This is a genomic window from Streptomyces sp. NRRL S-337, assembly GCF_000720175.1.
Taxonomy (GTDB): Bacteria; Actinomycetota; Actinomycetes; order Streptomycetales; family Streptomycetaceae; genus Streptomyces; species Streptomyces siderophoricus.
Genome location: NZ_JOIX01000010.1, coordinates 1 through 113766, shown reverse-complemented (window position 1 = coordinate 113766; position 113766 = coordinate 1). Strand labels below are relative to the sequence as shown.

98 protein-coding genes and 1 riboswitch (1 of these 99 only partly in view) are annotated in these 113766 nt (G+C 72.9%); of the genes, 52 read left to right on the top strand and 46 right to left on the bottom strand.

Annotation, left to right across the window (positions count from 1 at the left end):
• Positions 1-434: the 5' portion of a UdgX family uracil-DNA binding protein gene (locus IG62_RS0110530; protein WP_051797870.1), read on the bottom strand. Its footprint begins 226 nt before the window's first position; the window shows 434 of its 660 coding nt (coding positions 1-434); its start codon is at positions 432-434; its stop codon lies beyond the left edge, outside the window.
• 313 nt (positions 435-747) lie between these two features.
• On the opposite strand from IG62_RS0110530, the gene IG62_RS0110525 reads away from it, so the two are divergent.
• The 4 genes from IG62_RS0110525 to IG62_RS0110510 all read left to right on the top strand — a co-directional run bounded on the left by IG62_RS0110525 (position 748) and on the right by IG62_RS0110510 (position 4528).
• Positions 748-3312, top strand: coding sequence for an ATP-dependent Clp protease ATP-binding subunit (locus tag IG62_RS0110525; protein WP_030800202.1), 2565 nt, complete (start codon positions 748-750; stop codon positions 3310-3312).
• Between the two features lie 59 nt (positions 3313-3371).
• Positions 3372-3875: a DUF6328 family protein gene (locus IG62_RS0110520; RefSeq protein ID WP_030800199.1), complete on the top strand. Its 504-nt coding sequence runs from the start codon at positions 3372-3374 to the stop codon at positions 3873-3875.
• Positions 3876-3959: 84 nt separating this feature from the next.
• On the top strand, positions 3960-4130 hold the full coding sequence (locus tag IG62_RS0110515) for a hypothetical protein (RefSeq protein WP_030800198.1): 171 nt from the start codon (positions 3960-3962) through the stop codon (positions 4128-4130).
• A 47-nt stretch (positions 4131-4177) separates the two neighbouring features.
• Positions 4178-4528 carry a hypothetical protein gene (locus tag IG62_RS0110510; protein WP_030415050.1) on the top strand — a complete coding sequence of 117 codons (351 nt, stop codon included), beginning with the start codon at positions 4178-4180 and terminating at the stop codon, positions 4526-4528.
• A gap of 90 nt (positions 4529-4618) precedes the next feature.
• On the opposite strand, the gene IG62_RS46195 is transcribed toward IG62_RS0110510, so the two are convergent.
• Positions 4619-5731: a hypothetical protein gene (locus tag IG62_RS46195; protein WP_234326368.1), complete on the bottom strand. Its 1113-nt coding sequence runs from the start codon at positions 5729-5731 to the stop codon at positions 4619-4621.
• A gap of 298 nt (positions 5732-6029) precedes the next feature.
• Here IG62_RS46195 and IG62_RS0110500 point away from each other — a divergent pair, with 298 nt between their 5' ends.
• Positions 6030-6221: a DUF6381 family protein gene (locus IG62_RS0110500; protein WP_030800193.1), complete on the top strand. Its 192-nt coding sequence runs from the start codon at positions 6030-6032 to the stop codon at positions 6219-6221.
• A gap of 78 nt (positions 6222-6299) precedes the next feature.
• On the opposite strand, the gene IG62_RS0110495 is transcribed toward IG62_RS0110500, so the two are convergent.
• Positions 6300-7106, bottom strand: coding sequence for a caspase family protein (locus IG62_RS0110495; protein ID WP_030800190.1), 807 nt, complete (start codon positions 7104-7106; stop codon positions 6300-6302).
• Between the two features lie 209 nt (positions 7107-7315).
• Here IG62_RS0110495 and IG62_RS0110490 point away from each other — a divergent pair, with 209 nt between their 5' ends.
• Genes IG62_RS0110490 through IG62_RS0110465 form a run of 6 tightly spaced genes read left to right on the top strand, consistent with a single transcriptional unit; the run spans position 7316 to position 15571 of the window.
• On the top strand, positions 7316-8212 hold the full coding sequence (locus IG62_RS0110490; protein WP_030800188.1) for a DNA/RNA non-specific endonuclease: 897 nt from the start codon (positions 7316-7318) through the stop codon (positions 8210-8212).
• Between the two features lie 18 nt (positions 8213-8230).
• Entirely contained in the window at positions 8231-9193 is a 963-nt protein-coding gene (locus IG62_RS0110485) for an alpha/beta fold hydrolase (protein ID WP_030800186.1), read from the top strand.
• Between the two features lie 7 nt (positions 9194-9200).
• Complete coding sequence (locus IG62_RS0110480; RefSeq protein WP_030800183.1) at positions 9201-10328, top strand: hypothetical protein; 1128 nt, start codon at positions 9201-9203, stop codon at positions 10326-10328.
• Positions 10309-13323, top strand: coding sequence for an ATP-binding protein (locus IG62_RS0110475; protein ID WP_158795015.1), 3015 nt, complete (start codon positions 10309-10311; stop codon positions 13321-13323). Before IG62_RS0110480 ends, IG62_RS0110475 begins: the two co-directional genes overlap by 20 nt.
• Entirely contained in the window at positions 13320-14450 is a 1131-nt protein-coding gene (locus tag IG62_RS0110470) for a trypsin-like peptidase domain-containing protein (RefSeq protein ID WP_030800179.1), read from the top strand. Before IG62_RS0110475 ends, IG62_RS0110470 begins: the two co-directional genes overlap by 4 nt.
• Before the next feature lie 32 nt (positions 14451-14482).
• Entirely contained in the window at positions 14483-15571 is a 1089-nt protein-coding gene (locus tag IG62_RS0110465; RefSeq protein ID WP_030800177.1) for a trypsin-like serine peptidase, read from the top strand.
• Between the two features lie 30 nt (positions 15572-15601).
• On the opposite strand, the gene IG62_RS0110460 is transcribed toward IG62_RS0110465, so the two are convergent.
• The 3 genes from IG62_RS0110460 to IG62_RS0110450 are packed head-to-tail and all read right to left on the bottom strand — an operon-like array spanning position 15602 to position 18375.
• On the bottom strand, positions 15602-16642 hold the full coding sequence (locus tag IG62_RS0110460; RefSeq protein WP_030800175.1) for an ABC transporter substrate-binding protein: 1041 nt from the start codon (positions 16640-16642) through the stop codon (positions 15602-15604).
• A gap of 52 nt (positions 16643-16694) precedes the next feature.
• Positions 16695-17570: an ABC transporter permease gene (locus IG62_RS0110455; protein WP_030800173.1), complete on the bottom strand. Its 876-nt coding sequence runs from the start codon at positions 17568-17570 to the stop codon at positions 16695-16697.
• On the bottom strand, positions 17560-18375 hold the full coding sequence (locus IG62_RS0110450; RefSeq protein ID WP_030800171.1) for an ABC transporter ATP-binding protein: 816 nt from the start codon (positions 18373-18375) through the stop codon (positions 17560-17562). Before IG62_RS0110450 ends, IG62_RS0110455 begins: the two co-directional genes overlap by 11 nt.
• Positions 18376-18601: 226 nt before the next feature.
• Between IG62_RS0110450 and IG62_RS0110445 the strand changes: the two genes are divergently transcribed.
• From IG62_RS0110445 to IG62_RS0110415, 7 genes are all read left to right on the top strand, one after another.
• Positions 18602-20278: a sensor histidine kinase gene (locus IG62_RS0110445; RefSeq protein ID WP_030800169.1), complete on the top strand. Its 1677-nt coding sequence runs from the start codon at positions 18602-18604 to the stop codon at positions 20276-20278.
• A 101-nt stretch (positions 20279-20379) separates the two neighbouring features.
• Positions 20380-21072 carry a response regulator gene (locus tag IG62_RS0110440; protein WP_030800166.1) on the top strand — a complete coding sequence of 231 codons (693 nt, stop codon included), beginning with the start codon at positions 20380-20382 and terminating at the stop codon, positions 21070-21072.
• A 274-nt stretch (positions 21073-21346) separates the two neighbouring features.
• The gene (locus IG62_RS0110435; protein WP_030800164.1) at positions 21347-21961 is read left to right on the top strand and encodes a GNAT family N-acetyltransferase; all 615 of its coding nucleotides are present in this window, start codon (positions 21347-21349) and stop codon (positions 21959-21961) included.
• 182 nt (positions 21962-22143) lie between these two features.
• Positions 22144-22851 (top strand): FadR/GntR family transcriptional regulator, encoded by a 708-nt coding sequence (locus tag IG62_RS0110430; RefSeq protein WP_051797853.1) that lies wholly within the window; start codon positions 22144-22146, stop codon positions 22849-22851.
• Positions 22852-23000: 149 nt separating this feature from the next.
• Positions 23001-24092, top strand: a complete 1092-nt coding sequence (locus tag IG62_RS0110425; protein WP_420711057.1) for an asparaginase — start codon at positions 23001-23003, stop codon at positions 24090-24092.
• Positions 24093-24464: 372 nt separating this feature from the next.
• Complete coding sequence (aspA, locus tag IG62_RS0110420) at positions 24465-25877, top strand: aspartate ammonia-lyase (RefSeq protein WP_030800158.1); 1413 nt, start codon at positions 24465-24467, stop codon at positions 25875-25877.
• Between the two features lie 379 nt (positions 25878-26256).
• Positions 26257-27051 (top strand): carbon-nitrogen hydrolase family protein, encoded by a 795-nt coding sequence (locus IG62_RS0110415; protein WP_030800156.1) that lies wholly within the window; start codon positions 26257-26259, stop codon positions 27049-27051.
• Positions 27052-27353: 302 nt separating this feature from the next.
• Here the strand turns inward: IG62_RS0110415 and IG62_RS0110405 are convergent, their stop codons facing one another.
• The 9 genes from IG62_RS0110405 to IG62_RS0110365 form a co-directional block, all read right to left on the bottom strand.
• On the bottom strand, positions 27354-27728 hold the full coding sequence (locus IG62_RS0110405) for an ArsR/SmtB family transcription factor (protein WP_030800154.1): 375 nt from the start codon (positions 27726-27728) through the stop codon (positions 27354-27356).
• 54 nt (positions 27729-27782) lie between these two features.
• A complete protein-coding gene (locus tag IG62_RS0110400) occupies positions 27783-29348 on the bottom strand; it encodes a GMC family oxidoreductase (RefSeq protein WP_030800152.1) in 1566 nt (521 codons plus the stop codon).
• 28 nt (positions 29349-29376) lie between these two features.
• Positions 29377-30999, bottom strand: a complete 1623-nt coding sequence (locus IG62_RS0110395; protein ID WP_078871911.1) for an APC family permease — start codon at positions 30997-30999, stop codon at positions 29377-29379.
• Positions 31000-31011: 12 nt separating this feature from the next.
• The gene (locus tag IG62_RS0110390) at positions 31012-32478 is read right to left on the bottom strand and encodes an aldehyde dehydrogenase family protein (protein WP_030800148.1); all 1467 of its coding nucleotides are present in this window, start codon (positions 32476-32478) and stop codon (positions 31012-31014) included.
• Positions 32471-33601 (bottom strand): aromatic ring-hydroxylating oxygenase subunit alpha, encoded by a 1131-nt coding sequence (locus tag IG62_RS0110385; RefSeq protein WP_030800147.1) that lies wholly within the window; start codon positions 33599-33601, stop codon positions 32471-32473. The genes IG62_RS0110390 and IG62_RS0110385 overlap by 8 nt, the downstream gene beginning before the upstream one ends.
• Positions 33598-33771, bottom strand: a complete 174-nt coding sequence (locus IG62_RS47115; RefSeq protein WP_158795014.1) for a hypothetical protein — start codon at positions 33769-33771, stop codon at positions 33598-33600. Before IG62_RS47115 ends, IG62_RS0110385 begins: the two co-directional genes overlap by 4 nt.
• Before the next feature lie 9 nt (positions 33772-33780).
• Positions 33781-36237: a GcvT family protein gene (locus IG62_RS0110375; RefSeq protein ID WP_030800145.1), complete on the bottom strand. Its 2457-nt coding sequence runs from the start codon at positions 36235-36237 to the stop codon at positions 33781-33783.
• On the bottom strand, positions 36234-37346 hold the full coding sequence (locus IG62_RS0110370; protein ID WP_030800143.1) for an S-(hydroxymethyl)mycothiol dehydrogenase: 1113 nt from the start codon (positions 37344-37346) through the stop codon (positions 36234-36236). The genes IG62_RS0110375 and IG62_RS0110370 overlap by 4 nt, the downstream gene beginning before the upstream one ends.
• Positions 37347-37534: 188 nt before the next feature.
• The gene (locus tag IG62_RS0110365; protein ID WP_030800142.1) at positions 37535-38338 is read right to left on the bottom strand and encodes an IclR family transcriptional regulator; all 804 of its coding nucleotides are present in this window, start codon (positions 38336-38338) and stop codon (positions 37535-37537) included.
• Between the two features lie 168 nt (positions 38339-38506).
• On the opposite strand from IG62_RS0110365, the gene IG62_RS0110360 reads away from it, so the two are divergent.
• The 3 genes from IG62_RS0110360 (at position 38507) to IG62_RS0110350 (ending at position 41498) form a co-directional block, all read left to right on the top strand.
• A complete protein-coding gene (locus IG62_RS0110360) occupies positions 38507-38827 on the top strand; it encodes a bifunctional 3-phenylpropionate/cinnamic acid dioxygenase ferredoxin subunit (protein WP_030411057.1) in 321 nt (106 codons plus the stop codon).
• On the top strand, positions 38824-39987 hold the full coding sequence (locus tag IG62_RS0110355; protein ID WP_030800139.1) for an NAD(P)/FAD-dependent oxidoreductase: 1164 nt from the start codon (positions 38824-38826) through the stop codon (positions 39985-39987). The genes IG62_RS0110360 and IG62_RS0110355 overlap by 4 nt, the downstream gene beginning before the upstream one ends.
• Positions 39988-40079: 92 nt before the next feature.
• Complete coding sequence (locus tag IG62_RS0110350; protein WP_030800137.1) at positions 40080-41498, top strand: aldehyde dehydrogenase family protein; 1419 nt, start codon at positions 40080-40082, stop codon at positions 41496-41498.
• Positions 41499-41618: 120 nt separating this feature from the next.
• Here the strand turns inward: IG62_RS0110350 and IG62_RS0110345 are convergent, their stop codons facing one another.
• Both IG62_RS0110345 and IG62_RS43145 read right to left on the bottom strand, forming a co-directional pair.
• Positions 41619-42473: a bifunctional 5,10-methylenetetrahydrofolate dehydrogenase/5,10-methenyltetrahydrofolate cyclohydrolase gene (locus tag IG62_RS0110345; RefSeq protein WP_030800136.1), complete on the bottom strand. Its 855-nt coding sequence runs from the start codon at positions 42471-42473 to the stop codon at positions 41619-41621.
• Positions 42474-42494: 21 nt separating this feature from the next.
• A riboswitch (ZMP/ZTP riboswitch) is annotated at positions 42495-42582 on the bottom strand.
• Between the two features lie 63 nt (positions 42583-42645).
• Positions 42646-43800: a hypothetical protein gene (locus IG62_RS43145; RefSeq protein ID WP_158795013.1), complete on the bottom strand. Its 1155-nt coding sequence runs from the start codon at positions 43798-43800 to the stop codon at positions 42646-42648.
• Between the two features lie 162 nt (positions 43801-43962).
• On the opposite strand from IG62_RS43145, the gene IG62_RS0110335 reads away from it, so the two are divergent.
• Complete coding sequence (locus IG62_RS0110335) at positions 43963-44280, top strand: hypothetical protein (protein ID WP_030800131.1); 318 nt, start codon at positions 43963-43965, stop codon at positions 44278-44280.
• Positions 44281-44363: 83 nt separating this feature from the next.
• Here the strand turns inward: IG62_RS0110335 and IG62_RS0110330 are convergent, their stop codons facing one another.
• The gene (locus tag IG62_RS0110330) at positions 44364-45143 is read right to left on the bottom strand and encodes an SDR family oxidoreductase (protein WP_078871910.1); all 780 of its coding nucleotides are present in this window, start codon (positions 45141-45143) and stop codon (positions 44364-44366) included.
• A gap of 176 nt (positions 45144-45319) precedes the next feature.
• Here IG62_RS0110330 and IG62_RS0110325 point away from each other — a divergent pair, with 176 nt between their 5' ends.
• Positions 45320-45739, top strand: a complete 420-nt coding sequence (locus IG62_RS0110325) for a PPOX class F420-dependent oxidoreductase (protein ID WP_030800124.1) — start codon at positions 45320-45322, stop codon at positions 45737-45739.
• 29 nt (positions 45740-45768) lie between these two features.
• Here the strand turns inward: IG62_RS0110325 and dacB are convergent, their stop codons facing one another.
• The 3 genes from dacB to IG62_RS0110305 all read right to left on the bottom strand — a co-directional run bounded on the left by dacB (position 45769) and on the right by IG62_RS0110305 (position 48800).
• Positions 45769-47406, bottom strand: a complete 1638-nt coding sequence (gene dacB / locus IG62_RS0110320) for a D-alanyl-D-alanine carboxypeptidase/D-alanyl-D-alanine-endopeptidase (protein ID WP_030800119.1) — start codon at positions 47404-47406, stop codon at positions 45769-45771.
• 101 nt (positions 47407-47507) lie between these two features.
• A complete protein-coding gene (locus tag IG62_RS47110) occupies positions 47508-47936 on the bottom strand; it encodes a hypothetical protein (protein ID WP_158795012.1) in 429 nt (142 codons plus the stop codon).
• Positions 47937-48194: 258 nt separating this feature from the next.
• Complete coding sequence (locus IG62_RS0110305) at positions 48195-48800, bottom strand: TetR/AcrR family transcriptional regulator (RefSeq protein ID WP_030800115.1); 606 nt, start codon at positions 48798-48800, stop codon at positions 48195-48197.
• Between the two features lie 117 nt (positions 48801-48917).
• Here IG62_RS0110305 and IG62_RS0110300 point away from each other — a divergent pair, with 117 nt between their 5' ends.
• On the top strand, positions 48918-50108 hold the full coding sequence (locus tag IG62_RS0110300) for a cytochrome P450 (RefSeq protein ID WP_030800113.1): 1191 nt from the start codon (positions 48918-48920) through the stop codon (positions 50106-50108).
• Between the two features lie 8 nt (positions 50109-50116).
• Positions 50117-50332, top strand: coding sequence for a ferredoxin (locus IG62_RS0110295; protein WP_030800111.1), 216 nt, complete (start codon positions 50117-50119; stop codon positions 50330-50332).
• A 72-nt stretch (positions 50333-50404) separates the two neighbouring features.
• Here IG62_RS0110295 and IG62_RS0110290 read toward each other — a convergent pair whose 3' ends face one another.
• The gene (locus tag IG62_RS0110290; protein WP_234326366.1) at positions 50405-51376 is read right to left on the bottom strand and encodes a virginiamycin B lyase; all 972 of its coding nucleotides are present in this window, start codon (positions 51374-51376) and stop codon (positions 50405-50407) included.
• 169 nt (positions 51377-51545) lie between these two features.
• Here IG62_RS0110290 and IG62_RS0110285 point away from each other — a divergent pair, with 169 nt between their 5' ends.
• Positions 51546-52301, top strand: a complete 756-nt coding sequence (locus tag IG62_RS0110285; protein ID WP_030800106.1) for a hypothetical protein — start codon at positions 51546-51548, stop codon at positions 52299-52301.
• Positions 52302-52485: 184 nt separating this feature from the next.
• Here the strand turns inward: IG62_RS0110285 and IG62_RS0110280 are convergent, their stop codons facing one another.
• Positions 52486-52815 (bottom strand): zf-HC2 domain-containing protein, encoded by a 330-nt coding sequence (locus IG62_RS0110280; protein WP_063755346.1) that lies wholly within the window; start codon positions 52813-52815, stop codon positions 52486-52488.
• 49 nt (positions 52816-52864) lie between these two features.
• Here IG62_RS0110280 and IG62_RS0110275 point away from each other — a divergent pair, with 49 nt between their 5' ends.
• Positions 52865-53458: a sigma-70 family RNA polymerase sigma factor gene (locus tag IG62_RS0110275; RefSeq protein ID WP_030800101.1), complete on the top strand. Its 594-nt coding sequence runs from the start codon at positions 52865-52867 to the stop codon at positions 53456-53458.
• Positions 53459-53490: 32 nt separating this feature from the next.
• Here IG62_RS0110275 and IG62_RS41555 read toward each other — a convergent pair whose 3' ends face one another.
• From IG62_RS41555 to IG62_RS41550, 3 genes are read right to left on the bottom strand one after another with little or no spacing between them, the layout of a single operon-like run.
• Positions 53491-54003: a copper chaperone PCu(A)C gene (locus IG62_RS41555; protein WP_051797845.1), complete on the bottom strand. Its 513-nt coding sequence runs from the start codon at positions 54001-54003 to the stop codon at positions 53491-53493.
• Positions 54000-56297 carry a heavy metal translocating P-type ATPase gene (locus IG62_RS0110265; RefSeq protein ID WP_037838093.1) on the bottom strand — a complete coding sequence of 766 codons (2298 nt, stop codon included), beginning with the start codon at positions 56295-56297 and terminating at the stop codon, positions 54000-54002. Before IG62_RS0110265 ends, IG62_RS41555 begins: the two co-directional genes overlap by 4 nt.
• Positions 56294-56575: a hypothetical protein gene (locus IG62_RS41550; RefSeq protein WP_037838092.1), complete on the bottom strand. Its 282-nt coding sequence runs from the start codon at positions 56573-56575 to the stop codon at positions 56294-56296. The genes IG62_RS0110265 and IG62_RS41550 overlap by 4 nt, the downstream gene beginning before the upstream one ends.
• Positions 56576-56844: 269 nt before the next feature.
• Here IG62_RS41550 and IG62_RS0110255 point away from each other — a divergent pair, with 269 nt between their 5' ends.
• Both IG62_RS0110255 and IG62_RS0110250 read left to right on the top strand, forming a co-directional pair.
• Positions 56845-58164, top strand: a complete 1320-nt coding sequence (locus IG62_RS0110255; protein ID WP_051797843.1) for a cytochrome P450 family protein — start codon at positions 56845-56847, stop codon at positions 58162-58164.
• Positions 58158-59132: an isocyanide synthase family protein gene (locus tag IG62_RS0110250; protein WP_078871909.1), complete on the top strand. Its 975-nt coding sequence runs from the start codon at positions 58158-58160 to the stop codon at positions 59130-59132. Before IG62_RS0110255 ends, IG62_RS0110250 begins: the two co-directional genes overlap by 7 nt.
• An 80-nt stretch (positions 59133-59212) precedes the next feature.
• Here the strand turns inward: IG62_RS0110250 and IG62_RS0110245 are convergent, their stop codons facing one another.
• The 8 genes from IG62_RS0110245 to IG62_RS0110210 all read right to left on the bottom strand — a co-directional run bounded on the left by IG62_RS0110245 (position 59213) and on the right by IG62_RS0110210 (position 69256).
• Entirely contained in the window at positions 59213-60001 is a 789-nt protein-coding gene (locus IG62_RS0110245) for an ABC transporter ATP-binding protein (protein ID WP_030800089.1), read from the bottom strand.
• Positions 59998-61083 carry a FecCD family ABC transporter permease gene (locus IG62_RS0110240; protein WP_030800087.1) on the bottom strand — a complete coding sequence of 362 codons (1086 nt, stop codon included), beginning with the start codon at positions 61081-61083 and terminating at the stop codon, positions 59998-60000. Before IG62_RS0110240 ends, IG62_RS0110245 begins: the two co-directional genes overlap by 4 nt.
• A complete protein-coding gene (locus tag IG62_RS0110235; RefSeq protein ID WP_107052941.1) occupies positions 61080-62147 on the bottom strand; it encodes an ABC transporter substrate-binding protein in 1068 nt (355 codons plus the stop codon). The genes IG62_RS0110240 and IG62_RS0110235 overlap by 4 nt, the downstream gene beginning before the upstream one ends.
• 162 nt (positions 62148-62309) lie before the next feature.
• Complete coding sequence (locus IG62_RS0110230) at positions 62310-62768, bottom strand: cyclic nucleotide-binding domain-containing protein (protein WP_030800083.1); 459 nt, start codon at positions 62766-62768, stop codon at positions 62310-62312.
• 104 nt (positions 62769-62872) lie between these two features.
• On the bottom strand, positions 62873-65755 hold the full coding sequence (locus tag IG62_RS0110225; protein WP_030800081.1) for an NHLP bacteriocin export ABC transporter permease/ATPase subunit: 2883 nt from the start codon (positions 65753-65755) through the stop codon (positions 62873-62875).
• A gap of 1 nt (position 65756) precedes the next feature.
• Complete coding sequence (locus IG62_RS0110220; protein WP_030800078.1) at positions 65757-68039, bottom strand: NHLP family bacteriocin export ABC transporter peptidase/permease/ATPase subunit; 2283 nt, start codon at positions 68037-68039, stop codon at positions 65757-65759.
• The gene (locus IG62_RS0110215) at positions 68036-68842 is read right to left on the bottom strand and encodes an HlyD family efflux transporter periplasmic adaptor subunit (RefSeq protein WP_030800076.1); all 807 of its coding nucleotides are present in this window, start codon (positions 68840-68842) and stop codon (positions 68036-68038) included. Before IG62_RS0110215 ends, IG62_RS0110220 begins: the two co-directional genes overlap by 4 nt.
• 201 nt (positions 68843-69043) lie before the next feature.
• The gene (locus IG62_RS0110210) at positions 69044-69256 is read right to left on the bottom strand and encodes a hypothetical protein (protein ID WP_030800074.1); all 213 of its coding nucleotides are present in this window, start codon (positions 69254-69256) and stop codon (positions 69044-69046) included.
• A gap of 777 nt (positions 69257-70033) precedes the next feature.
• Here IG62_RS0110210 and IG62_RS0110205 point away from each other — a divergent pair.
• Complete coding sequence (locus IG62_RS0110205) at positions 70034-71062, top strand: PHP domain-containing protein (RefSeq protein WP_030800071.1); 1029 nt, start codon at positions 70034-70036, stop codon at positions 71060-71062.
• 12 nt (positions 71063-71074) lie between these two features.
• Here the strand turns inward: IG62_RS0110205 and IG62_RS0110200 are convergent, their stop codons facing one another.
• The 5 genes from IG62_RS0110200 to IG62_RS0110180 all read right to left on the bottom strand — a co-directional run bounded on the left by IG62_RS0110200 (position 71075) and on the right by IG62_RS0110180 (position 76290).
• Positions 71075-72472 carry a chloride channel protein gene (locus IG62_RS0110200; protein ID WP_078871908.1) on the bottom strand — a complete coding sequence of 466 codons (1398 nt, stop codon included), beginning with the start codon at positions 72470-72472 and terminating at the stop codon, positions 71075-71077.
• A 100-nt stretch (positions 72473-72572) separates the two neighbouring features.
• A complete protein-coding gene (locus tag IG62_RS0110195) occupies positions 72573-73481 on the bottom strand; it encodes a LysR family transcriptional regulator (RefSeq protein WP_030800067.1) in 909 nt (302 codons plus the stop codon).
• Between the two features lie 31 nt (positions 73482-73512).
• Entirely contained in the window at positions 73513-74712 is a 1200-nt protein-coding gene (locus tag IG62_RS0110190; RefSeq protein WP_030800065.1) for a glycine C-acetyltransferase, read from the bottom strand.
• A gap of 61 nt (positions 74713-74773) precedes the next feature.
• Positions 74774-75802, bottom strand: coding sequence for an L-threonine 3-dehydrogenase (tdh, locus tag IG62_RS0110185; RefSeq protein WP_030800064.1), 1029 nt, complete (start codon positions 75800-75802; stop codon positions 74774-74776).
• A gap of 188 nt (positions 75803-75990) precedes the next feature.
• Positions 75991-76290 carry a DUF6506 family protein gene (locus tag IG62_RS0110180; protein ID WP_030411092.1) on the bottom strand — a complete coding sequence of 100 codons (300 nt, stop codon included), beginning with the start codon at positions 76288-76290 and terminating at the stop codon, positions 75991-75993.
• Positions 76291-76671: 381 nt separating this feature from the next.
• Between IG62_RS0110180 and IG62_RS0110175 the strand changes: the two genes are divergently transcribed.
• Together IG62_RS0110175 and IG62_RS0110170 are read left to right on the top strand one after the other, a co-directional pair.
• Complete coding sequence (locus IG62_RS0110175) at positions 76672-78165, top strand: S1 family peptidase (RefSeq protein WP_078871915.1); 1494 nt, start codon at positions 76672-76674, stop codon at positions 78163-78165.
• A 258-nt stretch (positions 78166-78423) separates the two neighbouring features.
• Positions 78424-81210, top strand: coding sequence for an ABC transporter substrate-binding protein (locus IG62_RS0110170; RefSeq protein WP_030800062.1), 2787 nt, complete (start codon positions 78424-78426; stop codon positions 81208-81210).
• 39 nt (positions 81211-81249) lie between these two features.
• Here the strand turns inward: IG62_RS0110170 and IG62_RS0110165 are convergent, their stop codons facing one another.
• Positions 81250-82038, bottom strand: a complete 789-nt coding sequence (locus tag IG62_RS0110165) for a VOC family protein (protein WP_030800059.1) — start codon at positions 82036-82038, stop codon at positions 81250-81252.
• 163 nt (positions 82039-82201) lie between these two features.
• Between IG62_RS0110165 and IG62_RS0110160 the strand changes: the two genes are divergently transcribed.
• The 3 genes from IG62_RS0110160 to IG62_RS41545 all read left to right on the top strand — a co-directional run bounded on the left by IG62_RS0110160 (position 82202) and on the right by IG62_RS41545 (position 86137).
• On the top strand, positions 82202-84628 hold the full coding sequence (locus tag IG62_RS0110160; protein WP_030800057.1) for a SpoIIE family protein phosphatase: 2427 nt from the start codon (positions 82202-82204) through the stop codon (positions 84626-84628).
• Between the two features lie 111 nt (positions 84629-84739).
• On the top strand, positions 84740-84931 hold the full coding sequence (locus tag IG62_RS0110155; RefSeq protein WP_030411097.1) for a hypothetical protein: 192 nt from the start codon (positions 84740-84742) through the stop codon (positions 84929-84931).
• Between the two features lie 105 nt (positions 84932-85036).
• Entirely contained in the window at positions 85037-86137 is a 1101-nt protein-coding gene (locus tag IG62_RS41545) for a GNAT family N-acetyltransferase (protein ID WP_051797839.1), read from the top strand.
• A gap of 42 nt (positions 86138-86179) precedes the next feature.
• Here the strand turns inward: IG62_RS41545 and IG62_RS0110145 are convergent, their stop codons facing one another.
• Positions 86180-87961 carry a glycoside hydrolase family 15 protein gene (locus IG62_RS0110145; protein WP_030800052.1) on the bottom strand — a complete coding sequence of 594 codons (1782 nt, stop codon included), beginning with the start codon at positions 87959-87961 and terminating at the stop codon, positions 86180-86182.
• 171 nt (positions 87962-88132) lie between these two features.
• On the opposite strand from IG62_RS0110145, the gene IG62_RS0110140 reads away from it, so the two are divergent.
• From IG62_RS0110140 to IG62_RS0110100, 8 genes are all read left to right on the top strand, one after another.
• Entirely contained in the window at positions 88133-88939 is an 807-nt protein-coding gene (locus IG62_RS0110140) for an SAM-dependent methyltransferase (RefSeq protein WP_030800048.1), read from the top strand.
• On the top strand, positions 88936-91062 hold the full coding sequence (locus IG62_RS0110135; protein WP_051797838.1) for a putative bifunctional diguanylate cyclase/phosphodiesterase: 2127 nt from the start codon (positions 88936-88938) through the stop codon (positions 91060-91062). Before IG62_RS0110140 ends, IG62_RS0110135 begins: the two co-directional genes overlap by 4 nt.
• A gap of 399 nt (positions 91063-91461) precedes the next feature.
• Entirely contained in the window at positions 91462-92292 is an 831-nt protein-coding gene (locus IG62_RS0110130; RefSeq protein ID WP_037838088.1) for a glycosyltransferase family 2 protein, read from the top strand.
• Entirely contained in the window at positions 92289-93620 is a 1332-nt protein-coding gene (locus IG62_RS0110125) for a glycosyltransferase family 2 protein (RefSeq protein ID WP_078871907.1), read from the top strand. Before IG62_RS0110130 ends, IG62_RS0110125 begins: the two co-directional genes overlap by 4 nt.
• Positions 93617-94951: a lipopolysaccharide biosynthesis protein gene (locus IG62_RS0110120; protein WP_051797837.1), complete on the top strand. Its 1335-nt coding sequence runs from the start codon at positions 93617-93619 to the stop codon at positions 94949-94951. The genes IG62_RS0110125 and IG62_RS0110120 overlap by 4 nt, the downstream gene beginning before the upstream one ends.
• The gene (locus IG62_RS48425; RefSeq protein ID WP_107052940.1) at positions 94948-97749 is read left to right on the top strand and encodes a glycosyltransferase family 2 protein; all 2802 of its coding nucleotides are present in this window, start codon (positions 94948-94950) and stop codon (positions 97747-97749) included. The genes IG62_RS0110120 and IG62_RS48425 overlap by 4 nt, the downstream gene beginning before the upstream one ends.
• Positions 97750-97793: 44 nt before the next feature.
• A complete protein-coding gene (locus IG62_RS0110105; protein ID WP_051797835.1) occupies positions 97794-98630 on the top strand; it encodes a polysaccharide deacetylase family protein in 837 nt (278 codons plus the stop codon).
• Between the two features lie 130 nt (positions 98631-98760).
• A complete protein-coding gene (locus tag IG62_RS0110100; RefSeq protein ID WP_030800036.1) occupies positions 98761-99528 on the top strand; it encodes a trypsin-like peptidase domain-containing protein in 768 nt (255 codons plus the stop codon).
• Between the two features lie 65 nt (positions 99529-99593).
• On the opposite strand, the gene IG62_RS0110095 is transcribed toward IG62_RS0110100, so the two are convergent.
• Positions 99594-100421 (bottom strand): glycoside hydrolase family 16 protein, encoded by an 828-nt coding sequence (locus IG62_RS0110095; protein WP_107052939.1) that lies wholly within the window; start codon positions 100419-100421, stop codon positions 99594-99596.
• 133 nt (positions 100422-100554) lie between these two features.
• On the opposite strand from IG62_RS0110095, the gene IG62_RS0110090 reads away from it, so the two are divergent.
• Positions 100555-101061, top strand: coding sequence for a DinB family protein (locus IG62_RS0110090; RefSeq protein ID WP_030800031.1), 507 nt, complete (start codon positions 100555-100557; stop codon positions 101059-101061).
• Between the two features lie 48 nt (positions 101062-101109).
• Here the strand turns inward: IG62_RS0110090 and IG62_RS0110085 are convergent, their stop codons facing one another.
• The 3 genes from IG62_RS0110085 to IG62_RS0110075 form a co-directional block, all read right to left on the bottom strand.
• Entirely contained in the window at positions 101110-101967 is an 858-nt protein-coding gene (locus IG62_RS0110085; RefSeq protein ID WP_030800029.1) for a GNAT family N-acetyltransferase, read from the bottom strand.
• Between the two features lie 74 nt (positions 101968-102041).
• The gene (locus IG62_RS0110080) at positions 102042-103493 is read right to left on the bottom strand and encodes an amino acid permease (protein WP_037838098.1); all 1452 of its coding nucleotides are present in this window, start codon (positions 103491-103493) and stop codon (positions 102042-102044) included.
• Positions 103494-103612: 119 nt separating this feature from the next.
• Positions 103613-104575 (bottom strand): hypothetical protein, encoded by a 963-nt coding sequence (locus tag IG62_RS0110075; protein WP_030800024.1) that lies wholly within the window; start codon positions 104573-104575, stop codon positions 103613-103615.
• Between the two features lie 988 nt (positions 104576-105563).
• Between IG62_RS0110075 and IG62_RS0110070 the strand changes: the two genes are divergently transcribed.
• Positions 105564-106100: a winged helix-turn-helix domain-containing protein gene (locus IG62_RS0110070; RefSeq protein WP_078871906.1), complete on the top strand. Its 537-nt coding sequence runs from the start codon at positions 105564-105566 to the stop codon at positions 106098-106100.
• A 27-nt stretch (positions 106101-106127) separates the two neighbouring features.
• Here the strand turns inward: IG62_RS0110070 and IG62_RS0110065 are convergent, their stop codons facing one another.
• Entirely contained in the window at positions 106128-107840 is a 1713-nt protein-coding gene (locus IG62_RS0110065; RefSeq protein ID WP_030800021.1) for a hydrogenase maturation protein, read from the bottom strand.
• Positions 107841-108229: 389 nt separating this feature from the next.
• Here IG62_RS0110065 and IG62_RS47730 point away from each other — a divergent pair, with 389 nt between their 5' ends.
• The 7 genes from IG62_RS47730 to IG62_RS0110030 form a co-directional block, all read left to right on the top strand.
• Entirely contained in the window at positions 108230-108385 is a 156-nt protein-coding gene (locus tag IG62_RS47730; protein ID WP_199812440.1) for a hypothetical protein, read from the top strand.
• 165 nt (positions 108386-108550) lie between these two features.
• Positions 108551-109789, top strand: coding sequence for a hypothetical protein (locus tag IG62_RS0110055; protein ID WP_030800019.1), 1239 nt, complete (start codon positions 108551-108553; stop codon positions 109787-109789).
• A gap of 47 nt (positions 109790-109836) precedes the next feature.
• Positions 109837-110349, top strand: a complete 513-nt coding sequence (locus tag IG62_RS0110050) for a hypothetical protein (protein ID WP_030800017.1) — start codon at positions 109837-109839, stop codon at positions 110347-110349.
• Between the two features lie 13 nt (positions 110350-110362).
• Positions 110363-111646, top strand: coding sequence for an MFS transporter (locus IG62_RS0110045; protein WP_030800015.1), 1284 nt, complete (start codon positions 110363-110365; stop codon positions 111644-111646).
• Between the two features lie 145 nt (positions 111647-111791).
• Positions 111792-112211 carry a hypothetical protein gene (locus IG62_RS0110040; protein ID WP_030800013.1) on the top strand — a complete coding sequence of 140 codons (420 nt, stop codon included), beginning with the start codon at positions 111792-111794 and terminating at the stop codon, positions 112209-112211.
• A gap of 92 nt (positions 112212-112303) precedes the next feature.
• Positions 112304-112906 carry a carbonic anhydrase gene (locus IG62_RS0110035; protein WP_030800011.1) on the top strand — a complete coding sequence of 201 codons (603 nt, stop codon included), beginning with the start codon at positions 112304-112306 and terminating at the stop codon, positions 112904-112906.
• Between the two features lie 17 nt (positions 112907-112923).
• Positions 112924-113766: SulP family inorganic anion transporter (locus tag IG62_RS0110030; RefSeq protein ID WP_037838085.1), on the top strand; the 843-nt coding region annotated here is incomplete at its 3' end.

Sequence of the window (113766 nt, the reverse complement as noted above, 5' to 3'; positions counted from 1 at the left end):
GCCAGTTCGGCGTTGAGCCAGGGCCGGCAGGCGGTCATCTCCCGCAGGCTCGGGGCCTTGTGGATGCGGCGTTTGCCGCGGGCGGCGACGGTGAACTTGAAGTGCTTGACGGCGTTGGTGAAATACGCCTGCCGCTCGTCGAGCCCCCCTTCGTTCATCGCCTTGCGCAGCAGCCGTCCGGCCGGGCCGACGAACGGCTCGCCCTGGCGGTCCTCCTGGTCGCCCGGCTGTTCCCCGACGAACACCGTCCGTGCCGAGGCGCTGCCGGCGCCGAAGACCGTCTGCGTCGCGTCGCGGAAGAGCGGGCAGCCCCGGCAGTCGGCCGCGGCCCGCCGCAGCGCCGCCAGACCGCCGCGGGCGGGCAGGTACGGCGTGGCGTCGTACCCCTCCCCCACGTCCGTAGGCTCCTCCACGAGCGGCACCGCCTTCCCCATCGTGCGGCCGCCGTGCTTCCGGCGGCCCACCGCAACGGGTTCCCGGACCGGGCCGCGGTTAACGCCCGGACAGCGGTTTTGCACCGGATGCGTGGTGGCCGGCGGGTGCCCGCCCGGGTGCGGATGGCTCGGCCGGAACCGATCCTGAAGCAGTGGAGCGGCGTGTCACGTGTGACCTCCCGCCGCTCGGGCACCCGCCGGGGCAGGAGCCCGAGGGCGACCGCAGCGGGCCCGGCCCCCGGGGCCGGGCCCAGGAACGAACCCGACCAAGGCAGCGTGTCGCGGTACGGCCGTGACAGCGGAACGGACACACATGAGCAATGGATTCATGGGTCCGGAGGGTTACGGCCCGGACCCGTTCGGTGAATTCCTCGCGCGCTTCTTCGGCAGCGCCGCGAAGTCGGCGGGCGGGGAGGCGGGGCAGTCGCTGCCCCGGCAGGCGGACATCGCACGCCTGATGAGCGGGCCCGCCCGGGACCTGGTGACCTCCGCCGCCTCGTACGCCGCCGAGCACGGCAGCACCGAGCTCGGCACCGAACACCTGCTGCGGGCGGCGCTGTCCGCGGAGCCGACCCGGACCCTGCTGCGGCAGTCGGGGGCGGACCCGGACGCGCTGGCGGCCGAGATCGACCGGAGCGCCGGCAGCGGGCCGCGGCAGTCCAGCGTGGCGGTGACCCCCGCGGTGAAGCGGGCGCTGCTGGGCGCGCACGACCTGGCGCGGGACCACGGCGCGTCATACATCGGCCCGGAACACGTGCTGGACGCGCTGGCCGCCAATCCGGACTCGGCGGCGGGCCGGATCCTCAACCTCGCCCACTTCGACCCCAACGCCGCACCCCAGAGCGGTCACGGCCCCTCCTCGCACCACTCCGGGGGCGAGCACGGCGCCGCGCCCAAGCACGACACCCCGACCCTCGACAAGTACAGCCGCGATCTGACCGACATCGCCCGGGCCGGCCGGATCGACCCGGTGATCGGCCGCGAGGAGCAGATCGAGCAGACCATCGAGGTCCTCTGCCGCCGGGGGAAGAACAACCCGGTGCTGGTGGGCGACGCGGGCGTGGGCAAGACCGCGATCGTCGAGGGGCTGGCCCAGCGGCTGGCGGACGGCGACGTGCCGGACATCCTGGCGGGCCGCCGGGTGGTCGCCCTGGACCTGACCTCCGTGGTGGCCGGTACCCGCTACCGCGGTGACTTCGAGGAGCGGATGAACGGGATCATGGAGGAGGTCCGGGCCCACCCGGACTCGCTGATCATCTTCATCGACGAGCTGCACACGGTCGTCGGGGCCGGCGGCGGCAGCGGCGACGGCGGTTCGCTGGAGGCGAGCAACATGCTCAAGCCCGCCCTGGCCCGCGGTGAGCTGCACGTGATCGGCGCGACGACGCTGGAGGAGTACCGGCGGCACATCGAGAAGGACGCCGCGCTGGCCCGCCGCTTCCAGCCCATCCTGGTGCCCGAGCCGACGGTCGAGGACACGGTGGCCATCCTGCGCGGACTGCAGGACCGCTACGAGGCGCACCACCAGGTGCGGTACACCCCCGAGGCGCTGCGTGCCGCCGTCGAGCTCTCCGACCGCTACATCGCCCACCGCTTCCTGCCCGACAAGGCCATCGACCTGCTCGACCAGGCCGGTGCGCGGGTGCGGCTGCGCTCGGGCACCAAGACCACCGACGTGCGGGCGCTGGAGCGCGAGGTGGAGCAGCTGGCGGTGGACAAGGACCAGGCGGTGGCGTCGGAGCAGTACGAGCGGGCGACCGAACTGCGGGACCGGCTCGCGGAGCTGACCGCGCGGATCGAGGCCGCCCAGGGGTCGGCGCCGAGCGGGGACGGACGGATCGTGTCGGTCACCGGCGAGGACATCGCCGAGATCGTGTCCCGGCAGACCGGTGTGCCGGTCAGCAGCCTGACCCAGGAGGAGAAGGAGCGGCTGCTGGGGCTGGAGGAGCGGCTGCACACCCGGGTGATCGGGCAGGACGACGCCGTCACGGCGGTCTCCGAGGCGATCCTGCGGTCGCGGGCCGGGCTCTCCGACCCGGACCGCCCGATCGGCAGTTTCCTCTTCCTGGGCCCCACCGGGGTGGGCAAGACGGAGCTGGCGCGGGCGCTCGCCGAGGCCCTGTTCGGCAGCGAGGACCGCATGGTGCGGCTGGACATGAGCGAGTACCAGGAGCGGCACACGGTCAGCCGGCTGGTGGGTGCGCCGCCCGGATACGTCGGCCACGAGGACGCCGGCCAGCTGACCGAGGCGGTGCGGCTGCACCCGTACTCGCTGCTGCTCTTCGACGAGGTGGAGAAGGCCCACCCGGACGTCTTCAACATGCTGCTGCAGGTGCTCGACGACGGGCATCTGACGGATTCCCAGGGCCGCACCGTCGACTTCAAGAACACCGTCATCGTGATGACCAGCAACCTGGGCTCGGAGGCGCTCAGCGGCGGGCGCGGGGTGCTGGGCTTCGGCCCGGACGTGACGGGGCCGGAGGCCGGTGACGGGGCCCGGGAGCGGGCGCTGGCCAGTCTGCGCGAGCACTTCCGCCCGGAGTTCCTCAACCGGCTCGACGAGATCATCGTGTTCCGCCGGCTCACCGACGAGCAGCTGCGGCAGATCACCGGCCTGCTTCTGGAGGGCACCCGGCGCCGGCTGCACGCCCAGGACATCTCCGTGCAGTTCCGCCCGGAGGCCGTGGACTGGCTCACCCAGCGCGGCCACCAGCCCGAGTACGGGGCCCGGCCGCTGCGGCGCGTCATCCAGCGCGAGGTGGACAACGCGCTGTCGCGGCTGCTGCTGGACGGTGCGCTGTCCGCGGGCGACGAGGTGTGCGTGGAGGTGGCGGACAAGGAGCTGGCGTTCCGCATCAACCAGCCCGAGAGGACGTAGCGCCGCGGGGCAGAAGCAGGAGAAGAGCCTTCGGGAAGGGGCGGACGGAGGGAGGACCGGTGCGAGCACTGGGGCCGCGTCAGACGTCGTCGGGCCGCGACGAGTCGCCGGAGGAACGGGCCGACCGGCGGTGGATCGAACTGCTCCAGGAGGTGCGGGTCATCCAGACCGGGGTGCAGATCCTCTTCGGCTTCCTGCTCACCGTGGTCTTCACCTCGCGGTTCCCGACGCTCAGCCACACCGACCAGCTCATCTACGTGGTGACGGTGCTGCTGGGCGCGGCGACCACGGGCGCGCTGATCGGCACGGTGACCTTCCACCGGCTGGTCACCGGTCACCGCCTCAAGCCGGAGACGGTGGTGTGGGCGTCGCGGCTGGCGCTGGTCGGGACGGTGCTGCTGCTGGCGACGGTGGCCTCGGCGCTGCTGCTGATCCTGCGGCTCGCGATGAGTGACACGTTTGCGCCCTGGATCGTGGTGGGGATGGTCGTCTGGTTCGCGCTCTGCTGGTTCGCGCTGCCCGGGTGGGTGCTGCACTGGTACTCGTCGAAGGAGAAGGAGTGAGTCCCCGCCCCGGGCGCCGGCCCGGGCCGCCGGGGGCATGATGGTCTCAGCGAGGGGAATCCGCGAAGACGGAGGTCGAAGGCCATGGTTCCGTTGCTTCTGGTCCTGCTCATCGTCCTGATCTTCTTCGGGCTGGGCTTCGTGCTGAAGGCACTGTGGATCGTCGCCCTGGTGGCACTGGCGATCTGGCTGATCGGGTTCCTCGTCCGCTCGCCCGGGCCGGGTGGCGGGCGCGGCCGCTGGTACCGCTGGTAGCGCCGGCCCGACCGGCCGCCGTCCGGCAGGCACAGGGGAGGTTTTCCGTGACGCAGAACATCTGGGGTTACCAGGACAGCGTGGGGTACGTGTCCGGGACCGATCTCACCGGTTTCGCCGTCGAGGCGATCGACGGCACCGTCGGGTCGGTCGACGAGCACTCCGACGAGGCCGGGGCCAGCTATCTGGTCGTCGACACCGGAGTGTGGATCTTCGGCCGGGAGATCCTGCTGCCGGCCGGTCTCATCTCCTCGATCGACCTGGACCGCAGCACGATCTACCTCGCGTGCACGAAGAAGGACATCGAGGACGCCCCGGAGTTCGAGCGGGAGAAGCACATCGGGGACGACGAGTACCACCGGATGCTGGCCGGTCACTACGGCGCCCCGCACACCTGAGCCGGCCGGCCGCGGCGGACGCCGACGGGCGCGGGCCGGGACCCCGATTCGGGGTCCCGGCCCGCGCCCGTGGCCGGCTTCCGCGGCCGGTTACGCTCCGGCCGGTGCCGGACCTACCCGGCGGGGACGGCTGAGCAGCGCCGCCCCGGCCAGACCCGCACTGACGATCGCCAGGGCCACCGCCAGCAGTTCGGGCCACATCCCGGTCTCGCCGAGACCACTGCCCAGGGGGGTCAGCACGCCCGCCCGGGACAGCGCGTGCAGCGCGATGATGACCATGGCCGCGGCGGCACTGACCGTCCAGACCAGAGCGGTGTCCCGCATCGCCAGCCAGCCGGCCAGCAGCAGGTAGACCACGGCGATGGCCATCGACAGCCCGGCGACCACCTGGGCGCCCTGCATGTGCCCGGCGTGCACCGGCAGGTGGCTCAGCCCGCACAGCGCCAGCGTGGCCGCGGCCGGCCAGCGCAGCACGGACCGCAGCACACCGGGGAACGCGTAGCCCGGCTGCCGGGGCTCGTCGTGCCCGGCGTGCTGCTGGGCCCACGCCGGCTGCCCGCCCTGCTGCTGGTTGGCGGCGGGACGGGACCAAGGGGTGCGCTGCGGCTGGTGCGCCGCGTTGTCGTACCGGCCGCCGGCTCCGGCCGGCTGGCCGGTGGGGCCGAGGGGGCGGACGTCCGGGTCGAGGAACGGCATGGCAGCGGTGGGCTCGGGCTCCCCCGGTCCGCCGCCCGGACCGCCGGGTCCCCCAGGGCCGCCGGGACCGCCGGGACCGGGGTCCGGCGGGAAGTGCGGGGGCATGCCGTACGGGTCGGTGTCGCCCGCCTTCGTCCGGTCGAACAGCTCGATGAGCTGCGCGACCTCCTCGACGGACCGGCCGACGGCGGCCGCGCGCAGCGCGTCGTGCCCGGCCTCCGCGGTGTGCGGGTCGGACCGGAGCAGCTCGAAGAGCTCCGCGACCTCGCTCACCGGACGGGAAACGACCGCCAGCCGGAGGGCTTCGTCGCCGGGATTGGGAACGTCGCCGCTCCGGCGGAGCAGTTCCACGAGGGCGGCGACTTCCTCCAAGGGCCGATGGGTGACTGCCTCCCACAGAATCGTGCGGGCCGAGTTCTTCTCAGGGGTGAGGGGCGGAATGTGCTCGCCGTGTTCTGTCGATGACAGTTCGGCGTCGCCCCCACAAATAGCTGGTTCGGATGTCATGGAGGACTCCACTGAACGATGGGAGCGTCAAACACCAGGAGCGCTGACACTCGGCGGACGTTGTGCTGCTGTGCTTCAGCCAACGTCCCTCTTCGGCGCGGTCGCCATTCAGGAAGGCCATCCGGTGGAGACACGCCGGGACGCCCGGGCGTGCCGCGTCCGCGGGTAATGCCGCGGGGGGACGTCGTGGCGGCCGGCCTTTCCGTTCGCCGGGCGGCGGGATTTTCGAGGTGCCGTGGGCCGCCGGGCCTGATTCGCTGGTATCGGGCAGCTTCCCTACACAGTGCGAGGACAGACCATGGACGCAAGCGGAGAAACCCGTGCACGCATTCAGCAGATGCGGGACAAGGCGAGGGAATTGCAGGAGACCGCGGAGCACACCAATGATCCGGAGGAGCGGAAGCGGCTCCAGGAGAAGGCCCGCCGGCTGCAGTCGCAGAGCGAGCAGGAAAGCCTGATGCGGGGCGGTGACATCTACCCCTCGGAGTGAGCGGGACCGGGCGACGGGACGGGACGCGGCCGGCGGGCCGCGTCCCGTCCTCGTTCCCCGGCCGGGCCGCGGGGGCCGTCACACGGTGAACGGCTGCTGGTCCAGGAATGCCGGGTCGGGATTTCCGGTCGTGTAGAGATGGGGGCTCTGGGTGGGCGGCATACCGCGCTGGATGTCGCGGTGGAACGTGCGGTAGCCGCCGCGGAAGGCGCCGCCGTTCCAGACGTCCAGGAGGGTCCCGGTGAATTTCCCGTTGGTGTCGCCGTCGGAGGCCAGCTGATTGTCCTGGCAGGCGGCGAGGAGCACGGCGTCGGCGGCCGGTTCGCGGCTCTTGCGGGCGCCGAGTTCCCGCTGGATCTCCTGGAAGAATTCCTGGTCGCGCCGGTAGATCTCGTACTGCCGGTCGGGCGGCATCAGCCGGGCGGCGTATTCGCCGTCGCCCTGGTCCGGCATTTCGATGGCGGTGCCGCTGTGGCAGCAGTCGAGGACGACGAGGAGGCGGACACCGCGGGCGAACCGGCCGAATTCCCGGTGCAGCTCGTCGTCGAGGAATTCCCGGTCGTACAGCACCAGCGTTTCGTCGAACCGGTCCGCCTCGTCGTCGCCGCCGGTGGTGTTGGGGACCTGGCCGCCGTGCCCGGAATAGGTGAGCAGCAGGATGTCGCCGCTCTTGAGCGTCTTGGCGGCCTTCCGCAGTTCGGCGGTGACGCGCTCGACGGTGCCGGCGGCGGTGAGCAGGACCGTCGGGGCGAAGCCGGCGCCGCGGGCCAGCGCGGCCATGTCGTGGGCGTCGTTCTCGCAGGCGACGAGCCGGCCGTCCCAGCCGCCGTACCGGGCGGGATCGACCTGGTTGAGTCCGACGTGGAGGGAGAGGCCGGTGGGCATCGCGGGCTCCTTGGCAGCGGCGGGGGTCGGGGCGACGCCTGGATGCGTTCCGTGGCCCGCCGGCCGGTGAACTCGCCGGCCCGCGCAACCGCCTGAACGGTCCCCTGCGCGCACGCCGGCGGCCGCCGCGGGCCGGTGCGGGCGGCTGTTCGAGTGGCTTCGCCCAGGACGCCGGTCGGCGGGCCGTAGCACCGGGAAGCGGTGGTCATATGACCACATCCGACGCGTCCCGGGCCGGCCGTGCCACGACCGGCCCGGCGCCCGGGGGCGCCCTGGCGGACCGCGCGGGCTACGACGAGCACTTCCTCGGCGTGCCCGTCCCGCTGCCGGTGCCGGCCGTCCCCGGGACGGAGACCGTGGTCCTGCCGTACACCCACTTCACGGTCCTGCTGCGCACGGACCGGCGGCTGGCGGCGGCCGCCGGCGTCTGCGTCGACGGCCGGCTGCTGCGGGAGCACGTACCACGGGAGGGCGGCTGGCGGTTCGACCCCAGGCTGCCCGAGGACCGGCAGGCCGGCGACGCGGTCTACCGGGACAACTCCCTGGACAAGGGCCATCTGGTGCGCCGCCTCGACCCGGTGTGGGGCGAGGCGGCGGAGGCCGGCCGGGCCGATGCGGACACCTTCCACTACACCAACGCCGCCCCGCAGGCCGATGTGTTCAATCAGGGCAAACGGCTCTGGGACGGGCTGGAGGACCACCTGCTCGACCACGCCGCCACCCACGACCGCAAGCTGACCGTGCTGACCGGGCCGGTGCTGCACGACTCCGACCCGCCCTACCGGGGCATCCAGGTGCCGCTGCGCTTCTGGAAGGTGGCCGCGTTCCTCCTGGACGGTGCGCTCGCGGCCACCGCGTACGTCCTGGACCAGAGCCCGGACCTGACCCGGGACGCCGACCGGGCGCTGGCCGGCGCGGTGCCGGGCGCACCGCCGCCGCTGGGCACCTACCGCACCTTCCAGGTACCGGTGTCGGACGTCGCCGAGCTGACCTCACTGGACCTGGGCCCGCTGCCGGCCGCCGATCCGATGCCGGTGGCGCGCGCCCCGAAGGAACGCTGGAAACGACTCGCATCGCACGACGACATCGTGCTGCGGCGCGACTGAACGGCGAGGGGACACACCATGCGACCGAGCGTCGTCTACGTCCACGGCAACGGCAACAAGGTCCGGTCGGACCTGCTCAAGTCCCAATGGGACACCGCCCTGTTCGGCCGGGACATGGGCGCGGCGTCGCGGATGGCCTACTGGGCGCCGGTGCGCTACCCCGCGCCGCTGCCCGACCACCGGCCGGACCCGCTGGACGGCGGCCCGGAGCCGGCCAAGGGGTCCCCGGCCGGGCTGGAGGAGCGCGCCACGAACTCCTCAGCCGCCGTCCCGCCCCCCGAGGAGTTCGTGACGCGGACCCTCGACGAGGCCCGGCAGGAGGCCGCCGGCACCGCACCGGAGCGGCGGGCGGGCCCCGACGAGGACGCCCTGGCCGACTGGCTGCGGGACATGACCTACCTCGCGGACACCCTCGCGCACACCGAGGCCGCCCCGGAGCCCGGGCCGGCCGACGAACTGCCGCTGGAGGTCGTGCCGCTGCCCCGGCCCGGCCGCACCGCGCTGTTCCGGGCACTGGTGCAGCACGCGTTCAAGGACGTGTACGCCTACTTCTTCGGCGGGGCGGGACCGGCGATGCGCGCCGTGGTGCAGGAGGCGCTGGACGGCCTGGACGGCGGCCCGCTGGTCGTGGTCGGGCACAGCCTGGGCACGGTCATCGCCTACGAGGTGCTGCGGGAGCAGCGGCGCGACGTCGCGCTGCTGGTCACCGTCGGCTCACCGCTGGCGATCACCGAGATCCAGGACCGGCTGGCCCGCCCGCCGGCCGTACCGGACGGCGTGGCGGCCTGGCGCAACGCCTCCGACCTGCGGGACCTGGTGGCGCTGGACCACACCCTGCGCCCCGAGTACGCGCCCGGGGACCGGGTCACCGACGTGCTGGTCACCAACGACAGCCGCAACCACCACAGCATCGGCGCGTACCTGTCGCAGCACCCGGTGCGCGAGCCGGTGCTGCGGATCTTCGGCGACGGTCCGGGGTAGGCCGGGCATGCCGCTGACCGAAACCGAGTGGGACCTGGTCACCACCTGGGTGCAGAACCATCTGGTCGACACCACCCAGCCGCACGACCGGCTCGCCGAGTACGGCTTCCCCGAGGACTTCGTCGCCGCGCTGCCGCTGACCCACGTCAGCTCGGACAACGCCCGGACCCTCGTGCACCGCTCCCGCGCGAACATCGAGCGGCAGCTGCGGCTGCTGGAGGCGCTCACCGCCGTCGACGAACTGGCCGTGCTGCCCGACATCGTGAAGGTCCGGGAGTTCCGGGACCGGCTGCGGGAGGACTGCCGCGCCCACGCCGCGCAGGACACCTTCCGCACCTGCGTGCTGAAGAACGGCGCCGAGGCCTTCATCGACCGGCAGGGCCTGCGGGAGACGCTGCGCCGGTTCGTCGCCGACCCCGACAAGTGCATCCTGCTGGTCGACGGCGAGCCGGACAGCGGCCGCTCGTACACCTACACCTTCCTGCGCCACATCGGTCAGCACAGCGGCTTCCGTCCCATCCGGGTCACCCTGTCGCGGACCTCCACCGCGGCGAAGGTCGTCCGGCGGCTGGCCGACTTCGTCGCCGAACCGGGCACCGGCCCCGCCCCGCTCAACCCCACCGGCCTCAACGACCCGCTGCCGTCCGTCGACGAGGCAGCGCACTGGGTCGCCGGCCGGGCCACCGCCGCCGAGGAGCGGCTGTGGCTGGTGCTCGACGAGTGCGACCGGCTCGACCCCAGCTCCGACGTGTGGGACTTCATCGGGCAGCTCGCCATGGCCGTCTACGAGCACTCCGCGGTCCACGGCGACCAGGCACCCCGGCTGGTGCTGCTCGGCTACGGGCGTGCGATGCGCCAGCTCCCCTACGACCTGCGCGGCAGTGTGTCCTGGGACACCGCGCGGGTCGTCGAACCGGGCGATCTGCGGTCCTTCTTCCACCAGGTCTTCCACGAATCGCCGCCGGAGGTGCTGGCGGCCGGCGGCCCGCGCGAGTCCGACATCGACGAACTCGTCGAGGTCGCCGTGGAAGAGGTGCTCTACGCCGCGGAATCCGGCGACGCGGCCGGCGAGAGTTATATGCGCCGGGTCAGTACGGCGGCGGAGGGAGCGGTCCGTGTCTACCGGTCCCTCTGAGCGTCCGGCCCCGTCGAGCCTGCGGGAGGTGTTCGCGGCCCGGCTGCGCGAGGCGCTGCACACCGGCGGGGAGCGCCGCGGCGGCGTCTCCCCCACCCGCCGCGCCTACCGGGAGGCGGCCTGCCTGCTGGCCCGTTTCGACCCCCACGAGCTGCGGCTGCCCGACGAGAAGCACGCCACCGGCCGGGCGGTCCTGGAACTCGTCGACGACTGCACGACCCTGGGCATGCAGGACCAGGCCGGCTGGGCGCTGAAGGCCGAGGTCCGGGAGGAGGCGCTCGGCGGGCTGGCCGGGCCCGAGGCCGCCCGGCGCCTGCTCGCCGCCAACATCGGCCAGCTGCCGGCCGAGCCCGGGCCGGAACGGTTCGCGCTGGCCCAGCTGTTCGGCACGCCGCTGGCGATCGACCGGCTGACCGCCGGTGAACTGGCCGACGCGCTGCAGGCGGTGCTGTGGCTGTCCCGGGTGCCGGGCGTGACCGGCCTGCCGGACACCGGCCGGCTGCAGCGCGCCCTGGAGCGGGCCCGGCTGCTGGAGCCGCTGGAACGCCTGGTCCGCCGTCCGTTCCAGGGCCGGGCCGCCGAACTCGCCGAGCTGCGCGCCTACGTCGCGCTGCCCGGTGGCCCCGCACCGCCCGGGCCGCCGGCGGCCGGTCCCGGCGGCGGCCCCGCGCCGATTCCCGCGATGGTCCCCGCGATGGTCATCCACGGGCCCGGCGGCATGGGCAAGAGCACCCTGCTCGCCAAGTTCCTGCTCGACAGCGTCCACGACCCGGCCGGCGGCATCCCGTTCGCCTACATCGACTTCGAGCGGCCCACCCTCTCCGTCCACGAGCCGATCACGCTGATCGCCGAGGCGGCCCGGCAGCTCGGCATCCAGTACCCCGCCCACCGCGCCGAGCTGGACGCGCTGGCGGAGGAGTGCCAGCAGGTCGCCCGCAGCCAGCGCGAGGGGCAGGAGCGGGTGACCCAGCTGCACGAACTCGCCGCGACCCGGGCGGTCCTCGGGCGCAGCTACTCCCAGCAGTTCCAGTCGGCGGCCACCGGCCGGGAGACCGGGCTGGTCCGGCGGGTCGGCGAGGTCCTGACACGGGCGGTCGCGGAACAGAAGTCCCGCCCGGACGAGCCGGACCCGCCGTTCGTGATGGCCGTCGACACCTTCGAGGAGGCGCAGTACCGCGGCTCACCGGCCCTGGGCCGCATGGTGGCGGTGTACCGGTCGTTGCAGAGCGCCTATCCGCGGATGCGGGCCGTGTTCTCCGGAAGGGCGCCGGTCGCCCACCCGGCGAAACCGGTGGAGTCGCTCGACATCGAACTCGGCGAACTCGACCCGGAGGCGGCGGTGGGCCTGCTGGCGTCCTGCGGCGTGGACGACCCCGAGGTGGCCCGGGAGCTCGCCGCCCGGGTCGGCGGCCATCCGCTCAGCCTGAAGCTGGCAGCGCGGGCCGCGACCCTCGCGGGCCTGGCGGGCGAACCGACCGGTGAGCTGATCCGCAGTCTGCCCGAACGCCGGCGGGAGGTCTTCCGCCGGGTCGACCAGCTGCTGGTGCAGGGCATCCTCTACGACCGGATCCTCAGCCACATCGCCGACGAGGACATCCGCCGGCTCGCCCACCCCGCCCTGGTGCTGCGGGTCATCACCCCGGAGATCATCCGCGACGTGCTCGCCGGGCCGTGCGGCCTGGACGTACCGGGCCCGGACCGGGCCCGGGAGCTGTTCGACGAGCTGAGCCGGCTGGACATGGTCGAACCGGCCGCACCCGACGCGGTGCGCTACCGCGGCGACGTCCGGGCCATCATGCTGCGGCTGCCCGGCGGCGACCGCACCGCGGTGATGCGGGAGGTCGAGCGGCGCGCGGTGGCGTACTACGCGGCCCGCGACGGACTGGAGGCGCGCGCCGAGGAGATCTACCACCGGCTGCGGCTGGACGAGAACCCGCGCTCGGTCGAGGAGCGCTGGCTGCCGGGCGTCGAACGGTTCCTCGCCGGGGCCGGCCAGGAGATGTCGCCGCGCGCCGCGGGACTGCTCACCGCCCGGCTCGGCGGCGGTGCACCCGACCACGTGGCGGCCGGCGCGGACCAGGAGGACTGGGAGCGGATCGCCGCCCAGGAGGCCGAGGACCTGCTGGCACAGGGCTTCGCGACGGCGGCCCTGGAACGGATCGGCCGGCGCCGCCCCTGGACACCGTGCAGTCCGCTGCACGCGCTGTACGCCGAGGCGCTCAGCCGTGCCGGGCGGCGGGACGAGGCCCGGCGGGCGGTCGCGGACGCCCTCGTTCCGGCCGGGCGCGCGGGGTGCGGGGAGCGCCGGCTGGAGCTGCTGCTGCTCTCCGCGCGGCTCGCCCAGGAGGACGGCGATCCGGTGCACGCCGACCGTGCGCTGCGGGCCGCGGAGGACGTCGCGGTGGGCCTCGGGCAGGACCTGGAGGCGATGGGCGCACTGCTGGCCCGGGCCCGGCTGACCGCCGACGAGGGGCGCGCGGAGCCGGCCACCGGCCGGGAACTCGCCGAGCGGCTGCGGAAGTTGCCCGACGACGTGCTGTCCGAGCGGCCGGTGCTGGTGCGCGCGGTCGCCTCGCAGATCTACGCCCAGGCCCCCGGTGCGCTGGAACACGCGGTGGAGGTGGTGGGGCTGCCGTCCGACGACGAGACGCTGGACGCGCTGGGCGCGGCGATGCGCCGGGCGACCCGCCGGCAGCCGGCGCTGCTGGGCAAGGTGATGGAGATCCTGGACGAGGCCGCCGGGCCGTCCCGCCCGGAGCCCGGGGCCGCACCGACCAGCATCGCCGGGATCCTGCGGCTGGCCCGGGACCGCGGCACCCTCGACGCGCTGGCCCGGCGCCTGCTGGCCGTACCGGACCGCAGTGGGGAGATCGTCGCCGGGGTGGCCGCGGCGATGGGAGTGGGCAGCGGCGCACGGACCACCACCGGCGCGCACGTGCGCACCGCACCGCCACCCGGGGAACGGCACGCGCGCGAAAGGCGTGATGACCGGTGAACGGCTACCTCTCGCCGGACGAGATCCGGGCGGTGCTCGACGCCGCGGTGGAGACCGGGCTCGCCGACCCGTCGGTGCGGCCGCTGCTGATGGACGGGATCATGCCCCGCTACCGCGGCACGCTGCCGCTGCACCCCGCGCCGGGCCGCCAGGTGCACTCCGACCTCAGCCAGATGAACCGGGTGGAGCGGCTGGTCGACGGCTCGGTGCCGCTGGAGATCTGGCTGCGCAACGCCGTCGCCGAGACCACCGAGGCCGAGCCGCTCACCGTCTTCCAGCGGGCCCTGGACGACGTGGCGCGGCAGGCGGGCGGCGAGCCGGACGTCCTGGCGACGATGCCCGCCCCCGGGGAGATCAAGGAGGAGATCGTCCACCGGGACGACACCGTGCCGATCGGGTTCCTGCGCGGTGGGGAACTGGCCGGCGGGGCGGTGGCGCGCCTGAAGGTCCCGCCGTACCAAGGGGGTTCGCCGCTGCAGCCGAACGGCTTCCCGCACTCCGGCACCGGCTGGCTGATCGCCCCCGACCTGCTCATCACCAATCACCACGTGGTCAACGCCCGGGCCGGGACCGGCGCGGGACGGCCGGTGGCCGACCCGGAGGACCTGCACCTGCAGGCCCGGCACACCCGTGCCCGGTTCGACTACGACACCGACGACATCGAGACCGAGGAGGCCGCGGTCGCCGAACTCGTCGCGGCGGACGCCGCGTTGGACTACGCGCTGCTGCGGCTCGCCGAGGCGCCGGCCCGGCCGGTGCTGCGACTGGCGGACCGGCCGCTGACGGTCGGCCGCGGCGACTACGTGGCGGTCAACATCATCCAGCACCCCGGCGGCCTGCCGAAGCGGGTCGCACTGCGCAACAACCTCGTCTACGAGGCGGACGAGAACGACGTGCGCTACTTCACCGACACCCGCGGCGGCTCCTCGGGCTCGCCGGTCCTCACGGACGACTGGAAGGTGGTGGCGCTCCACCGGGGCACCCGGCGCGTGGAGAACGTGCTGTTCCAGGGCCGGACCACGGCGTTCGTCAACGTCGGCACCCAGATGCGCAGCGTGCTGCGCCATCTGGAAACCACCAGTCCCGGCATCCATGCCGAGATCCAGGCGGCACAAGCGGCGCCGTAGCGCGAGGCGACGGCGCCATCGAGGAGGGCGAGATGCCAAGGCGGAACAGATCACCGGTCGCGGCCGGCCCGGAGCAGGTCTTCTCGAATCTGCACGAGGTCGCGGCACGGGTGCGGGACGGACTGTCGTCCGAGATCCCGGAATCCCTGGAGGAACTGCCGGCGGAGGACCAACCGGCCGGCCAGATCGCGCAGTTCGCGCAGGCGGAGCGGGCCCGGGTGCTGACCGCGGGCGCGATCGGCCTGGAGAAGCTCGCCGAGGGGCGCACCGACGAGATCAGCGACGACGAGTCGTTCGGCATGGAGGCGATCGTCCTGCTGGAGGGCCGGCCGGCGATCCTCGTCCAGAACCACGACTTCGCGCCGCAGCAGGGCGACTGGTCGGTGCTCGACGGGCACCGGGCGGCGATCCGGGAGTCGTTCGCGCGCATCGGCCGGGTCGAACTGTCCGGCCACATCAGCCTGGACTGGCTGGGGACCGCGTTCCTGGTCGGCCCGGACACCGTGCTGACGAATCGTCATGTGGCGCTGGAGTTCGCCCGCGGCGACGGCCGCGGCTGGACCTTCCAGCAGGGCATCAGCGCCAACGTCGACACCGGCGAGGAGTACATCGACCCGGTACGCGCCGGCGGTTGCCCGGCACCCGGCGCGGCGAGCCCCTCGTTCGACGTCGTCGAGGTGGTGGGCGTCCACGAGGACGTCGACCTGGCCCTGCTGCGGGTCGCCCCGCCGCCCGGCGGCAGCGCGCTGCCCCCTCCCCTGGCGGTGGCCGCGGACGCCCCGGCCGACCTGCCCGGCCACCCGGTGTACTGCGTGGGCTACCCGGCGTACGACGGCCGGCGCAACGAACCCGAGTCGATGCGCCGGATCTTCATGGACATCTACAACGTCAAACGGCTGCAGCCCGGCACCACCACGGGGCTGGTACCGGACCGGAACGTCATCCGGCACGACTGCTCGACGCTGGGCGGCAACAGCGGCTCCCCCGTCATCGACCTCACCGACCACCGGGTGCTCGGCCTGCACTTCGGCGGCCGCTACGGCCTCGGCAACTACGCCGTACCGCTGTGGCAGCTGGTCGAGGATCCGCTGCTGGCCCGGGCGGAGATCAACTTCGTCTGAGTCCCGCCCGGGCCGCGCCCCGTCCGCCGGTCAGCCGCCGTTCTTGACGAACTCGGTGGTGTAGGTCTTCTTCAGGTCCACCGACGCGTTCTTGAGGTTCGGGTTGAAGGACTTCAGCACCCGCTCCACGGTCGCCGGGCCGTCGGCAGGCATCACGCCGTCCTTGGTGAACATCGGCAGGGTGTCCTTGATCGCCTGCACATAGAGCTCCTTGCCGCCCTGCGCGTAGTCGGCCGGCATCTTGTCGGCGATCTGCTCGGGCGTGTGCGTGGACATCCACTTCAGGGTCTTCACGAAGGCCTTGGCGAGCTTGCGCACGGTGTCCTTGTGGCTGTTCACCCAGTCGGTGTTCATGTAGAGGCTGGACGACGGGTACGGGCCGCCGAGCGCCTCCTTCGACCCCTCCGGCGTGCGCATGTCGATGAGCACCTTGCCCAGGTTCTTGTCGAGGACCTGCGCGACGGTCGGGTCGGTGGTCATCCCGCCGTCGATCGACCCCTGCTTCATCGCCGAGAGGAAGGTCTGCCCGGCGCCGACCGCCACCGGGGTGAACTCGCTGGTCCGCACCCCGTTCTTCACCGCGAGGTACTTGGTCAGGAAGTCGGTGGACGAGCCGAGCCCGGTGACGCCGAGCTTCTTGCCCTTGAAGTCCTTGGCCGAGGTGAGGCCCGCGGCGGCCTTGGTGGAGACCACCTCCACCTCGCCGGGGGCGTGCGCGAACTGCACCACCGACTCCACCTGCTTGCCCTTCACCTGCAGGTCGAGGGTGTGGTCGTAGAAGCCGACGACGCCCTGGACGTCACCGGAGAGGAGCGAGGTGGTGGCCTGCACACCGGCCGGTTCGGTGAGCAGCGTGACGTGCACGCCCTCGTCCTCGAAGTAGCCCAGCTGCTGGGTGAGTCTGGCCGGCAGGTAGATGACCTTGTCGAGACCGCCCACCATGATCTTGATCTTGCCGTTGTCGCCGCCGGCCGCGGCGTCCTGGGATCCGTTGTGACCACAGGCCGTGAGGGTGGTGAGGGCGAGCAGGGCGGAGGCCGCCGCGGCGGTCAGCTTGACGGACGTACGCATGATCAAATCCTTGAATTCATCAGTGGGTTGACGGGAAAAGGAGCGCGGCCGGTCAGCGGCCGTCCGAGGAGTCGGCCGGCTTCCAGCGGAACAGCCGCTTCTCCAGGAACGCCAGCAGCCCCTCGGCGACCAGGGCGACCAGGGCGAGGATCACCATGGCGGCATACACACCGGCCGCGTTGAACGTGCCCTGGGACGCCGAGACCAGCAGGCCGAGGCCCTTGGTCGCGCCGAGGTACTCGCCGACGATCGCGCCGATCAGCGCGAAACCGAAGCTGACATGCAGACTCGTGAAGATCCACGAGGTGGCCGACGGGATCACCACCTGCAGGGTCACCTGACGGTTGCTCGCCCCCAGGATCCGGGAGTTGGCCACCAGATTGCGGTCCACCTCCCGGGCGCCCTGGAACGCGTTGAAGAACACCGGGAAGAACACCAGGACCACGGCGGACGCCACCTTGGACGCCGGGCCCAGACCGAACCCGATCAGGAAGATCGGCGCCAGCACGATCCGCGGCAGCGCATTGAGCACCTTGATGTACGGGCCGAGCACATCGGCCAGGAAACGCACCCGGCCCAGCGCGATGCCCAGCACCACCCCGGCGAGCACACCGATGACCCAGCCGAGCAGCGCCTCGTAGAGCGTGCACCAGATCTGCTCCCACAACGGGCCCTGCGGGGTGCCGTTCAGCGCCCACTGGCTCATCTGGTCCCAGATCCTCGACGGCATCGAGAAGTTGAACGGATCGATGACCTCGGCCCGGGCCAGCCCCTCCCACAGCCCGAGCAGACCGACGAGCAGCAGCACCCGGGCGCCGAACACCAGCAGCCGGCGCCGGCGCGCGGCCCGCGCCCGCTCCCGCGAACGGTCCGCACGGGCACCGGACTTGACCACCGCGACGGGCGCGTGGACGGTCTCAGGCGGCATCGGCGGCACCCCTCTCGCGGGTGATGCGGACCTCTTCGCCGAGCGAGGACCAGATCTCCCGGTAGATCTCGATGAACCGCGGCTCCAGCCGCACCGACTCGACCCGCCGGGGCCGCGGCAGATCGATCTCGAAGACCTCCTTGACGGTCGCCGGTCCGGCCGTCATCACCACCACCTTGTCGGCGAGCGCGATCGACTCCTCCAGGTCGTGCGTGACGAACACGACGGAGGCACCGGTGCCCGACCACAGCTCCAGCAGCTCGTCCGACATCAGCGCCCGGGTCTGTACATCGAGCGCCGAGAACGGCTCGTCCATCAGCAGGATCCCCGGATCGTTGACGAACGTCGCGGCCAGCGCGACCCGCTTGCGCTGGCCACCGGAGAGCTGATGCGGATAGCGGTCCTCGAAGGCCGCCAGCCCGACCCGGGCCAGCCACTCCCGCGCCCGCTGTCTGGCCTCCGCCTTCGGCACCCCGCGGAAACGCGGCCCGGCCATCACGTTCGACAGCACGGTGCGCCACGGGAACACCGCATCCTGCTGGAACACGAAACCGACCGTGTCGCCGATGCCGCGGACCGGCTCCCCGTCCACCAGCACCTCACCCCGGGTGGGCTCCTCCAGCCCGCTGATCAGGGTGAGCGTGGTGGACTTCCCGCATCCCGTGGGGCCGACCACGGCGACGAACTCACCGCGCCCGACGACCAGGTCCAGATCCCGTACGGCGGTGTGCAGACCGCCCGACGGGGTCCGGAACGTCTTGCTGGTGCCCCGTAGTTCGATGGCGGGGCTCAGGTGGCTGTTCATGGCCCGGGACGCTAGGTGTGATCCGGCACACCGACACGCTTCTGGCCACAACCCGCCTTTCTGCGCGCAAACCCTGTTGTGCTCGTTTTGCTCACGCTAGAACAACAACAACATCACCAGGGGGTGCGCGGATGCTCACGCACGGCATACCGTTGCGGGCATCACCCCGTAAAGAGAATGTGTCGGTTCCGCGCGCACGCGGCAGGGGCTCAAGGACGAGGAGAGCATGCGGATCCACTGGCCCCGGCGCGTCTTCGCCCAGGTGCTGACCGCCCAACTCACCCTCACCACCGGCGTGATGGTGCTCGCCACCAGCCTGTTCCTCGCCCCGCTCAGCTCCGAACTCGACGACCAGGCGATGCGCCGGGCCCAGTCCATCGCCCAGACCACCGCCACCGACCCCGACCTCCCCCGCGAAATCACCACCACCCCGCCCGACCGGCACGGGCCGGTGCAGACCGCCGCGGAACGGATCCGCCGGGCGACCGGCGCCCTGTACGTCGTCGTCATGGACACCCACGGAGTGCGCTGGTCACACACCAACCCCGCCGAAATAGGCCGGCACGTCTCCACCGACCCCAGCCGCACCCTCGCCGGACGCGAGGTGCGCCAGATCGACACCGGCACCCTCGGACGCTCGGCCCGCGCCAAGGTCCCGCTGCGCGACCCCCGCGGCCGCATCGTCGGCGCCGTCTCCGTCGGCATCGCCTACGACAGCGTCCACAGCCGCCTGATCGGCACCCTCCCCGGCGTACTGCGCTACGCGGCCGCCGCGCTCGCCGTCGGCGTCCTGGCCGCGGTCGCCCTCGCCCGCCGGCTCCGCCGCCGCACGCACGGGGTCGCGTTCACCGACATCTCCGCACTGCTCGACGAACGCGAGGCGATGCTGCACGGTATCCGCGAGGGCGTGGTCGCCTTCGACCGGCACGGCCGGATCCGGCTGGTCAACGACGAGGCCGGACGCCTGCTCGGACTCGACGCCGGGGCCGCCGGACGGCCCCTGGAGGAGGTCCTGCCACCGGGCCGGACCACGGAAGTGCTCGCCGGACGGGTGGCGGGCACGGACCTGCTGGCCGTCTGCGGCGGCCGGGTGCTGGTCGCCAACCGCGTACCCACCCGGGACGGCGGAGCCGTGGTCACCCTCCGGGACCGCACCGAACTCGAACTGCTCGGCCGCGAACTCGACGGCACCCAGGGCCTGTTGGACGCCCTCCGCGCCCAGGACCACGAACACGCCAACCAGCTGCACACGGTACGCGGCCTGCTCGAACTCGGCCGCTACGACAAGGCCGTCGAATTCGTCACCGAAGTGGCCAGCGCCCACCGGGCCTCCGCGGAACAGATCGCCGAGCGGGTGCACGACCCACTGCTGTCCGCACTGCTCGTCGGCAAGGCCGCCATCGCCGCCGAACGCGGGGTGTCCCTGCGGATCTCCGACGCCACACTGCTGCCGCACGCCGTGGTCGACCCGCGCGACCTGGTGACCGTCCTCGGCAACCTGATCGACAACGCACTCGACGCCACCGCCGAACGCCACCGCCGACAACCGTTCGTCGAGGTCGAGTTGCGCGCCGAGCACCGCACCGTCGTCCTGCGGGTCTCCGACACCGGCCCCGGAGTGCCGCCCGCCCTGCGCGAGCAGATCTTCGCCGAGGGATGGTCCACCAAGACACCCCGCCCGCCGGCCACCGTACGGCCGGCCGGGACCCCGGTCACCTTCCAGCGCGGCCGCGGCATCGGCCTCGCCCTGGTGCGCCGGCTCGCCGAACGCTACGGCGGAATGGCCCGCGTCACCGCCCGCGCAGGCGGCGGCGCGGTCTTCACCGTCGTCCTGCCCGAAGCCCTCCAGGAAGAACGCCCCACCACGTCGCCGCCCACCACGACGATCGGAGAATCACGATGACCACCGGAGGAACACGGTGACCGCCGGAGCGTCACGATGAATGAGCGTCGGAGCGTCAGGATGAATGACCGCCGGAGGGTCCCGACGACCGGAGGCCCCCGATGATCGACGTCCTCGTCGTGGACGACGACTTCCACGTCGCCGAGATCAACGCCGCCTACGTCTCCCAAGTACCCGGCTTCCGGGTCACGGGCTGCGCCCACACCGCCGCCCAGGCACTCGCCGCCCTCGAACGCACCCATGCCGACCTGGTGCTGCTCGACCACTACCTGCCGGACGAGAACGGACTGTCGCTGCTCCGGCGGCTGCGGCAACTCGGCCACCGCACCGACGTGATCATGGTGACCGCGGCCCGCGACGTGACGACCGTCCAGGACGCGATGCGGTCCGGCGCGCTGCAGTACCTCGTCAAACCGTTCGGCTTCTCCGGACTGCGCGCCAAGCTCGACGGCTATGTCGCACTGCGCCGCACCGTCGAGGGGGTGAGCGGCCGCGGCGAGGCCGGCCAGGAACAGGTCGACCGGATATTCGGCGCCTTCCGGACCTCCGAATCCCCGCACACCGAACTCCCCAAGGGCCACTCCGCGGCCACCGTCGGGCTGATCCGCCGGGTCCTGGACGCGGCCCGGGTACCGCTGTCCGCCCACGAGGTCGCCACCCGCGCCGGCGTCAGCCGCTCCACCGCCCAGCGCTACCTCAAACACCTCGAACGCAGCGGCCACATCATCCTGACCCTCAAATACGGCGACACCGGCCGCCCGGAACACCGCTACCACTGGGCGGCAACGGGCTGACCCGAGACCACCGTGGTCCTGGCTTCCTGGAAGACCGCTACCGCTGGGCGGGAGCGGGCGACCCGAGACCACCGTGGTCCTGGCTTCCTGGAACACCGCCACCGCCGGGCGGCTGCGGGCCGGCCCGAGACCCCGGCCCACCGATCACCCGGAATGCCCCAGTCCACCCCCGGGCGGCTACGGGCTTCGCTTCGGTTCCCCGGTCCGGATCGCCTTCCTGGGCATTTCTGCCGTCCGGCCCCGAGGGTGAGGCGCACCCCCTAGCCTCCCGATCATGGACATCCCGACGACCGGCGGGGGCAGCACGGACCCGACCCCCACCCTGCTCGACGCAGCGCAACTGACCGCAGACCGGGATCTCGCGGCCCGCTTCCCCGCCGAGGCCCACCGCGTACTGGCCGACCTGGTACGCGCCGGCGCGCCCCTCGGCTGGGACGCCCCGCCTGCGCCGGACGAGGTGGCCGACCTCATCGCCCGGATCCTGCGAGCCACACGGCACGGCGACGCGGCACTGCGCGCCGTCTACCTCGGCCGCCGGCTGATCGGGCTGGGGTACTGGCTGCGCTACGCCCAGGCGACCAACCGCCAGCACGCCGACCTCGTGAAGATCGCGGTGGCCGCCGAGGCGCACGGCCGCGGCATCGGCAGGTCGCTGACCAGCACTTTGGTCGCCGATGCCCGCGAGGCGAAGATCGAGGTCCTCACCCTCGACGCCCGCGCCGACAACACCCGCGCACTCCGCCTCTACCGCTCCCTCGGCTTCCGCGAATACGGCCGCCTGCCCGCCTTCGTCGCCATGGGCGGCCGCCGCTACGACAAGGTCTTCTACATGCTCGACCTCCGCACGGAAAACCCCACCACCCACCCTCCGCATCCCACCGCGCCTTGACATCCCCTCCCCCCAGGTCCCAGGATCCCTCCGTGACCCCAAACCTGTCAGACAGCCAGACAGCCTCCGCCGGGACCGACGCTTCCGGCAGTTCCAGTGCCGGTGGTCCTGGTGCGTCCGGCGCTTCCGGCGGTCCCGGGGGGCCCATCGCATCCGGTGGTGTGCCCCGCCGCGTCAGCGCGATGGAAGCGGTCCTGCACCATCTGCGCGGCGCCATCGAACGGGGCGAGTACGCGGTCGGCGACAAGCTGCCCTCGGAGGCGGAACTCTGCCGCCGCCTGGAGGTGAGCCGCCCCGTACTCCGCGAGGCCCTGCGCGCCCTGCAGACCATGGGGCTCACCGTCTCGCGCACCGGCAAGGGCACCTTCGTCGTCTCCGGCGGCGCGGTGGCCGACCCCACCTTCGGTGACTACGCGGCGAGCGACCTCCTGGAGGTCCGCCGCCATGTGGAGATCCCGGTCGCCGGATACGCGGCGCAGCGCCGTACCCCGGAGGACCTCGACCACCTCACCCACCTGCTGGAGCGGATGGAACGGGAGACCGACACCACCGCCTGGGTGGCCATGGACACCCTCTTCCACCTTGCGGTCGCCCAGGCCGCCCGCAACCCGGTCTTCCGCCGCGTCATCGAGGAGATCCGCGACGCCCTGGCCCGCCAGTCGGCGTTCCTCAACGAGCTCGGCGGCCGCCGCGAGCAGTCCAACCGCGAACACCGCGCCATCGTCGAGGCCCTCATCGACAATTCCGCCCCCGACGCCGAACAAGCCATGGCCCACCACCTCACCCGCGTGGAAACCACCCTCACCCAAATCGTCGCCGCCGCCCCCAGCCCCTCCCCCGCCCCCGCCCCCGGCGCGGCCCCCACCCCGAAACCCGAGCCCCAGCCGTGACCAAGCACCCCCTCCACGAGCCGTCCCCCACCAGCGAGCCCTCAAAGGAACGCCAACTGCCCGCCGCCCCTTCACCCGGCTCGTCACCCACCAGCGAACCGTCACCCGCGGGCGCCATGGCGCCGCCGAGGAAGGCAATGAGGTCGATGATGAGGGCCAACGCAGCGTCGAACCCGGCCGAGGTGTCCAACCCGCCCGAGATCCGTGAACCCGCCCACGCCCCCCTCGCCCATGTGGTGCGCGGAGGCATCATCGAGGGCGTCCATCACGGCTCGGTCGTGGTGCTGGCGGCCGACGGGAGCGTGCAGTTCCAGGCCGGCGACATCGAGGCCGCCTTCTACCCGCGCTCGGCCCTCAAACCGCTCCAGGCCGTCGGCCTGCTCCGCGCGGGCCTGCCGCCCCTGGACGACGAGGCGCTGGCCCTCGCCGCCGCCAGCCACTCCGGCGACGAACGCCACCTGGCGACCGCCCGTCGCATGCTCGCCACCGCCGGCCTGACCGACGACGCCCTGCGCAATGTCCCGGACCTGCCGTACGGCCCCGCCGAACGCGACGAGTGGCTCCGCCGCGGCCTGGGCCCCACCCGCCTCACGCAGAACTGCTCGGGCAAGCACGCCGCCATGCTGCTGACGGTCCTGGCTCGTGGCTGGCGACCGGACACCTACCTCGACCCGGACCACCCGCTCCAGCGGGAGATCGCCTCGACGGTCGAGGACCTCACCGGCCAGCGCATCGCCCGTGTCACCGTCGACGGCTGCGGCGCCCCGCTCTTCGCGGTCTCCCTGCACGGCCTGACCCGGGCCGCCGCCCGGCTCGGGACGGCAGCCCCCGACACCCACGAGGGCCGGGTCGCGCACGCCATGCGTACCCACCCCGAGATGGTCTCCGGTGCCGACCGGGACACCGCCCGGCTGGTGCGCGCGGTCCCCGGGCTGCTCGCCAAGGACGGATTCGAGGGCGTTCAGATCGCCGCGCTACCGGACGGGCGGGCGGTCGGCGTGAAGATAGCCGACGGCGCCGACCGCGCCCGGATGCCCGTGACGGCGGCCGCCCTGGCGCGCTGCGGTATTGATCCGGACGTCCTCGCCGACTTCGCCACCACACCGGTCATCGGGGGCGGCGCACCGGTCGGGGCGCTGCGGGCGGCGGGGGCCCTGTCTATGCCCGTTTCCGCTCCTGCTTCTGCTCCGGCTCCTGCTTCTGCTTCCGCTCCTGCTTCCCCCTGCAACTCCGTTCCCTAGACGCTTCCTAGACGCTGCCCCCTGTCCCTTTGCCGTCCGCTCCCCGTCCTCTCTTTGCCGCCCGCTTCCTGCCTCCTGACGCCTCCTCATACCCCGGCAACGATTACAGAGCGTGATTGGTTCCCGACTCGGTCACTCTGTGTGATGAATGTGTCGGGGTCCTTCATGGCTGAGGCCTCAGGCTTGCGCCTCGGGTCACGCCAGGTATCTCGGGGCTCGCGCCTCGGGGCTCGCCAGGTCCCCCCGCCTCGGGTCTCGGCAGGTATCCCGGGGCTCGGGGCTCTTCGTGGGGGCGTTGCTGCTGGTGTTCCCGTTCCCTTCCCCTTCCCTTCCTGTCCCTTCCCTCATTCCACTTCGTCGAAGGACGTTTTCGTGACTGCTGCTACTGATCATCGTTGGGAACACGATCTGTTGGGGGATCGGGAGATACCCGTTGAGGCCTACTGGGGCGTGCATACGTTGCGGGCCGTGGAGAACTTTCCGATCAGTGGGATGGCGATCTCTGCCTATCCGCATCTGATCAGTGCGCTGGCTGCCGTCAAGGAGGCTGCGGCGCGGGCCAACCAGGATCTGGGGCTGCTCGATCGGGAGCGGGCGGAGGCGATTGTTGCTGCCTGTCGCGAGATTCGGGTGGAGGGACGGCTGCATGAGCAGTTCGTGGTTGACGTGATTCAGGGGGGTGCTGGGACCTCGACGAACATGAATGCCAATGAGGTGATCGCCAACCGGGCGTTGGAGATCCTCGGGCATGCAAAGGGCGATTACGTCCGACTGCACCCGAACGAGCATGTCAATCTTGGGCAGTCGACGAATGATGTGTACCCGACCGCGGTCAAGGTCGCCACGATCATGGCGGTGCGGGAGCTGGTCGATGCGATGGGTGTGTTGCGGGCGAGCTTTGCCGCCAAGGCTGAGGAGTTCCGCGATGTGCTGAAGATGGGGCGGACGCAGCTCCAGGATGCGGTGCCGATGACGCTGGGGCAGGAGTTCTCCGCGTATGCGGTGATGCTGGAGGAGGACCAGAGCCGGCTGGCGGAGGCGGTGCTGCTCATCCACGAGATCAATCTCGGTGCGACGGCCATCGGTACGGGCCTCAACGCGCCCCGGGGGTACGCCGAGGCGGCTCGCGGGCACCTGGCGGCCATCACCGGGCTGCCGCTGGTGACCGCGGCCAATCTCGTCGAGGCGACGCAGGACTGCGGGGCGTTCGTTCATCTCTCCGGCGTGCTGAAGCGGATCGCCGTCAAGCTCTCCAAGAGCTGCAACGACCTGCGGCTGCTGTCGTCCGGGCCGCGGGCGGGCCTGGCGGAGCTCAACCTGCCGCCGGTACAGGCTGGTTCGAGCATCATGCCGGGCAAGGTCAACCCGGTGATCCCGGAGGTCGTCAACCAGGTCGCGTTCGAGGTGATCGGGAACGACGTCACGATCACGATGGCCGCCGAGGCGGGGCAGCTCCAGCTCAACGCGTTCGAGCCGATCATCCTGCACTCGCTCTCCGAAAGCATCACCCACCTCGGGGCCGCGTGCCGGACGCTCGCCGAGCGCTGCGTGGACGGGATCACCGCGAACACCGAAACGCTCCGGGCGAGCGTGGAGAATTCGATCGGGCTGGTCACCGCGCTCAACCCGCACATCGGGTACACGGCGGCAACCGCGATCGCTCAGGAAGCCCTCGTCACCGGGCGCGGAGTCGCCGAACTCGTGCTGGAGCAGGGCCTGTTGCCCGCCGAGCGGCTCGCCGCTCTGCTGCGGCCGGAGGAAGTGGCGGGCACGGGACGACTGTGAGACGACACCCACGGTGACGACCACGGCTACGCCCACGGTGACACCCACGGCGACGACGACGGCGACGGGAACCAGTCAGGCCAGCACAGCCTGACCTTCCCGGCCCGTCGGCGTCGGCGTCGACACCCGTACGGTCGCTCGCCGGCCGCGGCCACACCACGGGCCGCGGTCACACCACGGAGTGCCGCCCATTTCGGGTGCCGGCCCGCCCGGCACCCGGAACCTCATACCCGGCATAACCCCATACCCGGAATGACCCGTGCCCGGAATAACCCCGTCCCGGAACCGCGCTCCTCGGGTGAGTGGATCAGAATCGTGTACAGGGGTCCTGCGGGGCTCCGTACACGAGATGCTTCGGAGAGTCGGAGAGAGGGATCACATGCGTATCGCGCTGTGCCAGATGACGGCGTCGACCGAGCCGAAGGAGAACCTCGCGGCGGTGCAGGACCACGTGCGGCGGGCAGCGCGGGAGGGGGCGCGGCTGGCGGTGTTGCCCGAGGCGTCCATGGTGCGGTTCGGGGTGCCGCTGGGGCCGGTGGCGGAGCCGCTGGACGGGCCGTGGGCCGAGGGCGTGCGTGCGGTGGCCCGGGAGACGGGGGTGACGGTGGTGGTGGGCATGTTCACCCCGGCGCCTGAGGGGCGGGTCGCCAATACGCTGCTGGCGACCGGGCCCGGGGTCGAGGAGTCGTACGACAAGATCCATCTGTATGACGCGTTCGGGTTCCGGGAGTCCGACACGGTGGCCGCGGGCAGCCGGGTGGTGACCATCGATGTGGAGGGCGTCCGGGTGGGCCTGGCGACCTGCTACGACCTGCGGTTCCCGGAGCTTTTCCGGGCGCATGCGGATGCCGGGGCGACGGTGTCGGTGCTGCCCGCTTCCTGGGGTGCGGGCCCGGGCAAGCGTGCGCAGTGGGATCTGCTGGTACGGGCCCGCGCGCTGGATGCGACGGTGTGGCTGGCGGCCGTCGGCCAGGCCGCGCCGGACCCGCAGGCCGACCCGGAGGTGCCGACGAAGGCGCCGACCGGTGTGGGGCGCAGTGCGCTGGTCGGTCCGGACGGCACGGTGCGGGCCCAACTGGGCGGTGCGCCCGAGCTGTTGGTGGCGCAGCTGGATACGGAGGAGACGGCGCGGGTGCGGCGGGCGGTCGCGGTGCTGGACAACCGCCGGCTGTAGCGCGGGTCAGTAGCAGGTCGCGGACCGGTAGCAGATCGTGAATCCGCAGCAGGTCGCGGATCGGTAGCAGATCGTGAATCCGCAGCAGGTCGCGGATCGGTAGCGGATCGGTAGGTGTGGCAGCCGCCTCCCGCCCCTCGCCGGGGGCGGCTGCCAGGCCAGGGACCCACGGCCGCCACCCCCTCACCCCTCACCCCTCACCCCTCACTCCTCACCCCCAACCCCTCACCCAACCCCAGCCGAGGCCTGAGCCACCCTTCCGTCACCCGCAAGCGCCCCAAGCGCCCCATTTCCTCATCTCCTCATCGCACCGCAGCAGTTGACGAACCGTCATGCAGCCCCAGTCGCAGGTGTTCGACGTGGTAGAGGGCTTGGTCGAGGAGTTCGGCGACGTGGTGGTCGTAGAGGGCGTAGACGATGGAGCGGCCGTTGCGTTCGCCGGTGACGAGGCCGAGGTTGCGGAGCAGGCGGAGCTGGTGCGAGCAGGCGGACTGTTCCATGCCGACGGCGGTGGCGAGGTCGCCGACGGCGCAGGGGCCTTCCTGGAGGCGGGCGAGGATGCGTAGCCGGGAGGGGGTGGAGAGGGCCTGGAGGGTGGCGGCGACGTCGGCGGCGCCTACGGCGTCAAGTCGTTCGCGGGTGGTGGTGGTGCTTTTGTCGTCCATTCCGTGGCCCATGGGGCCATCCTAGCGAGGGGACATGAAGACCTCTTCATACGTTCCTGGTGCCCGTCAAGGGTTTCGGCCCGCGTCCTCCCGCACCATGTCCGCGCACTTCTCGCCGATCATCATGGTGGTGATGCAGGGGTTGACGGTGACGAGTTCGGGCATGACCGAGCCGTCCGCGACCCGGAGGCCCGTGACGCCCTTGACCCGCAGCCGGGCGTCGAGGGGTGCCATGGCGTCGTCGGCGGCGCCCATCTTCACCGTGCAGGAGGGGTGGTAGACGGTGTTGTGGGTGGTGCGGATGTAGTCGAGGAGTTCGTCGTCGGTGTGGACGTCGGGGCCGGGGGCGAGTTCGGCGCCGGTCCAGTCGGCGAGGGCGGGGCGGGCGGCGATCTCCCGGGCCAGCCGCAGGCCGTGGGTCATGACCCGGATGTCGTGCTCGTGGGTGAAGTAGCGCGGGTCGACCCTGGGCTTGTCGCGGAAGTCGCGGGTGCGGAGCCGGACGGTGCCGCGGGAGCGGGCGCGGGTGACGTTCGGGGTGAGACAGAAGGCGTTCTCGGAGGTGGGGTAGCCGTGCCGGGCGGTGTTCAGGTCGAAGGGCACCGAGCCGTAGTGGAACATCAGGTCCGGGCGGTCGAGGCCGGGTTCGGTGTCGGCGAAGATGCCGATCTCCCACCACTGGTTGGAGGCGGTGACCATGGGCTGTTTCGCCTGCCACATGATGACGCCCTCGGGGTGGTCCTGGAGGTTCTCGCCGACGCCGGGTGAGTGGACGCGGACGTCGATGCCGATGTCGCGGAGGTGGTCGGCGGGGCCGATGCCGGAGAGCATCAGCAGTTTGGGGGTGTCGATGGAGCCGCAGGAGACGATGGTTTCGCGGCGGGCGCGGACGGTGCGGGTGTGGAGCAGGTCGGGGTCGAGGTAGGCGACGCCGGTGCAGCGCCGGTCGTCGTCGATGAGGAGGTGTTTGGCGCGGATGCCGGTGCGTACGGTGAGGTTGGGGCGGTTGCCCATGACGGGGTGCAGGTAGGCGACCGAGGAGGACTGGCGGATGTTGTTCTCGTCGGAGTTGATCTGGAACCAGTGGGCGCCGCGGAGGACGGTGCGGCCGGTGTTGAAGGGTGTGGTGGGGATGCCGTTCTGGGCGCAGGCTTCGAGGAGGGCGGTGCCGCAGGGGTCGGTGGGTTTGATGGTGCGCAGGGTGACCGGGCCGGTGCGGCCGTGGTGGTCGCCGGGCGCGTCGTTGTTCTCCAGGCGGCGGTAGAGCGGGAAGGTGTCGCGGGCGCCCCAGCCGGTGGCGCCGCCCGCTTCCCAGCCGTCGAGGTCCTCGGCGGGTGCCCAGAAGGCGATGCAGGAGTTGTGCGAGGAGCAGCCGCCGAGGACCTTGGCGCGGGCGTGCCGCATGAAGCTGTTGCCGTTCTCCTGGGGTTCGACCGGGTAGTCCCAGTCGTAGCCGGATTCCAGCAGTGCCATCCAGCGTTCCAGGCGCAGGATGTTGTCGTCGCCGACGTCGCTGGGTCCGGCTTCGAGGACGCAGACGGTGACGGTGGGGTCCTCGCTGAGGCGGGCGGCGACGACGTTTCCCGCGGTGCCGCCGCCGACGACGACGTAGTCGAACTCCGCGTTTTCCATGGGGTGTTGTCCTCCCGGGGCAGGGCGGTCAGTCGGTGGCGGTGAGGTGGGGGTCGGTGGTGCCGGTGGTGCCGGTCGCGGTGTGGTCGGTGGTGGCGGCGTGTTCGGCGAGGACGCCGGTGCGGTGCCGTTGGACGCACCAGTAGTAGGCGAAGCCGCCGACGGCGACGGCGCCGACGAACAGCACGGCTCCGTAGCGCAGGTACCAGTGGTGCGGCGGGGTGGCGTTGTAGACGGCGTCGCGGGGCCAGGCGAGGTTGACGATCATGCCGGCGCCCCAGAGGACGGCGAGGACGTTGACCGGCAGGCCCCAGCGGCCCAGGGTGAACCGTCCGCCGCCGGCCGGCGTCCAGCGGCCGCGGAGTCTGGCGATCAGCATCGGGGCGGTGACCAGCAGGTAGGCCAGGTAGATCATGATGATGCCGATGCTGGTGACGACGGAGAAGATCTGCGGCTGGCGGATGTTGAGGAGCAGCACGCCGAGGGAGAGCGCCCCGACGATGACCGCGGGCAGGACCGGGGTCCGGAAGCGCGGGCTGACCTTGGCCATGAGGGAGGCGGCGGGGAGGTTGTTGTCGCGGGCCATGGCGAACGCCAGTCGGATGGCGGCGGTGTGCACGGCGAGCGCGCAGACGGTGACCGCGATGAGGACGCACCACAGCATGGCCTTGCCGCCGGTGTCGCCCAGGACGTCGAGGACGACGTACTGGAGCCCGTCGGTGGTCAGTCCCTTACCGTTCAGGCTGCTCACGCTCATCATGGCGAGCAGCAGGATGAGTCCGCCGAGCACGAACGAGGCGATCAGGGCGCGGAGGATGGCGCGGGGTGCGTTGCGGGAGGGGTCGAGGGATTCCTCGCCGAGTGAGGCGGCGGTGTCGAAGCCGTACATGACGTAGGCGGAGGCCAGCGAGGCGGTGAGGAAGGCGCCGAGGTAGCCGAGGGGCTGGCCGGCGCCGGCGTGGTGGGTCTGGAGGACGACGTCCGGGCCGCGGACGACGTGGACGGCGAACAGCACGATCAGCACGACGGTGGCGAACAGTTCGATGAAGACGCCGGCGGTGTTGATGCGGGCCATGAGTGTGACGCCGAAGGCGTTGACGAGGGTGGTGAAGAGGATCAGTACGGCGGCGAGGAGGACGCCGTTGGTGGCGGTGTCGTAGGTGCCGGTGCCGTCGCCGATGAACTGGAAGGCGGCGGAGATCTTCGGCAGGGTGAGCTGGTAGGCGAGGGCCACGGCGGAGAGCGAGACGATGGAGGCGACCAGCATCATCCAGCCGGCCAGCCAGCCGATGTGCGGGTTGCCGAGTTTCTTGGCCCAGTTGTAGACGGAGCCGGCGACGGGGTGGCGGGCGGCGAGTTCGGCGAAGGACAGGGCGATCATCAGCTGGCCGGCGAAGACGAGGGGCCAGGACCACCAGTAGGCGGGTCCGCCGATGCCGTAGCCGAAGTAGAAGAGCTGGAAGGTGCCGGTGAGGATGGAGATGTAGCTGATGCCGGCGGCGAAGGTGTGGAAGTTGCCGAGGGTGCGTTGGAGTTCGGGGCGGTAGCCGAATTCGGTGAGTCCGGTGTCGTCCGGTTCGGTGCCGGTGGCCGGCGGGGCGGTTTCCGGCTGTGCCGCGGTTCTTGCCGATGGTGCGTCGGGTAAGCTCAAGGGCCTTCCTCCTCAGTCGAACCAGTGCACCGGCGCGGGTGCCGTGTTGCGCCAGATGTGTTTGGTTTCCCGGTACTCCGCCAGGCCGCCGGGGCCGAGTTCCCGGCCGGTGCCGGACTGTTTGAAGCCGCCCCACTCGGCCTGCGGGAGGTAGGGGTGGTAGTCGTTGATCCATACGGTGCCCAGGCGCAGCGCGGCGGCGACGCGGTCGGCGCGTGCCTGGTCGGTGGTCCAGACGGCGCCGGCGAGTCCGTAGACGGTGTCGTTGGCGAGCCGTACCGCTTCGTCCTCGTCGGTGAAGCGTTCGACGGTCAGCACGGGCCCGAAGGACTCCTCGCGCACCACGGTCATCGCGGCCCGGCAGTCGTCCAGGACGGTGGGCAGGTAGTAGTGGCCGTCGGCGAGTCGGGGGTCGTCGGGGCGGGTGCCGCCGCAGCGGAGCACCGCGCCCTCGGCGATTCCGGTGGCGACGTAGGCCTCGACCTTGGCGCGGTGGGCGGCGGAGATCAGCGGTCCGGTGCGGGCGTGGGCGTCGAAGGGGCCGCCGGGCCGGATCAGCCGGGCCCGGCGCACGATCTCGTCGACGAAGCGGTCGTGCAGGGTGTCCTCGACGAGCAGCCGGGCGCCGGCCGAGCAGACCTGTCCGGAGTGCAGGAAGACGGCCGTCAGGGCGTGGTCGACGGCGGTGTCGAAGTCGGTGTCGGCGAAGACGATGTTGGGGTTCTTGCCGCCGAGTTCGAGGGCGACGCGTTTGACGGTGCCGGCCGCCGCGGCCATGATGCGCCGGCCGGTGAGCAGCCCGCCGGTGAAGGAGACCATGTCGACGTCGGGGTGGTCGGTGAGGGGGGCGCCGGCTTCGGGGCCGGTGCCCAGGACGAGGTTGGCGACGCCGTCGGGGAGTTGGGCCTCCTGGAGCAGGCGCATCAGGTGGAGGGCGGTGTGCGGGGTGAGTTCGCTGGGTTTCAGTACGAAGGTGTTTCCCGCGGCCAGGGCCGGTGCGACTTTCCAACCGGTCTGCAGCAGCGGGTAGTTCCAGGGGGTGATCAGGGCGCAGACGCCGATGGGTTCGTGGACGATGCGGCTGTCGACGCCGGGGGTGCCGGGGTCGGGCAGCCGGCCGTCCTCGGTGCCGGCCAGGCGTCCGAAGTAGCGGAAGCAGGCGGCGACGTCGTCGATGTCGGTTTCGCTCTCGGCCAGGCGTTTTCCGGTGTCGAGGGATTCGGCGCGGGCGAGGGCGGCCCGGTCGCGTTCGAGGAGGCCGGCGACGCGGAGCAGCAGGTCGCCGCGGGTGGCGGCCGGGGTGGTGGGCCAGGGTCCATGGTCGAAGGCGTGGCGGGCGGCGGCGATCGCGTCGGCGGTGTCCTTGCCGCCGCCCTCGTCGACGACGGCGACGAGGCTGCCGTCGGCGGGGCAGCGGATCTCGCGGGTCCGTTCGTCCCGGGGTGTGGTCCATCGGCCGCCGATGAACAGGTCAGGCACCGTCGGCTCCCAACTGCTCAAGGAGCCAGCTGTGGAAGATGCCGATGTGGTGTTCGGTGGGGACGAGGACGCCGCCGGAGCGGTAGGCGCGGGACGACATGGCGGGCTGGGTGCGTTCGCAGGCGGCGAAGTCCTGGGCGTTGACGCGGTGGAAGAGTTCGACGGACCTGGAGACGTCGGCGCCGGAGGCGATGACGTCCGGTGCGTAGAGCCAGTCGCATTCGACGACCGTGCGGTCCTCGGCCAGCGGGAACATGCGGTGCAGGATGACGTGGTCGGGCACGAGGTTCACGAAGACGGTGGGTTTGACGGTGAGGGCGTAGTAGCGGCGGTCCTGGTCGTCGGAGACGTCGGGGAGTTTGCCGAAGCCCTCGCTGCCGTCGACGGTGAAGCCCTTGACGCCGTCGCCGAACTCCGCGCCGTGGCCGACGTAGTACTGGGCGGCGTAGCCGTCGGCGAATTCCGGGAGGACTTCGGTGAGTTCGGGGTGGATGGTGGCGCAGTGGTAGCACTCCATGAAGTTCTCGACGATGAGTTTCCAGTTGGCCCGTACGTCGTAGGTGAGGCGTTTGCCGAGGGCGAGGTGTTCGGTGCCGTAGTGGTCGATGGCGGCCGTGTCGCCGAGCCGTTCGACGGCCGCGCCGATCACGGTGTCCTCGAACGACGGGGGTTCGTCGGCCAGGCACACCCAGGCGTAGCCGAGCCATTCGCGCAGCGCGACGGTGACGAGGCCGTAGGTGGTGCGGTCGACGTCGGGCATCTTGGTGAGGTTGGGGGCGGCGATCAGCTTGCCGTCGAGGTCGTAGGTCCAGGCGTGGTAGGGGCATTGGAGGGTGCGGCGGACCTGGCCTTCGGTCTCGGTGCAGAGGCGGGCGCCGCGGTGCCGGCAGACGTTGAGGAAGGCGCGCAGGTGGCCGGTGCGGGAGCGGGTGATCAGGACGTTCTCGCGGCCGACCTGGACGGTGCGGAAGGCTCCGGGCCGGTCGAGGTCGGCGGAGCGGACGGCGCAGAACCACATGCGCTCGAAGATGCGCTCTTGTTCGGTGCGGAAGAGCGCGGGGTCGGTGTAGTAGTGGCCGGGGAGCGTGGCGATGAGGCTTGGTGGCAGGGGGAGCGTCGTCACGGGCGGACTCCTCGGTCGGCGGGCGCGGCGGCGGGGCGGCGCGGGTCGAACAGCTCGGTGGGGTGCTCGGTGGTGCCGGTCGGCGCGTGGTCGGCGAGGATCTCCTGGTGGGCGGCGGCGCTGCGGATGCCGCCGGGGCCGGGGGCGGTGGTGTCGTGGGGCGGTGACACGGGCGTCTCCTAGCGGCGGATGCGGGTCATCTTCGGGTCGAACAGCGGCTCTTCGGCGACGGTGGCGGGGAGCTTCTCGCCGAAGTACTCGATGTGTACGCCGGTGCCGGTGGTGAGGTGGGCCGGCAGCCAGGCGTAGGCGACGCAGCGGCCGAGGGTGTGGCCGTAGGCGGCGCTGGTGACGTGGCCGGCGGGCGCCCCGTCGACGAGGACGGGTTCCTTGCCGAGGACGACGGCGGCCGGGTCGCCGAGGAGCAGGGGGGTCAATTTCCTTTGTGGGGGCGGCAGTTGTTCGAGGGCGGTGCGGCCGAGGAAGTCGCCGCGGTCCATGCGGACGGCGAAGCCGAGCCCGGCTTCGTACGGGGTGTGTTCCTCGGTCATGTCGTGGCCCCAGGAGCGGTAGCCCTTCTCCAGGCGCAGGCTGTTGAAGGCCGACCGGCCGGCCGCGATGACGCCGTGCTGCGCTCCGGCTTCCCAGAGGGTGTCCCAGAGGCGGAGGCCCAGGTCGGCGGTGGTGTAGAGCTCCCAGCCGAGCTCGCCGACGTAGCTGAGGCGCAGGGCGGTGACGGGGACGTGGCCGAGGTAGGTGTCCTTGGCGCGGAAGTAGCCGAACGCCTCGTGGGAGAAGTCGTCGCGGGTCAGCGGCTGGACCAGGTCGCGGGCGAGCGGGCCCCATACGCCGATGCAGCAGGTGCCGGAGGTGATGTCGCGAAGGTGCACATCGGCGGGTGCGTGGCGTTGCAACCAGGCGAGGTCCGCGGGTGAGTTGGCGCCGACCTGGAAGCGGTCGGGGGCGAGCCGGGCCACGGTGAGGTCCGAGCGGATGCCGCCCTTGTGGTCGAGAAGCAGGGTGTATGTCACCGCGCCCGGCTTCTTCGCGAGGTTGTTGGTGGTCATGCGCTGGAGGAAGGCGAGCGCGCCGGGGCCGGTGACCTCCAGGCGGCGCAGCGGGGTCATGTCGTACAGGGCGACCCGCTCGCGGGTGGCCTTCGCCTCGGCGGCGGCGATGGGTGACCAGTGGCGGGCCGACCAGGGGTCGCGTTGCGGGGTGTCGGTGACGAGGTGGGCGTTGGCGTCGAACCAGTGCGGGCGTTCCCAGCCTCCGCCTTCCAGGAAGTGGGCGCCGAGTTCCTGCTGGCGGGTGTGGAAGGGGCTGACGCGCAGTGGGCGCGGCTGTTCCATGGGCTGGAGGGGGTGGATGACGTCGTAGACCTCGATGAACTGCTGGGAGCCGCGGTCGTGGACGTAGGCGGGGGAACGCTGGGCCTCCTCGAAGCGGTGCAGGTCGCATTCGTGCAGGTCGGTCGTGGCGTGGCCGTCGACCATCCATTCGGCGACGGCCTTGGCGACGCCGGCGGAGTGGGTCACCCATACGGCCTCGGCGAGCCAGAAGCCGCTGAGTGTGCCGGATTCGCCGAGGAGCGGCATGCCGTCGGGGGTGAAGGAGAAGACGCCGTTGAAGCCCTCCTCGATGTCGGTGTCGCGCAGGGCGGGCATCAGCCGGCGGGCGTCCTCCCAGCTCGGGGCCCAGTCCTCTGCGGTGAACGGGAACGAGGACGGCATGTCCATGTTGCGGGCGCGTGCCTCGTCGTAGGGGAGGACGGTGAACGGGTCGACGGGCAGCGGTCGGTGGGCGTAGCTGCCGATGCCGATGCGGTCGGTGTGCTCGCGGAAGTACAGGTCGCGGTCCTGGAAGCGGAGGATGGGCTTCGAGGCTTCGGTGCGGGGGTCGTTGGCGCCGGCGAGTTCCGGCAGCGGCTTGGTCTTCGCGTACTGGTGGGCGAGCGGGAGGAGGGGGACGTCGACGCCGGCCATGCGGCCGATCACCGGGCCCCAGAAGCCGGCCGCGGAGACGACGTGGGTGGCGGGGAAGGTGCCGCGGTCGGTGATCACGCCGGTGACGCGGCCGTCGGTCTGCTCGATGCCGGTGACGGTGTGGCGGTCGAGGAAGCGGGCGCCGCGCCGGTGTGCGCGCGCCGTCTGGGCGCGGGCGGCGAGGACGGCGCGGGCCAGGCCGTCGTCGGGGGTGTGGAAGCCGCCGAGGATCATCGATGTGTCGAGGAGGGGCCAGAGTTCCTTGCAGCGGCGGGGGGAGACCAGTTCGCCGCGTACGCCCCAGGAGGCGGCCCAGCCGGCCTTGCGGTGCAGGTCGGCCCAGCGTTCGGGGGTGGTGGCGAGTTCCAGGCCGCCCACCGGGTTGAAGCAGGAGCGGCCGTCCGCCTGGAGGGCGGAGAACTTCTCGACCGTGTAGCGGGCGAAGCCGGTCAGGGTCTTGGAGGGGCTGGTCTGGAAGACCAGGCCGGGGGCGTGGGAGGTGGAGCCGCCGGGGGCGGGCAGGGGGCCCTGGTCGAGGACGGTGACGTCGGTCCAGCCGCGGGCGGTGAGTTCGTCGGCGAGGGAGCAGCCGACGATGCCGGCGCCGATGATGACGACGCGGGCGTCAGTGGTGGGGTGTGTGGGGGTCACAGGACCACCACCGATCGCAGGACCTCGCCGCGGTGCATCTTCTCGAAGGCGGATTCGACCTCATCGAGGGTGATCCGCTCGGTGACGAAGCCGTCGAGGTCGAGGCGTCCGCCGAGGTGGCGGTCGATGAGGACGGGGAAGTCGCGGCTGGGCAGGCAGTCGCCGTACCAGGAGGACTTCAGGGCGCCGCCGCGGCCGAAGAGGTCGATGAGCGGCAGTTCGATGGTCATGTCCGGTGCGGGGACGCCGACTTGGACCAGGGTGCCGGCCAGGTCGCGCATGTAGAAGGCCTGCCGGTAGGTCTCGGGGCGGCCGACGGCGTCGATCACGACGTCCGCGCCGTGTCCGCCGGTGAGTTCCCGGACGGCCTCGACGGGGTCGGTGCGGCGGGAGTTGACGGTGTGGGTGGCGCCGAAGCGGGTGGCGCCGTCGAGTTTGCGTTCGTCGATGTCGACGGCGATGACCCGGCGGGCCCCGGCGATCGAGGCGCCGGCGATCGCGGCGTTGCCGACGCCGCCGCAGCCGATGACGGCGACGGTGTCGCCGCTGCCCACCTGCCCGGTGTGGACGGCGGCGCCGTAGCCGGCCATCACGCCGCAGCCGATGAGTCCGGCCGCTTCGGGCCGGGCGGCCGGGTCGACCTTGACCGCCTGTCCGGCGGCGACCAGGGTCTTCTCGGCGAAGGCGCCGATGCCGAGGGCAGGGGTGAGCGGGCTGCCTCCCCCAGACTTCGTCCGGGAGGTGCCCCCAGCGAGGGTCATGGCCTGGGTGGCGTTGCGGGAGTCGAAGCAGTACCAGGGGCGGCCGCGGCGGCAGGACCGGCAGGTGCCGCAGGGGGCGCGCCAGGCGAGTACGACGAAGTCGCCCGGGGCAAGATCGGTGACGCCGGGGCCGACGGCTTCGATGATTCCGGCGGCCTCGTGGCCCAGGAGGAAGGGGAATTCGTCGTTGATCGCGCCGTCCCGGTAGTGCAGGTCGGTGTGGCAGACTCCGCAGGCCTGTACGGCGACGAGTGCCTCGCCCGGGCCGGGATCCGGCACCAGGATCGTCCGGAGTTCGACGGGTGCGCCTTGTTTCGCCGCGACGACGGCATGGACTTCGTGTGGCATGCCCTACCCCTCAGTGTTGCGCAGTGCACGACTGGTTGCGCGATGAGAGACATAGTGGGAAGGCCGTCTCGGCACCGTCAAGGGGTGCGGGCCAGCTGTTCGTAAATGGCTCATCCGGCGTCCGGACACGGCGGCGGGGCCGGAGCTGTGTGCCCCGGCCCCGCCGCCGTGATCTGCCCGTCAGTGGCTCAACAGGCGTACCCCATACGGCGGGAGAGCTCCTCGGCCGCGGAGACGGTGCCCTTGACGACCTCGGGCAGCCGCTCGTCGTCCAGCCGGTACGCGGGCACGGACACGCTGATCGCCCCGATCACCGAGCCGTCGTGCGCGCGCACCGGTGCCGCGACCGCGCGCAGCCCCAGCTCCAGTTCCTCGACCGCCGTCGCGAAACCGCGTTCGACGACTTCCTTGAGCTCGCGGCGCAGTTCCTCGGCCGAGGTGACCGTGCGCTCGGTGAGCCGCGGCAGTTTCCGGCCGAGGACGGCGTCCTGGACCGGTGCCGGCTGGTAGGCCAGCAGCGCCTTGCCGCTGGAGGTGGCGTGCAGCGGCGTGCGCCGGCCGAGCCAGTTCTGCGCGGTGACCGAGGCCGGGCCGCGGGCCTGCATGATGTTCACCGCGGCGTCGCTCTCCAGCACCGCGATGTTGACGGTCTCCCCGAGTTCGTCGGCCAGTTGCCGGCAGACCGCCGCGCCCTCCTGGGAGATGTCCAGCCGGACGGCGGCGGCGCCGGCCAGCCGCAGCACTCCGGCCGCGAGGAAGTACTTGCCGCGCTCCTGCTCCTGGCCGACCAGGCCGCGGCTCTCCAGCACGCCGAGCAGCCGGAACGCGGTCGATTTGTGGACGCCGAGTTCGTCGGCGACCTCGGTCACCCCGGCCTCGCCGTGCCGGGCGAGGATCTCCAGAACGGTCACCGCGCGGTCCACCGACTGCACGGCGCTGGCGGGTCCCTTCGGCGGCCTGCCGTCCGTCCGCCCCTCCACGATGTCCGTCATGTGTTGGTTCTCACCACCTGGCCACCCGGTCGCGGGTCCGAATCTGAACGGTCGGCAATTCCGGGAGGCGCTTGACGCGCCCGTCCCCGGTCTGGATTCTGTTGCGCATAGCGCTCCATCGTGCGCAACGCGAAACTCGATGATACCGAAGAGTAACAGGGGGGTCCTGTGATTCCTGTCTGCCACCTGGCCGACCTGCCCGCAGGCGAGTCCGTACGCATCGACACCGCACCTCCGATCGCCGTCTTCAACGCCGACGGGCAGCTGTACGCCATCGACGACACCTGCACCCACCAGGACGCCTCGCTCGCCGACGGCTGGCTGGAGGGGTGTCTGGTCGAATGCCCATTGCACGCGGCTTCATTCGATCTCCGCACCGGTGCGCCCACCTGCCTGCCCGCCCGCCGGGCCGTGCGGACCCATCCGGTGACCGTCGAGGACGGCATGATCTACGTGCACCACGTCGCCGAGGAGGGCACCGCCGCATGAAGTCGGTCGCTGTCATCGGGGCCTCACTGGCGGGCCTGTACACCGCCCGGGCCCTGCGCGCCGAGGGGTTCGACGGCCGGCTGGTCATCGTCGGGGACGAGCACCACCGCCCCTACGACCGGCCGCCGCTGTCCAAGGACTTCCTCACCGGCACCACCGGCCAGGACCCACTCGCCCTGACCGACGCCGAGGAGACCGCCGAACTCGACGCCGAGTGGCTGCTCGGCACCCGGGCCACCGGCCTGGACACCGCCGCCGGCGCGGTACTGCTGGATCATGGCCGGCCGCTGACCACCGACGGCGTCGTCCTGGCCACCGGCGCCGGCCCGCGCCGCCTCCCCGGCCCGGCGCCCGCCGGAACCCACACCCTGCGCACCCTCGACGACGCCCGCGCGCTGCGCGCCGACCTGACCCGGGGCCCGGTCCGCGTCGTCGTCATCGGCGCCGGATTCATCGGGGCCGAGGTCGCCTCCTCCTGCGCCGCGCTCGGCCATGACGTCACCGTGGTCGAGGCCGCCCCGCTCCCGCTCCTGCCGCAACTCGGCGAGCAGATGGCCCGGCTCTGCACCGCGCTGCACGCGGCCCACGGCGTCACCCTGCTGACCGGCACGGGCGTGGCCGGCCTGCACGGCGCCGGCGCCGACCCCCGCGTCACGTCGGTCGAACTGGCCGACGGCCGCCACCTGCCCGCCGACGTGGTGGTGGTCGGCATCGGCGTCCGACCACACACCGACTGGCTCGCCTCGTCCACACTGCCCCTCGACGACGGCGTGGTCTGCGACGCCGGCTGCGTCACCGCGCTGCCCAACGTCGTCGCGGTCGGCGACGTCGCCAGGGTGGCCGGCGTCCGGGCCGAGCACTGGACCAGCGCGACCGAACAGGCCACGGTCGCCGCCCGGAACCTCCTCGCCGGCCGTACGGTCACCACCCACCAGGCCCTCCCCTACTTCTGGTCCGACCAGTACGGCGTCCGCCTCCAGTTCGCCGGCCGCCGCGGACCCCATGACACCCCGCGGATCCTCGAAGGCTCCCCCGACGACCGCAGCTTCCTCGCCTGCTACGAACGCGACGGCCGCACCACCGCGGTGCTCGCCCTCAACCGCCCCCGCCCCTTCATGCGACACCGCCGCGAACTCGCCCGCGCCGCCCAGCCCCTGTGACACCGGCGCGGACTCCCTGGTCACGCTGGTGCGCCTGTGGCACACGAGGTTAGGTTTCCCCTACCAACCGTGACGTATGGAGGAGCAGGCCTGTGATCGCGCACGACGAGGTGTTCATCCAAGGACGCTGGCGACCTGCGGTCGGAACGGATTCCATCGAGGTCGTCAACCCCGCCGACGAGCAGGTCATCGGGACCGTTCCGGCCGGTTCCGCGGCCGACGTCGACGCCGCGGTCGACGCGGCCCGAGCGGCCCTTCCCGGCTGGGCGGCCACCGCCCCCGGCCGCCGTGCCGCTTTACTGGCCGCGTTGTCCGACGAACTCACCGCCCGGCAGGACGACATGGCCGCGCTCATCACCGCCGAGGTGGGTACCACCATCGGCTTCTCCCGGAGGGTGCAGGCCGGTCTTCCCGTCACCGTGACGCGCCTGCACGCCGACTTGGTGGCCGACTTCGCCTTCGAGGAGCAGGTGGGCAACTCCCTTGTGCTGCTGGAGCCCGTCGGAGTCGTCGGCGCCATCACCCCGTGGAACTACCCGCTGCACCAGATCGTCTGCAAGGTCGTGCCCGCACTCGCCGCCGGCTGCACGGTCGTGCTGAAACCCGCGGAACTGACCCCGCTGTCGGCCCAGATGTTCACCGAGTGCGTCGCGGCCGCGGGCTTCCCCGCGGGAGTCTTCAACCTCGTCACCGGCACGGGCCCGGAAGCCGGGGAGGCACTGGTGCGCCACCCCGGGGTCGACATGATCTCGTTCACCGGTTCCACGGCTGTCGGCAAGCACATCGGGTCCGTTGCCGGCGCCGCGGTGAAACCCGTCGCTCTTGAGCTCGGCGGGAAGTCCGCCAATGTCATCCTCCCCGGAGCCGACCTCGCCCAGGCCGTCCGCGCCAACGTCGCCGACGTCATGCGCAACGCCGGGCAGTCCTGCAACGCCTTGACGCGCACGCTGGTGTGTGCCGATGACTACGAAGAGGCGGTGCGCATCGCCGTCAAGGAAATCGCCGCCTACCGTCCCGGTGATCCGGCCGATCCCGATTGCCGCCTGGGTCCGGTGGCCAGCGGCGCCCAGCGGGACAGGGTTCGCGACCACATCCGCAGGGGCCTGGCGGAAGGCGCCCGTCTTGCCGCGGGTGGCCCCGAGGTTCCTGAAGGCCGCGACAAGGGCTTCTACATCCGTCCTACCGTCTTCGCCGACGTCACTCCCGACATGAGCATCGCGCGGGAAGAGATCTTCGGCCCCGTGCTCGCGTTCATGAGATACGAGGACGAGGAGGACGCCCTGCGCATCGCCAATGACTCCGACTACGGTCTCGCGGGGTCCGTCTGGGCGGCCGATCGGCAACGGGCGATCGCCTTCGCGCGCGCGATGCAGTGTGGCCAGGTGACCGTCAACGGCGGCGCGTACAACCCCCTCGCCCCCTTCGGCGGATACCGGCGATCAGGCGTCGGACGAGAACTCGGCACGCACGGTCTGAGGGAATTCCTGCAGACGAAGTCGCTCCAGCTGTAGGACCGTTGACCGGGCGAACGCCTGCCTCGTACCACGCACGGAGCGCCCGTGGGCGACTGCGAGGCAGGCGGTTCCAGGAGCACCTCCGGCCGGGCGGACCGGCCCGGGGAGGTCCCGCGGTCAGGCGCCCTTGAGCTGGCGGGTGGCGGCGTCGACGGTCTGGGTGAGGAGGGTGGCGATGGTCATGGGGCCGACGCCGCCGGGGACCGGGGTGATCAGGGAGGCGCGGGTGGCGGCCGAGTCGAAGTCGACGTCGCCGACGTTGCCCGGGTTGTAGCCGGCGTCGATGACGACCGCGCCGGGCTTGATGTGGTCGGCGGTGAGGAGGCGGGGCCGGCCGACCGCGGCGATCAGGACGTCGGCCTGGCGGGTGAGGGCGGCGAGGTCGGTGGTGCGGGAGTGGCAGTACGTGACGGTGGCGTTGCGGCCGAGCAGCAGCATCCCGACCGGCTTGCCGAGGATCGCGCTGCGGCCGACCACGACGGCGTGCTTGCCGGCCAGCTCGACGCCGTAGTGGTCGAGCAGCCGGAGGATTCCGCCGGGCGTGCAGGAGGCGAAGCCCTCGGCGCCGAAGCTCATGGTGGCGAAGGAGTGGTAGGTGACGCCGTCGACGTCCTTCTCGGGGGCGATGGCCTCGAAGGCGGCGCGCTCGTCGATGTGCGGGCCGACCGGGTGCTGGAGGAGGATGCCGTGCACCCCGGGGTCCTGGGAGAGCGCGGTGAGGGTGTCGACCAGTTCGCCGGTCGTGGTGGTGGCGGGCAGGGCCACGTGGCGGGAGCGGATGCCGGCCTTCTCGCAGCGGTTGCGCTTCATCCGGACGTAGGTCACCGAGGCGGGGTCCTCCCCCACCAGGACGGTCGCCAGGCAGGGGGCCTGGCCGGTCTGCTCGGTGAGGGCGGCGGCGCGCCCGGCGGCCTGCTCGACGATCCGTCGGGCCAGTGCGGTGCCGTCCATGAGGCGGGCGGTCGGGGACATCGGGTACTCCTGGGCGTCGTCGTGGATCGCCCAGGCGCGCGGCAGTGGCCGTGGTGGCCGGGCCGCTCCCCGGTGGTACTCCACCCAAGCGCCAGTCACGGCCCGGCGTCCACTCTAGACGACGGCCCACCCGTACGGGTGAGGGACCGCGGGGGCGCGGAGGGCGGGCGGGTCAGGTGGCTCCGTGCCCCGGTGCGGACAGCGGCGGGGTGGTGGGGGTGGTGGCCTCCCACTGGCTGAGGATGCCGTCCCAGTCGTGCTGGGCGGCGGTGATGGCGTTGGCGTCCCAGGTGGGGGGCGCGGAGGGCGCAGGCGGGGGTTCATACCCGGGGTACTCCTGGACGTCCTGGTATCCGGCGTAGTGCTCGTGCCCGTGCTGGAGGTGCTGACCGTTCTGGAGGGTCTGAACGGTCTGGGTGGTCTGGGTGTCGTGGGGGTGCTGGTGGGCCTGGTGGCTGTGGTGATTCTGCTGCTGGTGGGTGGCGTATTGGTGGTAGCCGGTGGACGTGGCCGAGGCGGTGTACTGGGCGTGGTGGGGGTGGGCCGTCGCGTAGGACTGGTACTGCTGGTACGGCTGCTGTTTCCAGGTGTCGTGTTCGTACTGGTCCCACGCGGGCCGGTCGGCGCGTTCGCGCCAGGCGGTCGGGCCGGTATCGGTCGGCGAGGAGGGCTGGAGGGTGGCCATTCTCCGGTGCCGGCCGGTGCGGTCGGGCGGCGCGGGCGGGGCGGGGCGGGTCTCCGTGGACAGTTGCTGGGCGCGGGCGACCAAGAGCCGTACGTCCAGGCCGAGTTCGGTGGCGAGTGCGGTGAGGTCGACCCCGGTGTGCCAGCTGGTCATCAGGACCGCGTCGAGGGCCGGCGCCCAGGCCGGGTCGTGGGTGACCGGGGACGCGCCGGTCTGTCCGGCGGTGCTGCCGGGCGTGGCCCCGGTGGGCGCGGGCCGGTCCGCCGCGGGGCGGTCCGTGGCGGCCGGTGCCGGTGCGGGCCGGGTGACGGTCGGCGCGGCGGCCGGCTGGGCGGGGGACGGCTCGCGTACCGTGGTCTGCTCCCGCGCCGGGGTCTGTTCGGCGAGCAGGCTCTTGGCGACCGCGCGGGCGTCGTCCTTGCCCACCGTGCGGCGGGCCAGCCGCACTTCGCGCTCGTCCAGGCCGAGCAGGTCGGCCACCACCGCGTCGCTGCCGACGGTCACGGCGAAGGCGGCCAGGGTCCGGGACCGGCGGGCCTCGGCCTCGTCGAGGAGTCCCTGCGTCCGGCGGACCTCGTCATCGCTGCTGCAAAACGCCTGTGCGAGTACCGCGTGGCGCTCCCACAACTCCCTCGGTTCCATGACAGCGACAACGTTCTTTCGTCCGGATTGGACCGCTTCCCGGACATAGATCACTGCATGAGGTGATATTCGAGGGGTTTAACCCCATGCCTCCGGGACTCCTGTGCGGGCAGCCGCAAAAATACGCAGTGACCCCAGGCCGGAAGAATCGTTTCTACGGCCATGAGCGCCCCCACCTCCGGCACCGTCGCAGGTCACGGTCACACGTTTCTCCCCCGTCCCGCGGCCACGCCACGCTGGATCACCGCGGAAATCGCCCGGCAGACCCCCGTCTACGCGGCGCTGGTGCGCCTGTGGACGGAGCGCGCGGCCACGGTACCCGGAGTCGCCGATCCTGAGTGGCAGCGGCTGGTCTCCTACCGGGCCCTGATGGAGGAGACCGAGACCGCGCTCACCGCGCTGCGGCCCCATCGTGCGCCGGACGTGCTGCCGCCCCGGCGGGCGGTGCCGGCGGCCCGGTCCGCGCACCAGGACGCCTGAGCCACCGCGGGCGGGACGCCGGGCGGGCGGACCGCGCGAGCGATCCGCGGTGTTGACGCCGGTCTCCGCGCGGCCGCCGGGCCTCACCGCAGGGTGTAGCCCCCGTCCGGGTAGAGCGTCGAGCCGGTCATGTAGCGGTTGGTGAAGAGGAACAGCACCGCGTGCGCGATCTCGTCCTCGGTGCCGAGCCGGTGCAGCAAGGTGTCCCTGCGGTACTGCGCGAAGGCGGCCTCGCGGTCCTGGGCCGGGCGCCCGGCCCACAGGTTGCCGTCGACGGTGCCGGGTGAGACGACGTTGACGCGGACCGGGGCGAGTTCGACGGCCAGGCCCCGGGCGAGTCCCTCGATCGCGGCGTTGCACGCGGCGTAGGCGGGGGCGGGCGCCGGCGGCCGGGCGCCCGCGGCGCCGGACATCAGCACCACCGAGCCGTCCTGGGACAGCAGCGGCGCCGCGTGCTTGGCGACGTGGTACTGGCCCCAGAACTTGGAGGTGAAGGGGCTCGCCGCGTCCTCGTCGCTGAGCTCCCGCATCGGGCCGACGCGATAGTCCGCGGCGGTGGTGAAGACGTGGTCGACGCGGTCGAGCGGGCCGAAGAAGGCGGCGACGGAACCGGGGTCGGTCACCTCGACCGGGTGCCAGTCGGCGGCGTCGCCGAGCGCGTCGGCCGCGGCCGCGAGCTTGTCGGGCGTACGGCCGCCGAGGACGACCCGGGCGCCGGCCGCGACGGCCTGGTGGGCGACGCGCAGCCCGATGCCGCTGGCGCCGCCGATGAGGACGACGATCCGGCCGCGCAGCTCGTCGCCCCGCGGCGGCTCTCCCGGGGGCGGCGGTGCGGCGCCGGGGGTGGTGGAGGGGAGCGGCATGGGCGGTCCTTTCCTCATCGGGTCCGGGCCCGGACCGGGCAGACGCATGATCAGGAATCCGAACGCCGCCCGCCTCCGGAACATTCCTCTCCGCTCACGTCATGATGCGGCCAGGAGCCGGAGCGCCGCCGCACGGCATCCGGGACGGCAGCCACCACGAACTGATGAGGGCTCAGATGTCGAAACCACCGCTTCCCGCGTCCGCCACCACGATGCTGGCCAAGCCCAACCCCTCGGTGATCACCACCCTGCGGTCCGACGGCCAGCCGGTGTCCACCGCGACCTGGTACCTCTGGGACGACGGCCGGGTGCTGGTCAACATGGACGAGGGCCGCAAGCGGCTCCAGCACCTGCGCGACGATCCGCGGGTGTCGCTGACCGTGCTCGACGAGGGCAACTGGTACACCCATCTGACCCTGATCGGGCGGGTGGCCGAGCTCCGGGACGACGAGCACCTGACCGACATCGACCGGCTGGCGCAGCGCTATCTGGGCAAGCCGTATCCGCAGCGGGACCGGCGCCGGGTCAGTGCCTGGATCGAGGTCGAGCGCTGGCACGGCTGGGGCAGCCTGAAGGACAGCAGCCAGGCCGGTTGAGGGCGCGGCCGGTCCGGTGGGTCCGGCCGTCAGCCGGTGCGCTGCTGCTGGAGCCGGGCGGCGACGGTGGCTACGTCGTCGCCGATGGCCAGGACGCCGTTGATGTCCGGTGCCGAGGCGCCGTTGACGCCGGCGAAGAAGACGTCGAACCGGCCCTTGCCGCGGTCCAGGTAGCCGGCGATGGTGTCGGCGCCCACGGCGATCCGGTTGTTGAGGTCGTCGGCGCCGGCCACGGTCCCGGTCTTGGCGAAGACCTTGCCGCGGGTGGGGCAGTGCCGGCAGTTGTCCGCGAGGGAGCCGTCGACGCCCAGGACGGGCAGCGCCTCGCGGAAGCGCCGCGCCTCGGGGGTGCGCTGCCAGTACGTCAGGATCCGGGCCAGGGCGCGGGGGGTGGTCCGGTCGGCCGGATCGCCGCCCCGGCCGTCGGCGAGCTGGACGGCCCGGCGGTCGACCCCGGCCCGGTCGAGGAACGCGGCGAGCACGGGGAACCCGTCCTGGCAGTCGGTGCTCCCCGTGTGGGTGGCCATCAGGCAGATCGCGAGGTTCGCGCCGAGGTTGTGGCTGACCTTGAGGATGAGTTCGGCGTACTCGGCGTAGGGCGGGGAGGTGTAGCGGGCCACCGTGGTGGCGCCCCGGTAGGAACTTGGCAGCCGGGCGGCCGGGTTGGGGCCGACGGCCGGCGCGGTGACCCGTACGCCGGCCCGGGCCAGCGCCTCGATCAGGGCGGTGCGGCCGAAGGCGTTGGGGTCCTTGACGGGGGCGATGCGCAGGACGGGCGCGGAGCCGGCGGCGATGGTGCCGGTCAGCCGGATGCGGGTGCCGTCGGGGGAGGTCGTGACGTTGATGGCGGCGGGCCGGCCGGCCGCGACGGTACGGACGGCGGAGGTGACCCGGTAGGGCGCGACCTTGGGGCGCACCTCCAGGCCGGCGGGGGCACCCGGGCCGCTGCCGGGGGTGGTCAGCAGGTCGATGACGTTGTCGTTGACGATGAGCGGGGTGGGCACGGGGTCGAGTGCGGGGTCGGGGCGGAACAGCCGCGGGTCGATGACCACGTCGCCGACGACCCGCCGGATGCCCGCCGCCCGTACCTGGCGGGCGAGTTGGTCGAGGCCGGCCAGCGGGTTCTGCGGGGTGAGCGTGGCTCCGGGGATGTCGTTGGCGTAGGTGTGGTCGACGGTGGTGTAGGCGACGGTGCCGTTCTTGCGGGTCCGGCCGCCGAGGGTCAGATCGCCCTGGGCGACCAGGTCGAGGTCGCCCCTGAGGGTGCCGTTGCGGCGCTGTCCGACGGCGTACACCGGGGTGACGAAGCGGTGGCCGCTGCCGAGGGTGTGCCAGGCGCCGCTGACGCTGAAGAGCTTGGCGGTGGATCCGGGCAGGAAGAACTGGTCGGCGTAGCGGGACCGGATCACCCTGCCGGTGCGCGGGTCCTGCTGGAAGAGGCCCCACTGGGCGTGCCGGTAGGCGGGTTTGCGCAGGACGGCGGCGGTACGCGGGTCGAGGCCGCTCTGGTCGGCGGGGGCGCCGGTGGCCGCGCCGGTGGCAGTGCCGGTGGGCGTCGGCGGTGTCTCCCGGACGAGACCGGTGAGGACGATACCGGCGGACAGCAGGAGGGCCGTGGCGACGAGGGTGCGCCGGCGGTTCCTGCTGCGGATGGCGGATGGTGACATGCAGACTCCGTGGACAGGGCGCGGACCGCCGCCGGTTGAGCATGCGGGAGGCCCGGGAGGTGTGTTTCCCGGGCCTCCTGCGCGTGACTGCCTGACGGGGGTCAGAGGAGCCCGAGCAGGCCGAGGCCCAGCAGGCCGCCGCGGCCGTAACCGTCGCGGCCGTAACCGTCGCGGCCGTATCCGTCGCGGCCGTAGCCACGGTCGAAGCCGTCGTACCCGTCGTTGTGGCCGTAGCCGTAGCCGTCGCGGCGGCCGTCGCGGCCGTAGCCGTCGTAGCCGTCGTGGCCGCCGTGCCCGAGGCGGCCCTTGCCCTTGTGGCCGCCCTTGTGGACACCCTTGTGGCCGCCGTGGTGTCGGTTGTGGTGCCGGTTGCCGTGGTGGCCCTCGTCGCAGCGCTGCGAGGAGCACAGGGGGCTCTGGGTGCTGCTGGGGGGCGCTGTCATGGCGGTGGCGGCGCCGGCCGTCGGTACCACGAGGGCAGCCGCGGTCAGGCCGGCCACTGCGAGGCCGCGAGGGATCGAACGGAGCATGTTTCCACCTTCACTCGACTCTGCAGAAAATGAATATTCTCTGCATACGCGACGATAAGGAGGGTTTTACCCCTTGACTTGCGACTCGCCGAGGAATCACCGGAACGCCGTACAAAATGGGGCAAACGATACGTACAGCTTCGGGTGCCTTCCGGGCGCGCATCCTCCCCTCCGCACCCTCGCAGCCGCGATCTCACCCCCCGCCTCCTCCCGCGCGCCTCCCCCTTCGGTCCGTCGCCCCGTCAGCCCGTCGCCCCGTCAGTCCGTCGCCCCGTCAGCCGGCAGGTGCTCCAGCAGGTGCCGCAGTGTTCCGACGGCGAGCGTGCAGACCGTGTCGGGGTCGGCGCTCGCCAGCGGCTCCTTACCGACCACCACCCGCATCAGACCGATGCCCAGCAGCCAGGACAGCGCCAGATCGCCGCGCAGCCCGCCGTCGTCGGACGCCGAGAGGGAGGCCAGCACCTCGGCGTACTCCTCCCCCAGGCCGCGCAGCGCGTCCGCGATCTCGTCGCTGCCGCCGATGGAGCGCAGGCACACCTCCAGGGAACGGTCGGCGCCCGGCCCGCCGCCGCCGGCGAGCATGCCGCGCAGCGCGACCTCGAACAGCCGGTCGGCGGGGGTGGTCCGCAGCTGTTCCTGTCCGCCGCGCGCCATCACCTCGCCGAACAGCGCCTTCTTCGTGCCGAAGTACCGGAACAGCAGGGCCTGGTTGGCACCCGCGCGGGCCGCGATGTCCCGTACCGTCGCCCGCTCGTACCCCCGCTCCGCGAACAGCTCCGCCGCGGCGTCCAGCAGACGCCGCCGGGTGCCCTGGGCGTCCCGGCGGCAGGTGCCGTCCGTGCCGTGCTGGGAGGTCTCCCCCATCGTCGTGTCACGCTCCTCTCCGTCGGCCCGTCACGATGACGGCGCCGATGCGTCGTTGACCGCTCCGGGGGAGCGGCATACCTTGTGTAAGCAGGTGCTTACACAAGGGAGGTCACCTTGACCACAGCCGACACAGCACCCCTTTCCTACCCCTTCAATGTCGCCGAGAGCCTCGACCTCTCGGACGCGTACGAGCAGGTCCGCGACCGCCCGGGGCTGCTGAAGGTACAGCTGGCCTACGGTGAACCGGCCTGGCTCGTCACCCGTTACGCGGACGCCCGGTTCGTCCTCGGCGATCAGCGTTTCAGCCGTGCGGAGAGCGCCAAGCACGACGAGCCCCGGCAGTCCGAGGGCCGTCGGGACAGCGGCATCCTGGGCATGGACCCGCCGGACCACACCCGGCTGCGCACCCTGGTCGCTAAGGCCTTCACGGTCCGTCAGGTCGAGAAACTCCGGCCGCAGGTCAAGGAGTTGACCCGCGAACTGCTCGACGGGCTGGAGGCCGCCGGGCCGCCGGCCGACCTCGTGGACCGCTATGCGCTGCCCATCCCCGTCGCGGTGATCTGCCGCCTGCTCGGCGTACCGGAGCAGGACCGCCCGAAGTTCCGGGTGTGGAGCGATGCCGCGCTGTCGACCAGCTCGCTGACGGCCGAGGAGTTCGACGCCAACCAGGAGGAACTCCGCTCCTACATGCGGCAGTTGATCGAGGAGCACCGGCGCGCTCCGCGGGACGACCTGATGACCGCGCTGATCGACGCCCGGGACACCGGCGACCGGCTCTCGGAGCTGGAACTCGTCGACCTGTGCATCGGGATCCTGGTCGCCGGGCACGAGACCACCGCCACCCAGATCCCCAACTTCGTGCTGGCGCTGCTGGACCACCCGGACCAGCTGGCTCTGCTGCGCGAGCGGCCCGAGCTGATCGGCGGCGCCGTCGAGGAGTTACTCCGGTTCGTCCCGCTCGGCAGCGGCGCCGGCCAGGCCCGCTATGCCACGGAGGACATCGAAGTCGGCGGCACGCTGGTGCGGGCCGGCACACCCGTGCTGGTCGCGGTCGGCGCCGCCAACCGCGACGCGCTGCGCTTCGACGCGCCCGGCACGCTGAACATCACCCGGACCGGCAACCAGCACCTCGGCTTCGGGCACGGCGTCCACCACTGCCTCGGTGCACCGCTGGCCCGGCTGGAACTCCAGGAAGCGATCGGCGCCCTGATCACCCGCTTCCCCGGGCTCCATGTCGCCGGCGATGTCGAGTGGAAGACCCAGATGCTGGTGCGCGGCCCCCGGGTCCTGCCGGTGGGGTGGTGAGTGCGCCGATGACGTGGGAGATCGAGATCGATCCGCAGCTGTGCATGGCCTCGGGCTCGTGCGCCGCCATCGCACCGGACCTCTTCGCCCTCGACGGTGCGCACGCCCGGCCGCTGCGCGACCGGATCGAGGAGGACGAACGCGCCCTCGACGCGGCCGACGTCTGCCCCGCCATGGCGATCACCGTACGGACCGCCGGAGAGGCCCTCGGCCCGCGCCCCTGAGGCGGCGGCCGCCGGACGGCAGCGGTGGGGCACGGCCGGTGACCGCGCCCCACCGGACCGTACGGACGATGCTCAGACGGCCGGTGTGTGCCTCGGCTCGATCCGGGCTATCTGCCCGGTTTCCAGGGCCACATAGAGCGCGCCGTCGGGCCCGAAGGCCAGGCCGTGCGGCTCCGCCCGGCGGTCCGGCAGGTCGTACTCCCGGATGCGGCCGTCCGGGGTGATGTGGCCGATGCGGCCGGCGGCCCATTCGGTGAACCAGCAGCCGCCCGCGGGGCCGGCGGTGATGGCATGGGGCCGGGCCGCGCGGTCCGGGAGGGGGAACTCCTCGATCCTGCCGTCCGTCGTGATGCGGCCGATCTGCCCCGCACCGATCTCGACGAACCAGAGGGCGCCGTCCGTACCGCAGGTGATGCCGACCGGTCCGGCGGCCTCGGTCGGCAGCGGGTGGAGGGTGATCGCACCGTCGAGGCCGATCCGGCCGATGGCGTTGGCCTGATGGAGCGTGAACCACAGCGCCTCGTCCGGCCCGGCGACGAGCATCGACGGGAACGCCCCGGTCACCGGCAGCGGGAACTCGGTCACCCGGCCGTCGTCCGGGGTGAGGCGGCCTATGCGGTCGCTGTGCATCTGCGTGAACCACAGCGCGCCGTCGGACGCGGCCGCGATGCCGAACGGGCCGCTGTCCGGGGTGGGTACGGCGAACGACGTGGCCTCGCCGGTGACCGTGATCCGCCCGATCCGGTGGTCCCGGGCCCGGGTGAACCACAGGGCGCCGTCGGGTCCGGGCGCGATGAGCGACGGTCCGCAATCCGGCGCGTCGAGGGCGTACTGGTCGAGCCGGCCGTCGGGCGTCAGCCGCCCGATCCGGCCCGCGTGGACCAGCGTGAACCACAGCGCACCATCGGGGCCGGCGGCGATCGCGTACGGACCGGCGGCGGCGTCGGAGACCGAGGCGGCGACCGATACCCGGGTGAGGGAGGAGGCGGGGAGGTGAGGGCTGGGGGTGGAACGCCGGGGCACAGGTCTCCTGTTGCTGCTCATGACTGCCTAGTACTTACTGCTACTTCAGTTGCGTTAACAGCAGAATGCCATGAACCGGCCCGCCCGGCAAGGCATTTCGAGAAGCGGGCCCAGTCAGGATTCTGACGGTGCGTCACAACACTGACCCAGGCGTTCCCCGTCGAAGGCGGGGTGCGACGATGGGCCCGTCATGGTTGCGGGGCAGGTACTCAGGGGGCTTCGGGCCGCGGTGTTCGCCGTGGTCTGCGTGCTGCTCGCCGCGCTGGGCCACTCGGTGATGTCCGGTACGGCGGTGCCCGGGTGGATGCTGCTCACCGCCGGCGCGGCCACCACGGCCGGCGCCTGGTGCGTCGCGGGCCGGGAGCGCGGACCGCTGCTCGTCGGCCTGCTGACCGTCGGCACCCAGGCCGCCCTGCACAGCGCCTTCTCCCTCGGCCAGGCGATGGCCGGTTCCGGAAGAGGGCAGCTGCCGCTGGTCCGGCAGTGGGCCGCCAGTTTGCTGTGCGGCGCCGACGGGCTGCCGGCCTCCGGGGGCGATACCGCGGAGATGATGCGGCTGATGCACCGCCAGATGGCCGCGGTGCCCGGGATGTCCGGCGGGACGCACGACATGGCCGGGATGGCGGGCATGCCGGGCATGGCGGGGATGGCGCATCCGGGCGGTGCGGCGCACGGCAGTGCGGCCGGCATGCTGGCGGCCCACCTCCTCGTGGCGCTGCTCAGCGCCTGGTGGCTGTGGGGCGGTGAGCGGGCCGCTTTCCGTCTCGTCCGGAGCGTGTCGGCCCGTTTGTTCGCGCCGCTGGCGCTGGTGCTGCGGAGTGTGCTGCCCGACGCGCCGCCCGCCGTACGTGCCGCGCGTCAGGAGCCGCGCCGGGCCGTGCGCACGCTCCTGCTGGCCCACGCGATGTCGCTGCGGGGTCCGCCGCATGAGCCGGCTGTCCGCTGACAGCACGGTCGAATTCCCGAGCCGGGACGGGCGCCGGGCGCCCATGTCCCCGCTCCGACTTCACCGGTCACCGCCGCGTGCGGGGACCGGGTCATGCGAAGGACTCCAGATGATCAATCGTGTCCGGATGCCGGTGGCGACGCCGCCCGTGTCCATGGCCGCCGCACGGGGCGCCCAGGCGGCCTCAGCCCGCGGCCGCTCCTCCGGTATCGCCCTCCTCGTGGGCGCGTGGGGCCCCGACCGCCCCCTCCTCCTGTGCGCGTGCGGTCCCGTCCGGCCGTACGGGCCGCGACCGCAGTCCGGCGAGCAGCGCCTCGACGGTCGTCGGGTCGCCCCCCGCCGCCGCGCTCGCGTGCGCGACCCGCACCGACAGGGCACGGGCCCGTGCCTCGAAGCGCCGGCAGTCGGCGCAGCCGGCGAGATGCTCGTCGAGCAGGCGGGGCGTCAGGCCGGGTGGCAGCTCCTCCCCGTCGAGACGGGCGGAGAGGGCCGTACGGAGGGGCGCGCAGTGCATACCGCCATCCTCTCCGAAGCACGGACCGGCGGCGAGGGGCGGTCGCGGAATGCGGGATGACGAGGCGGTGACCGGCTGGGCGCTGGCCGCCCGGACCGGTGACGAGCGGGCCGTCGAGCAGTTCGTCCGGGCCACCCAGCTCGACGTGCGGCGCTATGTGACGCATCTCAGCGGCGATCCGCAGGCCACCGACGACCTGGTGCAGGACACCTATGTGCGGGCGCTGCGCAGCCTGCCGCGGTTCGAGGGCCGGTCGTCGGCCCGGACCTGGCTGCTGACCATCGCCCGGCGGGTGGTGGCGGACCGGTTCCGGTCGCATGCGGTGCGGCCCCGGCTGGCCGCGACCGACGACTGGCAGGCGGCGGCCGAGCGGGTGCAGCCGCGCGGGGTGCCCGGCTTCGACGAGGGCATCGCGCTGACCGGGCTGCTGGCGGCGCTGGCGCCGGAGCGGCGGGAGGCGTTCCTGCTCACCCAGGTGCTGGGGCTGCCGTATGCGGCGGCCGCCGGGGTGATGGGCTGCCCGGTCGGGACCGTACGGTCCCGGGTGGCGAGGGCCCGGGAGACGCTGGTGGCGCTGCTGGCGGAGGCGGAACGGCCGGAGCCGGCCGAACGGCCGGGTGCGCTCGCGGGCGCGGTGGCCTGAGGGCCGGGCCGCGCCCGCCACGCCGAGGGGGCTCAGGGACGGGCGCGGCCGGTCCCCGGGCCCCCGTCCGTGCGGAGTTCACCGGGGCGTACGGCGGTGGCCCGTACGGTCCGCGGGGGGCTGTCGCGGAAGTGCAGGGTGAGGGTGAGCCGGTCGCCGGGCGTGAGCCGCGGCGGCGGGCTGATCATGATGTCCAGGGTGGTCGGCGTCATCCGCAGGGTGCCGCCGGCCGGGACGGCGGCGGTGGGGACCATGGCCATGCTGCGGGCGTTGTGGCCGATGTCGACGGAGCGGCCGAGCATCGCCCGGTGCCCGTCGGGGCCGGTGACGCCGGTCAGCACGTCGTCCGCGCCGCCGGTGTTGCGGACGGTGACGAACGCGGCGGTGGCCTCGGGGCCGGAGGGGACCAGTACCCGGCCGTCGGTGACCGCCGTCCGGGCCGGGGTGCCGGCCCGGCCCGCCGCCGTCCAGGCGGTGAGGGCGCCGAGGGTCGCCAGGCAGGTGAGCAGCGGTACGGCGACGGTGGCCGCGGGCAGCCGTGTCATGCGGTCTCCCGGTGTGCGGTGGTGGTGCGGCGTCCGGTGCCGCCGCGGCCCGGCCGGGCCGGTCCGCCGCCGGGCTGCCAGGCGCGCAGCCGGAGGCTGTTGCCGACGACGAGCAGGGAACTGGCGGACATCGCGGCGGCGGCGAGCATCGGGTTGAGCAGGCCGACGGCGGCGAGCGGCACGGTGACCAGGTTGTAGCCGAAGGCCCAGACGAGGTTGGCCCGGATGGTGCCCAGGGTGCGCCGGGCCAGGCGCACCGCGTCGGCGACGGCCTGGAGGTCCTCGCGGACGAGGGTGACGTCCGCGGCGCCGATCGCGGCGTCGGTGCCGCTACCCATGGCGATGCCGAGGTCGGCCAGGGCCAGGGCGGCCGCGTCGTTGACGCCGTCGCCGACCACCGCGACCCGGGCGCCCTGCTGCTGGAGGGTCGTGACGAGGGCGGCCTTGTCCTCGGGCGTCACGTCGGCGTGCAGTTCGGTGATGGCGAGGTGGCCGGCGACCGCGCGGGCGGTGGCGGCGCGGTCGCCGGTGGCCAGGACCGGGCGCAGGCCCAGCCGGCGCAGGTGGTCGACGGCGCGGTAGCTGTCGGGGCGCAGCGCGTCGCCGACGGCGAGGACGGCCTCGGGGGTGCCGTCGACGGTGACCTGGACGGCGGTGTGGCCGGCGGTTTCGGCGTCGCGTACCGCGTCCGGGAGCGGGGCCGGCAGCCCGGCCGGGTCGCCGGGCCGGGCGACCTCCACCCGGTGCCCGTCCGTGGTGCCGCGTACGCCGTGGCCGGGCAGGGCGGTGAACTCGCGGACGTCGGGCAGGGGTTGGCCGGTGTCGCGGGCGCGGGCGGTGACGGCGCGGGCCAGCGGGTGTTCCGAGCCCTGTTCGACGCCGGCCGCCAGCCGCAGCGCGGTGTCCGGGCCGAGGCCGCCGGTGCGGGCGGTGACGGCGGTGACGGTCATCCGGCCGGTGGTCAGGGTGCCGGTCTTGTCGAGGACGACGGTGTCGATCCGGCGCAGCCGTTCCAGCGCCTGCGGGCCGCGGACCAGGATGCCGAGCTGGGCGCCGCGGCCGGTGGCCGCGAGCAGGGCGGTCGGGGTGGCCAGGCCCAGGGCGCACGGACAGGCCACGACGAGGACGGCGACCGCGGCGGTGACCGCGGCCTGCGGTTCGGCCCCGGCGCCGAGCCAGAAGCCCAGGACGCTGACCGAGACGGTCAGCACCGCGGGGACGAAGACCGCGGCCACCGCGTCGGCCAGCCGCTGGATCCGGGTCTTGCCGGTCTGGGCGTCCTCGACGAGCCGGGTGATCCGGGCGAGCTGGGTGTCGGCGCCGACCGCGTCGGCCCGTACCTCCAGCAGCCCGCCGGAGTTGACCGCGCCCCCGACCACCGTCGAGCCCGGGCCGACCTCGACCGGGCGGCTCTCGCCGGTGATCAGGGCCAGGTCCAGGGCGGAACCGCCCTCGACGACGGTGCCGTCGGTGGCGATCCGCTCCCCGGGCCGGACCAGGAAGCGGTCGCCGGCCCGCAGTTGCTCCACCGGGATGCGCCGCTCCTCCCCCGCCACCCGTACGGCGACGTCCTTGGCGGCGAGTTCGGCCAGCGCCCGCAGCGCGGCGCCGGTGCCGCGTCGGGCCCTGGCCTCCATGTGCCGTCCGGCCAGCACGAACAGCGGTACGCCGACGGCGGCTTCGAGGTAGAGGTGCGCACTGCCGTCACCCGCGGCGGGCAGCAGACTGAAGGGCATCGTCATGCCGGGCGCGCCCGCTCCGCCGAGGAACAGCGCCCACGCCGACCAGCCGAAGGACGCGGCGACGCCGAGCGAGACCAGGGTGTCCATGGTCGCGGCGCCGTGCCGTAGTCCGCGCAGCGCACGGGCGTGGAAGGGGGCGGCGCCCCAGACGGCGACCGGGGCGGCGAGCACGAAGCACAGCCACTGCCAGTGGCGGAACTGCCAGCCGGGGACCATCGACAGGACCAGGACGGGCACCGCGAGCAGGGCGGTGACCAGCAGCCGGTGGCGGGCGCCGGGGGTGTCGGCGTCCGCCGTCGTCGGCCGGTGCTCGCCGTCCGGGGGGCGCGGCGCCTCCGGTTCCGGTGGCTGCGCGGTGAAACCGGCCGCCTCGACGGTGGTGATGAGGTCGTCGACGGACACCGCGTCCGGGTGCTGGACGGTGGCCCGGCCGGTCGCCAGGTTGACCGAGGCCGCGACGCCGTCCAGCCGGCCGAGTTTCCGCTCGACCCGGCCCACGCAGGCGGCGCAGGTCATCCCGCCGATGGTGAGGGTGGTCGTACGGTCGGTCATCGCGGTGCCCCCACGAGGAGCGGGCGGGGCGCGGGGGCGCCCATCCCGGGCATACCGCCCATGTCCCCGTGGTCGTCGGGAGCCTGGTCGCCGCCGGGGGTGCCGCCGGCCGGGCGCAGACCCGGGGCGACCGGGCCGGCGAGCGTGCCGGCCGCGTAGGACAGCGCGAAGAGGACGGCCAGCAGGGCGATGAATCCGAGCACCGGCCGGGCGGGCAGCAAGCGGGCGGCGGTGGTGCGGTGCGGGGGCCGACGGCGGTCGGCCGGAGAACGGGACATCGCGTCATCGTGGCAGGTGGACGCGGGGTGGAGCGACCGATCGGGGGGCGTTTGGCACGTGAGGTTCCTCCTGTCCCGGCACCGGAACCCGAGGGCGTCGCCGGCCGACTAACTGGGTTTGCGCGCACCCTCGTTCGCCCTCGCCCGCTCCCCGCCTCCGCCGGATTCGTCGGGGTACGGCGGGAACTCGACGGGCTCGGTGACCGACCTCTCCCACGCCGTGCGGTACGCGCGCGGCGGTCACCGGTCAGTGCCGTGGAGGAACACCCATGTCCAGATTGCCCGAGCCCGTCGAGCTCTACGGGGCGGAATACACCCGAGATCCGTATCCGCTCTACGCCGAGCTGCGGGAGCGCGGTCCGGTGCACCGGGTGCGGTTCCCCAGCGGGGTGTGCGCCTGGCTCGTCACCGGGTACGAGGCCGCCCATCAGGCGCTGACCGATGCGCGGTTGGGCAAACACCACTCCCGGGGCAACGCGGCGTGGCGGGCTCGCGCCTCGATCATGCCCGAGCCGCAGCACTCCCAGCTCCAGGTGCATCTGCTGCACCAGGACCCGCCCCGGCACACCGTGCTGCGCCGGCTGCTCAGCGACACTTTCGCCCCGTCGCGCGTCGAGGCGCTCCGGCCCCGTTTCCAGGAGCGGGCCGAGGCCCTGCTCGACGGGCTGCCGGAGAGCGGCACCACGGACCTCGTCGAGACCTTCGCGGCCCGCTTCCCCTTCCAGGTGCTCGCCGAAGTGATCGGCCTGCCGGAGGAGTTGGCGAGCGGCTTCGACCGGGACTGGGGGAAGGTGGTCCAGCCGGTGGGTCCCACGGACCCGGGCCGGCCGGCGTACGAGGCGCGGCTGCGCGGGCTGCAGCGGTACATCGCCGGTCTGGTCGCGTACAAGCGCCGGGAGCGGGGCGGGGATCTGCTGTCCCGGCTGGTGGCCGCGTGCGACGACGGCCGGATCGAGCCGGCGGAGCTGGATTCGATGATCTTCCAGCTGCTGGTGGCCGGGCAGGAACCGGTCACGAACCAGATCACCACGGCCCTGGTCGCCCTGCTGCGCCATCCGCGGCAGCTCGCCGAGCTGGCCGCCCGTCCGGAGCTGCTGCCGCGTGCGGTCGAGGAACTGCTGCGGTACGACAGTGCCTTCGAGCTGACGACCTGGCGGTTCTTCGCCGAGGACGCCGATCTGCACGGGACCAGGGTGCCGGCCGGCGACTCGGTCATCGTGTCGCTGTGCGCGGCGAACCGGGACCCGCGCCGGTTCGCCGACGCCGACCGCCTCGACCTCGACCGCTCCCCCCGGTCGCATCTGGCCTTCGGCCACGGCATCCACTTCTGCCCCGGTGCCGCGCTCGCCCGGATCGAGCTCGGGATCGCCCTGGAGACGCTGCTCCGACGGCTCCCCGGGCTCCGGCTCGCCACCTCGGACGACCAACTCTCCTGGATTCCGGCGGTGTTGGCGCGGGGCGTCGACCGGCTGCCGGTGGCCTACGGGGCCGGCGAGGCCGCCGGCGGGCATGCCGGCGGGGCGGCCTCCGGGGGCGGTTGCCCGTTCACCGCGGGGCGGTTCGCGGGCGGGGCGGCCGCCGCGTGCTGACCCACCCCGACGGTTTGCTGCCCGCCCGCCCCGCCGCCGTCCCGCCGCCCGCCGACCCCGGGGCGGTGTGCGCGGCGGTGCTCGCCGTTCTCCTGCCGTACCGGCGGACGCTGGACGCCGCGGGCGGGGACGGGCCGGAGGCGTTCCCCGAGCAGCACCGGCAGCTCATGGGCCCGGTGGCGGCGGGCAAACCGATCGTGTTCACCCTCCCGGGCTTCCCCTGCAAGTCGCCGAACCCGGCCAAGGTGCTCGGCCCGCTCCCCGACGAGGGCGAGCGGCTGGCCCTGCGCTTCCTGGACGCGCTCTGCGCCCGGATCGAGGCCGTCCACCCGCCCGGCGCGCGGGTGATCGTCTGCTCCGACGGGCATGTCTTCAGCGACCTCATCCACGTCCCCGACCGCACCGTCGACGCCTACGGCGACGCGCTGCGCGCCCTGATCCGGGCGGAGGGGCTGACCCGGCTGGACGTGTTCGACCTGCGGGCGGTGTACGGACCCGGGCTGTCGTACGACGCCCTGCGGGCGCTGGTCGACGAACGGCACGCCCCCACGCTGGAGGCGCTGCGCGCACAGACCCGCAGCCACGAGCCGACCCGCCGGCTGTACCAGGGCACCACCCGGTTCCTCTTCGAGGACACCGCCGCGTTCTCCGGCACCCGTTCGGCCCTGCAGCGCGACTGCCGCCGGCGCGCGTACGGCGTGATGCGGCGCAGCCGTGCCTGGGGCGAGCTGGTCGCCCGCCATCACCCGGGCGCGGTCCGGCTCTCGATCCATCCGCAGCCGCGCGGCTCGGCGAAGTTCGGGATCCGGCTGCTGGCGGCGCCGGACGTCTGGCTGACGCCCTGGCACTCGTGCGTGCTGGAACACCCGGACGGCAGGCGGGAGTTGCGGCACCGGGCGGAGGCCGAGCGGCTCGGGCGGCCGGTGCTGCGGGACGGCCGGCCGAGCCACTTCGTGGCGGCGGGGTGAGCGCCGGGGGAGGGCGGTCGAGGCCGCCCTCCCCCTTCGGCCCCCCGTGCGTCCGTCCCCCGTTCGTCGCCGCTTCCCCGTCAGCCGCGCTCCGCGGGCAGCGGCGCCCGGTGGTCGTAGGCGATCAACAGGTCTCCGGTGAGGGGGTGTTCGGTCACCGCGGCCCGTACGCCGAAGACCTCGGCCAGCAGGTCCGGGGTGAGCACCGCGCGCGGGGTGCCGGAGGCCACCACCCGCCCGCCGTGCAGCACGTGCAGCCGGTCGCAGAGGGAGGCGGCGGCATTGAGGTCGTGCAGCGAGATCAGCGTGGTGCGGCGGCGGTCACGCAGCAGGGTGAGCAGTTCGACCTGGTGGCGGATGTCGAGGTGGTTGGTGGGTTCGTCCAGCACCAGCACCTGCGGATCCTGGGCGAACGCCCGGGCCAGCAGGGCGCGTTGGCGTTCGCCGCCGGAGAGGGCGGAGAACCTCCGGGCCTCCTGCCCGGCGAGTCCGACGGCGGCCAGCGCGTGCGCCACCCGTTCCCGGTCCTCGCCGTCATCCCCGGCGAAGGCCCGTTTGTAGGGTGTCCGCCCCATCATCACGACCTCGCGGACGGTCAGTTCGAAGTCGCTGCCGCGCTCCTGGGGCAGCGCGGCGACCTGCCGTGCGGCCCGGCCGGGGGTGAGCGTGCGCAGGTCGGTGCCGGCCAGCAGGACGCGTCCGGCGGTGGGCCGCAGATGGCGGTAGACGGTCCCGAGGACGGTGGACTTGCCGCTGCCGTTGGGTCCGACGAGTCCGGCGATCTCGCCGGAGGCGGCCATCAGGTGGACCCCGGCGACGACGTTGTGGCCCGCGTAGCCGACGTGCAGGTCCTCGATCGCGATGTTCACCGGTCGGCCGCCGTCCGCCGGTCCAGCACGAACAGCAGGGCGGGCGCGCCGATCAGCGCGGTGACCACCCCGACCGGCAGTTCCTGGGTGTCCATGGCCGTACGGCACACCAGGTCCACCACGACCAGCAGCAGCGCCCCGGTCAGCGCGGACAGCGGCAGCAACCGGCGGTGGTCGCCGCCGATGACCAGCCGGCACAGGTGCGGCACCATCAGGCCGACGAAGCCGACCGCGCCGGAGACCGCGACCAGGACGCCGGTCAGCAGGCTGGTGACCACGAACAGTTCGCGGCGCAGCCGGGTCACCGGCACGCCCACGCCGGCGGCGGTCTCGTCGCCCATGAGCAGGGCGTTCATGGCGCGGGCCCGGGCCTGGAGGGCCAGCAGCCCGGCCGCGACGGCGAGCACCGGCAGCGCCAGCAGGCTCCAGGTGGCCCCGCTGAGGCTGCCCATCAGCCAGAACAGCACACTGCGGGTCTGCTGCTCGTCGCCGGCCTGCAGGACCAGGTAGCTGGTGAACCCGGAGAGGAACTGGCCGACGCCCACTCCGGCCAGCACCAGCCGCAGCGGCGAGAATCCGCCGCCGCGCCGGGCCAGGCACCACACCAGCGCGAACGCGGCCAGTGCGCCGGCGAAGGCGGCCGCGGACAGCCCCAGGCCGAGCAGTCCGCCGGTGCTCGCGCCCAGCACGATCGCGGCGACCGCGCCGAGCGAGGCGCCGTTGGAGATGCCCAGCAGGTACGGGTCGGCCAGCGGGTTGCGGACCAGCGCCTGGGTCGCGGTTCCCACGAGACCCAGGCCGGCGCCCACCAGGGCGGCCAACAGGGCCCGGGGCACGCGCAGTTGCCAGACGATGAGGTCGTCGGTGCCCGGCCTGGGCTGTGCGCCGCCCAGGCGCCGGAGGACCACCGACCAGACCTCCGCCGGCGGGATGGCGGTGGCGCCGACGGAGACCGCGGCGGTCAGGGCCGCCAGCAAGGTGACGCCCAGGAGGAGGGCGAGCAGCCCGGCGCGCGGGGTCCGGCGCGCGGTCCGGTCGTCGGCTTCCGTCCGGCCGGGGGCGTCGGCGAGGACGGGTGTCACCGGCGGGCCCCCTTGAACCGTTCCGGGTAGAGCGTGTGCGCGATCTCCTCGACCGTGTCGGCGGTGCCGACCCCGGCGATCGTGGTCCGCTCCGAACCGATCCGCAGGAAGTGCCCCTTCTTCACCGCGGTCAGTCCCTTGGTGGCGGGGAAGCTCTTCAGGAACGCCGCCGCGTCGTCGAAGGCGCGGGCGGTGGCCGCGGCGTCCCCCCGGTTGCGCACCCCGAGCTGGATCCAGTCCGGGTCCTTGGCGACCACGTCCTCCCAGGAGACGGGGCGGAAGTCGCCGTCGCAGCCGGCGAAGACGTTGCGGGCGCCGGCCTGCGTGAGGACGGCGTGGGCGACCTGCTTGCGGCAGACCGCGAGGGGCTGTTTGGTGCCGGCGTCGTAGTCGAAGAAGAAGTACGTCGGCCGCTGCCGCTCGGGGACGGTGCCGACGGCCTTCCGCACGGCGGCGACCTTGGCCCGCATGCCCGCGACGAGCTGCTCGGCGCGGTCGGCCGTACCGGTGACCGCGCCGAGCCGCCGGATGTCGCCCTCCACCCCGGAGAGGTCCCGCTGCGGCTGCTTCGCCATGGGCGCGCAGGCGGTGGAGGCGAGGTAGAGGTGCTTGATGCCGGCCGCCGCGAACTCGTCGTCGGTGGGTGCGTCCCCGGCGCCGCCCATGTGGCCCATCGAGGCGAAGGTGTCGATGTAGAGGTCGGCTCCCGAGCCGAGCAGTTTCTCCTTGGCGATGAGGTGCTTGCCGAGGACGGGCACCTTGCGGGCGCGGGCGTCGAGGTCCGCGGGCAGGGTGCCCTTGCCCGGGGGGAAGCCGGTGCCGATGACGCGGTCGCCGGCGCCCAGCCGGAGCAGCATCTCCAGGGCGGAGGCATTGCTGGTGACGATTCTGCGCGGCGGGGCGGTGAAGGTGGTCCTGGTGCCCTTGCAGTCGGCGATCCGCACCGGGAAACCGGCGCCGCCCCGGGCGGCGGTGTCCGGGCCGGTATCCGCTCCCCCGCCGGCGCACGCGGTGGCGCTCAGTGCCACCACCACGGCCAGACCGCACAACTTCCCAGGACGCATGGTGCTTCTCCCCTACGCTTCCGCGGCCGGTCCGCCCGGCCGGGGGGCCGTGGACACGGCCCGGCACAGGTAGTCGGCCGGTTTCGGGGTGCGGTTCCGGAGGTGCGGGTGCTTTTCGCGTCGGGGAGGGTGGCTGGGTGCCTTTCGCGCGGCCCCGCCCGTTCAGTCGTCGAAGCCGCTGCCCTCGGGGCCGTAGAGGTCGAGCAGCCGGGTGCGGGTGCCGTGCAGCCGGCGGGAGACGGTCTCGGCGACGTAGCGGTACACCGCCCGGCCGAGGACCGGGTCGCGGTCGCACAGCTCGCGGACCGCCGGGGCGTCGAACTCGACCGCCGCCACCGGGCCGACGGTCCGCGCGCCGAGGTGCCACAGGTAGGGCGGGAACAGCCAGGACCAGCCGAGGAGTTCGTCCCGGCCGAGGGTTTCCACGACGGCCGGCTGACGGCCGGGGACGTGCTGGTCGAGGGCGACCTGGCCGCTGCGGACGATCCAGAACCGGTCCGCCCGCCGGCCCTCCTCGAAGAGCCGGGTGGCGCGGGGCAGCGCCACCTCGCGGGCGAGCTCGGTCAGCATCCGCCGCTGCTCGGGGGGCATCGCGTCGAACAGGTTTCGCGCCGTGGCCATCTCATCCTCCGTCCGATGCCTGGCACGATATGCGGTGCAGGGCGGGGAGAGCGGGAACGGCTCGTCCGGCGGCGCGGCCGGTCCCGGGCGGGTGCGGTCTCAGATCAGGTCATCTGACGGCGCACCAGGTCGTGCAGCCGGCCGCCGGTGTCGGCGAGGAGTGCGACCGGGGCGCCCTGCTCGACGATCCGGCCGTCCGCCATGACGATCACCCGGTCGGCGTCCATGACGGTGGAGAGCCGGTGGGCGATCACCAGGCGGCTGGCGCTGAGCTTGCGGGTGCTGTCGATGACGATGCGCTGGGTCTCGTTGTCCAGGGCGCTGGTGGCCTCGTCGAAGAAGAGGATCCGCGGCCGCCGGACCAGGGCCTGGGCGATCATCAGGCGCTGCCGCTGTCCGCCGGAGATCGCGCCGCCGCCGGAGATCATGGTGTGCAGGCCCATCGGCATCCGCTTGATGTCCTCGGCCAGGCCCGCCATCTCGGCGGCCGCCCAGGCCTCCTCCTGGGTGAAGGACTCGGCGCCGCAGATGCAGTCCAGGATGGAGCCGGTGAGCGGCTGGGCGTTCTGCAGGACGACGCCGCACTGACGGCGGACCGCGGCCTGGTCCAGCGCTCCGAGGTCCTGGCCGTCGTAGAGGACGCTGCCCGAGGTGGGCTTGTCGAAGCCGATCAGCAGCCGCAGCAGGGTGGACTTGCCGCAGCCGCTGGGGCCGACGACGGCGACGAATTCGCCCGGGTGGACCTGGAGGGAGATGTCGTCGAGGACCAGCGGGCCGTCGTCGGTGTAGCGGAAGGAGAGCTTCTTGGCCTCGATGGCGCCGGTGAGGGTGCCGGGCTGGGCGCTGGCGCCGCGTACCTCCGGTGCCTCGTCCAGCACCGGCCTGATCTCTTCGAACATCGGCAGCGCGGCGGCGGCCGAGACGAAGGCGCCGGTGATCTGGGTGACCGAGGTCAGCAGCATGGTGACCGAGGTGTTGAAGGTGAGGAACGAGCCGGCCGACATGGTGCCGCGGGCCGGGCCGGCCAGCAGCATGAACAGGGTCAGCGAGCACAGCGGCAGGTAGACGGCGTTGAGGACGGTGGTGAGGTTCTTGATCCGGCCGGCCTTCTGCTGGAGCTCCCGGGACCGGGCGAACTCCCGGGCCCAGGCGGCGTAGGCGAAGCTCTCGGCCGCGGCGACCCGCAGCTTGGGCAGTCCGCGCAGGGTCTGGAACGCCTGGTTGTTGAGCTTGTTGGACAGCTTGATCAGCCGCCGTTGCCAGCGCAGCTCCCACAGCCCCATGGTGAGGAACACCGCCCCGATGACGAGCAGCATGCCGAGCGCGGCGAGCGCCAGCGGCACGCTGTAGACGAGGAGCAGGACGAGGTTCATCGCGCCGATGGTCGTGGACTGCACGGCCACCGGGCCGATGCCGGACAGCACCCGGCGGATGGCGCTGATGCCCATCGCGGCGCTGGCCAGTTCGCCGGTGGAGCGTTCGGTGAAGAACTTGGTCGGCAGCCGCAGCAGCCGGTCCCAGACGGCCGGTTGCAGTGCGCTCTCGATGCGGCCCTCCATGCGCAGCACGGTGAGGCTCTGCAGCAGCATGAAGGCGGCGGCGACCACGCTGCTGATGATGACGGCCAGCGCCACCTGCACGATCAGGCCCTTGTCGGCGGCCGGGACGTACACCCCGAGGACCTTGCCGGTCGCGATCGGGACGAGCGCGCCGAGGGCGACCGTCACCAGTCCGCTGAGGGCCAGGTTGCGGACGTCGGTGCGGGTGCCGCGCAGGCTGAAGCGCATCAGCCGCCACATGGTCATCGGCCGCTCGGGCAGCGGGCGGTAGAACATGACGGCGCGGGCCTCGAACTCGTCGGCGTTGTCCTTGCCGATCCGCATCCGCAGGCCGGAGACGGGGTTGACCGCCTCGTAGCGTCCGCGGCGCCACAGCAGCGCCACGGGGGCGCCGGACTTGGCGCGGTGGCCGACCAGGGGGCCGGTGTCGGTCCGCCACCAGGTGCCGGTGAGCCGGACCGCGCGGGTGCGGACCCGGGAGCTGACCGCGATCCGTTCGACGGGGCTGATGCGGTCGTTGACGGCGCCGCCCCTGGGGGGTTCGGTCAGGGTGATGCCGGCGGCCTCGGCGACCGTGCGGCAGACCGCGAAGGTGGTGTCGTCGCCGGCCCGGTCCGTCCCGGCGCCTCCCCGCCCGCCGCGGTCCTGGCGGCCGATGGAGGCCAGCAGCGCCTGGTCGGCGCGTTCGCGGACGGCCTCACCGGCCTTGATGCCGGCCGCCGTACGGTCCTCGTGGGCGCGCTCCAGCTGCTCGATCCAGCGGTCGACGGCGGACAGCAGCCGGTACTGCTGGTTGACCATCCGCTGCCACAGCTCGGGGTCGACGAGCAGGTCGGCGGCGGCCTCCGCGCTGTAGGAGGCGCCGTACTGGACGCTGCCGGGCGGGACCGGCATCCACAGGACGTCGTCGTCGGCCACCGCCTCGTCGCCGGGCCGGCCGTCCAGCGGCGCCTCGAAGAGCACGCCCAGGCTGCGGGCGGTGCCCAGCGCGAAGGCGTGCTCCAGCGGGCCGTACGCCGCGGGGTGGCCGTAGCCGCCGGGCGCGCCGTACAGGGGCTGCGCGCCGGTGTCGGTCTGCTCGCCGTACCCGCCGTAGTCCCAACGGGGCAGCTCGCGCAGCGGGATCCGGCGCACCGCGCAGTCCTGCGAGGGGCGGCCGAGCAGGGTGTGCTGGGGGCCGTCGACCGGGCCGAGGAGCAGGGCGCCGGGTTCGAGCCGCCCGAGGAAGTGCCAGTGGCCCTCCGCCGCGGCGTCGACCGCGAACAGGTCGAGCGCGCCGGCGGTGACCAGCCACAGCACGTGCGGCCCTTCGAGGGGGACGCTGCGCAGCCCGGCGCAGTCGACGTGCGTGCCGAGGCCGCCCAGGGCCTGCGTCACCGCGTCGGTCTCGCCGGGTCCCGCGTGCGGGAACGGGGGCAGGGCTGACACCTCAGTGCTCCTTGACCAGCTCGGCGTACGCGCCTCCGGCGGCGACCAGGTCCTCGTGGCGGCCGCGTTCGACGACCACGCCGTGGTCGAGGACGACGATCTCGTCGCTGTCGCGGACGGTGCTGAGCCGGTGGGCGATGACGACGCAGGCGCAGCCGCGCCGCCGCAGGTTGTCCATGATGATCTGTTCGGTCTGCGCGTCGAGGGCGCTGGTGACCTCGTCGAGGACGAGGATGCTGGGGCGCCGGACCAGGGCGCGGGCGATCTCCAGGCGCTGCCGCTGGCCGCCGGAGAAGTTGCGGCCGTCCTGTTCGACCCGGCTGTGGATGCCGTCCGGGCGGCGGGCGATGACGTCGTCGTAGAGGGCGGCGTCCTTGAGGGCGGTGATGACGGCGTCGTCGGGGATGGAGGGGTCCCACAGCGCCACGTTGTCCCGGACCGTTCCCTCGAAGAGGAAGACGTCCTGGTCGACGAAGGAGACGGAGCCGGCGAGCGCGCTGCGGGAGAGGTCCTCCAGGCGCTGTCCGTCGATGCGGATGGTGCCTTCCCAGGGGCTGTAGAGGCCGGATATCAGCCGGGAGACGGTGGACTTGCCGCTGCCGGAGCCGCCGACCAGGGCGACCTGGCGGCCCGGGCCGACGGCCAGGGAGAAGCCGGTGAGCAGCGGTTTGTCCAGCGGGCTGTAGCCGAAGGTGATGTTCTCCAGCGTCACATGGCCCTTGAGCCGGCGGGTGTCGCCGTCCGGGCCGGACCGGGTGTAGAGGCTGTCGGCGGGGAAGGACTCGACGTCCTTGAGGCGGGCCACGTCGGCGGCGAAGTCCTGGATGCGGCCGGCGACGCCGTTGAGCCGGGTGATGGGCGCGGTGAAGCGGGTGACCAGTGCCTGGAAGGCGACCAGCAGGCCGATGGAGATGTGGCCCTCGACGGCCCGCAGTCCGCCGATCCAGAGGATCAGGGCGCTGTTGAGGGTGGCGAGGGTGGGCGCGACGACGGCCAGCCAGGCGCTGGGGACGCCGAGCCGCTGCTGTTCCTCCAGGGTGGCCGCGTGCTGGCCGGCCCAGCGGCGGAAGTAGCCGTTCTCCCCGCCGGTGGCCTTCATGGTCTCGATGAGCTGCAGGCCGGTGTAGGCGGTGTTGGTGAGCCGGGCGGTGTCGGCGCGGAGTTTGGCGGTGTGGGTGGCGCGCAGCCGGATCACGATCCGCATGGCGACGACGTTGAGCAGGGCGATGCCGACGCCGATGACGGTGAGCTGCGGGTCGTAGGTCCACAGCAGCAGGGCGTAGAGGACGACGACGATGCCGTCCACGCCGGCGGCGGCGAGGTCCCGGGCGAGGGTTTCGGCGACCGCGTCGTTGGACTGCAGGCGCTGGACCAGGTCGGCCGGGCTGCGCTGGGCGAAGAAGGTGACCGGGAGCCGGAGCAGATGGCGCAGGAAGCGGGCGCTGGTGAGGGTGGAGGAGATGATCCGGCCGCGCAGCAGGTTGGCCTGTTGCAGTCCGGTGAGGACGGCGGTGAGCGCGACCATCGCGGCCATCGACGCGAAGAGCGGCCCCAGCATCGACGTCTGGTTGCCGATCAGGAACATGTCGATGTACGTCCGGCTGAGCGCGGGCACCGCGGCGCCGACCGCGACCAGCAGCAGGCTGGCGAGGAGGGCGGCGAGCAGGGTGCCGGTGGTGCCGCGCATCCGGGCGGGCACGGCGCCGAGGACGCCGGGCTTGCGGCCGCCCTTGCGGAAGGACTCGGACGGTTCGAAGACCAGGGCGACGCCGGTGAAGCTGGTGTCGAAGTCCTCCGTGGGCACGAAGCGGCGGCCCTTGTCGGGGTCGTTGATGTGCACGCCGCGACGGCCCATCCGGCGGCCCATGCCGTCGTAGACGACGTAGTGGTTGAACTCCCAGAAGAGGATGGCCGGGGCCTGGACCTCGGCGAGCGCGGCGGTTTCCATCTGCATGCCCTTGGCCTGCAGGCCGTAACTGCGGGCGGCCTTGAGCAGGTTGCTGGCGCGGGAGCCGTCGCGGGAGACGCCGCAGGCGATCCGCAGCTCCTCCAGGGGGACGTGGCGTCCGTAGTGGGCGAGCACCATCGCCAGGGAGGCGGCGCCGCATTCCACGGCCTCCATCTGGAGGACGGTGGGGGTGCGGACGGCCTTGACCTTCTTGGGCGGCGCGGGCGGGGCGGCGCGGCGGCGGCGGGCGCCGGGTGCGGCCTCGGGGCGGTGCCGGCCGCGGCCGGGCGGCGGCAGCCGGTCCTGCGGGGGTGCGGAGTCCTGGGATGCGGTCACGGCAGCAGCCAATCGATCGGGTGCTGCGCGGCGAGGTGGACGGCGCCGCTGGCCAGCGTCATGGAGTCGACGGTGTAGGGCGGGCCGTCGGAGGTGGACCAGGCGTAGCCGGACCTGTTCCCCGGAGCGCGGTCGAGCTGTACCAGGACGGCGACCGGCGGGCCGGCCTTGGAGAACTGCTCGCCGAGCTGGCTGCTGCCCAGGTAGGCGCCGATCCGCTGGCGGGTCTGGGCGGTCCGGCCGACGGCCTTGACCCGGCCGCGCAGCACGCCGTACTGCTGGTTGGGCACGGACTGGACGGTGAGGTCGACGGAGGCGCCGACGGGGACGGAGGCGCCGTTCTCGGCCGGTACGTAGAGCGTCGCCGTCAGGGGGTCCCCGGCGTGTGCCACGCGTTCGACGGAGGCCACGTCCGCGCCCGTGGTGACGACCGAGCCGATGGTGGCGACCATCGAGGTCAGCCGGCCGGCGGCGATCGCGCGGACGACGGCGGTGCCCCGGGCGGTGCGGACCTTGAGGACCGGGGCGCCCGCGGCCACCTGCCGGCCTTCCTGGGCGAGTACGGCGGTGACCTGTCCCGCCACGGGGCTCTGCAGCACGTAGCTGCCCTGGCCGTGGGTGAGGATCCCGGGTGCGGTGAGGGTGGAGGAGACGGTGCCGGTCACCGCCCATACGGCGGCGGCGAGCACGCAGAGGACCGTGACGATCAGGACGAGCAGTCCCTGTGGCCGGGCGAAACGCACCGGCAGATCGATTTCCTCGGGCGACTGCAGCTTGGAAAGGGCCTGTTGGCGGAACTGCACGACACTCTTCCCTCAACTGCAAAGGACTGTCAGGACGTAACGGGCACGGCGCCCGTCGGGGCCGCCGCGGTGGGGCCGAGCGTACGGTGTCCGGTCCGGGGCTCGGCAGCCGGGTGCCCCGGAACCCGGCGAAGGCCTGGCGGTTCCGGGGCATCCGGCCGGCATGTCGGCAAGGAGGGGACGCCGACCTGCCGTTCGGTCTTAGAGACCGGCGACGAGGCCCGTGACCTGGCCGGTGTTGACGCCGGTCAGACCCTCGACGGTGCCGGTGACGGTGCCCAGGGTGCCGCCGACGTTGAGGCCCGTGGCGCCGTCAACGGTGGAGGTGGCGGTGCCGGCCAGGCTGCCGACGAGGCCACCGGCCACGTTGTCCAGCTCGCTGTCGGCGATTTCCTGGGTCTGAATCTCGCGCATGATGATTCCTTTCGGATGCATATCTCAAATAGCTGCGACCGAGCCGTCCGCAGGGCGGTCCGGCCGCGGCAGCGGTCGCCGGGGCCCTCGAAATCGAGAACCTCTGCGCGACTTCCGCAGTGCGAAGGATCAAAGCATGCAGGTGGGTTGTGCTGCTAATCGGACTACGGCCGATCCGGACCGCTTCGAACCTCTCAATTACCTGACGTGGACGCACGTCCATGAATTAGTGGCAGCTTCTTCACAACCTCTGCGGTTTGCGTTCGCCCAGCCCGCCGACGGCCCGTCAGGCGAACGGGACATTCCCCCATCAAACCGCTTACGCGCAGGTCAGCGCCGGGGAGGACGGCGGGAGGGGGTGTGCCGGCTGCGCACTCGGTGTGCAGATTCCTTGGAGACACACAGTTTTTACGGCACCGATCGGCGGGCGCACGCAGAACTCCGGCGCGCCCCCGAGGAACCCTCCGCCGAATGTTGCGCAAGCTTTAACGGCGCCCGATTTACCCGGGGTTACGGGGGTGGTATCGCGCCCGTTGAACACCTTGCACGGATTCTTCGGCACTATCCGTACGGCATTCCCATGGAATCGGATCGACCGCCCCGAGAACGGACATAACCACATAACGGCACGCCGTCCGACTCGGCGGGAATGGGCGATTTACAGCCGTACCGCCCCCGGGCGGGCGGCCCGGCCGGCGGGCCCGGTGGCAGCCGGTGTCCGGTTGCGGCACGGTGAAAGGGACCCGCGGGGACCGGCGCACCCGGAAGGAGCCGTACGTGGAGCCCGTCGACGCGCTGGAGCGGATCGCGTTCCTGCTGGAACGGCAGGGCGCGGCGACCTACCGGGTACAGGCGTTCCGCGGGGCGGCGGCCGCCCTCGGCGCACTGTCGGACGACGAGGTGCGCGAACGGGCGCGGCAGGGCACGCTGGTCCGCCTCAAGGGGCTGGGCCCCAAGACCACCCGGGTGGTCGAGGAGGCGCTGGCGGGCGTGCGGCCCACCTATCTGGCACATCTGGAGGACGAGGCCGGCGCCCCGCTGGTCGAGGGGGAGCACGGGCAGCGGCTGCGGCGGGCCCTGCGCGGCGACTGCCATCTGCACTCCGACTGGTCGGACGGCGGCAGCCCGGTGGACGTGATGGCCCGGGCCGCCCGCGACCTGGGGCACGAGTGGTGCGTGCTGACCGACCACTCCCCCCGGCTCACCGTCGCCCGCGGCCTGTCCCCACAACGGCTGCGGGAGCAGCTGGAGCTGGTGGCCCAGGTGAACGAGCGGCTGGCGCCGTTCCGGCTGCTGACCGGGATCGAGTGCGACATCCTCGACGACGGTTCCCTGGACCAGGAACCGGAGCTGCTGGAGCGGCTCGACGTGGTGGTGGCCTCGGTGCACTCCAAGCTCCGGATGGACAAGGTGCCGATGACCCGGCGGATGGTGGCCGCCGTGCGCAACCCCCTGGTGGACGTGCTCGGGCACTGCACCGGGCGGCTGCTGACCGGGCGGGGCCGCCCGGAATCGGAGTTCGACGCCGACGAGGTCTTCGCGGCCTGTGCCGAACACCGCACCGCGGTGGAGATCAACTGCCGCCCCGAGCGCCTGGATCCGCCGCGCCGGCTGCTGCGCCGGGCGGTTGCGGCCGGGACGCTGTTCTCCATCGACACCGACGCGCACGCCCCGGGCCAGCTGGACTGGCAGATCTACGGCTGTGCCCGCGGCGAGGAGTGCGGCGTACCGGCCGACCGGGTCATCAACACCTGGACGGAGCGCCAGTTGGCCACCTGGACGGCCACCGGACGCACCCCGCGCTGAACGACCCGCCCCTCAGGCCGCCGACGGCGCCGGTGCGGTGCGGCCGGGCGCGGCGGGGGCCGGGGTGAGCCGCAGCGTCACCACGTAACCGACCACGACGGCGACGATCACCAGCGGCATCACGGTGAGTCCGCTGCGGCCCATCAGCAGCGTCGCCATCAGCACCGACGTCATCGGGAGCCGGAGCATGGCCACCGCCATCGCCCCGACGCCCATCGCGAACGCCGGGGTGAGCGACAGGCCCGGCAGGTGCGACAGCACCACCCCGCCGGCCGCGCCGAGGAACAGCGCCGGGAAGATCGGCCCGCCCCGGAAGGCGCTCAGCGACACGCAGTACGCCAGGCCCTTGCCCACGAGGAGCAGCAGCAGCGCCGCCATCGAGTATCCGGCGCTGTCGTGGAACAGCGTCCCGAGCGCCGACTGGCCCGAGAAGAGCAGCTCTTGGGCGGGCTTGCCGGTGGCGGCGGAGAAGCCCACCGCCAGCGCGGCCACCACCAGTCCCATCAGCACCGTGGCCGGTACCCGGTGGCGGGCCACCCGCTCCTTGAGCCAGAGCGCCAGCCGCCGGACCCCGGTGCCGGCGAACGCGGCGGCCACCCCGAGGACCAGGGCCCAGCCGAACTCCGGGAGGGTGGGCCCGGCGGCCCGGGGGACGTCGTGCAGCGCGAGGGAGTACGTACCGAGCCCGGTCCAGTCCCCCAGCCCGGTGAAGACCAGCGCCCCGATGCCGGAGGCGAGCAGGCCCGGCACCAGCACCACCCCGAGCGTCGGCCCGGCCAGGCCGGAGACCTCCATCAGCAGGAACGCGCCCAGCAGCGGGGACCCGAGCAGGGCACTGATCGCGGCGAAGCTGCCGGCCGCGCCCACCGCGGCCACCGTCCCGGCGTCCGTCCCCCGCCCGGTCAGCCGGGCGGCGCCCGCGGCCAGCCCGCCGCCCAGGGAGATCAGCGGTGCCTCCGGGCCGAGCACCGCGCCGAAGGCGAGCGAGGCCAGGGCGGCGAGCGCGACGCCGGGCAGTGCGGACAGGGTGGGCGGGCCGGCGAGCGCCAGTCCGTCGGCGGGTTCGTGGCCGCCGTTGCCGGGCAGGTGGCGGACGGCCAGCCCGGTCACCAGCCCGGCGGCCGCGAGCAGCGGCAGCGGCCACCACAGCGGCGCGCCGGCGAAGCCCAGGGCCCGTGGCAGGTCGTCGTAGAGCAGCGGTTCCAGGGCGTGGACGACGGCGAGGAAGCCGAACGCGACCAGGCAGACCGGGAACCCGATCACCGCCGCGGTCAGCAGCAGCTTCGGATAGCCGCGGGTGCGCACCGGCGCGTAGGGATCGGGGGGCGCGGCGGCCGGCGGTGCGCCGACCGGGCCGGTGGGGCCGCCAGGGCTGGTGGGACCGCTCTGGCCGGTGGGGCCGACCGACATCGCCTCGCCTCCTCGCCGCAGCCGGGACGAGCCTGCCACGGCCGGCCCGGGCGGCCCGGAAGGACGCCGTCCGGATCAGCCCGAAGCACCCGAACGCCGGTCAGCCCTGCGCGGCCGCCGCCTCCCGGAGCGCGGTCAGGACGGGGCGGAACAGGGGATGGTCCTCGGCCCCGCGGCGTACCGCGGCGAAGACCCGGCGGGTGGGGGCGACATCGTCGAGGGGGCGGACGACGACGCCGGTCAGGTCCATGTCGCGCAGCGCCGAGCGGGGCACGAGCGCCACCCCGGCGGCGGCCGAGGCGAGCGCGACCACCGCCCGGAAGTCGTCGGAGGAGTGTTCCAGCCGGGGCTGGAAACCGGCGTACTCGCAGGCCAGGACGACCACGTCGTGGCAGGGGTTGCCGGGGTAGGGGCCGATCCAGGGGTCGCCGGCGAGGTCGGCGACGGCGACCCGGTCGGCCTCGGCGAGGCGGTGGCCGGGCGGGAGGACGGCGTCGAAGGGTTCGGCGTAGAGCGGGAGCCGGGTGAGCCGGGGATCGTCCGCGCGGGGCGCGCCCCGGTACTCGACGGCCACCGCGACGTCGACCTGCCGGTCGAGGACCATCCGCAGGCTCGCGTCGCCCTCGGCGTCCTGGACGCGGACCCGTATGCCCGGTGCGCAGCCGGCCAGCGCGGTCAGCGCGGGCGCGACGACCAGGCCGATGCCGGTGGCGAAGGACGCGACGGTGACCGTGCCGGCCTCGCCCGAGCCGTAGGCGGCGAGTTCGGACTCGGCTCGCTCCAGCTGGGCGAGGACGGCGTTGGCGTGGCTGAGCAGGATGTCGCCCGCGGGGGTCAGCCGGACGCCGCGGGCGCTGCGCTCCACCAGGCGGTGGCCGGTCTCCTGCTCCAGCGCGGCCAGTTGCTGGGACACCGCCGAGGGCGTGAGGTAGAGCGCGGCGGCCGCGGCGGTGACCGTGCGGTGGTCGGCCACCGCACGGAGGATGTGCAGCCGGCGTGCTTCGATCATGCGGTCAATTATCCCCGGCCGGACGTGCCGGTCAGGACTCCAGTTCCGCCCGGGCGGCGACGAAGGCCTCCACCGCGCGGTGGACGTCCTCGGTGGAGTGCGCGGCGGACAGCTGGACGCGGATCCGGGCCTGGCCCTGCGGCACGACCGGGTACGAGAAGCCGATCACGTACACCCCGCGCTCCAGCAGCAGCTCCGCCAGCCGGGCCGCCCGGGCCGCGTCGCCGATCATGACGGGGGCGATGGCGTGGTCGCCGGGGAGGACGTCGAAGCCCTCCTCGGTCATCCGGGAGCGGAACAGCGCGGTGTTGGCGTGCAGCCGCTCGCGCAGGTCACCGGCCGACTCCAGCAGGTCGAGCACCTTGAGCGAGGCCGCGGCGATCACCGGGGCGAGCGAGTTGGAGAAGAGGTACGGCCGCGAGCGCTGGCGCAGCAGGGCGACGATCTCCGCGCGGGCCGCGACATAGCCGCCGGAGGCGCCGCCCAGCGCCTTGCCGAGGGTGCCGGTGATGATGTCGACGCGGTCCATGACCCCGTGGAGTTCGGGGGTGCCGCGGCCGCCGGCCCCGACGAAGCCGACCGCGTGCGAGTCGTCGACCATCACCATCGCGTCGTAGGCGTCGGCCAGGTCGCAGATCTCGCGCAGCGGCGCCACATAGCCGTCCATGGAGAAGACGCCGTCGGTGACGATCAGCTTGCGGCCCGCGCCGCCCTCGGTGGCCTCCTTCAACTGCCGTTCCAGATCGGCCAGATCGCGGTTGGCGTAGCGGAAGCGGCGGGCCTTGCACAGCCGGATGCCGTCGATGATGGAGGCGTGGTTGAGGGCGTCGGAGATGACCGCGTCGTCCGGGCCGAGGAGGGTCTCGAAGACGCCGCCGTTGGCGTCGAAGCAGGAGGAGTACAGGATGGTGTCCTCCTGGCCGAGGAAGGCGGACAGCCGCGCCTCCAGCTCCTTGTGCACCTCCTGCGTGCCGCAGATGAAGCGCACGGACGCCATGCCGTAGCCCCAGCGGTCCAGCGCCTCATGGGCGGCCGCGACGACCTCGGGGTGGTCGGCGAGACCGAGGTAGTTGTTGGCGCAGAAGTTGAGGACCTCACCGGGGTTGCCCCCGGCCGTGACGCCGACGGTCGCCGACTGGGGGGTGCCGATGACCCGCTCGGGCTTGTGCAGGCCGGCGGCGACGATCTCGTCGAGGGTGCCGCGCAGTTCGTCGCGTACGGAGTGGAACATCAGGGGTTCTCCAGGAGGGTGGGGGTGGTGACGGGGCGGGGCGGGCGCGGTCCGGCCGTGATCAGGCGGTCCAGTCCAGGATGATCTTGCCGCTGCGGCCGCTCGCGGCGTCGTCGAAGGCGGCCTCGAAGTCGGTGTACGCGTACCGGCCGGTGATCACGGGGGCGAGGTCCAGTCCGCCTTCGAGCAGGACGGACATCGCGTACCAGGTCTCGAACATCTCCCGGCCGTAGATGCCCTTGATCGTGATCATGGAGGTGACGATCCGCGACCAGTCGACGGGGAAGTCCTGGGCGGGCAGGCCGAGCATGGCGATCCGGCCGCCGTGCGTCATGTTGGCGATCATGTCGCGCACCGCCTCGGGCCGCCCGGACATCTCCAGCCCGATGTCGAAGCCCTCGCGCAGACCCAGCGTGCGCTGCCCGTCGGCGATGTCCGCCTCGGCGACGTTGAGCGCCAGGCTGACGCCGATCTTGCGGGCCAGGGCCAGCCGTTCCTCGCTGACGTCGGTGATCATGACGTTGCGGGCGCCCGCGTGCCGGGCCACCGCCGCCGCCATCAGGCCGATCGGCCCCGCGCCGGTGATCAGGACGTCCTCGCCGACCAGCGGGAACGACAGCGCGGTGTGCACGGCGTTGCCGAACGGGTCGAAGACCGCGGCGATGTCGAGGTCCACGGGGACGCGGTGCACCCACACGTTCGTCGCGGGCAGTGCCACGTACTCGGCGAAAGCGCCGTCCCGGCCGACGCCGAGCCCGACCGTGGCGCGGCACAGGTGGCGGCGGCCGGCGAGGCAGTTGCGGCACTTGCCGCAGACCAGGTGGCCCTCGCCGCTGACCAGGTCGCCGGCCGCGACGTCGGCCACGTCACGGCCGGTGGCGACCACCTCGCCGACGAATTCGTGGCCGATCGTCAGCGGGGTGGCCAGCGCCTGCTGCGCCCAGCCGTCCCAGGCGCGGATGTGCAGGTCGGTGCCGCAGATGCCGGTGCGGAGCACCTTGATCAGTACGTCCCCCGGGCCGATGGCCGGTTCCGGCACCTCCGTGAGCCAGAGGCCCGGCTCCGCCTTCTGCTTGACCAGTGCCTTCACCGCGACGGCTCCCGTACGTAAGAGTGCATGACGTGTCGGGGGCAGTCATGTTCCGGCCGCCCGATCTCCGCCGGAGAATCTTCCGTACGACGGGCGCCGGGTCCATCGAGGTTTTCTTAAGCGCGGTGACAGCTGATCTTCACGCCCCGCCGCGGGCCCGCGGCGGGGCGGACGGGCCGCAGCCCGGGTCAGGAGAAGATCGCGTGGACCTGGTCGACCGCCTCGGGCCCGTACCCGACCGTGCCGACCGGGACCGCGCCGTCGATCGCGTCGATGATCCGGCCGGCCCAGACCGGCCCGAAACCGCCGCACAGCTCGATCAGTTGGACCCCGTCGGCCACCAGCTTGCGGGCGGCCTCGACGCCCTCCTCGGGCTTGGTCACCCCGATGAACACGCTGCGGCAGGCGCCGGTGTCCACGACGTTGACCTCGCCGCCGGCGGCGCTGCCGGCCGCCGTGTAGATGAACCCCCAGTGGGTGAGTGCCATGCCGTGGACCTCCCGTGGTCGTGGCGATCGCCCGGTCGTGGTGATCGCCCAGGGCACCAGCCAAGCAGAGCCGGGGCGTGGAGGGCACGGATTCGGTCACGCCCCGCCGGTCACGTCCCGCCGGTCCCGCGCGGGCCGGGCGCGGGAGTGTAGGGCGCCGGAGAGTCGGCCGGCGGAATTCATCACAGGTTGAGCGGGCCCGAGTCGGGGGTGCGGCCGACTCCGTAGGACTGGATGCAACCACACACGGGGCGCGAACCGCGCCGCACCACGGCGCCCCGTGTGCTCCGTTCCTGTGCGGCCTTGGAGGTCAGTGAAGTGAGCCACCGACATGTGAACAAGCGGACCGGCGTCGTCATCGGCGCCGCCGCGGCCGCCGTCATGGGCGCGGCGATCCTGCTCCCCAACGCCAACGCGAGCACGGACCGCCCGCCGGCCCCGCGCACCTTCAGCGCCTCCGCGGCGACCCGGCTGGCGACGGCCCTGAAGTCGGACCTCGGCGGTGACAACGCCGGCTGGTACCTGGACGGTGCCAACGGCCACCTGGTGATGAACGTGCTGTCCAAGGACGCCGCCGAGCGGGTGCAGGCCAAGGGGGCGGTCGCCAGGGTCGTGCACAACAGCATGACCGCGCTGAAGGCGGGGACGAAGACGCTGCGCGAGAGCGCCTCGGTGCCCGGCACCGCCTGGTCGATCGACCCGCGGACCAACAAGATCGTGGTGGTCGCCGACAAGACGGTCACCGGCGCGAAGATGGCCACGCTCACGAAGGCCACCCGCGGGATGGGCGCGGGCATGGTCACCGTCAAGCGGTCGCAGGGCGAGTTCCGGCGGTTCGACGGCGGGGGAACGGGCGAGGACCCGGGGACGCCGCCGGGCGGCGACGGCCAGAACGGGGGCCAGGGGGCCAACGGCGGCCAGGCGAACGGCGGTCAGCAGAGCGGCGGCCAGGGCAACGGCGGCCAGGGCAACGGTCAGGGCGGTGGGCAGGGCGACGGCGGACAGGGCAGCGGCGGTCAGCAGGGCGGCGGTTCGGCCGCCGGGCCGATCGGGGGCAGTGCCATCTTCGGCGGCAACGCCCGCTGTTCGCTGGGGTTCAACGTCACGGTGAAGGGCGCGCCCGCGTTCCTGACGGCGGGCCACTGCGGCAACGACTCCCCCACCTGGTCCGCGGACCAGGGCGGCAGCCAGCCGCTCGGCAGCGTGCAGGACTCGCAGTTCCCCAAGACCGACTTCGCGATCGTCACCTACGACGACAAGAGCGCCCAGCCGCAGAGCGCGGTGGATCTCGGCAACGGCTCCACCCAGCAGATCACCAAGGCCGCGGAGGCCGCCGTCGGCATGAAGGTGCAGCGCTCGGGGTCCACCACCGGGGTGCACGACGGCACCGTCACCGGGCTGGACGCCACGGTCAACTACGGCAACGGCGACATCGTCAACGGCCTCATACAGACGGACGTCTGCGCCGAGCCCGGCGACAGCGGCGGCTCGATGTTCGCCGGTGACGCCGCCGTCGGACTGACCTCGGGCGGCAGTGGCGACTGCACCCAGGGCGGCGAGACCTTCTTCCAGCCGGTCACCGACGCGCTCAAGGCCACCGGCGCGGAGATCGGCGCCGGCGGAGGCGACGGCAGCGGAGGCGCCGGCGGCGCGGGCGGCGCGGGCGGCGACCAGGGCGCCGGTGGGGACCAGAGCGCCGGTGGCGATCAAGGTGCTGGTGGGGACCAGAGCGCCGGTGGTGACCAGAGCGCCGGCGGCGATCAAGGTGCTGGTGGGGACCAGAGCGCCGGTGGTGACCAGAGTGCGGGTGCCGACCAGGGTGCCGGCAGCGATCAGAGTGCCGGGGGTGATTCACTGACCGATTCGCTGAACTGATCACGACGTCCGGCCAAGACGTCCGGCCAAGACGTCCGGCAACAGCGTCTGACAGAACATCCGACCACGACATCTGACGGGACATCTGACGGCAACATCCGGCAGTGACGGCGCAGATGATGCCCCGCCCGCCCCCATCCCCAGGGCGGGCGGGGACGTTGGTGGCCACGGGATCCTTGAGTGCGGCGGAACCATAGCGACCGCCTGGGACGCGGTGTCAGAATACCGGCCCTACTCCGACCCGTCCTCAGGGGCACCATGGCGTCGAACGAACTCGATTCCCAGATCCCCGTCTTCCGCGGAGCAGGCCATCTGCTCCGTCTGATCGCCGACCTGACCCGCCGGCCACGCCGGCGGGAGTGTCCGGAACCGGTACGGCACCGCGGCGTGGCGCAAGGCCGGGAGGGCCTGCCGGTGCTCTGCCTGGTGGCCGGTCCGGACCACACCGCACTCGCCAAGGGCATCGGCTACTTCCTCAGCCACGCCGATCCGCGCCGGGTGCCGCACGTGCTGTACGACCTCGCGGCCGACACGCCGCGGTCCGGTCCGGAGTCCGTCGAGGCGGTGCGGCGGACCCTGGAACGCCTCGCGCAGGGCTTCGCCCGAAGCGTCAACGGCAGTGACGGCCGGGTCCGCTTCCGCCGGTTCGGCCTCGTCAACTGGCTGACCCAGGTGGGCACCGGCGACCGCCCGGACGACCTGGGCGACATGGAGGGCACCGACCACACCCTGTTACAGGGGCTGCGGGAGCGGGAGTTCCGGCGGCGGCGGATGTTCGGGCTGCTGCGCTCCCCCGAGACCGAGCTGGCGGTCGACGGCAAGGTGCCCTGGTGGGTGTGGCTGTTCGCGGTGCACGTCTTCCCGCTCGCCTGGTTCCGGGTCCGCCGCGGCCTGGGCCGGGAGTACCGCTGGCTGCTCAACCAGCCCTATCTCGCCCCGCGCGACCCGGGCACCTTCATCGGCTTCGCCGAGCGGCTGACCGCACCGCACAACCAGGTCGAGGACCCGGAGCAGTTGCGCAAGCTGATGGTCAACGCGTTCCTGGAGGACCTGCGCGTCGCCTTCCGCCGCCGTCCGTGGCGGCCCCGTACGGCCCGGCGCACCGCGTACTGCGTCGCGCTGCTCGACGGGGTGGGCCCGGACACCTGCGGTCATGCGCTGCTCCAGGCCGTCATCGACGTCCGCAACGAGACCGGCGCCTTCGACCCGCTGCTGATCATCGCCTGCGGTGCCGAGCCGCCGGCCGAGGGCAGCCGGACCCGGGCGGACTGGGGCCGCAGCGAGCTGTGGGAGCTGACCGACCGGCTCTACGGCGGCTGGCGGGACACCTTCCTGCACCAGGGCCGGGCCCGCAACCGCGCCCCCTGGTACCTGCCGGTCAGCGTGCCGCGGCTGATGCCGCCGTCCGAGGAGAGCTATGAGCTGACCCGGCGGCTGGAGGTGGCGCAGGACGCCCGGCTGCGGATCCCCGAACCGCCGTTGTGGGCACGGCGGACGGTGTCCGTCGTGGCGGTCTGCGCGGTCACCGTCGCCCTCCTGGGCGCGGGCGGCCTGGTGCTGGGCGCGGAGAGCCGGTACCGGCAGGCGCACTGCGGGCTCGGCCGGTTCGACGCCGACGCGGACACCCTGCGCACCGCGGAGACCGGCGAGTGCATCGGGGTGGCCCGGCACGGTTTCACCTTCCACTCCCCCGATCCGTCGCTGGACCGGACCCTGCAGCGGATCTACGACCAGAACGCCCTCGCCGAGCAGGCGCACGCGGCGTCCCCGGAGCGGCCGTTCGTCACCCTGGTGCATCTGTCCGCACTGCTCAGCGTCTCGGGCAAGCTCACCGGTCAACTCGCCTACGGGCGTGAGGCGTTGCAGGGGGCGGCGAGCGCGCAGTCCCGGCAGCTGCGCAGCAGCGGCGCCACCGAGCCGATCCTGCGGATCTTCCCCGCGAACGCCGGGTCGGGGATGCGGTTCGGCACGCGGGTGGTGGAGATCCTGGACCGCCTCAAGCAGCAGGACCCGTCCCTGGTGGGGGTCACCGGGCTCGACCAGAGCCGGGAGGCGACCAACCGGACGATCCGGAAGCTGACCGCGGTGGGGCTGCCGATGGTGGCGACGACGCTGTCCGCGGACTCGCTGGTGCGCCAGTCCCCGATGTACTTCCAGGTGTCGCCGCAGAACGCCCGGGAGGCGGAGGTCGCCGCGGCCTACGCCGACCACGTGGTACGGACCGGTGCGGGCAAGCCGGCCCGGCGGGTGCGGATCATCGCGTCCGCCGATCCCAGCGACACCTACAGCCGGACGCTCAGCGACGACGTCGAACGGCGTTTTCGGGCGCGGGAGTTCGCGGTGGAGCGGACGGCGTTCACGCCGCCCCCGCCGCCGGGCCGGGAGCCCTCGTCGGACGCCCCGGGCCCCGGCACGGTGGGGCAGCGGAGCTGTTCGTACCCGGGGGTGGTGTTCTTCGCGGGGCGTTCGGAGGACTTCGAGTCGCTGCTCGGCGGGATCAACGAGTCCTGCAACTCCGCTCCGCCGGTGCTGATCGGCGGTGACGACGTGGCCCGGCTGGCGGCGGACGCGGACCGCCGGGGGCACTATCCGGGGATCCCGTACGACTTCCTGGACTTCACGCTCGGATCGGCGCACTGCGACGGCACCAGCGAGCTGTACGCGGAGCTGAGCCGGCTGTTCCCCGAGGAGTGCGCGAAGGTCCCCAACTCCTCGCTCGACGGGCATGCGGCGCTCGGGTTCGACGCGGTGAAGCTGTACGTCAACGCGGTCAAGCAGCTGCGGGAGGAGGCCGCGCAGATGCCGCTGACGCCGCCCGCGGTGTGGCATGCGATCAGCGGGGTGCACGGGGACGAGGCGCTCGACGGGGCGAGCGGGATCATCAGCTTCGGCGGTGAGGTGGACCGCCAGGTCCCGCTGGACAAGCTGCTGTCGGTGCAGCGCGTCGACAAGAGCGGGCGGCCGGCCCAGGCGGGGTTCTGCGGCCGGGTCGGCGGGCGGAAGCAGGCGGCGTGGTGTCCCGCGCTGGAACCGGAGGAGGGCTGACGCACCGGCCGGCCGCCGGCGGGCGCGGTCCGGCCAGGGTCAGGGGGCTTCGGACGAGGTGACGGTGAACAGGCCGCCGTCGGGGTCGCGGACGACGGCCTGGCTGCCGTTGCCGTCGGCGGTCGCGGTCACCGGGGTGACGGTCCCGCCGGCGGCGACCGCGGCGGCGGTCACCTTCTCGATGTCGTCGACCGGGAAGTGCACGTGCCAGCGCGGCCGTACCCGCGGGTCCGGGGCGGCCTCGACCCCGCCGCCGCGCAGGGTGGCGACGGTGTGCGTGCCGTCGTGCACGACGACCTGGTCGTGTTCGTAGGTGACCTCGCAGCCGCCGGGCCGGTCGGAGGCCCATTCGAAGACCTCGGCGTAGAAGATGGCGGCCTCGAAGGCGTCGCGGGTGCGCAGTTCCAGGCAGGCGGGGGCGCGACCGTGTCCGACCGACCAGGCGAGCGTCTGGCCCTCCCAGAAGCCGAAGCTGGCGCCGTCCCGGTCGGCGGCCAGCGCGGCCCGTCCGGGGCCGAGCTTGAGCGGGCCGACCGCGAGGGTCGCGCCGCGCTCACGGATCCGGTCGGCGGTCACGTCGGCGTCCTCCACCGCGAAGTACGACGTCCAGGCCACCGCGACCTGGAAGCTCTGGGCGAGGGCGCCCATGCCGGCCACCGGCTGCCCGTCGGCCATCGCGACGGAGAACTCCTGCCCGAGGCTGGCCGGGCGGAACCGCCAGCCCAGCACGGCGGAGTAGAACTCCTGCGCCGATTCGAGATCGCGGGCCATCAGGCTCACCCAGCACGGAGCCCCGCGCGCCGGGGTGGTGGGGCCATGGGCCGACATGACATCTGCCTCCTGTCGCTTCGCACCCCCTGGACGGACCCCCTCCCACTGTGCCAGCGACGCAGCGGGGCCGCACCGGGGCGCCGTGGAGCGGGGCAGCGCAGTTGTGCCGGTCTTGATCAGGATCGATGCTGTAGGTACTGAACCGGGCTGGGTTGATGCCATGAACGCATGGAACGCGGCGGAGATCGCCGACTTCCGTGGTCCCCTCGACGTCACCAGGGCGGCCACAGCGGTGCTCGACGCCCGGGAGCTGGTCATCGGGTGGAGCCCGGCGGCCCAGCGGCTGCTCGGCTACCGGCCGGAGGAAGTCATCGGGCGGCCCTGTGAGACGTTCTTCCCGGCCGTCGAGGCGGCCGGTGGCGCGTGGTCCGGGCAGTCGGCGGAAATCCCGCTGAGCAGTGGCCGGCCGGGGACGGCACGGCACCGGGACGGCCGGCTGCTGCGGGTGGCGGTCACCACCTGTGCGCTGGAGACCGCGCCCGGCGGCTCCGCGCCGGGCGCGCCGGCCCGCATCCTGGTGGCGACCGCTCTGGACGCGCAGCAGGAGTGGGAGTCCCGGCAGGCGATGCTGCACGGACTGGCCACCCAGTCGCCGGTGGGGCTGGGCATCTATGACACCGATCTGCGGGTGACCTGGGGGAACGCCGCGTTCGTGCGGGAGATCGGGCTGCCGCTGCGGGAGTTCCTCGGCACCCGGGCCGAGGCGCTGTACCCCGACGGCGAGTTCGTGACGGAGGGGTACCCGCGCACGCTCGACGCGGTGATGCAGCAGGTCCTGGAGACCGGTGAGCCGGTCCTCGACCTGCACTTCGTCGGCCAGCAGCCGTCCGAGCCGGGCCCGGACCACGTCTGGTCGTGCTCCTACTACCGGCTGCACGACGCCCAGGGGCAGGTCCTCGGGGTGTGCGAGGACGCCTTCGACATCACCGACCGCTACCAGGCGCAGCGCCGGCTGAACCTGCTGGTGGCGGCCGGCATCCGGATCGGGACGACGCTCGACATGACGGTCACGGCCCGGGAGATCACCGAGGTCGCGGTGCCGGACTTCGCGCGGACGGTCACCGTGGACCTGGTGCGCCCGGTGCTGGAGGGCGAGGAGCCGGCGCCGGGGGACGGTACGGTGCCGCCGCTGGTCCGGGTGGCCACGCGCAGCGTCGGTGACCCGCCGGACGCCGTGCCGCACCACCCGTACGGCATCGAGTATCCGCCGGGGTCGCTGCCGTACCGCAGTCTGTCCTCCGGGGGGATGGTGCGGGCGGAGAACGCCATGGTGGTGCCGCTGCGGGCGGGTGGGGCCCCGATGGGGCTGGTCACCTTCACGCGGGGCGCGCACCCGTCGGTGTTCGACAAGGGCGAGATCGAGCTCGCCGACGAGCTGGTCACCCGGACGGCGGTGTGCCTGGACAACGCCCGCCGCTTCACCCGGGAGCACGCCGCCGCGCTGGCCCTGCAGCGCAACCTGCTGCCGCAGCACGTGCCGGAGCAGTCCGCGGTCGACGTGGCGTACCGCTATCTGCCCAGTGACGACCGGGCCGGGGTGGGCGGCGACTGGTTCGATGTGATCGGGCTCTCCGGGACCCGGGTCGGGCTGGTCGTGGGGGACGTGGTGGGCCACGGGCTGGAGGCGGCGGCGACCATGGGGCGGCTGCGGACGACGGTCCGCGCGCTGGCCCAGCTGGACCTGTCGCCCGACGAGCTGCTGAGCCGGCTGGACGACCTGGTGGGGCAGCCCGCGGAGGACGGCGCGGGCCAGGTCGGCACGCACACCGGCCCGGACGACGTGGCCACCGGCGTGACCTGCCTGTACGCGGTCTACGACCCGGTGTCGCGGCGCTGCACCATGGCCCGGGCCGGTCATCTGCCGCCGGCCGTGGTCGACCCGTCGGGCACGATGTTCTTCCCCGATCTGCCGGCCGGTCCGCCGTTGGGCCTGGGCGGGCTGCCGTTCGAGTCGCTGGATCTCGAACTGCCGCCGGGCAGTCTGGTCGCGCTGTTCACGGACGGACTGGTGGAGTCGCCGCACCGGGACGTCGACGAGGGGCTGGAGGTTCTGGGCCGGGTGCTGGGCGAGCACCACCGGCCGCTGGAGGAGCTGTGCGACCGGGCGATGGCCGAGCTGCTGCCGGACGGGCCTGCCGCCGACGACTCGGCGTTGCTGCTGGTGCGCACCCGCGAGCTGGACGCGCGGCAGGTGGCGGCCTGGGAGCTGCCGGCGGAGCCGGCGGCGGTGGGCGCGGCCCGGGAGCTGGCGACCGCGCAGCTGCGGGAGTGGGGACTGGAGGAGCTGTCGTACGCGACCGAGCTGGCGGTCAGTGAGCTGGTCACCAATGCGGTGCGGCACGCCTCGGGGCCGCTGCACCTGCGGCTGCTGCGGGATCTGACGCTGCTGACCGAGGTGTCCGACACCGGACACACCTCGCCGCACCTGCGCCACGCGGCCAGTGAGGACGAGGGCGGGCGGGGGCTGTTCATCGTCGCGCAGCTGGTGCAGCGCTGGGGCACCCGGTACACGCCGTACGGCAAGACCATCTGGACCGAGCAGGCGTTCCCGGCGCGGTATCCGGGGGCGCCGCGGCCGGTGGCCTGAGCGGGCGCGGGGGCCGCGGACCGGCGCCGTCGTGCGGGTGTTCGGTGTCCGCCCCATCATGGAACCAAGCGAGGTCCCGGCGACCCGGCGGGCGCGGACGAAGGAGGACCTGTGACGACCAACGGCAAGGAGCAGCCGGCCGAGCACCGGCCGGCGGAGCTGTACACCGGCAGCGAGCGGCCCTACGACCCGGAGGACCTGGTACGGGCGTCCGGGCGCGAGCCGACCCCGTCGAGCCTGGCATGGGCCAGGCGGCTGATGGACGAGGAGGGGCCGGGCGTCATCGAGCGGTATCTGCCGTGACGGCCGCGCGCTCCGGGGGACGCTCCTGAGGGTCTTCTTCCGGATCTCCCCGACGACCCCGCGCCGGAGGCTGTGGCTGCGGCGCGGGATTTCGGAGGCGCAGGGATGGACATCGAGGTCCTGGCGGCCGGTGCGCTCGGCGGTGTCCGGGCCGAGCGCTGGGCGCGGGCGCTGTCCGCGCCCGGCCGTCCGGCTCATCCGGTGCTGTCCCCGGACTTCGCGCGGGCGGTCGGCGGGGTCCGGCCGGCCGCCCGGGTGGCGGTGGTGGAGAGCGACGGGCGGTGCGGCTGGCTGGGCTTCGAGGAGCGCGGGCACGGCGTCGGCGAGGTCATCGGCAAGGGCTTCACGGACGTGGGCGGGCTGCTCTGCGAGCCCGGGCTGCCGCGGCCCGACTACCGTGCCGTGCTGGCCGCCTGCGGGCTGGCGGTGTGGCGGTTCGTGCAGGCCGAGCCGGCCGGTCCGCCGCTCGGCGGGGCGGGTACCGCGGTGCCGCCCGGGGTCCGGCTGCTGGGCCGGGTGCCCAGTCCGCTGGCCGATCTGAGCGAGGGCTACGAGGCCCACCGCACGGCCGTCCGGCGGCGTTCGCCCGCCTCGGCGAAGACCCTGCGCAAGCACGAGAACCGGCTGGCCCGCGGCGAGGTACCGGTGCGGTACGTCTTCGACGAGCGCGATCCGCGGCTGCTGGGGACGATGCTGCGCTGGAAGTCGGCGCAGTACCGGGCGAGCGGCTGGTCCGATCCGCTGTCCGCGGAGCGCGGTACGGAGCTGGCGCGGGTCCTGGCGGGGCTGCGCACCCCGACGTGTACGGGCGCGCTGTCCGTGCTGTACCTCGGCGACGAGCCGGCGGCGATGCAGCTCACGCTGCGTTCGGCGACCGTGCTGACCTGTTGCGTCACCGCCTTCGACCACCGGTACGCGGCGCATTCGCCGGGGACGGTGCTGCTCGGCCGGGTGATCGCGACCGCGGCGGAACTGGGGGTGACCACCGTGGATCTGGGCACCGGCGACTCGGAGTACAAGCAGGCGTTCACCACCGAGGAACGCACCCTGCCGCAGGGCCTGTTGTGGCGGCCGACGCTGGTGGCGGGCGGCGCTCTGCTGCACGACGCGGCCGAGCGCACGGCGCGGGACTTCATCACCGCCCGGCCGTGGCTGCGGTCCCGGGTGCGGGGCGCGCTGCGGCGCTACGGGGCCCTGCGCGGCTGAACGGCCGAGCAGCCGGGGCGAGTTGACCGGGCGCGGGGAGGGTCATGCGGCGACGGCGGCGTCCTCGGACAGCAGGAACGCCGTGTTCACCAGCGCGACATGGGTGAACGCCTGCGGGGTGTTGCCCAGTTGGCGGCGTTGCGCGGGGTCCCATTCCTCGGAGAGCAGTCCGACGTCGTTGGCCGCCGACAGCACCCGGGTGAAGAGTTCCCGGGCGACGTCCGGGCGGCCGGTCGCGGCCAGCGCGTCGGCGAGCCACAACGAGCAGGCGAGGAAGGCGCCTTCGGTGCCGGGCAGTCCGTCGACCTCGGTCCGTCCGGCGTAGCGGCGGTGGAAGCCGGCGTGGTCGAGTCCGTCGCGCACCGCGTCGACGGTGCGCACGACCCGGGGGTCGTCGGGCGGCAGGAAGCCGGTCTTGACGATGAACAGGGTGGCCGCGTCCAGTTCCCGGCTGCCGTAGTGCTGGACGAACACCCCGCGTTCCCGGTCGTAACCGTGCGCGCAGACGTCGGCGTGCACCGCGTCTCGCATCGCCCGCCAGCGGTCGACGGGGGCCGCCAGGCCGGTCAGCCGGGCCATCCGGACCGCCCGGTCCGCGGCGACCCAGGACATGACCTTGGAGTGCACCCAGTGCCGGCGGCCGCCGCGGCCCTCCCACAGGCCCTCGTCGGGGTCCTGCCAGTGCGCCTCGATGAAGGACATCAAGGTCCGCAGCAGGCCCCAGACATGGCGTTCCATCGGGATGCCGGCGCGCAGCGCGAGGTAGAGGGTGTCGACGACCTCGCCGTAGATGTCGAGCTGGAGCTGGTCGACGGCGGCGTTGCCGAAGCGGACCGGGGCGGAGTGCTCGTAGCCGGGCAGCCAGTCGGCGGCGGTCTCGGGCAGCCGCCGTTCACCGGCGACGCCGTAGACGCTCTGCAGGTCCCGCGGGTCGCCGGCGATGGCCCGTACCAGCCACTGCCGCCAGGCGGCCGCCTCCTCGCGGAAGCCGCCGCGCAGCAGGGCGGACAGCGTCATGCTGGAGTCGCGCAGCCAGCAGAAGCGGTAGTCCCAGTTGCGTACGCCGCCGAGGTGTTCGGGCAGGGAGGCGGTGGCGGCGGCGACGATCCCGCCGGTCGGCCGGTAGGCGAGCGCCTTGAGGGTGATCAGGGAGCGCAGGACCGCCTCGCGCCAGGCACCCTCGTAACGGCAGCCGGCCGTCCAGCGCCGCCAGGCGTCGGTGGTCTCCCGCAGGGCCCGGTCCGGGTCGATCCGGTGCGCGTTGGGCAGGTGGGAGGGCTGCCAGGTCAGGACGAACGGCACCCGATCGCCGGCCTGTACGGTGAACTCCGAGCGGGTGCTGGTGTCATGGCCGTAGGTGTGCACGCCGGGGGCGAGCCGCAGCCAGGCGGAGTCCGGGCCGGCGACCGCGATGCGGTGGTGCTCGGTGCGCCGCACCCAGGGCGCGATCCGGCCGTAGTTGAAGCGGAGCCGCAGGTCGCCGCGCATGTCGACGCTGCCGCGCAGGCCCTCGACGAGGCGGACCAGTCTCGGTGACTGGTCGCGCTGCGGCATGAAGTCGACGACCCGGACGGCGCCGTCGGGGGTCGTCCAGGTGCTCTCCAGAACCAGGGTGTCGCCGCGGTAGGCGCGGTCGTCGCACGGTCCGCCGGACACCGGGGCGATCCGCCAGTGGCCCTGCCGTTCGTCGCCGAGGAGGGCCGCGAAGCAGCTGGGCGAGTCGAAGCGGGGCAGGCACATCCAGTCGATCGAGCCGTCCCGCCCGACCAGCGCGGCGGTCTGCAGGTCGCCCAGCAGGGCGTAGTCCTCGATGCGTCCGGGCATGGCGGTCCCCTCGGAGGTTTCCATTCTGCGCGCGACGGCGGCGGGGCGCGCGGTCCGCCGTGCGGCGTACACCGCACGATGCCCGATTGGCCCGCTTGCGTTGGATATGAGATCGTAGGAGGCTTTTTCTGCAGCGTGGGATCCCTCTCGCGTGGGGAGGAGGCACGCTCGATGACGCGGCGGCGGTGGGTGCCCGAGGGCACCGACCAGGACGTTCCGAACGTCGCCCGGGTCTACGACTGCTACCTGGGCGGTTCGCACAACTTCGCGGCGGACCGGGAGCTGGCCCGGGAGGCCGTCGAGATGTGGCCGGACCTGCCGCTGATCATGCGCGCGAACCGGGCCTTCATGCGGCGGGCCGTGCAGTTCCTCGCCGGGGAGGGCATCACCCGCTTCCTGGACATCGGCTCCGGTCTCCCCACGTTCGGCCCGGTCCACGAGGTGGCCCGGGTGGTGCAGCCGAAGGCGCGGGTGGTGTACGTGGACATCGACCCGGTGGCCGTGCAGCACAGCAGACTGCTGGTGGCCGATGACCCGCTGTGTGCGGCGGTGGAGGCCGACATGCGGGATCCCGCGGGGCTGCTGGGGCGGCCCGCGGTGGCGGAACTGCTGCGCCCGCGCGAGCCGGTGGCGGCGCTGCTGCTGGCGGTGCTCCACTTCGTGACGGACGAGGAGAGCCCGGCGCGGATCGTCCGGGAGCTGACCGCCGCACTGCCACCGGGCAGTGCGCTGGCGCTGTCGCACGGGTCGCGGGAGGGCCGGCCCGACCTGGTGGAGAAGCACGAGGACCTCTACGCACGGGCGTCGGCGCCGCTGACCATGCGTACGCGGGCGCAGATCGTGGCACTGTTCGACGGATTCCGGCTGCTGGAGCCGGGGGTGGTCTACCTGCCCGAGTGGCGTCCGCAGGATCCCGCGTCGGTGGGACCGCATCCGGAGCTGTTCAGCGGCCTGGCGGGAGTGGGGCTGAAGCCGTGAGTTTCCTGGCCGGGGGGCGTGTGGACGCCGCCGCGGTCCGCTTCCGCGACTCCTGGTCCCGGCTGTTGCGGCAGGGCCACGGCGCCGCGGTGAGCCCGGGGGTCCTGGGCCCGCTGGTGTACCGCACGGCCGAGCTGCTCAGCCGGGCCCATGGGGAGGAGCCGTTCGACCCGGGGCCTGCCGAACGGGCCGGGGCGCTGCTGGTGGAGGCCCAGTTCACCGATCCCGTGGTGCTCGCCCGCGCCGTCGAGCTGCTTCAGGAGTGGCCGGCGTCGGACGGCCGGGGGCCCGCGCTGACCGGGGCGTTCGCGGCGGGCTGGTCGGCGGCGCTGCGCGACCGGACGCTGCGTGAGCAGGAGGCCATCCGGCGCGCGGTGGACCTGGCGCGGCGGGACGCGGAGCGGGCGCTGTACGCGTCGGAGACCCGGTTCCGGGCGATGTTCGAGCGCGCGGCGATCGGCATCGGCTTCGCGGACCTGGACGGGAAGCTCATCGCGGTGAACGGCGCGCTGCAGGAGATGTTCGCGGCCACCGCCGAGGACATGCGCGGGCTCAACGTCGAGTCGCTGGTGCACCCCGACGACTCGGCCGGTGTCTGGGAGAACTACCACGCGCTGGTCAGGGGCGAGCGGGAGCACTTCCAGTGCGACAAGCCGTACTACCGGCGGGACGGCGAGGTGATCTGGACGCATCTGACGGTCTCGCTGATCCGCGACGAACAGGGCACGCCCCGTTACCAGGTGGCGATGCTGGAGGACATCACCGACCAGCACCGGCTGCAGGAACGGCTGCGCCATCAGGCCACGCACGATCCGCTGACCGGGCTGCCGAACCGGACGGCGTTCTTCGAGCGGCTGGAGGCGCTGTTCGACGATCCGGGGCCGGGGGCGCGGTTCGGGCTGTGCTCGTTGGACCTGGACGGCTTCAAGAACATCAACGACAGCCTGGGCCATGACGCGGGCGACCAGCTGCTGGGGGCGGTCGCGGACCGGCTGCACTCCGGGGTGGCGCCGCTGGGTCACCTGGTGGCGCGGCTGGGCGGGGACGAGTTCGCCGTCCTGATGGAGGGGAGCCAGGGGCCGCAGGAGGGCATCGCGGTGGCCCAGCGGGTGCTGGGGTCGCTGGCGCCGCCCTTCCTGATCGGCGATCAGCAGCTGGTGGTCAGGGCCAGCATGGGGGTGGTGGAGCAGCCGGTCGCGGCGACGACGGCGAGCGCCGCGATGCGCAGTGTGGACCTGACGCTGTACCGGGCGAAGAAGGAGGGCCGCGGCCGCTGGACGCTGTTCGATCCGCAGCGCAACGCGGTGGCGGTGAGTCAGTACGCGATGTCGGTGCGGATTCCGATGGCGCTGGACCGCGGGGAGTTCTTCCTCGACTACCAGCCGCTGTGCGCACTGGACGACGGGGCGATGGTGGCGGTGGAGGCGTTGGTGCGCTGGCGCCACCCGGAGCTGGGGGTGCTGGGCCCGGACGAGTTCATCACCACGGCCGAGGACAGCGGGCTGATCATCCCGCTGGGCCGCTGGGTGCTGCTGCACGCCTGTGAGCAGGCGGCGCGCTGGGCGGCGCGGTTCGGTGACGCGGCGCCGCGGATGAACGTCAATCTGGCGGTGCGGCAGGCCCGTAACGCCGGGCTGATCGCGGACATCGACCGGATCCTGCGGTCCAGCGATCTGGATCCGGGCCGGCTGCAGCTGGAGATCACCGAGAGCGCGATGCTCGGCCCGCGGGACCCCGCGCTGCAGGCGCTGCACGAGCTGGTCGGCATGGGGGTGTCGCTGACGGTGGACGACTTCGGCACCGGCTGGTCGAACCTGGCGTACCTGCGGGACCTGCCGGTCTCCGGGCTGAAGATCGACGGATCGTTCGTGTCCGAACTGCACGCGTCCGGAGAAGATCCGGTGGGCTGGCGGATCATCGGCGGCATGGTGTCGCTGGCGCATTCGCTGGGGCTGTCGGTGACGACGGAGGGCGTGGAGACGGCCGCGGACGCACAGCGGCTGCGGGCGATCGGCTGCGACTGCGCGCAGGGCTGGTACTACGGCCGTCCGGTGCGGCCCGGGGAGATCACCCGGCGGATCGTCGAGGCCACGGGCGGTACCCGCGCCGACGGTGAGGGCTGAACGGCCTCACAATCCACCGAAGATAATTTCTCCGGCATTTTGGACATTTCCCCTTGACGTGGTGCCGAGGACCTGCCCATGATGGGGCCCTGGCATCCGTAGGCAGCGCGGGCACCGCCCCGCAGCCTCGACGGACAGCACATTCGCCAGTTGTGGTGGTCGACGCTTCCAGCGTCCGAGAACGACCGGCGCCTCATCGCCCGGGCACAGCGACCGAGTTCCTCCGCGAGGCCCTCCCGCGTCGCGTCCCCGCAGCTCGTTCTCCTTCGGTTCGCGGGGTGTACCGCGCCTTCTCGAACAGGCCCCGGTGGCCGCGCCGCCGGTGTACGCCCCTCATTTTCCGGTACGTCCTGCGGCTTTCCGGCCCGGGCGTCCGTTGCCGCTTCGTGAGGCACGCTCATGAGTACCACCCTGCCCTCAGCCATGATCCAGCGCACCGTCGACGGCGGGCGTCCGCTGCGCCGCTCCAGCGACCGCATCATCAGTCCGCTCCCGATGCGGCGCGACAGCGACCTCCCACCGATCTCACACACCGTCAGCCTGGTGATCCCGGCGCACAACGAGGCCCGCAACGTCCCTTGGGTGTTCAATCAGATCCCCCCGTCCATCGACGAGGTGATCCTGGTCGACGGCGCGTCCGACGACGCGACCGTGCGGATGGCCGCGCACTGCCTGCCGTCCGTGCGCGTGGTCCAGCAGACCGGCCACGGCAAGGGTGACGCACTGCGCACCGGCTTCCTGGCCGCGACCTGCGAATACATCGTCATGATGGACGCCGACGGCAGCATGTGGCCCGGCGAGATCCCGCACTACGTGCACTTCCTCGACAACGGCTTCGACTTCGTCAAGGGCTCCCGCTTCATCGCCGGCGGCGGCTCGCTCGACCTGACGCCGGTGCGCTCGCTGGGCAACCGCGCACTGCTCGCCGTCGTCAACCGGGTCTACCACGCCACCCTGACCGATCTGTGCTACGGCTTCTGCGCCTTCCGCCGCACCTTCCTCGAGGACCTGCACCCGCAGGCGCCCGGGTTCGAGATCGAGGCGGAACTGATCGCCCACGCACTGCGGCTGGGACTTCGCATCGCCGAAGTGCCCAGCCTGGAACTTCCCCGCCGCAGCGGGCGCTCGCATCTGCACGCGGTCTCCGACGGCCGCCGGGTGCTGCGGACGCTGCTCGCCGAACGCCCTGGTGGCCGGCGCTCAGCGCCCCTGGGGGCGGGGAAGCGATGAACGGCCTCGGCCCGCGCACCGCAGCGGCCTGCCCCGGTCTCGCCGCCCACGATTCGCTCTACACCCCCGCTCATGTCGTCGAGCTGGACCTGACGGCGCCCGGTGAGCTGCGCTCACCCGGCGGCGCACCGGCCGCCGCCCCGGGTGGACGCGTGTTGGCGTTGGTGCGGCTGCAAGGACACCCGCTCGGCATGGTCAGCGCCCACGGTGTGCTCGGGGACACCACCGGCCTGTACCGCGCGCTGGCCGAAGCCGCGCATCGCCAACTCACCACCCCGGCCGCCCCGGAGGCACCCCGGACCGGTCCCGGTCGTCCGGTCCGGGGCCCGGGAGCGGCCGCGCCGCCCGCGGTCACCGTCATCGTCGCCACCCACAACCGTCCCGGGATGCTGCGCCAGTGCCTGGACTCGCTGCTGCGCAGCCGGCACCCCTCGTACGAGATCGTGGTGGTCGACAACGCGCCGCGCGACGACGCCGCCGAGCGGCTGGTGCGTGACCGTTATCCGTCCCGGGTCAGGTATGTGAGGGAATCCATGGCGGGCCTGGCCCGGGCGCACAACCGTGGACTGCGGGCCGCCCGCGGCCGGATCTGCGCCTTCACCGACGACGACACCCTGGCCGACCCCGGCTGGCTGGACGCCCTGGAGGGCGCCTTCGACGACGGCGGGCCACGCGAGGGCGACGCACCGGTCGGCTGCGTCACCGGGCTGATCGTGCCCGCCGAACTGGCGACCGCGGCGCAGTGCGCGCTGGAGCTCCACGGCGGCTTCGGCAAGGGATTCGCCCCGCGCAGCTGGTCGCTGGCCGACCCGCCGGCCGATCCGCTCTTCCCGTTCACCGCCGGGCAGTTCGGCTCCGGCGCCAACATGGCCTTCCGCACCGACGTGCTGCGGGAGCTGGGCGGCTTCGACCCGTCGACCGGCACCGGCACCCCGGCGCACGGCGGCGACGACCTGCTGGCCTTCTTCCTCGTCCTGGCCGCCGGGCACCGCATCGTCTATCAGCCCGACGCCGTCATCTGGCACCGGCACCGCCGTGCGGCGGATGCCCTGCCGGCCCAGGCGTTCGGCTACGGCGCCGGGTTCGGCGCCTTCCTGGCCGCCGCGCTGCGGCACCGTCCCGGGGCGCTGCCCGCCCTGCTGCGCCGGCTGCCGGGCGGCATCCGGCACGCCGTCGGCCGGGCCCACGACCGCTCGGCGCCGGCCGGTGCCTGGCCGGCCCGGCTGTCCCTGCTGGAGCTGCGCGGCATGCTCTACGGACCGGTCGGCTATCTGCGCAGCGTCCGCGCCACCCACCGCGCCGGGACCGCCGGAACGGGACCGTCATGACCCCGCACACCGCTCCCCCGGGCGTCGCGGACCTGCCCGCCGCGCCCTACCTGGTCGTGCTGCGCCGGCGGGTCGGCACCGCGTTCCGCTACGAGCCGCTGCTGCGCAACGGCCATGTGCTGGTGGCGAGTTCACTGATGACGGCCGCGGTCGGCGCGTTCTACTGGGTGCTCGCCACGTCCTGGTACCGCCCGGAGACGGTCGGCCGCTCGTACGCCGTGATCTCCGCGGTGACCCTGCTCGCCGGCTTCGGGCAGCTCAACCTCTCCGACGTGCTGGTGCGGTTCGTCCCGTCGGCCGGCCGGCAGACCCGGCGGCTGCTGCTGCGCAGCTACGCCGCGGCCGGACTGTGCGCCGGGCTGCTGGCCGGCGCCTTCCTCGTCCTGGTACCGCTGGTCGCCCCCGGCCTGGGCTTCCTGCGCGGGCCGCTGGTCGCCCCGTTCTTCGTGGCCGGGACGATGGGCTATGCGCTGTTCATCGTGCAGGACGGGGCGCTGACCGGCGTCCGCCGGGCCCACTGGGTGCTCGGCGAGAACGCGGTGTTCGCGGTGGTCAAGGTCCTGGTGCTGACGCTGGCCGCGGGCTGGGCGGTCGGCTCCGGCATCCTGCTGTCGTGGGCCGGGGCACTGGCCGTCTCGCTCGTGGTCGCCAACTACGTGCTGCTGCGGCGGGCGGTGCCGGCCCACGAACGGGCGCACGCCGACGGGCGGATGCCGTCCCGGCTGCTCGGCTACGCCGCCACCGACTACGGCGGCGCCCTCTTCCGGCTGTCCGCCTACAACATCGTGCCGCTGATCGTGCTGGACACCCTGGGCGGCGCCCGGAACGCCTACTTCTCCCTGTCGTGGGTGATCGCGTACACCCTCTACCTGGCGACCTACAACATGGGCAGTTCGCTGCTGGTCGAGGCCGCGCACGACCCCGCCCGGATCAGCGAGCTGGGCCGCCGGGTGCTGCGGCACACCGGTCTACCGCTGGCCGCCGCGGTGGCTGCCCTCGTCGTCATCGCCCCCTGGCTGCTGTCGGTGTTCGGTGCCGAGTACGCCGACCAGGCCACCGGTGTGCTGCGGCTGCTGGCCCTGTCCGCCCTGCCCAACCTGCTGCTCAACGTGGCCATCGACGTGGCGCGCGCCCGCCGCCGGCTGGCCTGGGCCGTCGCCCTCCAGGCGGCGTTGTGCGCCCTGGTGCTGGGCCTGACCGTCCACCTGATCCCGCTCTTCGGCATCACCGGGGTCGGCGCGGCCTGGCTGCTGGCCGAATGCGCCCTCGCCCTGCCGCTGCTGATCACACTGCCGCGCTGGCTGCCGTCCCCCGCAAGGAGCCCGCGATGAACGCGCTCGGATTCCGCCTCGTCGTCTCGGGTCTGCTGCAGGCGGTCCGCTTCGTGCTCGGCACGCTGTGCGGCAACGCGCCGGCGACCGTGCCCGCGGGCGGGGTGCGGGCCACCGAGGCGGCCCGCACCGGACCGAGCCTGACCGTCGTCATCTGCGCCTACACCCTCCGCCGCTGGGAGCAACTGCTGGACGCGGTCCGCTCGGTGCAGCTCCAGCACCACCCGGCCGACGAGATCCTGCTGGTCGTCGACCACTGCCCCGAGCTGGCCCGGCGGGCCGAACAGGCACTGCCCGGCGTACGGGTGCTGCCCAACGCCGAGGCACAGGGGCTCTCCGGCGGCCGCAACACCGGGGTCGGGGCCGCGCACGGCGACATCGTGGCCTTCCTCGACGACGACGCGGCCGCCGACCCGGAGTGGACCGCCCGGCTGCTCGCCGCCTACCACGACCCGCGGGTGCTCGGCGTCGGCGGGCTGGTCCGCCCCCTGTGGGAGACCGGCCGGCCCGCCTGGTTCCCCCACGAGTTCGACTGGGTGGTCGGCTGCTCCTACCAGGGGCTGCCCGAACACCGCGCACCGGTACGGAACTTCATCGGCGCGAACATGTCCTTCCGGCGCGCCGAGATAGTGGCCGCCGGCGGCTTCCGCACCGACCTGGGCCGGATCGGCACCCGCCCGCTGGGCTGCGAGGAGACCGAACTGTGCCTGCGGGTCGCGGCCCGCAACCCCGACGGGAAGCTGCTGTACGAGCCGGCCGCCGCGGTCCGCCACCACGTACCCGCCGCCCGCACCACCCGCGCGTACTTCCGGGCCCGTTGTTACGCGGAGGGGCTGTCGAAGGCGGCCGTCGCCCGGTACGCCGGTGCCGGCCCGGCGCTGGCCAGCGAACGCACGTACCTGCGCCGCACCCTTCCGGCCGCGGTCGCCGACGGGCTGCGGCCGGGCGGCGAGGCACCGCCGCGTACGGTGCCGGCGCTGGCGACCGGCGTGACCGCCACGGTCCTCGGCTACGCCGTCGGCCGGCTGCGCCGCCCCGTGGAGCGCACCCGCGCCCAGGCCGCCCTGCGCGCCCTGGCGCTGCTCGCACTGCCCGCCGCGCTGCTGCTGTGGCTGTTCTCCCTGCGCGGGGTGGACCTCGGCGCGATGAGCGACCTGGGCCTGGTGCAGGTCCTGCCGGTCATCTACTGGACCGGGCTGGCGCTGCTTGCCCTCGGATTCTGCGCCGCGCTGTCCGACCGGCGCACCCGCGCCCTGCACCACGCCGGTTACGTGCTGGCGCTGATCACCTTCCTGCACGCCACCCCGCTGGTGCTCTACCCCGAACTGCGCTACTCCTGGGCATGGAAGCACGTCGCGGTCACCGACGTGCTGCTGGACACCGGCACCCTGCCCACGGCGGCCGGCCCGCTGTCCGTCTATGCCCGCTGGCCCGGCTTCTTCTGGCTCAACGACCTCTTCGTCAGCCACATCGGCCTCAAGTCGCCCGGTTCCTACGCCAGTTGGTTTCCCTTGCTGATCAACGTGGCGCTGGTGATCCCGCTGCTCGCGCTGTACCGCTCCTTCACCCGCAGCCGGCGGCTGGTCTGGGGCGGAGCCTTCCTCTTCTTCGGCTGCTCGTGGGTCGGCCAGGACTACTTCTCGCCGCAGGCGTTCGCCTTCCTGCTGTACGTCTGCGTCATGGCGGCCGTCGTCCACCGCCTCCCGCGGCCGGGCCGAGCGCGACCGGGCCGGCCACCGCTCGGCTGGGCGGTGCTGGTGCTGCTCGCCATCGTCACCATCGTCGTGTCGCATCCGCTCACCCCGGTGATGCTGCTCGGCTCGCTGCTCCTGCTGTCGCTGCCCCGCCGCAACCGCCGGGTGGTGCTGCCGGTGCTGCTGGTCGCGCTGGCGCTGACGCTGGCCTGGGACATGACCGCGGCGCGGCCGTACCTGGAGGAGAACCTCCACAACCTGATCACCGGCCTGACCACGCCCGAGTCGAACGCCGGGTCCGGGCTGCTCGGCCTCTCCGGAGCCACCAGCGGACAGGTGATGGTCGCCTGGGCCGACCGGCTCCTGTCCGCGGTGGTCTTCGTGTTCGCCGGGCTGGCGGTGCTGGTGCGGCCCGCGCTGCGGCGCACCGCCCTGCCGTGGCTCGCGGTGGCGCCGCTGCCCTGGGCCGTGGCCAACAGCTACGGCGGCGAGGTGATCTTCCGGGTGTACCTGTTCGCGCTGCCCGCGACCGCGTTCGGCGCCGCGGCGCTGCTGCTGCCCCCGCTGCTGAGCCCCTCCCGCGGCCGCGGCCTGCGCCGCGCACTGCGGCGGGTACGGGCCGCGGCGGTGCCGGTGGTGCTCGTGGCGCTGTTCGGCGCGCTCTCCCTGGCGTACTTCGGCAAGGAGAACGTCAACTACTTCACCACCTCGGAGACCTCGGCCGCCAAGTGGCTCGCCACGCACGCCCCGGAGGGCTCGCTGATCATCGGCGCCTCGGACAACTTCCCGTACGCCTACCACGATTACGAGTACCACGACCGGATCTGGCTGTCCGAGGCGGCGCCCGGCGACCAGTGGCAGGTGCGCGGCGACCCCGCGGCCGAGCTGCACGTGCTGGCCGGATCGGGGCCGCCGCGCCCGGCCTACCTGATCCTCAACCGGGCCCAGGAGGCCCAGGTCACCGCCACGGGAGCGCTGCCGCCGAGCACCCTGGCCCATCTGCGGAGTGCCCTGGCGCACCGTTCGGACTACCCCGTCATCCACCGCACCGCCGACGCGGTCATCTACCGCATCCTGCCGGAGCGCGCCCCAGGTGGTTCCTGAGAGCCCTACCGGTTCCGTACGGGGGCCCTGAAAGGACACCGGTCATGAGCGCCGTGCCCGTCTTCCTCTACCACTCGGTGACCAGCGATCCGCCGCCCTGGATCGCGCCGTACACGGTCACCCCCCGGGCCTTCACCGAACAGCTCGACCGCATCGCGGACGCCGGGCTCACCGTGGTCCCGCTGCGCCGGCTGGTCGCCGCGATCCGCGGGGGGCCCGCGCTGCCCGCCCGCTGCGCGGTGCTGACCTTCGACGACGGCTACGCGGACTTCTACTGGTCGGTGGCACCGCTGCTCACCGAACGCGCCCTGCCCGCGACGGTGTTCATCACCACCGGTGCCGTGCATCCGCCCGGCGGCGCCCCGGAGGGCAGTCTGCTGCCGCCCGCCGCCATGCTGAGCTGGCGCCAGATCGCCACCCTGGACGCGCTCGGCATCGAGATCGGCGGCCACACCGTCACCCACCCCCAGCTGGACGCCGTGCCCGCGCAGCGCGTCTGGCACGAGGTCGTCGACTGCAAGCGGCGGCTGGAGGACGCGCTCAGCCACCCCGTTTACGCCTTCGCCTATCCGCACGGCTACTCCAGCAGTGCGGTCCGCCGCACGGTACGGGAGGCGGGCTGGACCTCGTCCTGCGCAGTGCGCAACGCCCTCGCCACGGCTGACCGCGACCCGATGCGCATCCCCCGCCTGATGGTCCGGGCGGACACCCGGCCGGAGCTGTTCGCCCAGTGGGTGCACGGCGGCGGCGCGCCGGTGAATCCCGCCGGGGAGTCCTTTCGCACGACGGGCTGGCGCCTGTACCGCCGCACCCGTGCCCTGCTCGGCCGTCCGGTCGGCGGGCCGTCGGCATCCGGCACCCTGCGACGGGAAACGGCCTGACACATCCGGTGGCGTGACACACCTCACATAGTCCAAAGTGGATGATTGCCTCCCCGTGGAGCGCGTTCAGCGGTTGGCTGGAGCCGACATCGTCGCCCGGCCGTCCAGGCCCCGCACGGGAAGTGTTTCCATGTCACGTCGCTTACGCGCGTTACGCGCCCTTGGCCTCGCCCTCCTCCTGACCACCCTGTCCCTGGTCACCGCCCCGTCCGCGAGCGCGGACACCCGTACGGCCGTCGGGGGCGGCACCGGGATCATCTTCCGGCTGCAACCGACCCCGCAGGAGCCCACCGGCTTCTACGTGTGCACGCTCACCGCGGTCGGCCGGGACGCGGCCGGCAATCTCGTGGCCCTGACCAACGCCCACTGCTTCATCGACGAGGCGGGCAACAAACTGGTCGGCGAGAAGGTCTACCGGGACCGCTCCCCCGCCGGGACGGCCTTCTCCCCCGCGCCGCTCGCCGACAGCCGCCCCGACCTGGACACCGGCGTCATCGGCACGGTGACCTACGTCAGCACCCCCAACAACCTGCTCAACTCCGGCCCCAAGGGCCTGGACTACGCGGTGATCAAGCTGGACGAGAGCCGGGTCGCGCCGACCAGCACGGTCGGCGGCGTCACCATCACCTCCCTCGGCGCCCCGCCCGCCAACGGCACCCGGATGTGCAAGGAAGGCCACCGCACCGGCCTGACCTGCGGCATCAAGCTGGGCACCCACGACATCTGGTTCACCCACCTCATCTGGACCGACGGCGGTGACTCCGGTTCCCCCGTCGTCGACGGCCGGACGCTGGTCGGCAACGCCTGGGGCGTCCAGCACAGTTCGCCGATCCTGAGCATCCTCGACGAGATGAACGCCCACGGCGGCGTCGGCGCCGGTTTCCACCTCGCCACCTGAGTCCGTCCCAAGCGCACGGGCCCGCCCGGCAGGCGCCGTGGGTCCGGGCCCGTGCCGCCACCAGATCAGTGCTGCCAGACCCGCACCCAGTCCACCGACATGTGGGCCAGATGCACGTCCGGCGGCGGCAGCTCGGGGAATCCGACCGCGAGGGTGAAGAGCAGTTCCATCGGCACATGCGGGATCTTCGCGGGATCGGTCACCCGGAACCTGAGCTCACCGTCGATGTACCAGCTGAGCGCGTCACGTTCCCAGTTCAGCGCGAACACGTGGTGACCGGCCGGGAAGTCCACCGGCCCGAAACTCCCCGCGGTCGCCCGTTCCCCGCCGTCCGGCCCCCGCCAGTGCACCGTCATGTCGATACGCCGGGGCGTCTGCAGCACCTCGGCGATGTCGATCTCGGGGGGCGTGAACCGCGAGGCCGGCATCAGCCAGAAGGCCGGCAGCATCCCGCGCCGCCCGGGGATGCGCACCGAGGCCTCGAAGTAGCCGTAGGTGAAGACGGCGCGCGGGCGGGCGTTCCAGGAGCTGCGGCCGGTGGAGACCATGCCGGAGGACCAGGGGTAGTCGCGGCCGTCCGTCCCTCGGGTGGTCCGCCGCTGTGCGGTCAGGGTGAGCCGGCCGCCGCCGACCGAGACCTGGCCGGGCCGGTACCACTCCAGCTCGTCGTTGCCGCGGTTGGTGCACCCGCCCCGGTTCCAGTCGTAACAGGTGGTCCACTTCGCGGTGTTGAGCCGGTCGCCGCTGAAGTCGTCGGCGAAGACCCGGTGCCAGGGCCCGGGGCCCCGCGGGCCCGGCGACGGGGCGGCCGTGTCGCCGTCATGGGCGCAGCCCGCGGCGGCGAGCAGCAGAAAAAGGCTTGCGGCGGCCCGCACCACTCGGGAAGATCCCATCGGCCGCCTCCCCGGCGCGCTACGGAGCACTCACGAAGATCGTCCCCCAGACCGGGACGGTCCGCTACTTCCCCGCTCCGCCGCCCGGAGGCCCCGGCCACCTCCCACCCCTGACACCCCCCGAAGGACCGGCATGACCACCGAACGCATCTCCCCACCCGTACGCGCCGGCGAACGGGAGACCCTGCGCGCCTTCCTCGACTTCCACCGCGCGACCCTCGCCATGAAGGCCGAGGGCCTGTCCGACGAGGACCTGCGCCGCCGCTCGATGCCGCCCTCCACGCTCACCCTGCTCGGCCTGGTACGCCATATGGCCGAGGTGGAGCGCACGTGGTTCCGCCGGGTGATCAACGGCGAGGACGTCCCGCTCGTCTGGTCCGCCGAGGGCGACTACCAGGCGGCCTACGACCCGAACGGCTCCACCGGCGCCGAGGCGTTCGCCGCCTGGCAGGAGGAGGTGGCGCACGCCCGCCGCATCGAGCAGCAGGCCCCGTCCCTCGACGTCACCGGCTACCAGCCCCGCTGGGGCGAACATGTCTCGCTCCGCCTGGTCATGCTCCACCTCATCCACGAATACGCCCGTCACAACGGCCACGCGGACTTCCTCCGCGAGGGCATCGACGGCACCGTGGGCGCCTGAACCGTCCGGGCGTCCCACAGGCCGCCCGGCCCGTGGGCGCCCGGACGGTCAGCCCAGTTCCAGGCTCGTTACGCCGTACGTGCGGTGCTGGTCCGTCGGGGGGACCGGGCCGGTGTACATGCGGACGGTGTGGGAGCGGGGGGTCAGGCCGCGGCGGGTGGCCAGGGCGTGGGCACCGGACCGGGGGCCGGGGATGTCGAGGAAGACCTCGTCGGTGGGGGCGAGGGTGGCCACCAGGGCGTCGAGGAGCGCCTCGGCGACCCGGTCGGTGTCGGCGAAGAGCGGGCCGATGCGGTGACCGGTGCGGGCCGGGCGCAGCACCCCGTAGCCGGCGATCTCACCGTCGCGCAGATACGCCCGGGCGGTGTGGCCGGGGGCGGTCAGCCAGCGGGTGACGAAGCGGCGCCGGTCGGCGGGGAAGCAGCGCCGGTCGTGGGCGGCGAGCGCGTCGAGGTGGGAGCCGGTGACGGGGACGACCTCGGGCGGCGGCGGGGTGCCGTCGCGGCCGGGCCGCCCTCCGTAGCGGACGGTCTCGTAGGCGGGGGTGAATCCGGCGCGCCGGTAGGTGGCCTGCTGGGCCGGGACGGCGTCGAGGCCGACGGTCCGGGTCCCGGCGTGCGGGACGGCGGCGCGCCAGGTCGCCAGGCCCAGGCCCTGTCCGCGGAGGTCGGGGTGGACGAGGTAGTAGCCGAGGAAGGCGTAGGACGCGGAGTAGTTGACGACGGAGACCGCGGAGACGGGCCGGGTGCCGCGGCGGCCCAGGAAGAAGCCGTCCGGGTCGGTGGGGTGGAAGCACGCGGTGTCGTCGCGGCCGGGGTTCCACTCCTCGTCGGCGGCCCACTGCACCACCTGCTGCCAGTCGTCCGGCGTGGCGGTGGTGACGGTGAGTTCATCGGTGGCGGGCATGGCGGATGATCGGGTCCCTTCCGGTGTGGGGGCAGCGGGAGTCGGGGACAGCGGAGGCAGAGGTGCCTGGTGTCCTAGATGAGGTCCATCGCGGCGACCTCGTCCGGGCGGCCGTAGCTGACCGGGCCCTGGAAGCGCCGGCGGGCGGTGGCGAACCACCAGACGGTGGCGATGACGAGCACCACGGCCAGGGCGAGCGGCGCGTAGTTGAAGGAGTCGGGGGTGATCGGGGACGCCTGCGGCAGCATGAACAGCACGTTGCTGATCAGGATCCAGACCACCGCGATCGCCGCGACCGGCTTGCCGTGACGGCCCAGGTGCCACGGGCCGGCCTGGAAGTCGTCGAGCCGCAGCCGCAGGAAGATCGGCACGGCGTAGGCGAGGAAGAGCCCGACGACGTTGACGCTCACCACCGCGGTGAAGGCGGTGTGCGACCACCAGCCGGGCACCACCAGCACCAGCGGGCAGGCCGCCGCGAGCCAGACCGCCTTGACGGGTGTACGGGTGCGGGCGGACACCGAATGCCACCAGCGGGAGCCCGGCATCGCGCCGTCCCGGGAGAAGGCGAAGATCTGCCGGGTATTGCTGGTCATGTTGGCGAGCCCGCAGAACAGCATCGCGCCGATGACGATCAACAGCAGGAACTTGGCGGTGCTTTGGCCGAGCGCGTCGATGAGAATCTGCACCGGCGGCGCCTCGGCGCCCGCCGCGTGGCCGTAGTCGCGAATCGCATAGACCAGGGCGAGCATGAGGATCAGCCCGGTGATCGCGGAGTAGGTGATGGACCGCATGATGCCGCGGGGCGCGTTGACCGTCGCCTTCACGGTTTCTTCGGACATGTGGAAACTGCCGTCGAAACCGGTGAAGGTCCAGCTGGTGACGAGCAGTCCCAGCATTCCGCCGTACATCGCGTTGGTGAAGCCGGTGTTGTTGACGAAGTGGGTGGCGAACGAGGGCGATTGGTGCTGGTCCGGAACAAAGGTGAGCGCACCGACGATCACCACCATGCCGATCAGCAGCCACCAGACGGAAATCCGGTTCACCAGTGCAACGAGCCGGACGGTATACGTGTTCGCGAGTGCCTGGACGAGCAGGATGGCGGCGGTGATGAGCACGGTCTGCTGCGCCGTCGGCGTGTAGGACGGCCACTGCATCGCGAGGAACGCCTGGATGAAGGTGGCAGCCGCGAAGTTGGTGGCGGCGGTGCCGCCGACCTGGCCGACGAAGTTCAGCCAGCCGGTGTACCAGGACCAGGCGCCCTGGTGCCGCTTGGCCAGCTTGCCGGCCGAGAAGTAGAGCGCGCCGCTGGTCGGGTAGGCGGAGGCGATCTCGGCCATCGCGGCGCCGACGAACAGCACCATGACCGACACGCCGATCCAGCCGAAGACGAGGATCCGCGGCCCGCCCGCGTTCATGCCGAATCCGAAGGACGAGAAGATCCCGGAGATGATGTTGATGATGGTGAACGAGATGGCGAAATTGTCGAACGCGCGGAATCTCCGGGTGAGTTTCCGCGGATAGCCCATGGCGTGCAGTGTGGCGTCATCGTCGAGGGTGGCCGGGTCGACCGGGCGGGGGGATTTCGAGCGGGTTATTGACGTGCGCTCGGACACAACCGCTACCTTTCTGGGGGGAATTTTCTGCGTCAGGTGTCGTGCGGTACCGGGAGACCGCAGGAACGTCTGGCTTTCGACAATTGCTCCGCCGGATCGCCGAATGCGCTCCAGGGCATGCGGGAGGCGTACGGCCCCATCGCCGTGAGGACCTCGCGCGCCTCGAATTCGCGTTTCGCCATGTACAACGCGTGCGCCAGGTAAGCGAGATCGAGTACCGGAGTGAATCGGTAGCCGGCCACCTGCGGCAGCCAATTGCGGTAGATGCTCAGCGCCGCGGTGATCCACTGCGGCTGTTCCCAGGTGTGGTCGGCGAGCGGCGCCGCCGGGTTGTAGTCCTCGACCAGGGCCACCAGCGGCAGCAGCCGCAGCGCCGAGGTGGCCGGCGCCCGCTGGCTGAGGAACGCGGCCACGTCCCAGCTCGCGCTGGACGAACCGCCGTACCGGGGGAAGAAGAAGGACAGGAAGCGGTGGTGCGCCTCCCGGTGCCAGGGGTCGAGCCGGAGGATGTGGGCGAAGAGGTACCAGGGGCCGGCCGGCGCGGTCAGCAGTCCTTGTGGCGCGGGGTCCAGCGGGCGATCGAGGCGGGTCAGCGCCAGCTGAGCGACCCAGGGGGTGGGGTCCTCGGGCAGCAGTTTCGCGGCCCGGTCGCACGCCGCCCGGGCGATCCGCGCCAGCGCGCCCTGCCGCCGGTCGCCGGCGCCGGCGTCCGCCATGCGCAGCGCCCGCAGCATGGCCACCCGGGCCCAGAGCAGGGCGGCCTCCGGGCCGGGCTCCTCGGCCAGCCAGCGTTCGGCGAGGTCCGAGTCGGCGGCGACGGAGGCCAGGACGAGCGAGCGGTGGGCGCGGACCTCGAAATCGTCGCGGGTTTCCTTCAGGACGTCGTGGGCGCTCAGGTACCGCCCGGCGGTGACGTCCATGCATGCCCGGGCCAGCGCCCGGTCGTCGGCCGCCGGACTCCACACGTACTGCCCCTCGAATGAGCCGGCCGCCATGGTCCCCTCCCGGTCACGAAGGCGTCATCCGCCACACCGCATTCCAGCCGCGCCGAATTCAGCTGGCCCTGCCACCGGTCGAGCAGCAGCGGGCCACACCCTACTCATCATCAACTCACCAGGAAAACAGTCGCCTGGAATATCTGGTTCCGCACCCTTTTGCTCTGACCCGGAGAAAGAGATTGAAGAGGAAACCATTTTCCGGCCAACTTCCCGGACTCCGCTTCACTTTGACCGCCGTCCGGCCGCAGCGCATTTAATTGGCATATTCAGGCGTTCACCCACCCTCCACAAGTGGAGGCCGTCGACGCCCTACCCCTCCGTATCGCGCCCGACTCCGCCGTCCGGCACCCCGCAACGACCGCCGATCCGTCGGACCGGACCTACCTGTGCACCCACCACCCCCGCGTCTCGGTCAGTTCGCCCGCGATTTCCGGCCATGCCGGACGGGAGCCCGCTCTCCTGCCGAGAAGTCGGCGCGAGCGCGGCGCGGACACTGATCCGGGCGTCTACGCGGCGCACTTCCAGGCGCAAACGACTCCCACACTGATGACGAACCCTCAGGCTGCGGCAATTTTTCGCACCTTCGTTGAACGAAACGACATCCCGGGCCGGTCACAACCCACGCTTTCGCCAAGGGAGTTGGCGCACCGCAAGCATGGATTCGACCCAAGAGCAACCGAAATTAGCGGAAGCTACTTTCCGGAAGCGCGCGATCACATGTAGCGTTCGTTCCGACCGGAGGCCGTGGTCACGCACCACGCCATGGCCGAGTACGGGCATGGGCGCGAACGTTCTTGAGGCACGGACGGAGCGATTGCCCCCGTTGGGCGCAGCCGCCTCCCACGTGCCTGTTCGCCACCACGCCCCACCACCGGATCAACGTCGCGATGGCTGCACAGCACCTCGGCACCCTTCGAACGTCGAGCACCGCCATGTCTGTCCGTACACGCCTGCTTTGCAAGAGGAATGGGCCCAGATCATGTTTATGAACTCCTCGACGACCCCGCTTGCGTTGCGACCGGACGCCGATTTCGGCCGCCCGGTGACGGCCGGGCCCGGCGAAGGGCCACCCCTGGCGGTCGACCGGCTCCCGGACGGCACCTGGCAACTGACGCTGCACTCCCTGGAGCCCGTCTCGGTGCACCGGCTGCCCTCGGACGAGGTCCACATCATCCTGGCCCCACCGGGTGAGAACCCGCCCCGTCCCGAGGAGCCGGCGGCCGGGCCGGCCCCCCGCCCGGAGCCGATCCAGATCGACAACGCGGCCCGCACGGTCTTCATCAAGGGCCGCCAACTCGGCCTGCCCAAGCTGGAGTTCGATCTGCTCGCGCACCTCGTCCGGCATCCCCAGCGGGCCTTCACCCGGGAGCAGCTGATGGCCGCGGTCTGGCCGAGCTGCCAGTCGAGCACCCGCACCGTCGACGTGCACATCGCCCGGCTGCGCCGCCGCCTCGGGCCGGGCCTGCGTGATTCGATCCGCACGGTCTTCGGCATCGGCTACAAGTACCAGCCCGCTCCCTGACGACGGCCGGCACCCCTGCGCCGTACCTCAAACCCCCGCGGAGGCGGCGGGGTTGAGATGCGCCGGGGTGCCGTCCGCAGGCTCCTTGCGGACGAACGCCCGGCGCAGGGCGTGGTACGGCTGGTCCGGGTCGAAGAAGATCCGGTGCATACGGGCGAGTTCGTGCTCCCGGTAGGCGGCGAGCGGCCGCTTCGCCTCGTCCCGTTCCCGGGCGTCCTTCTTGGCGGCGATCCTCGACTGGACCGCCGACGAGGCCGCCAGCCGCCGCGCCAGTTCGGTGGTCCGGGCCGTGAAGTCCTGCGCAGCACAGTCGACGATCCGGTCCACCAGGCCGAGCCGCTGCCCGGTCGCGGCGGTGACCGGCAGGGCGCGCGTGGTGAGCCGTTCGGCCGCCTCGCGCCCCGCCCGGCGGGGCAGGGTGTAGGTCCAGTACTCCGAGCCGTAGAGCCCCATCAGCCGGTAGTGCGGGTTGAGCACCGCGGCCGAGCGGCACCACACCTCGTCGGCGGCGAGCGCCAGCATCACCCCGCCGGCCGCGGCATTGCCGCCGAGCGCGGCGACCACCAGCCGGTCGGTGGTGGTCAGCACGGCCTCCACGAGGTCGTCCATGGCGTGGATGTTGGCCCAGGACTCCTCGGCGGGGTCGGCCGCGGCCTCGATCACGCCCAGGTGGATGCCGTTGGAGAAGAAGTCCCGGCGGCCACCGAGGACCAGCACGGACGTGGGCCGGGTGCAGGCGTGGCGGTAGGCGGCGAGCAGCCGCCGGCAGTGGTCGGTGCCCATCGCCCCGCCCGGGAACGAGAAGTCCAGGAAACCGGCCGGCCCCTCCTCGCGGTAGCGGATGTCGCTCCAGGTACGGGGCGCGTCGCCCGGGTCGAGCGGGGCCGGGACCTCGGGGAGCGGCGGCAGGCGCTCGCCGAGGGCCAGGGTGGCGGGGAGCTTGACGGTGCCGGGCTCCCCCGGCCGGCGCGGCGCCCGGAGTTCGGGGATCCACACCGCGCCGTCGGCCGTCGCCCGGCAGATCGCGCCGCACCGGGTGGCGAGGAGTTCACCCGGCCGCCCGCGCAAGGTGTCCTCGGGGTGGCCACCGTGCAACATCCAGGCGGAGCCGAGGAGTTCGTCCCGTACGCCGGGCCGGGAGTCGGCGGCGCGGAGCTTGCGCAGGACGGTCGCGGTGGGGTCGGACCGCCAGTCGATCCGGCGCAGGTCCTGGCGGAACGGCGGCCGGGGACGGCCGGTGCGCGCGCTCTCGGGCAGGGTCGCCTGGGGCCGCGGGCGGTGGGTGCCGGAGGCGACGCGCTCGACGGCGGTGAGCACCGCCTCGACGGCCGCGTCGGCGATCTCGTTGCGGTACAGATCGCTCTTGCCCACCTCGGGGACCGGGCAGCTCGCCGAGGCCCAGATGTCGCCGGCGTCCATCTCGTCGTTGGCCTGCAGGACGGTCACGCCCCAGGCGTCCGCACCCAGGTGTACCGCCCAGTCCAGCGAGGACGGGCCGCGGTCGCCGACCGGGCCGGGGTGCACGATCAGACAGGTGTGGGCCGACCACACCTCCCGGGGGACGGCCGTGGTGAGCATGGGCGCCACGATCAGGTCGGGGGCGTGGCGGCGTACGACCTCGGGCAGCGGGGTCCGCGGAGTCACCAGTTCCACGCCCACCCGGTGGCCGCGGTCGCCGAGTTCGGCATGGATGCGCTGGGTCAGGCTGTTGAAGGCGCCGGCGATGAGCAGAATGTGCACAGCTTCACTCCCCTGGTGCGGCAGCCGGTGTGCGGGGGCCGGGGTGGCCGGTGGTGAGCGTTCCCCGGGCACGGCCGCGGACCGCGCGCCCGCCCGGCAGGTCCCCCGATCGGCGACGGCCGGATGGCGCAATGCGCCGGCCGGGCCCCCGCCCGCGCGGGCCGGGGCAGTTGACCGGGCGACCGGAACTGACTTGACGTCAGGTAGTTCCGGTACCGCGATCGGCTCGGCGGTATCCCGCCAAAGTTGGCGCGCCGCCGCCGCTTCACACCGCCCCGCCATTGCCTTTCATTGACATTTGCTTGGCCAGCCTTTTACTTTCGGTGGGCGGCATCGGCGCAGGTCAGCGCCGTTGCCGGACCGTCTTCCGCACTCTCACGGAGGTTCCCATGGAGCAGCTCATCAAGAAGATGGCCCAGGACGACGTGTGGCGCAGCTGGCTCGCCGCCAACTCCGCCGCGCAGGCGGCGAAGGAGGGCTGCATCAGCGCCGCACCCAAGACCGGCTGCATCAGCGCCGCACCGAAGGCCGGCTGTATCTCCTGATCGTCCCGGCACTCCCCGGCGCCCGGGAGCGGGCGACGGCCGCGGCACTTCCCCCGCCGCCGGCCCGCTCCCGGGCGCCGCACCCGTCCCCCCGGGGGCACGCCCCGCTCTTCTCCGTTCCTCCCCGTTCTTCTCCGTTCTTCTCCGAGCCACGACGAGGGTTCCATGGATGGTCAGCCGACCGCCGAGGTCATCGAGCAGATCCGCGACATCCCGCTCTACCGCGCATCGCTGGCGAAGGGCTATTTCCCGGTCCTCGACAAACCGGACATCGCCCGCGGCTTCCCCGAAAACTGGATGACCCCCCGGCTGGCCGCAGCCCTGGAGGCCGGTGAGGCGGAATACGTGCTCTCCACGGGCACCAACCACGCCCGGATGCAGCTGATCCGGCCCCCGTACTTCCTGCTGCACTCCTACTACCGGCTGTGGAGCGAGCATCCGGACATCGCCGGGACCTGGGAGTCGGGCTGCCGGCGGGTCTCGCTCACCACCGTGCTGGCGACCGAGCACGTGGCCCGGGTCGGCGCGGCCCGGCGCGGCGTCCCGCCGGCGCGGGTGCCCTCCTTCGAGGAGCGGTGGCTGGACGACCGCACCTGCTACCTCAACCTGCGGCTCGACCCCGCGCGGTGGGAGCGCGACGAGGTGGTGCGGATGCTCCGGGAGATCGAGGCGGCCCGGCAGTCGCACCCACAGGGCCACTACCACCTCGACTGTTCCGGGTACCACCTGGCGCATCTGCTGCGGAAGGTCGGGGAGTGGGGGCTGTGGGACGACTTCCCGCCGCCCGCCAGCATCGTCCACGCCTACGAGTACACCCCGGTCAACGTCCGGCGTTTCCTGGCGCAGCACTTCGACTGCCCGGTCATCGACCTCTTCGGCAGCACCGAGCTGGGCTACCTCTACTTCAGCGACCGGCGCGGCAGATACCGGCCGTACCTCGACGGGATGAGCGTGGAGCTCCATCCGGTCGCCCCCGGAAGCACGATCCACGAACTCGTCGTCTCCAGCGTCCGCAATCCCTTCATGCCGCTGATCCGCTACCGCTCGGGCGACTGCGTGCGCACCCTGGACGGCACGCCGGACCCGGACCGGATAGCCCAATTCTGCGGCCGCCGGAAGGAGTTGCTGCCGACGCCGAACGGGCCGGTCGCCCAGGGCGACCTCGACCGGTGCCTCGGTGAGCTGGCCCCGGACGTGTTCCTCCACCAACTGCAGCTGACCGGTCCCGCCGAGGCCCTGCTGGCGTACACCACCTTCCACGGCACACCCCTCGGGGCCGACGGGACCGCCGCGCTGGCGGACGCCGTCGGCGAGCTCACCGGGCGGCGCTGCCGGCCGGTGCACCACGCCCACCTCCCCATCGGGAAATCCGGGAAGTACGCCTGGCTCGTCGACGCCGACTGAGGCGCACCCCCCTCCCACCCGCCCGTCCGCACCCGCACAGGAGACCCATGACCAGCCGCCCGCCGATATCCGCCGACGCCCTCCGGGAGCTGCTCGGGGAGGCGCTGCACACCGAGGTCATCGACCATTTCGCCGCCCGCAGCGAGGCGCCGCGGGAGTTCGTGGCGCGGCAGGTCACGGAAGCCCTGCGCTACCTCTTCCTCGTCTCGCGCTACCGCGACCGGCTCGGCGGCCTCTTCCTCCCGGTCGAGCAGGACATCGACGAGATCTGGCACTACCTCATCCTGCAGACCCGGGAATACCGCGCCCTGTGCGAACAGCGGCTGCCCGGGCGGTACTTCATCGAGCACCGCAGCATCGCCTACGAGGACTACCAGCAGGAGCCGGGCCGCGAGCAGGTCCTCGAAGAGGCGCTGCGCTGGATCCCGTTGTACTGCGCGGAGTTCGGGCCGTTCGACGAGGGGGCGCTGCCGCACTGGACGATCGTGCGCTTCCTCCACGAGCAGCTGGGGATGACGCTCGCGGACATCGCGGCGCTGAAGCCGCCGGCACCGGTATAGGGGACGGCGGGTCATGCACGAAAGGCCGGAACAACGGCGCGTCCTGGCCGTCCTGGTGGTGGCCCAGGTCCTCAGCGGGGCCGGGCTCGCCGCGGGCATCACCGTCGGGGCGCTGCTCGCGGAGGAGATGTTCGGCTCGACCGGGCTGGCGGGCGTGCCCAGTGCGCTGTTCACCGCCGGGGCCGCGGGCGGCGCGGCCGGGATCGGCCGGCTGTGCCGCCGCTGGGGCCGGCGCCCCGGCCTCGCCCTCGGCTACGGCGCCGGTGCGCTGGGCAGCCTCGGGGTGGTCGTGGCGGCCGCCGTCGGGAACCCCGTGCTGCTGTGCGGGTCCCTGCTGGTCTACGGGGCCGGTACCGCGACCAATCTGATGGCGCGTTACGCGGGCGCCGATCTGGCCTCCCCCGCGCGGCGCGGGCGCGCGGTGAGCACGGTGCTGTTCGCCACCACGCTCGGCGCGGTGGCCGGGCCCAACCTGGTGACGTGGACCGGTGACCTCGCACGGTCCTGGGGCATCCCCCGCCTCGCCGGGCCGTTCCTGCTGTCCTGCGTGGCGTTCTCCGCGGCGGCGCTGGTGCTGGCCGTGCTGCTGCGGCCCGACCCGCTCCGGCTGGCCGCGCGCCTGGCCGCCGCGCCGGAGCAGGCGGATGCCGCACCGGCCGCCGGCCCTTCGAGCGGCCACCCGGCGGGCGATGCCCGGCGGCGCGGCCTGGTGGCCGGCACCGCGGTGATGGTCCTCACCCAGCTCGTGATGATCGCGGTGATGACGATGACGCCGGTCCACATGCTGGCGCACGGGTCGGACCCGCAGGCCGCCGGGCTGGTCATCGCGCTGCACGTGGCGGCCATGTTCCTGCCCTCGCCGCTCACCGGGCTGCTCGTCGACCGGTACGGCCGGCGGTGGATCGCCGCCGCGTCGGGTCCGCTGCTGCTGGCGGCCGGCGTGCTCGCCGCGACGGCGCCGCCGCATGCGGTTCCCCTGCTCGCCACGGCCCTGGTGCTGCTCGGCCTGGGCTGGAACGCCGGGCTGGTCAGCGGCACAGCCCTGGTCACCGACGCCCTGCCGCCCGAGCGGCGGGCCGCGGTCCAGGGGCTGGTCGACGTCGGCATCGCGGGCGCCGGTGCGGCCGGCGGGCTGTCGTCGGGTCTGGTCGTGGCGGCGGGCGGTTTCCCGGCCCTGGCGCTGGCCGGCGGGATTCTGGCGCTGGCCGTCGTGCCCGCCGTGGGCTGGTCGGCCCGGGTGCCGCGCACCGTCCGCGCGGCGCCGGCGGCCGCCGGTACGGAAGCGGATCGGTCGTGAACTCCCGTACGTGCGGCGGACGGTGCGCGGGTGCAACGGGGGAAATCTTGAAACATGGCGTCATTTCTCGTTTTCACGCCGGAAACCTGGATGCTGCACTGTGAGGGAAGGCTGTAGGCATATGGACCTGCGACGGGGGACGAGGATGCGGAAGGACCGCGGCACACCCGGCATACCGGTGCGCGGCCTGTTCCCGGTCCCGCTGCTCGCCCTCGCCGTGGTACTGGCGTTCCTGCTGGGTGCGGCGGCCGCCGGCGCCGGTGCGACCGCCACGTTCGCCGCCCCCGCCGCCCGGGCCGCGGGCGCCCCGCCCGCCGTCAAGCCCGGTTCCGACTCCGACGAGGAGAAGAACAAACGGGACGCCGAGCGCGGCGCCCCCCGGGGGACCGCCCGCAGCTCCGTCGGCGTGCCGCGGCACGCCGGCCGTCCGCTGCCGCCCTCCGGCCCCGACCGCCCGGCGCTGCCGTCCGCCGGCGGGTCCGACGGCCCGGCCGCGGGCACCTCCACCCGGGCCGCCTCAAGACCGGCCCCGCTCCCCGTCCTGCACTGCGTCTTCCGCTGCTGAGCGCGGCCGTGGTGGCTTGCTCCACCAGCCGCACCCCGCACGTTCCCGCCACCACCCCACAGTGGCACCACTCATCAGCAGGAGACCTCCTCGTGGAGACCTTCATCCAGCATGCCCGGGGCCTGACGGCCCGTATCGCCGAGCGGCGGGAGGAGCAGGAGACCTACGGCCGGCTGGCGGCCGGCCAGTCCCCCCTCGCCCTCTTCATCACCTGCTCCGACTCCCGGGTGGTACCGTCCCTGATCACCGGGGCCCGCCCGGGCGAACTCTTCGAACTGCGCACCGCCGGCAACGCCGTGCCCGTATACCGTAAGGACATGGCGGCCTGCGCGGAGGCCGCCACCATCGAGTACGCGATGCGGGTCCTGCGGGTCGCCGACATCGTGGTGTGCGGTCATTCGCACTGCGGCGCGGTCGGCGCCAAGGCCCGCGGCGAGGACCTGACCGGCGCGCCGGCCGTACGCGACTGGCTGGCCCAGGCACTCTCCGACGAACTGCCCGAGGACCCCGAGCCGACGGTCGCCGCCGCCGTGCAGCAGCACGTGCGCCAGCAGCTCGACCGGCTGCGCGGGTACCCCTGCGTACAGGAGCGGCTGGCGGCCGGCGAGGTGAACCTGCACGGCTGGTTCTACGAGGTGCACACCGGCCTGGTCGTGGCCCACCACCCGGCCTCCGACCTGTTCCTTCCGCTGTGAGCGCGGGGGTGACGACGATGAAGCGACTGCTTTCCTCGCGCGCGGGGTCCTTCCGGGCCGACTTCACCGCCTCCCTGGTGGTCTTCCTGGTGGCCGTCCCGCTGTGCGTCGGGGTGGCCGTCGCCTCCGGCGTACCGGCCGAACTCGGCCTGGTCACCGGTGTCGTCGGCGGGCTGCTCACCGGGCTCCTGCCCGGCAGCAGCCTGCAGGTCAGCGGCCCGGCGGCGGGCCTGACGGTGCTGGTCTTCGAGGCCGTCAAGGAGTACGGCCTCGGGGCGCTGGGTGCCCTGGTGCTGGCGGCCGGTGTACTCCAACTGGCCATGGGCGCCCTGAAGTTGGGGCGCTGGTTCCGGGCGATCTCGGTCGCCGTCGTGCAGGGCATGCTGGCGGGCATCGGCCTGGTGCTGATCGCCGGTCAGCTCTACGCCCTCACGGACGCCAAGGCGCCGGGCAGCGGACTGGCCAACATCGGCGGCGTACCGGCACTGGCCGCCGCCACGGTCGGCTCGGGCACCGCGCTGTCCGCGCTCGCGGTCGGCGCCGGGACCGTCGCCGTGCTGGTCCTGTGGCCGCGCTGGCGGCGCGGTGCCCGGGTGCTCCCGGCGCCGCTGGTCGCGGTGGCGCTCGCCACCACCGCGGTGTGGGCGCTCGACCTGCCGGTCGCCCGGGTCCGGGTCAGCGGGCTGCTGGACGCGATCCAGCCACCGGGCATGTCGGACCTGGGCCGCCTCACCGACGTCGGCGTGCTGGGCACGGTCCTTGCCTTCGCGCTGATCGCCTCGGCCGAATCGCTGTTCAGCGCGGCGGCGGTGGACCGGCTGCACGACGGGCCCAAGACCGACTACGACAAGGAGCTGATG

What these genes read in the sequence shown, in the direction of transcription:
- IG62_RS47110 (WP_158795012.1), bottom strand. Translation starts at nt 47,936, where the DNA reads ATGCTCCGTTCGATCCCTCGCGGCCTCGCAGTGGCCGGCCTGACCGCG.
- IG62_RS0110280 (WP_063755346.1), bottom strand. Translation starts at nt 52,815, where the DNA reads ATGCACTGCGCGCCCCTCCGTACGGCCCTCTCCGCCCGTCTCGACGGG.
- IG62_RS0110525 (WP_030800202.1), top strand. Translation starts at nt 748, where the DNA reads ATGAGCAATGGATTCATGGGTCCGGAGGGTTACGGCCCGGACCCGTTC.
- IG62_RS0110160 (WP_030800057.1), top strand. Translation starts at nt 82,202, where the DNA reads ATGAACGCATGGAACGCGGCGGAGATCGCCGACTTCCGTGGTCCCCTC.
- IG62_RS0110515 (WP_030800198.1), top strand. Translation starts at nt 3,960, where the DNA reads ATGGTTCCGTTGCTTCTGGTCCTGCTCATCGTCCTGATCTTCTTCGGG.
- IG62_RS0110100 (WP_030800036.1), top strand. Translation starts at nt 98,761, where the DNA reads ATGTCACGTCGCTTACGCGCGTTACGCGCCCTTGGCCTCGCCCTCCTC.
- IG62_RS43145 (WP_158795013.1), bottom strand. Translation starts at nt 43,800, where the DNA reads ATGGAACCGAGGGAGTTGTGGGAGCGCCACGCGGTACTCGCACAGGCG.
- IG62_RS0110450 (WP_030800171.1), bottom strand. Translation starts at nt 18,375, where the DNA reads ATGAACAGCCACCTGAGCCCCGCCATCGAACTACGGGGCACCAGCAAG.
- IG62_RS0110445 (WP_030800169.1), top strand. Translation starts at nt 18,602, where the DNA reads ATGCGGATCCACTGGCCCCGGCGCGTCTTCGCCCAGGTGCTGACCGCC.
- IG62_RS0110175 (WP_078871915.1), top strand. Translation starts at nt 76,672, where the DNA reads ATGGGCGCGGCGATCCTGCTCCCCAACGCCAACGCGAGCACGGACCGC.
- IG62_RS0110105 (WP_051797835.1), top strand. Translation starts at nt 97,794, where the DNA reads ATGAGCGCCGTGCCCGTCTTCCTCTACCACTCGGTGACCAGCGATCCG.
- IG62_RS0110230 (WP_030800083.1), bottom strand. Translation starts at nt 62,768, where the DNA reads ATGGCCACGGCGCGAAACCTGTTCGACGCGATGCCCCCCGAGCAGCGG.
- IG62_RS0110090 (WP_030800031.1), top strand. Translation starts at nt 100,555, where the DNA reads ATGACCACCGAACGCATCTCCCCACCCGTACGCGCCGGCGAACGGGAG.
- IG62_RS0110200 (WP_078871908.1), bottom strand. Translation starts at nt 72,472, where the DNA reads ATGTCGGTCGGCCCCACCGGCCAGAGCGGTCCCACCAGCCCTGGCGGC.
- IG62_RS0110495 (WP_030800190.1), bottom strand. Translation starts at nt 7,106, where the DNA reads ATGCCCACCGGCCTCTCCCTCCACGTCGGACTCAACCAGGTCGATCCC.
- IG62_RS0110335 (WP_030800131.1), top strand. Translation starts at nt 43,963, where the DNA reads ATGAGCGCCCCCACCTCCGGCACCGTCGCAGGTCACGGTCACACGTTT.
- IG62_RS41555 (WP_051797845.1), bottom strand. Translation starts at nt 54,003, where the DNA reads ATGACACGGCTGCCCGCGGCCACCGTCGCCGTACCGCTGCTCACCTGC.
- IG62_RS0110370 (WP_030800143.1), bottom strand. Translation starts at nt 37,346, where the DNA reads ATGCCACACGAAGTCCATGCCGTCGTCGCGGCGAAACAAGGCGCACCC.
- IG62_RS0110095 (WP_107052939.1), bottom strand. Translation starts at nt 100,421, where the DNA reads ATGGGATCTTCCCGAGTGGTGCGGGCCGCCGCAAGCCTTTTTCTGCTG.
- IG62_RS0110435 (WP_030800164.1), top strand. Translation starts at nt 21,347, where the DNA reads ATGGACATCCCGACGACCGGCGGGGGCAGCACGGACCCGACCCCCACC.
- IG62_RS48425 (WP_107052940.1), top strand. Translation starts at nt 94,948, where the DNA reads ATGAACGCGCTCGGATTCCGCCTCGTCGTCTCGGGTCTGCTGCAGGCG.
- IG62_RS0110125 (WP_078871907.1), top strand. Translation starts at nt 92,289, where the DNA reads ATGAACGGCCTCGGCCCGCGCACCGCAGCGGCCTGCCCCGGTCTCGCC.
- IG62_RS46195 (WP_234326368.1), bottom strand. Translation starts at nt 5,731, where the DNA reads ATGACATCCGAACCAGCTATTTGTGGGGGCGACGCCGAACTGTCATCG.
- IG62_RS47730 (WP_199812440.1), top strand. Translation starts at nt 108,230, where the DNA reads ATGGAGCAGCTCATCAAGAAGATGGCCCAGGACGACGTGTGGCGCAGC.
- IG62_RS0110165 (WP_030800059.1), bottom strand. Translation starts at nt 82,038, where the DNA reads ATGTCGGCCCATGGCCCCACCACCCCGGCGCGCGGGGCTCCGTGCTGG.
- IG62_RS0110130 (WP_037838088.1), top strand. Translation starts at nt 91,462, where the DNA reads ATGAGTACCACCCTGCCCTCAGCCATGATCCAGCGCACCGTCGACGGC.
- IG62_RS0110485 (WP_030800186.1), top strand. Translation starts at nt 8,231, where the DNA reads ATGCGACCGAGCGTCGTCTACGTCCACGGCAACGGCAACAAGGTCCGG.
- IG62_RS0110120 (WP_051797837.1), top strand. Translation starts at nt 93,617, where the DNA reads ATGACCCCGCACACCGCTCCCCCGGGCGTCGCGGACCTGCCCGCCGCG.
- IG62_RS0110070 (WP_078871906.1), top strand. Translation starts at nt 105,564, where the DNA reads ATGAACTCCTCGACGACCCCGCTTGCGTTGCGACCGGACGCCGATTTC.
- IG62_RS0110460 (WP_030800175.1), bottom strand. Translation starts at nt 16,642, where the DNA reads ATGCGTACGTCCGTCAAGCTGACCGCCGCGGCGGCCTCCGCCCTGCTC.
- IG62_RS0110085 (WP_030800029.1), bottom strand. Translation starts at nt 101,967, where the DNA reads ATGCCCGCCACCGATGAACTCACCGTCACCACCGCCACGCCGGACGAC.
- IG62_RS0110195 (WP_030800067.1), bottom strand. Translation starts at nt 73,481, where the DNA reads ATGATCGAAGCACGCCGGCTGCACATCCTCCGTGCGGTGGCCGACCAC.
- IG62_RS0110490 (WP_030800188.1), top strand. Translation starts at nt 7,316, where the DNA reads ATGACCACATCCGACGCGTCCCGGGCCGGCCGTGCCACGACCGGCCCG.
- IG62_RS0110400 (WP_030800152.1), bottom strand. Translation starts at nt 29,348, where the DNA reads ATGGAAAACGCGGAGTTCGACTACGTCGTCGTCGGCGGCGGCACCGCG.
- IG62_RS0110355 (WP_030800139.1), top strand. Translation starts at nt 38,824, where the DNA reads ATGAAGTCGGTCGCTGTCATCGGGGCCTCACTGGCGGGCCTGTACACC.
- IG62_RS0110285 (WP_030800106.1), top strand. Translation starts at nt 51,546, where the DNA reads ATGGTTGCGGGGCAGGTACTCAGGGGGCTTCGGGCCGCGGTGTTCGCC.
- IG62_RS0110045 (WP_030800015.1), top strand. Translation starts at nt 110,363, where the DNA reads ATGCACGAAAGGCCGGAACAACGGCGCGTCCTGGCCGTCCTGGTGGTG.
- IG62_RS0110480 (WP_030800183.1), top strand. Translation starts at nt 9,201, where the DNA reads ATGCCGCTGACCGAAACCGAGTGGGACCTGGTCACCACCTGGGTGCAG.
- IG62_RS0110465 (WP_030800177.1), top strand. Translation starts at nt 14,483, where the DNA reads ATGCCAAGGCGGAACAGATCACCGGTCGCGGCCGGCCCGGAGCAGGTC.
- IG62_RS0110140 (WP_030800048.1), top strand. Translation starts at nt 88,133, where the DNA reads ATGACGCGGCGGCGGTGGGTGCCCGAGGGCACCGACCAGGACGTTCCG.
- IG62_RS41545 (WP_051797839.1), top strand. Translation starts at nt 85,037, where the DNA reads ATGGACATCGAGGTCCTGGCGGCCGGTGCGCTCGGCGGTGTCCGGGCC.
- IG62_RS0110330 (WP_078871910.1), bottom strand. Translation starts at nt 45,143, where the DNA reads ATGCCGCTCCCCTCCACCACCCCCGGCGCCGCACCGCCGCCCCCGGGA.
- IG62_RS0110345 (WP_030800136.1), bottom strand. Translation starts at nt 42,473, where the DNA reads ATGTCCCCGACCGCCCGCCTCATGGACGGCACCGCACTGGCCCGACGG.
- IG62_RS0110500 (WP_030800193.1), top strand. Translation starts at nt 6,030, where the DNA reads ATGGACGCAAGCGGAGAAACCCGTGCACGCATTCAGCAGATGCGGGAC.
- IG62_RS0110440 (WP_030800166.1), top strand. Translation starts at nt 20,380, where the DNA reads ATGATCGACGTCCTCGTCGTGGACGACGACTTCCACGTCGCCGAGATC.
- IG62_RS0110080 (WP_037838098.1), bottom strand. Translation starts at nt 103,493, where the DNA reads ATGGGCTATCCGCGGAAACTCACCCGGAGATTCCGCGCGTTCGACAAT.
- IG62_RS0110305 (WP_030800115.1), bottom strand. Translation starts at nt 48,800, where the DNA reads ATGGGGGAGACCTCCCAGCACGGCACGGACGGCACCTGCCGCCGGGAC.
- IG62_RS0110235 (WP_107052941.1), bottom strand. Translation starts at nt 62,147, where the DNA reads ATGCGTCCTGGGAAGTTGTGCGGTCTGGCCGTGGTGGTGGCACTGAGC.
- IG62_RS0110170 (WP_030800062.1), top strand. Translation starts at nt 78,424, where the DNA reads ATGGCGTCGAACGAACTCGATTCCCAGATCCCCGTCTTCCGCGGAGCA.
- IG62_RS0110275 (WP_030800101.1), top strand. Translation starts at nt 52,865, where the DNA reads ATGCGGGATGACGAGGCGGTGACCGGCTGGGCGCTGGCCGCCCGGACC.
- IG62_RS0110425 (WP_420711057.1), top strand. Translation starts at nt 23,001, where the DNA reads ATGAGGGCCAACGCAGCGTCGAACCCGGCCGAGGTGTCCAACCCGCCC.
- IG62_RS0110325 (WP_030800124.1), top strand. Translation starts at nt 45,320, where the DNA reads ATGTCGAAACCACCGCTTCCCGCGTCCGCCACCACGATGCTGGCCAAG.
- IG62_RS0110265 (WP_037838093.1), bottom strand. Translation starts at nt 56,297, where the DNA reads ATGACCGACCGTACGACCACCCTCACCATCGGCGGGATGACCTGCGCC.
- IG62_RS0110405 (WP_030800154.1), bottom strand. Translation starts at nt 27,728, where the DNA reads ATGGGCCACGGAATGGACGACAAAAGCACCACCACCACCCGCGAACGA.
- IG62_RS0110190 (WP_030800065.1), bottom strand. Translation starts at nt 74,712, where the DNA reads ATGTTCCACTCCGTACGCGACGAACTGCGCGGCACCCTCGACGAGATC.
- dacB (WP_030800119.1), bottom strand. Translation starts at nt 47,406, where the DNA reads ATGTCACCATCCGCCATCCGCAGCAGGAACCGCCGGCGCACCCTCGTC.
- IG62_RS41550 (WP_037838092.1), bottom strand. Translation starts at nt 56,575, where the DNA reads ATGTCCCGTTCTCCGGCCGACCGCCGTCGGCCCCCGCACCGCACCACC.
- IG62_RS0110295 (WP_030800111.1), top strand. Translation starts at nt 50,117, where the DNA reads ATGACGTGGGAGATCGAGATCGATCCGCAGCTGTGCATGGCCTCGGGC.
- IG62_RS0110050 (WP_030800017.1), top strand. Translation starts at nt 109,837, where the DNA reads ATGACCAGCCGCCCGCCGATATCCGCCGACGCCCTCCGGGAGCTGCTC.
- IG62_RS0110430 (WP_051797853.1), top strand. Translation starts at nt 22,144, where the DNA reads ATGGAAGCGGTCCTGCACCATCTGCGCGGCGCCATCGAACGGGGCGAG.
- IG62_RS0110365 (WP_030800142.1), bottom strand. Translation starts at nt 38,338, where the DNA reads ATGACGGACATCGTGGAGGGGCGGACGGACGGCAGGCCGCCGAAGGGA.
- IG62_RS0110290 (WP_234326366.1), bottom strand. Translation starts at nt 51,376, where the DNA reads ATGAGCAGCAACAGGAGACCTGTGCCCCGGCGTTCCACCCCCAGCCCT.
- IG62_RS0110455 (WP_030800173.1), bottom strand. Translation starts at nt 17,570, where the DNA reads ATGCCGCCTGAGACCGTCCACGCGCCCGTCGCGGTGGTCAAGTCCGGT.
- IG62_RS0110055 (WP_030800019.1), top strand. Translation starts at nt 108,551, where the DNA reads ATGGATGGTCAGCCGACCGCCGAGGTCATCGAGCAGATCCGCGACATC.
- IG62_RS0110145 (WP_030800052.1), bottom strand. Translation starts at nt 87,961, where the DNA reads ATGCCCGGACGCATCGAGGACTACGCCCTGCTGGGCGACCTGCAGACC.
- IG62_RS0110180 (WP_030411092.1), bottom strand. Translation starts at nt 76,290, where the DNA reads ATGGCACTCACCCACTGGGGGTTCATCTACACGGCGGCCGGCAGCGCC.
- IG62_RS0110040 (WP_030800013.1), top strand. Translation starts at nt 111,792, where the DNA reads ATGCGGAAGGACCGCGGCACACCCGGCATACCGGTGCGCGGCCTGTTC.
- IG62_RS0110415 (WP_030800156.1), top strand. Translation starts at nt 26,257, where the DNA reads ATGCGTATCGCGCTGTGCCAGATGACGGCGTCGACCGAGCCGAAGGAG.
- IG62_RS0110210 (WP_030800074.1), bottom strand. Translation starts at nt 69,256, where the DNA reads ATGCGCGAGATTCAGACCCAGGAAATCGCCGACAGCGAGCTGGACAAC.
- IG62_RS0110075 (WP_030800024.1), bottom strand. Translation starts at nt 104,575, where the DNA reads ATGGCGGCCGGCTCATTCGAGGGGCAGTACGTGTGGAGTCCGGCGGCC.
- IG62_RS0110255 (WP_051797843.1), top strand. Translation starts at nt 56,845, where the DNA reads ATGTCCAGATTGCCCGAGCCCGTCGAGCTCTACGGGGCGGAATACACC.